Consider the following 113969-nt stretch of genomic DNA (forward strand, 5'->3'; position numbering starts at 1 on the left):
TCTGCGAGTGGTACGCCGAACACGGCCCGGCCATGCTCAACGCCGAATCGACGCTGGTTGAAGGCGGCAAGGCGCGCATCGAATACCGCCCGCTAGGGCCGATTCTCGCGGTGATGCCGTGGAACTTCCCGATCTGGCAAGTGCTGCGCGGCGCCGTTCCAGCGTTGATCGCCGGCAACACCTACGTGCTCAAACACGCTCCCAACGTCATGGGCAGCGCTTACCTGCTACTGGACGCTTTCAAGAACGCCGATTTCCCTGAAGGGGTTTTCGAAGTACTGAACGTCACGCCGGACGGCGTTTCCACGGCGATTGCCGACCCGCGCATCGCCGCTGTGACCCTCACCGGCAGCGTGCGCGCCGGCATGGTCATCGGCGCTCAGGCTGGGGCGGCATTGAAAAAATGCGTGCTGGAACTGGGCGGTTCCGATCCGTTTATCGTGCTCAACGATGCCGACCTCGATGAAGCAGTCAAAGCCGCCGTCATCGGCCGCTACCAGAACACCGGGCAAGTCTGCGCGGCGGCCAAGCGCTTGATCGTCGAGCAAGGCATTGTCGAGGAATTCACACGTAAATTCGTCGAAGCCACGGCCAAACTGGTGGTCGGCGATCCACTGGCCGCTGACACTTACCTCGGCCCGATGGCGCGGTTTGATCTGCGTGATGAACTGGATCAACAAGTGCGTGACACCCTCGAAGAAGGTGCGACTTTGTTGATGGGCGGCAAGAAGGCGCAGGGGCCGGGCAACTTCTACGAGCCGACCGTGTTCGCCAATGTCACCGACCAGATGACCTCGTTCAAACAGGAATTGTTTGGCCCGGTAGCCTCGATCATCACCGCACGCGACGCCGCCCATGCGCTGGAACTGGCGAATGACAGCGAGTTCGGCCTGGCGGCAACCGTCTTCACGGCCAATGTCGCGCTCGCCCAACAGATGGCCGGCGAACTGGAAACCGGCGGCGTGTTCATCAACGGCTACAGCGCTTCCGACCCCCGCGTGACCTTCGGCGGCGTGAAGAAAAGCGGGTTTGGCCGCGAGCTGTCGCACTTCGGCGTGCGCGAGTTCTGCAATGCCCAGACCGTGTGGCTGGACCGCCGCTAAGCGAAAAACGCAGCCTGGGCGTCGTTGGCTCCCAGGCTGCGATTTTATTCATGCACGAAATAGAGCTTGTTGACGATCATCCAGCGCTCATTGATTTTCAGTAACGACAAATAATCGGTAAAGCGCATACCGGCATAGTCATCCATTACCTTGACGGCCGCAGCATCCCCCGTGATATCGACGCTGAGCGTTTCCCAAAACGGCTTGACCTCTCTGGGCGCCGGCCCCTCGGCCTTGATGGCGCTGACAAACTCATCCAGCGACGACCATTCCAGCGTTCCCTCGTAGTGACCGATGATGCGACAGGCGGGATGAAACGCGTGCCGCAGCAGCACTTCGTCGGCGAATACCATTCCTTCGACATAATTACGAATGACAACGCTGATGTGCTCCCTGTCCAGCGATTGAGCAGTCATGACATACCTCCAGCTTTATCGTCCTCACACCGCCGGTGAGGGCTCAACCTAAAAAGTCTAGCACCGCGATTCGACCCCTCGTGCGCGGCGACTATGCTGTTGGAGGTCACTTTTCGGGAGGCGCTGAAGATGTCCCTGACGCTCTATTACCATCCACTCTCGTCGTACTGCCACAAAGTGCTGATCGCGCTCTATGAGCACGCAGTCGACTTCGACAAACGGATCATTGATCTGGGCAACGCCGCTGAAAAAGCCGAGTTGCAGGCGCTCTGGCCGATCGGCAAATTCCCGGTCATTCATGATCACACCGGCCAGTGCGACGTGGCGGAGTCGACGATCATCATTGAATACCTGGATCACTATTTTGCCGGGCAACACCGGCTGATTCCGGGCCATTGGGACACGGCGCTGGAGGTCCGTCTGTGGGACCGGGTCTGCGACAACTACCTTCAGACGCCACTGCAGCAGATTGTCCTGGATCGCATCCTCGGTGCGAACGGCAATCTGACCCAACAGCGCGCCACGCTACAGACCGTGTACGGCATGCTCGACCGCCAGTTGGCGAACAACGCCTGGCTGGCCAGCGCCGCGTTCAGCCTGGCCGATTGTTCAGCGGCCCCGGCGCTTTTCTATGCCAGTACCCTAGAGCAGATACCTGGTGAACACGGCCATTTGAACGCCTATTTCGAGCGGCTGATGAACCGGCCATCCGTGCAGCGGGTGATCGACGAAGCCAGGCCTTACTTCTCGCTCTACCCGTTCGAGCAAGACATCCCGCAACGGTTTCACCCGCGCCCCTAACGCACGATGTCGATCAATTGTTCGCGCTGCGCCCCCGTGAGCATTGGCCCGAAACCGGCGCCGGCATTGTCCGCCATGTAACGCGGATTGCCGGTGCCGGGAATCACGCAGGTCACCGCCGAATGGGACAGCAGGAACTTCAACGCCAGTTGCGCCCAACTGGTGACCCCCACTTGCGCAGCCCAACCGGGCAGTGGCTTGCCCTTCAAGCGTTCGAGCAAACCGCCGCCACCGAAGGGCCGGTTGCAGATCACCGCCACCCCGCGTTCGCGACACAGCGGCAGGATGCGTCGCTCGACACCGCGATCGTCCAGCGCATAGTTGATCTGCAAAAAATCCAGGGGCTCAGCCTTGAGCACCGCCTCCACTTCCTCATAGGCCGTCGGCGTGTAATGGGTGATGCCGATGTAGTGAATCCGACCTTGCTCCTTCCATTCGCGCAACGTCGGCAAATGGGTTTGCCAGTCCAGCAGGTTGTGGATCTGCATCAGATCGATGCGGTCGGTTTGCAGCAGGCTGAAGGACCGTTCCATCTGCGCAATACCTTCCTCGCGGCCACGGGTCCACACCTTGGTGGCGAGAAAGGCCGGCGAGCGCGGCTCATGGATCGACAGCAATTCACCGGTGGTCTGTTCGGCGCGGCCATACATCGGCGAGCAGTCGATGACGGTGCCGCCCTTCTTGAGCAAGACGCTGAGCACCTCTGGCAATTGTTTGTAGGCGAGGCTGGAAGGCTCGACATCAAAACCGCGATACGTACCCAGCCCGACGATGGGCAATAGCTCGTTGCTGGAGGGAATGGCGCGGGTCTGCATGGTCTTGCCTCCTGTTTCCGTCGACGGCGCCGAGGTTGCAAAAGCCCGATCGAAGGTGAAAACCGCCGGAACACCGGCAGCCAGCGTGAGAAATCGTCGACGCGTGTATCCGTCAGTGTGGCTCATCGTATTGCCCGTGTGGCCCAACCCGGCGTGCCCCGCTACCGTTGAACTAAACTCTGGCACCGATCCCGTGTTAGCGGACCTCGATCCCAGAGCCGTCAATGTCGCCCCCTAAAGTTAGTCGAATGTTCAGAACCCTGACGCTTCTCGTTGTCATCCTTGCTGCGTTGTACCTGACGCTGTGTGCGGCGTTGTTCGTGTTTCAGCGCGCGCTGATCTACTACCCGCGAGCCAGCGCGGCCACCACACCCGCATCACTGCTGACGCTGACGGTCGAAGATGCGCAAATACAGGTGTCGGTCAGGCCTCATGACGGCCCGAACGCCTTGATCTACTTCGGTGGTAACGCCGAGGATGTGTCTCGCAGTCTGTCCGGTTTTTCCCAGGCGTTCCCCGAGCAGGCGCTGTACTTGATGCACTACCGCGGGTTCGGCGGCAGCAGCGGCTCGCCCTCGGAGGAAGCGATTGCTCGTGATGCGCTGACCTTGTTTGACAAGGTCTACAGCAGCCATCCGAAGGTTGTCGTGGTCGGGCGCAGTCTCGGCTCGGGCGTCGCCGTGCGCCTGGCCAGTCAACGCCCGGTCTCGCGGTTGATCCTGATCACGCCCTACAACAGCCTCGAAAGCCTGGCCAGACAACAGTTTCGCTGGTTCCCGGTGAGGTGGCTGTTACAGGACCGCTTCGAATCCTGGCGATATGCAGCGCACATCACGGTGCCGACGCTGTTGATCGCCGCCAGCCACGACGAGGTCATCCCGCGTTCCAGCACGCAGCAGCTCTACACCCATTTCGCCCCCGGTGTGGCGACGTTGAAGGTGATACCGGGCACCGGCCATAACTCCATATCCGACAGCCCCGAGTACCTGAAGCTGCTGGGCGACGGATTATGAGATGGACTACCTTCATAGACAGTATCGATCGCGCAGTCATCCAGAGTGATTGGACTCACCGCCCGCAAGCTCTTAGCCTGCGCGCGACGCGAAACACCTGAAGGCAGAACTCCATGATCGTCAGACCCAAACCGAACTTCATCAACATCCTCAGCGCGATCAAGGGCTCCATCGCCAAACGGATCGCCCTGCGCAGTTTGATGGTGACGCTATTGGCATCGGTCATCGTGCTCGTCGAGACTTTGCACCCCAGCTACTTTTCCAAAGTCAGCGCGACGCCGTTCACGCTGCTCGGTTTGTCGCTATCGATCTTCATGAGCTTTCGCAACAACGCCTGTTATGACCGCTGGTATGAAGGCCGCAAAGCCTGGGGTGATGTGATCGTGGCGATTCGTTCGATGATTCGAGAAACCGTGATCATCAAGGACGCCGACACGCGCAACACCCTGCTGAGTCACTTGTGCGGGTTCGCCCACGCGCTCAACGCCAAACTGCGCCAGGAAAACGAACTGGCGGCGAGTGGCCGATGGCTCGACCCGATCCCCAAGGACAACGCGCCGGATTTCAGCGGGCGCATATTGCTGCAGGTCGGCCAGCAGTGTTCGGCACTCAGCGAGTCGGGGGTGATCAACGAATGGCGCTACACGATCATGGCCAATCATCTGGCGCACCTGACCCAGGCACAGGCTGCCTGCGAACGGATCAAACACACGCCGCTGCCGTTTGCCTACACCTTGCTATTGCACCGCACCAGCTACCTGTTCTGCTTCCTGCTGCCCTTCGCCATGGCCGAACCCCTGGGCTGGATGACCCCGATTTTCACGGCGATTGTCAGCTACACCTTTTTTGGCCTGGATGCGATTGGCGACGAATTGGAGGACCCGTTTGGCCGCGACGAAAACGACCTGCCCCTCGATGCGATCGTGCGCACCATCGAGCGGGAAATCCTCACCGCGATGGGGGAAACACAACTTCCACCGGCGCTGGAACCGGTGGACTTTGTGTTGAAGTGATTTCACACCTGATAAAAATCCCGGTACCACTCGACAAACTGCGCCACACCGGTTTCAACCGTCACTTGCGGGCGGAAGTCGACCCAGTCCGCCAGCGCCGACACATCGGCCCAGGTCTTGATCACATCACCCGCTTGCATCGGCAAGTTATTGCGCAGCGCTTTGACCCCCAATGCCGACTCCAGGCATTCGATAAAATCCAGCAACGCGACCGGATGGCCACGGCCGATGTTGAAGAGACGGTTGACGCCCCCACTCTCGTGGTTCGCCACTGGCGGCTTTGTTCGCAAGCGGGCGATACCTTCGACGATGTCGTCGACATAGGTGAAATCGCGCGCCATCTGACCATGGTTGAACACCTCGATCGGCTGGCCCTTGAAGATCGCTTCGGTGAACTTGAACAGCGCCATGTCCGGGCGCCCCCAAGGTCCGTAGACGGTAAAAAAACGCAGGCCGCTGGCCTTCAGGCCGTACAGATGGCAGTAGCTGTCGGCGAGCAGTTCATTGGCGCGCTTGCTCGCGGCGTACAGCGAAACCGGATGATCCACCGGGTCATCCACACTGAACGGCAGCTTGTTATTGGCACCGTACACCGAACTGCTCGACGCGTAGATCAGGTGCGCGGGCGGATAGTGTCGACAGGCTTCCAGCACATTCAGGAAACCCACCAGGTTGGATTGCGCATAGGCGTCCGGGTTATCCAGCGAGTAACGAACCCCCGCTTGCGCCGCCAAGTGCACCACTTCGGTGAAGTGATGTTCGTTGCACAACGCCATCAACGCAGGCTTGTCGATAATGTCCATTTTCTGAAAACGGAAGCCCTGCAACACGCTCAGTTGTTTGAGCCGGGCCTGTTTGAGTTCGACGCTGTAATAGTCATTGAGGTTGTCGACACCTATCACTTCAAGGCCTTGCAGGCATAACCGTTTGACCGTGTGAAACCCGATGAATCCCGCAGCGCCAGTCACAAGAACGGTCATAGTGCCTTGCTCCCCTGTTAACACAAGAAGGGCTTAGTTATAGCGTTGCTATTGCATGGGGTCCAGATTCGAAGCTTACTACTTAACAACCCCCATGATTGGGGATTATTCTCAACGGCCTGACTATCAATCACATCAAAAGTTTAATTTGTCCGACGAAATAAAAATTCCTCCTGAAAACAGCCGCTTGAGTAGAAGCAAATTCACTATTGGATAAAAGGCGTGCTTTTTGACGAGGAACGTTTGACAGCTCGCTTAGAGTGGTCGATAACTACACCGGTCTATTGGAACAGTTGTGCGAGTGCGGACTGTCTGTTTAGCCTCTGATCCTTAGTCTCCTACCGAATTAGTTTTTATGTGGGTCCCTTGTGCGGACCGTGCGGTAGCTTTGCCCAAAGCGAAGTTGACTCAGGCTTATGCCTGATATGTTGCACGGTATAGCGTCACGTCATTGGCTTGTGCCCTTTCGTGATGCGTTTTGTGATTCATTATTGATACACAACTGCGCAACTCTATAAAAAAACATATCTGCTCGATTAACACTTCCTAGGCCTCAATAGAGCCACTGCCTGCCTAAACTTCTCAATTCACAGAGTTTACCAGCATGCCAGCATTAAGCTCCGAGCGGTCTAATTGGTACCTGTTGCAATGTAAACCACGTCAGGATGAACGTGCCCACCTGAACCTTCTGCAACAAAACTATGTGATCTTCCACCCCCAACTGGTGACCGAGCGCGTGATACGCGGAAAACGCCACAGGGTGCTGGAATCGCTGTTCCCCGGGTATCTGTTTATCCACCTCAGCCGTAACGACAATTGGGCGCCCTTACGTTCCACCCGCGGCGTCAGTCGTATTGTCGAATTCAATCATGGTCCCGCGACAGTGGCAGAGCACGTCATCGAGCATCTGCGCGCGCGCTGTTTTGAATCGGCGGATGCGCACGTCGACCATGACCTGAAACCCGGCGAACACTTGCAAATCATTCGAGGGCCACTGTCGACACTGGAAGGCATCTTCGTGTCCTCGCAGGGGGCTGAACGTGTGATGATCCTGCTGCAGTTCCTTAATCGCGATCAAACTATTTGCGTTCCACGCAGTGATCTCGGACTCCAGAGCACGCCCATACAACTTAATAACTAATTGTTTGCCTTATATGCTTTCGTCAGGAGCTACGAAAAATGGCCTTGAAGTCACGCTGCCCTATTGCACTGCTCATGGCCTCTCTTTATCCAGGGATGGCATGGAGTATCAACCCACAAAACATCGATGTTTACGGCTTCAACTTCACTCCAACTTTCCTGCTCTCAGAAAGTTACGACGATAACTTTCGCGAACTGGAAAACAACACGCAATCTTCCATGATCACTCGGTTGGCGCCCTCCTTCGAACTGAAGGCTGAAGACCGCAACAGCGCCACGCGCCTTATCTGGCAGCCGACTCAGAACATATACCACGATGAGTCCGATGCCTCGTACACGGCACAGCGGGTGCGGGCCGACAGCATCATGGAGTTCACCGACCGACACCGTCTGAAACTTGAGGCCGAGTACCGCAAATGGGAGCGTACGGAATCGACGGCGGTCATAGGCGAAAACGACAAACTCAACAACAAACGTGTGGGTGGCCTGTACACCTACGGCGCCAAGAGCGCTGATAACCAGATTGATGTCGGCGCCAACTATGCAGAACTTCGCTATACCAATGCCGATGGCGTCAACGACGACAAAGAACGTAATACCGCCGGTGTGACCACCACCTGGTATCACCGCATTGGCAGTAACACCCGTGGCTTGCTGGAATACGACCACACGAACTTCGATTATCTGCAATCCAACAGCCCGCGCAGCAGTAAATCCGACGCCATCCTGGGCGGAGCCACATGGGACTTCACCGCCCGCACCTCGGGCAAAGTGCGCATTGGTTACGAGAAAAAGAATTTCGACAGCAGCCAATCCAAAGACCTCGACAACCCCACCTGGCAAGTGGATCTGCAATACAAACCACGTACTTACTCGACCTTTACCTTTGTCGCCCGCCAGGCCCTTGCCGAGGGCGACGATGGTGCTGACGCTGTCAAATCAACCTTCACTCAGGTCGGTTGGCGCCACGGCTGGACCGAACGCATCACCACCGTGGCCCAGGCCGGTTATGGCCGATATGTCTACGAAGGCGAAAGCCGCACGGACAATCTTCAGGATTACAACCTGGCCCTGAGATACGCCATGCGCCGATGGCTGGATATCGAACTCGGCTATCGCTACCGGGATAACAATTCGGACGCCGAAGATGAAAGCTACACCCGCAATGTTGTTTCGATCAGCTTCAACGTAAGCCTTTAGGAGGGTTTTGCGATGAACTCACACACTCTTGGCTTGTTGTTCGCATTGGCATTTGCCCCCACTACGTACGCAGCGGACTCCGGCACCCAGTACAAACTGGCGGCGGGCGACGTGTTGCGCATCACCGTGTTCGGCGAGCCGGAACTGAGCATTAAAAGGGTTCGCCTCAACGACGCCGGAACGTTTTCCTACCCGTTCCTCGGTGAAATTTCCGCCAAGGGCCTCACCCCCAACCAGGTCGAAAAGATCATCGTCGACGGGCTAAAACAGGGCTATCTGAACGATCCGAAAGTCAGCCTGAGCCAGATCGAATACCGCTCGTTCTACATCAACGGCGAGGTCACCAAACCCGGCAGTTACCCCTTCGTGCCCGGCCTGACGCTTGAGAAAGCCATTGCCTTGGGCGGTGGCCTCACCGAGCGCGCCTCGATCAAACGCGTGACGATCGTGCGCGGCGACAGCGGCCAGACCCTCACCGATGAAGTGACGCGCAGCACCACAATTGCCCCCGGCGACACCATTTCCATTGCACAAGGCTTTTTCTAATCATGGACAACAGCCCTAGCAACTTCGTCGAACGTCCTCTGCAAACGCACGTGTATCAACAGCACAGCGAAGACAGGGACACCATTGATCTGCTCAAACTGTGGAGGGTGATCTGGCGCGCGAAATGGAAAATCGGCTGGCTGGTTGTGCTCAGCGTTGCCCTGGCGGTGGTGGCCGTCTCGCTGATCACCCCGCAATACATCGGCAGCACCACGTTGCTGTTCAACGACAAGACGCCGCCGCTGATGTCCTTCCAGCAAGTGAAGGATTCAGGCAGCAACGCTACTGACTACTTGCAGACCCAGCAGGCTCTCCTGGAATCCCGGGACCTGGCCGAACGCGCGGTGAAAAAACTCGGTCTCACCACCAACCCGATCACCGATCCGCGCCAGCAGCCGGCGCCGTGGTTCACGCCGCGCAAATGGCTGGCGGACCTCAACCTTAATCAGTGGATACCCGGAATGGGCATGCTGTTGCCGGTGAAGGACGCGCCAACCGAGGAAGACGTGTTCAATCAGGTCACGCAAAACCTGATGCTGCACACCACCGTCAAGTTTGTCGGCAAAAGCCAACTGCTGAACATCGAAGTCGAGCTACCGGACCCTGATCTCGCCGCCGCAGCGGCCAACGCACTGGCCCAGGGCTTTACCGACAGCCAGATCGACACCAGCGAAAAATCTTCGCAGTCCACCACGGCGTGGATGAACACCCGACTGGTCGATTTGCGCAACAACCTGCGCGTGGCCGAGAAAAAACTTCAGGGCTACCGCGAAGAGCAAGGGCTGGTCGATGTCGGCGGTGTCTCCACCATCAGCGCCAACGAACTGGAGGCTACCGGCAGCCGCATGGTCGACGCCCGCCGTACCCGCGCTGAAGCCGAGAGCGAATACCGTCAGGCCAAGGCTTTGAGCACTGGCGACTTGAGTCGGCTCTCCAGCGTACCCGCTGTGTTGTCCAATCCGCTGGTCCAGCAATTCCAGGCTGACCGGGCCAAAGCGCAAGCCAAGGTCGATGAGCTGTCGGGGCGCTATGGGCCGAAACACCCGAGCCTGATTTCCGCACAGTCCGAATTGCGCGCAGCCACCACTGCCCTGCAATTGCAGGTGCAGCAAGTGGTCGCCGGGATCGAGCGGCAATACCAGCTCGCCTCGGCCAGCGAAGCCTCAATCCGCCAATCGTTCAACAGCAACAAGGCGCAGATCCAGGACATCGCGCGCAAAGAGTTTCAGTTGCGCGAGTTCCAGCGTGAAGTCGACAGCACCCGTGCGCTGTACGAAACCTTCGTCACTCGCTTGAAGGAGACCGCCGCCACCGCCGACATGGACTCGACCAAGGTGCGCATCGTCGACCCGGCAATTGTTCCGATGGAAGCCAGCAAGCCACGCAAAACGTTGATCGTGGGCATTGTCGGGTTGCTGGCAGCCCTGATTGGCGTTGCGCTGGCCCTGCTGTTTGACAGCCTGAGCAACACCTTCAAGACCGACGAGACCATCGAGAGCACGCTCAATATTCCATTGCTCAGCGTCGTTCCGTTGGTGATGAAGAAAAGCCGCCGGCAACTGGCGCGGTTGTTTGAGGACAACGACAACCCGCGCTTTTCCGAGACCATTCGCAACCTGCGCACCTGGTTGATGTTGCAAAGCAGCGAGATGCCGTCGCAGGTGGTGCTGGTGACCTCGACTGTGGCCGGTGAGGGTAAAAGCACCATCGCCAACAACCTCGCCAGCTCGCTCACCTCCCTTGAGCGCGTGCTGCTGATCGATGCCGACATGCGCCAGCCGACCCTTTCGCTGAACTTCGACTTCCCGCCGGACGCCCCCGGGCTGGCGAATGTGATTGCGGGCACGGCTCGGCTCGAAGACTGCATCGTCTCGGTGGGCAACCTGGATTTGCTGCCGGCCGGGAAAATGTTGCAGCCCTCGGTGGACCTGTTCACCGCGCCGCGCCTGCCATCTCCCGCCGACGCGCTCAACCCGGCACGCCAGCCTCCGCCCCAGGACTTGCTCAGTTCGCCACGCATGGCGCGGATGCTCGAAGCACTGAAGTCGCGTTACCGCCACATCATCATCGACTCGCCGCCGGCGGAGATGATCAGCGATGCCTTGCTGCTGGCCCAGCATTCGGACGCCGTGATCTACGTGGTCAAGGCCGACAGCACGCCGATCAGCCAGGTGCAAAGGGGCATCGCGATGCTGCAACAAAGCCACGTACCGGTGTTCGGTACCGTGCTCAACCAGGTCGACCTGCGCAAGGCGCGCAAGTATGGCTACAACCACTCCCGCACGTTTTATAACTACGACTTCGCGCCCCGTTAACACCGGGGCGACCTAGCCAACGCGTCACCTCTGCCAATACAAAAACAGCTGCTTCACCTCTGCCGAGCAACGGAAAAGCCTGCGGGAGCCACGCCGTGTCCGCCCGTTTTGTGCTGGTGCATTTACTTCTGCCTTGAGGTCAAGCCCATGACACCGCTCTATACCGCTCACCTGACTCACCGCCGAGGCCTGACGTTCTGGGGACAGTGGGTCTGCGCAATGACGCTGACCATCGGGCTGCTGATGCTGCTGGTACTGTGGCGCGTCGGCAACCTGACCAGCGATTACCGGATTCTGATCATTCTGACCGTGCTCGGCTCGGTGCCGATCTACAGCCTGATGCAGGTCTACCACAAGCGTCATGGCTTGCTGGTCGGGCTCGGTCGATTGCTGGCCGGCTGGCTGATCCTGCTGGCCGTGCTGGCGGCCATCGCCTTCATCACCCAAACCAGTGCGACGTACTCGCGACAAGTCATCATGGTTTGGGCGGTGTTGGGGTTTCTGGTTCAGGCGCTGAGTTTCCTGCCCCTGCATTACTTCGCCCGGTTGCACGCGCGCATGGTCTGCAAGGAACGCCGGTCAGTGATCATCGGCACCTGTCCGACCGCCCATGAGCTGGCGAAAAAACTCTCCCGGCCGAACCGCGCGCTGGTCCTGGGGTTCATCGCCGCCGCCGACGACAGTGGCCCGGCGCCGAGCATTCTGCCGCTGCTGGGCCGGGTCGACGCCATTCGCGAGATCATCACTCGCCTGGCCGTGCGGCGCGTCTATATCGTCCTGACGATGGCGCATGCCGCGACCATTGAAGCGCTGTACATCGACCTGCTGGACATGAACGTCGACGTGGTCTGGATCCCGGATTTCAGCAGCATGGTGCTGCTCAATCATTCGATCTCGGAAATCGAACGGATGCCGGCGATCTACCTCAACGAAAGCCTGATCAGCTCGCACCCCGCCAGCCTGTTTTGCAAGGACCTGTTCGAACGCAGCCTGGCGGCCACGGCCCTGATTGTGATCAGTCCGTTGCTGTTGGTGGTCGCGGCCGCCGTCAAGTTGAGCTCGCCAGGGCCGGTGCTGTTCAAGCAAAACCGCCACGGCTGCAACGGCGAAGTGATCAAGGTCTGGAAGTTTCGCTCAATGCGCGTCCATGACGACCGCGAGGTGCGCCAGGCCACCCGCGAAGACGATCGCGTCACGCCGGTCGGACGCTTCCTGCGCCGCAGTTCCATCGACGAATTGCCGCAGCTGTTCAACGTGCTGTTCGGCCAGATGGCCCTCGTCGGCCCCCGCCCGCACGCCGTCACCCACAACATTTACTACACCGGCAAAGTCCGCGCCTACATGGCCCGTCATCGCCTAAAGCCTGGCATTACCGGGCTGGCCCAGGTCACCGGGCATCGCGGCGAGACCGAGACCGTGGAAAAGATGCAGCTGCGCGTGGCCCAGGACCTCAACTACATCAACCAATGGTCACTGTGGCTGGACATCAAGATTCTGATCAAGACGCCCTTCACGTTGTTCTCGAAAAACATCTACTGACGCCCTGCTTCGACTCCCCGAGGTTTGATCATGAATGTGAGCGTATTCGGTATAGGTTATGTGGGCCTGGTCCAGGGCGCCGCGCTGGCAGAAGTCGGCCATAGCGTGATGTGCGTGGATGTCGACGCCACCAAGGTCGATGCCCTCAAGGACGGCACCTTGCCGATCTACGAGCCCGGTTTGGAAGCCCTGGTGCGCGATAATTACCAGAGCGGCCGCCTGCAGTTCGGCACCGACCTGGCCAGCGCCGTGCAGCATGGCGATGTGTTGTTGATCGCCGTCGGCACGCCGCCTGACGAAGACGGTTCGGCAGACCTTCAATACGTGTTGAGCGTGGCGCAAACCATCGCGCAGCACATGGATCGTCACCAGATCATCGTCGACAAATCCACCGTCCCCGTCGGTACTGGCGACCTGGTACGTGCACGCATCGAGCAGGTGCTGGCCGACAACGGTCGCAGCCACCTGACCTTCGATGTGGTCTCCAATCCGGAGTTTCTCAAGGAAGGTTGTGCGGTAGAGGACTGCATGCGCCCGGACCGGATCGTCATCGGCACCGACAGCCCGCACGCCGAAGAGGTCATGCGTGAACTGTACGAACCGTTCAATCGCAACCGCGAAAAAATCATTGTCATGGACATTCGCAGCGCCGAGCTGACCAAGTACGCGGCCAACTGCATGTTGGCGACCAAGATCAGCTTCATGAACGAAATGGCCAACATCGCCGAAAAGCTCGGCGCAGACATCGAAATGGTCCGCCACGGAATCGGGTCCGATCCGCGCATTGGTTATCAATTTATCTACCCCGGCCTCGGCTACGGCGGCTCGTGTTTCCCCAAGGACGTGAAGGCGCTGATTCACGCCGCCACCCGTGTCGACATCGATGCGCGGGTGCTCAAGGCCGTGGAGTCGCGCAACAACGAGCAGAAAACCACCCTCTACAGCAAGATTTCCGATCACTTCGACGGCGCCCTGCGCGGCAAGACTTTCGCCCTGTGGGGCTTGAGCTTCAAACCCAACACCGACGACATGCGCGAAGCCCCCAGCCGGGTCCTGATGGAAGCCTTGTGGCACGCCGGCGCGAGCGTCCAGGCCTACGACCCGAAAGCCATGGAGGAAACCCAGCGCATTTACGGCTCGCGCGACGACCTGACCCTGGCGGGCACCAAGGAAGCGGCGCTGAAAAATGCCGACGCCTTGATCATCGTCACCGAGTGGCAAGCGTTCCGCGCGCCGGACTTCGACCTGATCAGCCAACAGCTCAAGCAACCGCTGATTTTCGACGGACGCAACCTGTTCGATCCGCAGCGCTTGAGCAAGCGTGGCTTCACCTACGTGTCCGTGGGTCGCCAGACCCACGCCGCAATCTGAGGGGGTCAGGCCATGATCACGCTGAAAATCGTCAGGCAATACTCACCGACGTTGCTGGATGCCAGCCAGGCGTATTCCTTCATTAATTTTGCGTCCATCGGCAGCCTGATCAAACACACCCCGGGCACCGTTGCCTACTTTTGCGACGGCATGCTGATGTCGGCGTTCATGTCGCGGGTCACTGGGCGCAACGTCGGCCGGGTCAGTTTCGACTTCACTTCCATCGCTCATCCGGTGCTGGGTAGCGCCGAGCAACAGGGCAAACGGGTGTATTTCGTCGGTGCCCGGCAGGACGAACTCGAGTTGTTCATCAGCAAGATCAAGGCGCGCTATCCGCAACTGATCATCGCCGGCTATCACAACGGCTATTTCGATGCAGCGCAGGCCGAGGGCATTCAGGCCGAGATCTGCCGCAGCGAAGCGAACATCCTGATCGTCGGCCTCGGTGCCGGACTGCAAGAAAAGTTCGAGCAGGACGCGCAGCGCTCCGGGTTTCGCGGTGTTGCCTTTACCTGTGGCGGGTTCATTCGCCAGGAGGCCATGGCCACGCGTCACTACTACCCGGCGGTGATCAACCGCCTGCACCTGCGCGCGTTCTATCGCATGTACCGCGAGCCGCACACCATCAAGCGCTACCTCGTCGACTACCCGAGCAATTTCCTGCAACTGCTGGGGATGGTCGTTCGGCACGAAGTCACCATCAGTGTCGGGGAATGACCATGCACATTCTGTTCATCCTCAAGGATTTCACTTCGGGCGGCGGTGTCGAGCGCGTTCAGCAGCGCTTGTCCGAGCAGTTTCTCAAGGACGGCCAACATGTGAGCTTCTTCGTCATCAACGGCGACACGCCCGACACTGAAGGCGTGCGAAGTCTTAATGACGGCGATGGCAGCGGTCTTTGGGGGATGCTCAAATCGATCGTCCAGTTACGCCGGCTGATTCACCGCGAAGGCATCACCCACCTCATTTCCGCCAAGGAGCAGGCCAACCTGTGCACGTGGTTCGCCACCCTCGGCAGCTCCTGCAAGGTGATCTATAGCCGTCACGCATCATTCGATTGCTCGGAACAGAAAACCGGCCCCACCAGCCTGCGCCTGCTCTACGCGCTGTACCTGTGTGGCAGCGGCAAGGTGGTGGCGGTGTCCACCGCGCTGCGCCAATCCCTGGCCGAGATGATGCCGTGGGGGCGGCAGCGCATCCGCTATTGCCCCAACGCGGTCATCACCGACCAGCTCCTGCGCGCCGCCAAGGGTCCGTTGCCCACCGAAGTTCCGCGCAATTACTGGCTGGGCCTGGGCCGGTTGGTCGAACCCAAAGGCTTTAACCTCCTGCTCGACGCCTACGCCATGGCCCTGCAAAGCGAGGCAGTGCCGGACCTGGTGATTGCGGGTGACGGTCCGTTGCGCGAAGCGCTGATCATTCAGGCAAACCGCCTGGGCATCGCGCACCGGGTGCATTTCACCGGGTTCCTGAGCAACCCCTATCCCCTGCTCAAACAGGCTCGACTGTTCATTCTCAGCTCGCTGCACGAAGGCATGCCGACCGTGCTGATCGAAGCCCTGGCGCTGGGTACGCCGGTGCTGGCGTGCGACTGCGAGACCGGGCCTCGGGAACTGCTGGACCACGGCCGACTCGGCCAACTGGTCAACGTCAACGACGTACCGGCGTTGGCCGAAGGCATGCTGCAAAGCCTGTTTTTGCAGGGTCAGGTGGCGATCAACGGGGAAATGATCAGTGACGCGATCCGCCAGTACACCAGCCAGGACGCCGCGCAGGCGTATTACCAGGTATGGAACCAATGAAAAAGCTGCTGATTATCCTCCACGACCTCAGCGCAGGCGGGGCGGAAAAAATGATGACGCGCCTGGCCGGTGCGCTGGTGGACGCGGGCAACGACGTGACCCTGCTGATGCTCACTGGCGGCGGCCTCAACGTGGCAAACCTCGACCCCCGAGTAAAAAAGGTTGAACTGGGCAGCCCGCGCAGTTCAAGGGCGGTGCCGGCGCTGGCGCGCTTCCTTCGGCAAAACCGTTTCGACGCACAACTGGCAGCGCTGACTCACGTCAACGTGGTGGCCATCGTTGCCGCCGCGCTGTCGGGGACGCTGGCCCGACTGCACGTCAGCGAGCGCAATGCGTTTTCTCACGACAAGCACGTCAACCCCGACCTCATGGTACGGATCGCCTACCGCGTAGCGCCGCTGCTGTATCGACTGATTCCCAACCCGGTGATTTGCGTGTCGCGAGGCGTCGCCCAGGACCTGATCGACACGACTATTGCGCGCCGACAGGACGTGACCATTGCCGACAACCCGGTGCTCGACAACGACTTTCGCGACAAACCGCCACGCCCGCCCAGCCACCGCTGGCTGCTGGAAGCGTCGAGCCCGGTCATTGTCGCCGTGGGCCGCCTGGCACCGCAAAAAGGTTTCGACACCTTGATCACCGCGTTCGCCGCGCTGCCCAATCGCAGTGCGCGCCTGATCATTTTTGGCGAAGGCGTACTGCGCGATCGTTTGCTGGCGCAGGCACGCAAACTGGGTGTGGAGCATCGGGTCGACCTGCCGGGTTACACCCATGACCCGATGGCGGAAGTGGCCGCGGCCGATTGCTTCGTGTTGTCGTCGCGTTTCGAAGGCAGCCCGAACGCGCTGGTCGAAGCTTTGTCCACCGGCACGCGGGTGGTCTCGACCCGGTGCCCCCATGGCCCGCAAGACATCCTGATCAATGGCGTCGTCGCCCCCCTCGTGGCGGTCGACGACCCGATTGCCCTGTCGCAGGCGATTGCCCTGCAACTCACCACTCCACGCGATGTACACCGCCAGGCCCGCCTCGATGCGGCGGCCCGGTTCATGAACGCCAGCGCGGTGAAAACCTACCTCACCGCCCTGCTCGGGAGCCCCTCGCCATGAACAGACTGGAGATCCGCCATTCCACCCTGCGTGACGGTTTCACCTTGTTCGGCGTGCTGTTTTACATCCAGGTGATTTCCTTTGTCCTTGGTTTGGGCAGCGCCTCGAGTTTCGACGACATCGACAAAGACCTCGAAGGCAACGTGACCAACCAGGTCTGCGGTTTGATCACGCTGCTGGTGCCGTTGTTTTTCTTCATCCGCAACAAGGTGTTCCTCAGTAAAAGCTTTTACCGGGGCAACTTCTTTCTGCTGCTGTTCATGCTCTGCGTGATCGCCTCCATCGGCTGGTCCTTCGACCCGATGCTGAGCCTCAAGCGGTTTGTCGCGATGATCAGCGTGGTGTTTTTTGCAGGCTTCATTGCCTACAACTACAGCCTCGAAAAAATCACCTTCATGCTCGGCTGCGCCATTGGCGCGGCGGCGTTGATCGGCTTGATCCTGGCGCTGGTGATGCCCAGTGCCGCGTTCGTTTCCGGCGGCATTCGCGAAGGCGCGTTCAAGGGGATTTTCATGGAGAAGAATGCCGGCGCACGGATCAACGCCATCGCGATCCTGTTGCTGCTGCCGATGATTCGTCAGCGCAACCGCTGGGCACTGTTCTGTTCGTTCTTCTCGCTGATTGCGATCCTGCTCGCCCAATCTGCGACCGGTGTGGTGCTGGTCGTTGCCGGCACCATCAGCTACTGGTATTTCCTGACGCTGATCCGTCTGCGCATGAACCGATCGCAGCTGTTGTTCCTCGGCTGCACCCTCGTCTACCTGCTGGGCTGCCTGTTTCTCTACAGCAACTTTGCGGTGGTCCTGGAAATGGCCGGTCGCGACCCGTCACTCACCGACCGCACGATGATCTGGGAGCTGCTCGGGCCGTTTGTCGACGATCAGTACCTCAAGGGCTACGGCTTCGGCGCCTTCTGGTCGAGCCCCGATGCTGCCGCGTTCATCAAGCGTTGGGGGTACATCGGCAACGCCCACAGCGGCTACATGGAGACGCTGCTCAATGGCGGCATCATCCAGCTGGCCGCGCTGGCTCTGCTGCTCGCTGAAGCGCTGCTTAAACAGTACCGGGCCGTGACGGCGAACCAGTCTGCGCAGTTTCGCGCCAGCGCCTTGGTGATCATCGGTCTGTTCATCGTCACCAACTACGTGGCGTACGTGATTCCCAACTACCGCTCCGCCGAGTTCCTGGTGTTCTGCACCCTGGCCCTGTCCTTCCGGCATCACCACGCGACCTGTCCCGAGTTGTCACCGTCACCCGTGCGTCAGCGTCGATCTGGCCAAGCATTCCCGCGCGATTCAGCCAACGCGTAAAAAAGGAGAATCACCCGTGTCAGACCAAACCCCGTCTTTACCGCATTCAGTGTGTGTCGTGATCCCGATGTACAACGGCGCCGACAGCATTGAGCAAACGCTGACGTCCCTGGCCGGGCAAACCCGACTGCCCGACCACGTCATCGTCGTCGACGACGGTTCCTCCGATGACGGGCCACAACGGGTCAAAGCCTTCGCGGCGCCGTTTCGCCTGACGCTGCTGCACCAGGCCAACGAAGGCCAGGCCAGCGCCCGCAACCACGGTCTGCGGCATTCTGAAGAGACGTTTGTCGCGTTTCTCGATGCCGATGATCAGTTCCGTCCGCAAAAGCTGGAGCTGCAACTGGCCCTGTATGACGAACTCAGTCGTCAAGGCCGGCCGGTGGGGCTGATCGACTGCTACACGCAGGTCAATTACAGCGACGGCAGGCGGCAACTGGACAATCTGCGCAAGAACGGCCGGCATTTCTACGATTTCATCCACGCCAACGTCCTCAATGGCGTATCCACCGCGCTGGTCAAGCGCGACGTGATCATGCAATACGGCGGCTTCGATGCCAGCCTGCGTTACTCCGAAGACCGCTTCATGTGGACCCGGATCGCCGAACACTGGGAGATCCACACGGTGCCGCAGGTGCTGCTGGAGCGCACGGTCAATGGCAACAACATGACCGCGCAACCGAAGAAGTACTACCCGAACAAAATCAGGTTCATCGAGGTGTACCTCGCCCGCTACGGCGCGCAGTTGACCAAGCAGCAACGGATCGATTTCGTGCTGGGCAACCACACTGACTTTCTCAATGCCTTTTCCCGCAAAGGCGAGTATGCCGACGTGATCGGCGTCTACCGGCGAATGCTGGACTATTCCTGGCAAACGCTGATCTTCGCCAGCGGTAAACCAACCTTGCGCTACCTCAATGCCTGCGCCCGCTCATGGCGCAAGGCAACGGCGTCAACCACCGCTCATTGAACCGGTATCCGCCATGGCCAATCATCGCCTGATGACATTGATCTGGATCTTCACCGAGAAATTCGGCCTGATCTTCCTGTCGATGATTACCTTTGTCGTGTATGCCCGGCTGCTGTCGCCCGCCGAGCTGGGTGTGGGCACGGTGATCATTGCCATCGTCGAGTTGATCGGCCTGGTGTATTCATCGGTACTGGAAGACCCGCTGGTGCGACTCGAACGGCTGGAGGACAACCACATCTCCACGGCCTTCTGGGCGGCGGTACTCGTCAGCCTGGTGTCCATCGTCATCATCTCGGGGGCGGCAGCTCTGTATACGCCCGACCCGGTGCTGCAATGGATGACGGCGGTGGCCTCGGTGAAAATCCTGTTCACCATGATGGCGCGAGTCTATGTGGCGCAAATGCGCCGTAGCGGCGACTTCAAGACGTTGGCGTCGCGCACACTGCTGGGCAAAGTGTGTGGTGGCGTCGGCGGCGTCGCTGTCGCGCTTTTGGGGTTGGGGGCCTGGGCGGTCATTGCCCAGGCACTGATCATGGAGTTCGTGTCCATCATCGTATTGATGCGCGCCGACCCGCGACGCATTGCCTTTCATATTGACGGCCCGTTCTTGCGCGAACTGTTGAAGGCCGGTGCACCGGTAGCCGTCAACGCACTGAGTTCGCAAACGCTGCAGCGCGGGGTCAATGTGGTGCTGGGCATGACGGCCGGCGCCAACGCGGTCGGCATGTTCAACATGGCAATGCGCATCATTGAGCTGCCACGCACGGCGATTTACAACGGCCTGCTGAGCTACGCGCTGCCGGTGTTCGCCCGGCGCAGCGCCGATCCATCACGGTTGCGCGCGATCATCGGTGATTCGACCGCCGTCAGCGGTTTCCTGCTGACGCCCTTGTTCATCGGCATCGCACTCACCGCGCACGACGTGATCCTGTTGATCTTCGGCGCCAAATGGACCGAGGCCATTCCCCTGTTGCAGGTGCTGGCGTGCACGGCAGCCATTGGCAATGTCGCCATGTACGCCACCACTGCGCTGGTCGCGGTCAATCGCAGTCACCTGACCATCAAGGCCGAAGTGGCAACCACCGTACTGGCACTGGCGCTGGTCTATGGCTTCGGCAGTCTCTATGGCGGCATGGCCGCCGCCCTGGCATTACTGGCCCGGATGGTGATCATCACGCCGTTGCAGATCCGTGGCTTGAACAGCGCCATCGGCTATGGCTGGCGGCTGTTTTTCGACACCAACTATCGCAGTGTGATTGCCTCGCTCGTCATGGCCGCGATCGTTCTCCTTGTTTCTTCTCGATCGGGTTTCGAAGGTTACTTGCACCTGATCTGCAGCATCGTGGCCGGCGCGCTGAGCTATGCCGTGGCGTATAGCCTCATGCACCCGCGCTGGCCGCAAGAATTCAAATCGGTATTCACCGCCCGCTGAATTCAGTCCCAAAACAGGAACACCTCACCATGCGCAAAACTACGCTGATCACCGGCGGAGCGGGCTACATCGGCTCGCATACCGCCCTGGCACTCATCAACGCCGGACACCGTGTGCTGATACTCGACAACCTGTGCAACAGCTGCCGAGAGTGCATCGCGCGCCTTGAGCTACTGACCCACACCCGAGTTGATTTCATCAATGGCGACATGGGCGACCCTATCTTGCTCGAGCAGATTTTCAGTCGTTACGACATCGACGCCGTGGTGCATTTTGCGAGTCTCAAATCCGTGGAAGAAAGCGTCCGAAAGCCACTGGACTATTACGCCAACAACGTCGCCGGGACGCTCAATCTGTGCCAGGCGATGCTGCGCCATGAAGTGTTCAACCTGGTGTTCAGCTCGTCGGCCACGGTGTATGGCGACCCCACGCAAATACCGATTGCCGAAGACCTCGGCACAGGCAAACCGGTCAATCCCTACGGCCGGACCAAGCTGATGATCGAAGAGCTGCTGACCGACCTGTGCCACTCCGATTCGCGCTGGAACATCGCCTTGCTACGCTACTTCAACCCGATTGGCGCGCACGAAAGCGGGATGCTCGGCGAAGATCCCAAGGGCCGACCCAACAACCTGTTGCCGTGCCTGACGCAGGTCGCGATTGGACGGATGCCCGAACTCACGGTGTACGGCAGCGACTATCCCACCGTGGACGGCACGTGCGTGCGCGACTACATCCATGTGGTCGACCTGGCCAATGGTCACCTCAAAGCGCTGCAGGTATTGCAAGACATGGGCGGCATTCACTGCTGGAACCTCGGCACCGGCATCGGCTACAGCGTGCTCCAGATCATCCACAGTTTCGAAGACGTGACCGGCATTGCCATTCCGTACCGCATCGCCCCGCGCCGCCCCGGAGATATCGCCCAATGCTGGGCCGACCCGAGCCGGGCTGGACGGGATCTGGGCTGGAGCGCGCAACGCAATCTGGATCAGATGATGGAGGATTCCTGGCGTTGGCAGTCGTGCAATCCGCAGGGCTATCAATCCTCATTCGACGTCCCGGCATTGACGGCGGTGAAGTAAGCCGTCGTTCCAACGGCAAGGAAAACACATGCTCAGAGACTGTCTGTGGGTACTGCTGTTGTCGGTTTCGCTGGCGTGCAGCGCCGCGCCAGCACCTTCCCGTCCGCCCGCCGCCGGGCTGGTGCTGTGGCTGGACGCGGCCGATGCGTCGAGCATGAGTATCGATGCTCAGGACCGCCTCGAGCACTGGAACGACAAGTCCGGCAAATCCAACCACGCCACGGTCGACGATGCCATTGCGTCCTCGCGTCCGCAGCGCGTGGCCAACGCCCTGAACGGAAACGCGGTGGTGCGTTTCACTGGCGCTTCGGCGTTGCTGGGCAAAACCATCCGCGCCGACAAGGGCCCGGCAACCCTGCTGATCGTCTCCCGCCGGCAGCCCGAACAGACTCCGGCAGACCCGTGGCAGCGGCTGTTCAGCTCGCGCCCGAACAGCGTCGATAATGACAATGTGCTGCCGAACTTCGCCATCAGCCTGCGACAGGCAGACGCCTACGCGCCGACCTTTTCCGTCCTCGAACTTCAGGACGTGCCCATCGGCCCCTACGCGGTCGGGCGCAACGTAGTCGGCAACGCCGATAATTTCAAAGGCGATATCGCGGAAGTGCTGGTGTACGACCGCCCGTTCGCCTCCCTTGCGCAGCAACAGGAGGCGTATCAATACCTGGCGAACAAATGGTCGATTGCCGTTCCCAGGCAGGCTGATACCTGGACCCGGGTCGGACCGTTGGGCACGTTGCCAAAACCCCTCGACGCCAGCTTGCCCCTGTCCGATCAGGCCAATGCTGGCAACTGGATATTCGACGGCAACCTGTCCGATGACTTCAATGGCGACGTTCTCGACCCCGTGCGCTGGCACGTCAACAATGCCCAGGGGAATGAATCCCTGGGCCGCAAGCCGGCACTGTTCAAGCCGGCCAATGCGTTCGTGGCCAACGGCAACCTGAACATCGTCTTTCGCAAGGAAGCCTTGCCACAGAAGTACGTGGACCTGGGTTTCAAGGACTATTCCTCCGCCATGGTGCGCACGGTCGACCGCGGTTTTTACGGTTACTATGAGGCACGCGCCAAACCCATGGACTCGGCAGGTTCCAGCGCCTTCTGGCTGGCCTGGACCGGCATGGAAGACAACGCCACCGAAATCGACATCTTCGAAATCGGCGGCAAGACCAAAAACGCGGCCTTCGACCGGCTGTACAACATGAACGCCCACGTATGGGCCACCCCGCAAAGCACCGAACATATCGCCAACGGCAGCAACTGGGTCAGCCCCTGGCGCCTGGCGAGTACGTTTCATGTCTATGGCTTCGACTGGCAGCCCGACAGCCTGCGCTGGTACGTCGATGGCGTGCTGGTCCGGGAATCGAAAAATGCCAATTTCTTCTTTCCGATGCAGATCGTCTTCGACAGTGAGGCCATGTGGCAATGGTTCGGCGTGGTCGACGATGCTGACTTGCCCTCTACCTTCAGGGTCGATTACGTCAAGGTGTGGCAACGCAGCCAGTAGCGTTTCTCAATCATGGATCAGCCCGTCAGGTGCCTCCGATTAGCCCTGAACTTTCGATCGAGCAGTCGAGTCGACAGAATTCCAGCCCGTCCGCACGCCCGATCATTCCCGCGCACGGCCGCACTGGGTCAGCGTTCAATCGACAGGGACGTCAGTCGTCAATCAGCGCCAATCCATCTGGAGTGTGTACGTGATCAAACGCCGGCTGAATGAACTGGATTTGCTGCGCTTCCTGGCAGCGCTCGCCGTGGTGTTTTTTCACTATGCTTTTCGCGGGTATGCAAAAGGCGACATGTCTGAAATGCCCTATCCGCTGTTGGCAGAGCCTGCCAAATACGGTTACTTGGGCGTCGAACTGTTTTTCATGATCAGCGGATTCGTCATTCTGATGACCGCGTCGGGCAATAATCTAAGAGCGTTTTTCATCTCCCGCGCCATTCGCCTCTACCCTGCTTTCTGGGTGTGCTGCACCCTGACTTTTCTAGTCACGCTGGCCATCGGACAGCCGCGCTACAGCGCTGGTATTTATCAATACATTATTAACATGACGTTGCTGGGCGACTTTGTGGGCGTCGAGCCGATAGACGGCGTGTACTGGTCGCTGTTTGTAGAAATAAAGTTCTACCTGATGATCTCCATTCTCCTGGCCTTCAAGAAAATAGAAAAAATAGAAACCTTTCTTGTGTGCTGGCTACTGATCTCTGCCGGTGCCGAAGTCTTCGCCTTTGAAAAGTTGCGCTCGACATTAATTACCGACTACGCCGCCTATTTCATCGCGGGTGCGACGTTCTACATGATCTGGGCCAAGGGGTTCACCAAAAGACGCGTGCTGCTCCTGGCAGGCGCGTTGGCATTGGCCTGCTTCACCGCCGTCGTATGGGCCGAATTGCTCGAAACCAAATACCCAACCGACTTCGATCCGCTGATCGTCTGCAGCATGATTATCCTGTTTTTCATGACGTTCCTCCTGGTGGCAACCAACAAGACAGCAGCCGTAGGAGCCTTCAACTGGACGGCATTAGGTGCGCTGACTTACCCGCTATACCTGCTGCATCAAATGATCGGCTTCATGATCTTCAACATCGCCTATCCGGCGGTAAACCCGCACGTCCTGCTCTGGGGCACTATCGCGTTGATGATCGGTGCGTCTCATGTCATCCACACAAAAATAGAAACCCCCATTGCCAGGCACTTTAAAAAAGCCCTGTCATTCTCCTTCAAGCGTGTCGAGGCGAATAAGCCAAGGTATCTGCGGCCGGTTGAGCGTCAAGCGGACGCAAAACCGACCGAGCCAATCCCTAAATCATCGGCGAAGCACTGACCACCCGCAGCGCCAATCCTTCGAACGCATCCAGCGTGATGGTGAATTCCCCTTCAGGCGTCAGGTCCCCTTCCACCCGCTCATTGATGATGTCGACCACCGGCCCCGGCGCAATGTTGGGCAGGTGCAGGGTTTCAGTGATCGGCGTGGAGCCGAAGTTCAGCGCAGTGATTTGCGTGCCTTTGCCGGCCGGTAATTCGTGGACCATGACCAGCAGCCCCGGATGCTCGACATCCGGAATCAGGATCTGCCGACTGGCGGCAATGTCGTAGGCGCGGCGTGCAGCGAGGATTCGTTTGAGTTGCGAGACGAACGAATCCGGATCCTTCAATTGGCTGGTCAGGCTGCCATACAACGTCTTCGGTCGCGGCATCTGCCCGGCCGAGAGTTCTGCTTCGGGGTTGAGGTCGACCAGATCATAAGCGCCGCGATGAATCCACCGGGTGTCGCCGTCGTGCATCAAATGCGCGACCTGTTCGGCCGGCAATGGCAGCGCACCGACCAGATCCCATCCAGACAACGCGAATACGCCGGGCTGCATCGCGTTGTACATCACCAACAGCAAATGCACCTGACGAATCTGCTGGATGTCCTCGGCGGTGATCGCGTCGAGATCACGAATCCCCAGCGCGGCCGTGATGATGCTGGCGGTGGTGCAGGACACACCGTTGGTGACGAACTTCAGATTGTACGGCGCGTGTTCCCCGGCCAGGCGTTCATACATCTGCTCGCGAATGTGCTCGCGCAGGATGTTGCCGGGGAAGGTCTGGCCCTGATAGAGGAAGTTATCGTGGGCGTGCAGCGTCCAGAAATGCACCAGTTCCAGGGTCAGTTCGTCGTGGTTTTGCAACGCGTGGATCAACGAACCGGGGTCGATACCGAGGGTGTGCATCTGCCGCAGCATCAGGCGCAGGAACTCGGTATCGCCCATCAGCAGCGCATGCTGGTAGGCCGGTCGGGTGATGAAATCGTATGAAAGATCCGCGCCGCCGTGGGACATGGCGGCGATGTCGTCGACGGTCAGGTTGAGCTCCTGAAAACTGAAGCCGCCCGCCTTGCGGATCGCCCCGGCCAGCAACTGATTGCCGGTGATCGACAGCGGATGGCTTTCTGACCAGGCGGTGCCGTCGAGTTTGCGTTCGACGCCGAGAAAACCGTTGGCATCCAGACGCAGGATCTTGGCGCCCATCACGTCGATGGCGTGCAGCGCGTCGCCGATGATCATCTGCTGCGCGGCGAAGGTTGGGTCCAGCCAGTTCAGCGAGGGCTGCCCTTCCTTGAAGTAATGCAAATAGACCCAGCGGCGCGGCTTGCCGTCGACGCCCACCACAACCGGTGTCGCGCTCCAGTCAGTTTCCTTGACCCCGGGCTCGAAGAAAATTACTCGCTGCAACTGGCCGACGATGTAGTGCTTGTCGCGGAGCACATCGACCTGCAACGGGCTGAGGTTTTGCGCATCGCGGCCCTCAGCGATGACGGGCAGCAGCGGCCAGTCTTCTTCGCGGATTTCCACCATGTGGTAGAGGCCGGGATAGTCCTCATACGCCATCTCGGCCAAACGGAAGTCTGCGCCTTTGCCGGTGTGCGACGGGATCACGTCATCGATGATCACCGCGTTGTGCGCGGCGGCCATGCGCACCAGCGCCTGCAACTGCGCCTCGGTGCCCAGTTGCGGGTCGATGTCGAAACTGATGCGGTCGAAATTGCCGTCAATCGTCGGCGTGCGTTCGGTGCCCGTCAGGCCGCCGGACATTTTCAGCGGGCCATTGTGAATGCCCTGAATGCCGATTCTCGACAGCGCATGCCACAAGGTTTCATCGCCCAGGGCTTCCAGCACGGTGCCGTTCTCCCGGGTGACGATGGACGCCGGGTACGCCGTGAACCACACCGACGCCAACGCCGACGCATCGCGCGGCCGGGTATGCGCATAGGGTTGTTGCCACAAGCGGCCCTGCCCGGAATAGAGCCTGGCCCGCTGCCGGGCGGCGTGCAGCATGGATTGTTCAACCAGCCAGATCACATGGTTCTTGTCCGCTGCGGTCATAAAAACAATCACCTGTCATTGAAGTCAGAGGCGCGAGGCCCGTGTTCATAGGGCGTCGCTCGTTTTTATATGAGGCCCTGTGGCGGGATTCGTTGCATTGACCGGCGAACGCTTTCAAGTAGAAGGTATCGCCGCCGATACAATGAAAGCGTCATGGATACGGCGTACGGTGTCCGGCATCGAGCGTCTTATCGCTCTCACTTGCGAGCGTTCCTCGCCAAGGAAGCACAATGATCACTGTTTCAACTTCAACGAATGCGGCGATGTCAGCCTACGCGGCGGCCGTCGATTCGAAGTCTGCCACTGCCCGGCAGCCGGTCGCTCAAGACGACACGGCGCAGGCCAAGGCCTCAAACACCGATTCGGTGAGCCTCTCCAGCACCTCCACCGATTACAGCAGCTCGATCGTCGGCAATGCGCCGTACTTTCCGGTGCGCGCGGGGATGAATGCCGATGCGCTGGTGTTGGGTGCGTCCAAGCCCGGTGCGGTCTCCAGCTCCAAGGACAAGACCTTCCCGGAAGTCGCCGCCGATGCGCGCAAGCGCATGGATGAAAAATACGCGCAGATGACCGCCAGCGGCAAGCCGTACGCCAAGACCGATGAAGACCGTAACGCGCTGTTCGGCGACCTTGATCGACGCTCGCTGAACGCCGTCGCCACCAATGAAGGCGGCAAGTTCACCGCGGATGAACAAGCCTCGGCCCAGGCCTTGATGCGCCAGCAGGGCCGTCTCGCCACCGGTTATTACAGCGGCCCGGCGGATCAGGAAAAAAACTGGAAAGACCCGTTCGCCAACGACCCGGTCGCCCGTGCCCATGCGGCCCTGGATTTTCTCGACAACATGAGCCCCGAGGAAAAGAACACGCCGCAATGGCTGACCCAGCACTTGTCGCTGGAAGCGGCGTTGAACCAGGGTGGTGGTTCGGATCCGACCGAGAAAAAGTCCGGGCATTTTCACAACCTGGCTGAAATTCTCGCGGGTGTGGTGACGGATGGGTCGGACCAGAAAAAAGCCGACGATGGCAAAACTGACGATCCGGCCGCCCTGATCCTGGCCAAGCTTCAAACACAGGTTTCCTGAGCCCCTCGCACCGCCGCAGTCCCTTGTGGGAGTGAGCTTGCTCGCTCCCACAAGGGACTGCGGTGGCTGCAATATTCAGGCAGCGGCGAGTTGGCGTTTGCGGGCAGGCAATGCAATAACCAGCGCCAGGACAATCAACCCCGCCGCCACCGCAAACGTCACCCGCATGCCATTACCGGCAAACACCGCCCCCATCGCCGAGGCTCCCGTGATCAACCCCAGATTGCGCGACAGACTGAGCAGCCCGGCAATCACCCCGCGCTGATCGGCGCTGACACCGGTCATGATCGAGGTGTTATTCGCCGCCTGAAACAGCGCATAACTGGCCGTGATCACCGCGATGGGAACGACGTAGCCAGGCACACCAAAACCCACCGGCATAATCGCCAACACCCCGGCGCCCAACGCCATGGTGACCAGCCCGAACACCATCATGCGCTGCGCCCCGAATCGATCCACCAGACGCCCCGCCGGCACCCCGCCCAGCGCCGCCACCAGCGGACCGACCGACAAGGTCAACCCGACCAGCGCGGCGTTCAGCCCCAGCGTACCCGAGAGATAAAACGGCCCCACCACCAGCGTCGACATCATCACCGTCGACACCAAGGCGCTCATGGCCAGGCTCGCACTCAGCCCACGTTCACGGAACATCGCCAGCTTGATGAGGGGCGACGTGGATCTCGCCTCGACCCACAGGAAAACCCCACCACCGATACCAGCAATCAGCAGCACCCACCCTTCACCCAACGTCATGGCCAGCGCATACGCACCGAGCGTCAGCGCCAACAGCAGCGTCCCGGGGAAGTCGAAAGCGCTACGCCGAGCTACCGGCCGATCTGCCGGCAAACAGCGGTAAGCGAGTACAACATTCAAAACACCCAACGGCACGTTGACCAGAAAAATCGTCTGCCAGCCGAACCCGGAAATCAGCACACCGCCCAACGAAGGACCCAGCGTGGTGCCCATCGCCGACATCGTCCCCAGCAAGCCCATGGCGTTGCCGGTTTGCGCTTTCGGCACCGTATCCGCGACAAACGCCACGGTCAGCGCCAACATGATCGCCGCGCCCAGACCTTGCACGGCACGGGCCGCCACCAGCCAGCCCAGCGAAGGCGCGAGCCCACAGGCCAGCGAAGCCAGGGTGAAAATGACGATCCCACCCAACAACAAGCGTTTGCGCCCGATCAAGTCACCGAGCCGCCCGACGCTGACGATCAACGTCGTGATCGCCAGCAGATACGCCAGGACAATCCATTGCACATCTTGAAACGCTGCATCAAAGGTCTGAGCCAACGTCGGCAATCCGGCATTGGCGATGCTGGTGTCGAGGGAAGGCATCAACATTGACAGCGAAAGGCTGGCAAGCGCCCAGCGGACCGGGGTGGATGGCGTGAGGGTTTTCATGGACAGGCCCCTTCTGAAAGATTGGCTTTCAGCGTAAGCGCGCTGCTGGCATGGCGGAAGACGCAGCGTTTGCACTTGATACCTGCACACAACGCCATGCCACCGCCAAGTCGTGCTAACGTTCAGCCATGACCACGCCCGATCTGAACCTGCTGATTACCCTTGATGCCTTGCTCGCCGAAGGCAGTGTGGCGCGCGCCGCTCAACGCTTGCGCCTGAGCCCGTCGGCGATGAGCCGTGCGCTGGCGCGCTTGCGCGAAACCACCGGCGACCCGCTGCTGGTGCGCGCCGGCCGTGGGCTGGTGCCGACACCGCGAGCGCTGGAACTGCGCGAACAAGTCAGCCAATTGGTGCAGCACGCCGAAGCGGTACTGCGCCCCGCCGAGCAACTCGACCTCAAGCACCTGACCCGAACCTTCACCCTGCGCACCAGCGACGGCTTCGTCGAAAACTTCGGCCCGGCACTCATCGCCCGTCTCAGCGAGCAAGCGCCCGGCGTGCGTTTGCACTTCCTGCAGAAACTCAACAAGGACAGCGCGCTGCTGCGCGATGGAAGCGTCGATCTGGAAACCGGCGTGGTCGGCGACACCACCAGCCCCGAAGTGCGCACCCGTGCGTTGTTTCAGGACCGCTTTATCGGCGTGACGTGCGCCGGACATGGGTTGAGCGAAGGCGAGATTACCCCCGCCCGTTACGCCTCTGGCCGGCACATTCTGGTCTCGCGTCGTGGGCGGGACCGCGGGCCGATGGATGAGGCGTTGCAATCACTGGGGCTGGAGCGAGACATCGTCACCATCGTCGGCGGTTTTTCCGCGGCACTGGCACTGGCCCGCGCCTCGGACCTGATCGCGACCGTCCCCGAACGGCACACGCAAAACCTGCGCGCGGGGTTGCACAGTTTTCCCCTGCCGATCCCGACGCCGCCGATCACGATCTCCATGCTCTGGCACCCGCGCATGGATGCGGACTCGGCGCATCGGTGGTTGCGCGACTGCGTTCGTGAGGTGTGCGCGCAGGGGAACTGATTTTTGCCGCACCCGGGTCTAGACTTCAATCCTTGCCGATACGGTCTGCTGATGTGAGCAAAAGTCATGAGCGACAAAGACGATCTGCGCAAATACTCCTCCCAGGTCATCGACGGCGTCGAAGCCGCGCCCGCCCGCGCCATGCTGCGCGCCGTGGGTTTCACCGATGCCGACTTCAAGAAGCCACAGATCGGCATCGCGTCCACCTGGGCGATGGTCACGCCGTGCAACATGCACATCGACAAGCTCGCCCTTGAGGCCGAAAAAGGCGCCAACGCGGCGGGCGCCAAAGGCGTCATTTTCAACACCATCACCATTTCCGACGGCATCGCCAACGGCACCGAAGGCATGAAGTATTCGCTGGTATCGCGGGAGGTGATCGCCGATTCGATTGAGGTGGTGGTCGGTTGCGAAGGCTTTGACGGACTGGTGACCGTCGGCGGTTGTGACAAGAACATGCCGGGCTGCCTGATCGGCATGGCGCGGCTCAATCGTCCGTCGATTTTCGTGTATGGCGGCACGATTCGTCCCGGCGCGGGCCATACCGACATCATTTCCGTATTCGAGGCCGTGGGCCAGCATGCACGGGGGGATATCAGCGAGATCCAGGTCAAGCAGATTGAAGAAGTGGCGATTCCCGGCCCCGGTTCCTGCGGTGGGATGTACACGGCCAACACCATGGCCTCGGCCATTGAAGCGTTGGGCATGAGTTTGCCCGGTTCCAGTTCTCAGGACGCGGTCGGCACTGACAAGGCCTCAGACAGTTTTCGCGCCGGCCAGCAAGTGATGGAGCTGCTCAAGCTGGACCTCAAACCCCGCGACATCATGACCCGCCAGGCCTTTGAAAATGCGATCCGCGTGGTCATCGCCCTCGCCGGCTCGACCAATGCCGTGTTGCACCTGCTGGCCATGGCGAATGCCGTGGATGTTGACCTGACCCTGGACGACTTCGTCGAGCTGGGCAAAGTGTCGCCAGTGGTGGCCGATCTGCGCCCCAGCGGCAAATACATGATGAGTGAACTGGTGGCCATTGGCGGTATCCAGCCGCTGATGAAACGCATGCTCGCCGCCGGCATGCTGCACGGTGATGTGCTGACGGTGACTGGCAAGACCCTGGCGGACAACCTCAAAGACGTGCCCGACTATCCCGAAGGCCAGGACGTGATCCTGCCCTTCGACACGCCGATCAAGAAGGACTCGCACCTGGTGGTGCTGCACGGCAACCTCTCACCCACCGGCGCCGTGGCCAAGATCACCGGCAAGGAAGGTTTGCGCTTTGAAGGCACGGCGCGGGTTTATCACGGAGAGGAAGGCGCGCTGGCGGGGATTCTCAATGGCGAGGTCAAGGCGGGCGATGTGATCGTGATCCGCTACGAAGGGCCCAAGGGCGGTCCGGGTATGCGCGAGATGCTGTCGCCCACTTCGGCGGTGATGGGTAAAGGCTTGGGCAAGGAAGTCGCGTTGATTACAGATGGGCGTTTTTCGGGTGGCTCGCACGGTTTTGTCGTGGGGCATATCACGCCGGAGGCCTTTGAGGGTGGGCCGATTGCGTTAGTTGAGGATGGCGACAGGATCACCATTGACGCCGAAACCCGGCTGATTACGGTGGATGTTTCCGATGCCGTGTTGGCCGAGCGTAAGACCCGTTGGGTGCGGCCCGAGTCCAAGTACAAGCGTGGGGTGTTGGCGAAGTATGCCAAAACCGTGTCGAGCGCTTCGGAAGGGGCTGTGACGGATAAGTATCTTTAGGGCTTTGGATTTGTTTTGTTTGGGCTATTGCCATCGCGAGCAGGCTCACTCCTACATTGGATCTCGGGCGTTTACAAAACCCATGTAGGAGTGAGCCTGCTCGCGATGGCGTCTATACAGACACCATCAATTCAAAGCCTGAACCGATCCACCGACTGCGACAGTTCCCCCGCCAGACTCGACAACTCATCGGTCGTCGACGCCGTCTGCCCAATCACCTTGCTATTGCCTTCCGACATCCCCGCAATCATGTCCACCTGATGCGCGATTTCGTTGCTGGCCAGGCTTTGCTCGCCGATGGTGCGGGTAATGTCGTTGACCAGTTGCGTGGTGCTCAGTGTCGCGTCGAGGATTTCACGAATCGCCCGTTCAACATCGGCGGTCACGGCCATGCCTTTGTCGACCTGCGCCACGCCCGCTTCCATGCTGGTTACCGCTTCGCGGGTGCTTTGCTGGATGCGCGCGACCATGCTGGCAATTTCCTGAGTGGAGGCGCTGGTGCGGCCGGCGAGGTTGCGCACCTCGTCGGCGACCACGGCAAAGCCACGGCCCTGCTCACCGGCACGGGCGGCTTCGATGGCGGCGTTCAACGCCAACAGATTGGTCTGGTCAGCGATGCCCTTGATCACCTGAATGATGTTGAAAATCCCTTCCGACTCCTTGTCCAGCGTACGAATCACCTGAGCCGACTGCTGCGCGGAACGGGCGATGCCGTCCATGTCTTCGACAACCTGATGGATCACCCGACCGCCATCCTTGGCCAGTGACTCGGCCTGGTTGGCCATGTCCAGCGCGCGTTCGGCGTGGCGGGTGATTTCCTCGATGCTGGCGGTCATTTCGCTGGCGGCGGCGGCCATGGTGCTGGCGGCGGCGCTTTGCTGCTGACTGCTGTCAGCGACCTGATGGCAACCGCTACTCAGTTGATCACTCATGCCGCTGACGCCATGGGCATTGCTGCGTACCACTTCGATCATACCCCGCAGATCGCGCTGCATGGTCGCCAGGCTGCGGATCAACGCGCTGGCTTCGTCCTTTTGTGTCGGCTCGACAATCGGTTCGCTCAAGTTGCCGTGGGCGATGCTTTGGGCAATCCGGCTGGCGGTCTGCAACGGCCCCATGATGCTCAGAATCACCCAGCGCCCCTGAATCAACAGCAACACCAGGCTGGCGATCAGCACCACGCCGAGGGTGAAGTTGGCGCTGTGGATGACTTGCGCCGTGCCTTGGCTGGTCTGCTGCGTGTTGGTTTCGATCAACTCGCTGAGGGCCGCCATCTGGTCTTCCAGTTGGCTGAACGCGGTATTGAAAGTGCCCAGTTCCTTTTGCGCAGCTTCAGGATTTTCCAGCGCCAGGCCAACGATACGCTCGGCGGCGCTGATGTAGGTGTCGAGGCTCGGTTTGACCTTGTTCAGTGCGGTCTTGAGAGTGTCGTTCACCGGCAGCTTGAGGTTCTCACCCAGCACGTCACGAAAATGCTTTGCGTGCTCCTCGATGGAACTGTGGACGTCAGCCTTGCTGCTGGTGCTTTTGCCCAAGCCCACCAGCATCGCCGACAGCACGTCAGCGCGCAGGGCGTCGTGCATCATGTCGGCTTCGAGGTGATTGCGCAGCGCCGTCATGCTGACCTCGCTTTCGTTCACTGCGTCAGCCATCTGTGTGTTGCCCACGTAACTGACCAGGCTGACGATCAGCGCGGTCAGCAAACTGGTGCCAATCAACAAGAGTAAACGGAATTTTATAGACATGGTGCAGCCCTCTGTTGGCACGTCGGCATTATGAAAACGCTATCGACTGCAAACGCCACATATTTAAGGCAGGACCGGCACTTTTCGCATTTTGCGACACGCGGTAGGCAACGCCGCTGTTTTTTGCGCCCCTCCTTCCTGAACCTAGTCTCAAAACCCCAGTCATACAGGCGCCTTGAAATCCCACTTACCGTCGTCTCTGATCAGAGCTGTCCGCCTCATGCACCCGACCGTCCTCGCCTTGCGCTGCGCCTCGCTGTGTCTTTTGCCTGTGTTTGCTCTATTTGCCTCCCCCGCTCATGCCAATGGCGAACGCCAACTGGTGGCGGCGATCAACGATTACCGTGCCCATCCCCAGCGCTGCGACAGGCGCCCGGCACAACGCCTGGCACCGCTGGCGCTGAATTCCAACCTGGCATTGCCCATCGGTTATGGCGGCGGTTTGCGCGATCGGCTGAAGGCTTCCGGCTATTCAGCAGTGACCGTACGCAGCATACGGGTGGTCGGCGCGCAGGATGCCGATGAAGCGTTTGACAGGCTTCAGGACGATTACTGCGGGGCGCTGCTGGATGGCCAGTACGCCGACATTGGTGTCAGCCGCGCCCGAAGTGAATGGCAAGTGGTGCTCGCGCAGCCGGTGCTCGACCGCAAGGTCGGCGATACACGCGCCGTCAGCAAAGCGTTGCTGGCGCAGGTCAACGCCGCGCGGGCCAAGTCGCGGATGTGTGGCGGCCAGCGCTTCTCTGCCGCGCGGCCGCTCAGCTGGAACGCTGCTTTGGGCGCCGCCGCACAAGGCCACAGCAAGGCCATGGCCTACGGCAATTACTTCGCCCACCGCGACCCCGACGGCGATATGCCCGCGGATCGAGCGAGGGCCGCCGGTTACCGTGGCAGGCAGATCGGCGAAAACATCGCCGCCGGGCAGAGCTCACCGAGCAAGGCGATGGCCGGGTGGCTGGCCAGCCCCGGGCATTGTGCGAACCTGATGAACCCGATGTTTACTCAGGTCGGCGCGGCGTATGCAGCGGATGCGCGCAGTGATGAGGGAGTGTATTGGACGATGCTGTTCGGGGCGCAATGACCGGGGTCATGCCTGCCGCTTTTTCAGCAGGCACATCACCCACACACTGAAACAGAAGTTCGTATCGCGCCTCTGACTTGGGCTGCAGGGTACGGGCTCCTGGCTCAACCGCGCATTGAACGTTTGCGCGCCAGACGCTGCTGCCAATTGCCATCATTGGCACGCTGACATTGCTCTTCAGAATCGAACTGCACATGGGCCGATACCGGATTGACGATGACATCCGCGTCGCTCAGAGCCATCGCTGTCAGTTCGACCATGCGCTCCCCTTGCCCGCCGGCCAACGCCTGATCCTTATTAGCCTGAGTGTCAAAAACCCAGATCACCCTGAGGCTTGAAGGGAATACGGTGTAATCGACTACATGGGTCAGCCAATCAAACCCGACGACTTCCGCTTTGGCGGTTTCACAGGCATCGGTCAGGGTGGCGACCAGACGGCGTTCGATGTGAGCCTGGTCGCGTTTGCTCAATCCCATGGAGGAATCCTTGTGATGATCGAGATAAAAGTGGCGGAGCCTACAAATGATGCTTCTACAAATCAAATTGATTCGCCCGTGCAGCAGTGGTTCCAAGGCGCCAGCTACCTTCGGGCCTTACTCAACCCTTGTGGGCGCAGGGCTTACCCGCGATGGGACCATCAGCCCCGGTCAATTCCGACGCCTCCCATAAAAGCTTTTACCTATCAGCCCCGAATACTCCACCTATTAGCTGACTTGCAGATAGGCGTCTAACCTTATCCCAGCGCTGGCGTCAGCCGGCCGGTTTTGAGCTGATAAGGAGACAGGAATGAGTCAGAAACATGACTAAGCCTGCCGTGGGCCACCGTGATTGCACCTCTTTTTTTCTGTACCGATAGCCGTGTGATCAAAACAATCAGTGAATCGAACTGCTGGCCCAGCAGCCTGTGTCATTGCTTTCGCTCGTCGCTATTCCAGAACCCACAAAGGGCCGGATAGCCCGGATGAACACGACCAAAGGTAGCTCGCACATGGCAAATGAATCGAAATGCCCGTTTAACCACGCCGCTGGCGGTGGCACGACGAACCGCGATTGGTGGCCGAACCAGCTGAATCTGAAAATCCTGCACCAGCACTCGTCCCTGTCCGATCCGCTGGACGAGGGCTTCAACTACAGTGAAGCGTTCAAAAAACTGGACTTTGCCGCGGTCAAAAGAGACCTCACGGCACTGATGACCGATTCGCAAGACTGGTGGCCGGCCGACTTCGGTCACTATGGGCCGCTGTTCGTTCGCATGGCCTGGCACGCCGCCGGTACTTATCGCACCGGTGACGGCCGCGGTGGCGCCGGTTCCGGCCAGCAACGCTTTGCCCCCCTCAACAGCTGGCCCGATAACGTCAGCCTCGATAAGGCACGCCGGCTGCTCTGGCCGATCAAGCAAAAATATGGCCGCAACATTTCATGGGCAGACCTGATCGTACTCACCGGCAACGTCGCGCTGGAGTCCATGGGCTTCAAGACCTTCGGCTTCTCCGGTGGTCGTCCCGACGTTTGGGAGCCGGACGAAGACGTGTACTGGGGCTCCGAAAACAAATGGCTGGGTGGTGACACCCGCTATGGCAAAGAAAACAAGCCCATGCAAGAACCCGGCGACGGCCCACTCGTGGCTGAACCGGGAGAAAACGAGGAGAGCCGCACCGAACAGGGCCGCAATCTGGAAAACCCGCTTGCGGCCGTGCAAATGGGCCTCATCTACGTCAACCCCGAAGGCCCTGAGGGCAATCCGGATCCCGTCGCTTCAGCCAAGGACATCCGTGAAACCTTCGGCCGCATGGCGATGAACGATGAAGAAACCGTAGCCCTGATCGCGGGGGGGCACGCCTTTGGTAAAACCCACGGCGCCGGACCTGCCGACAATGTCGGTGCCGAGCCCGAAGCCGCCGGTCTCGAACAGCAAGGCTTTGGCTGGAAGAACAGTTTTGGCACCGGTAAAGGCGCGGACACCATCACCAGCGGCCTGGAGGTGACCTGGACCACCACGCCGACAAAATGGAGCAACAACTACCTGGAAAACCTGTTCGGCTTCGAGTGGGAACTGAGCAAAAGCCCCGCCGGGGCGAACCAGTGGGTGGCGAAAAACGGTGCAGGTGCCGGCACCATTCCGGATGCCCACGACCCGTCCAAACGGCGCAATCCGACCATGCTGACCTCGGACCTGGCCCTGCGTTTCGACCCGATCTATGAGCCGATTTCCCGGCGTTTCCTGGCCAATCCCGATCAACTGGCCGACGCCTTCGCCCGTGCCTGGTTCAAGCTGATCCACCGCGACATGGGTCCCCTCTCCCGCTACCTCGGCCCGGAAATGCCGAACGAAGAACTGCTGTGGCAAGACCCGATCCCGGCGGTCGATCATGCCTTGGTCAACGACAGCGATGTCGCCGCACTCAAGAGCAAAATCCTCGCCTCCGGCCTGTCGGTTTCGCAGCTTGTGTCCACCGCTTGGGCGGCGGCTTCGACCTTCCGCGGCTCCGACAAACGCGGCGGTGCCAACGGCGGACGCCTGCGTCTGGCCCCGCAGAAATTCTGGGCAGCCAACCAGCCGGAACAACTGGCGAACGTGCTGGCGAAACTTGAAAGCATCCAGAACGAGTTCAACAGCGGCGGCAAGAAAGTCTCGCTGGCGGACCTGATCGTGCTGGCCGGTAACGCCGGCGTTGAACAGGCCGCAAAAAATGCCGGGCACACCGTCACCGTGCCATTCACGCCAGGACGGATGGACGCCTCACAAGAGCAAACCGACGTGGAATCCTTCGGCTTCCTCGAACCGATTGCCGATGGCTTCCGCAACTACCTGAAAACCAACTACCGCGTACCGGCCGAGCACTTGTTGATCGACAAGGCGCAATTGCTGACGCTCACCGCGCCAGAAATGACCGCGTTGGTCGGCGGCCTGCGTGTGTTGAACACCAACGTCGGACAAACCCGGCACGGCGTGTTCACCCAGCAACCGGAAGCGCTGACCAACGACTTCTTCACCCACCTGCTCGACATGGGCGTGGAATGGAAACCGACCTCCGAAGCGGCTCAAGAGTTTGAAGGCCGGGATCGCAAAACCGGTCAAGTGAAGTGGACCGGGACGCGGGTGGATCTGGTCTTTGGTTCGAATGCGCAATTAAGAGCATTGGCTGAGGTGTATGCGAGCAGCGACGCGAAGGAGAAGTTCGTCAACGACTTCGTGGCGGCCTGGACCAAGGTGATGAACCTCGACCGGTTTGATGTGAAGTGAAGCACCTGTTCCACCCCGACCCGGTGACAAGGGCCGGGGTGGCCTGATTCGGTGCAGATCGACACAACAACAAAGATCCCCTGTAGGAATGAGGTTAAAAAGCCTCGCCCCCTCGCTGACCAGGGATCAACGCTCTCGATAACGACTATGCCCAAGGGTGTTTTTTCATTACCGGGCTCCAGCACTACAGTGGCCACATCTTCTTCCCCCACTCTGGAGCAACATCATGAAAAGCATCATCGGTCTTGGTTTCGCCCTGTCGGTCCTTGGCGCTACGTCCGCTATCGCCGCCCCGCATACCACTTCGCAGGTTGTCGCCGGCGTCAAGGTCAGCCAACCGGCGACACTGAACGTGAACACGGTCGGTCTTGATCACAAAGACAGCCAGCCAAGCAAACTCTACGTCGCTGAAAACCGTCCTGAATTCGGTTCGAAGTATCAGCGTTATTGATTAACCGCTTTTGCACCGTTTGAACAAAACCCCGGGCAGATCCGATCTCCCCGGGGTTTTTCTTTGCCTTACGCAATCCCTGAAGCAGCTGCCACCAGTCGTGCGGCCAGGGCTTTGGCCTGCAGCGCTACGTCGGTGACAGCGGTACTTTCCCACCACATGCCGCGCAACGGCGGGCCCATGGCGAACAGGCGACGGGCGACCTGGCCATCGCCGTCCAGTACGGCACCGTCGACCACCGCCGCGATTCCCAGCGCCAATGGTCCCGGCTGGATCAGTCCGCGCGCCAGCAATTGCTGCGGCAACGGTCGAGCAACCCGACGCCAGTCGTATTCGATACCGCTGGAGTTGATCAACGCCGCGCCAGTCACCACACAGGTGTCGGCCTCGCCACGGCGGCGAATGCGGATGCTGACGCCACCCTGCGACACGGGCTCAAGCCCTTTGAACGACGCGGCCTGAATCCGCAACCGCCCTTCCCGGTGCAACCGTTCCACCAGGGCCGCACTCAACGGCGGCGAGCGGTGGTGATGACTTTCCCACCATGGCCGGACATGCCGCACAAACTGCCGACGTTGCAGGTCCGTGGCCTGATTCCACAACCGTCCAATGTGCGCCCGCACGGTATCGAGCGGTGCTTGCCAGTCGATACCTTGGGCGATCGCCTCGCAGCATTGCCGGCGCAGTTCGCGCACCAGTTGCCGGGGGGTGCGAAGGCTGTGATCCGCGGCCAGAAAATCCACCCAGGCCGGCGGTTGCCGTCGCACATGCGGCAGCAAGCCGTGGCGGGAAAACACTTCGATCGGTCCGCGATGCCCAGCCTGTTCCAGCGACACCACGGCATCGACCATGGTCAGGCCGGAACCGATGATCAACACCGTTGATTGTGGATCGAGCTGACGCATCGCGGCGACATCCCACGGATCGAGCGCGGCGGCGTTCAAACCGCTGGACTCGGTCTGTGGTGTGCGCGCGGCGGGGAACATGCCTGTCGCCAGCACCGCATAAGCGCCCTGCAAGCGTTGCCCGTCACTCAAGGTCAGCCGTACCGAATCGTCGTCGGTTTGCAGATCGATTACTTCAGCCTGTACATGCTCGACGGTTGAGCCATTCAACGCGCCGACCGCTTGCGCTTCAGCCAGACGTTGTTGCACGTACACACCGAACAGCCCTCGTGGCGGGAACAACTCGCTGATCGGTACTGGTTGCTCAGCCGATTCCGGCCAGCCACCCGCGGCAATGTGCTCGGTCAGCCATTGCGTCAAGTCATCGGCATTGTCCGGGTCGACGCTCATCCGCGCTGCGTTGCCGTTCAACGTATGACCCAATTCGACCGCGCTGTAGGCTTCGCCTCGACCGAGTTCGGCACGTGGTTCGATCACCAGCACCGAACGGCGGCCCGGCAAGCGCAACAACTGCGCCGCCAGCATCGCACCACTAAGGCCGCCGCCGATGATCAGCATGTCGGCGTGGCGGATGGCGTTGGTCGTCTGTGCGCTTTGGATTTCGCTCATGCCATGCTCATTGGTCAAATGGAAAGCTGCTGCGTGCCACCTTAATGGGTTGCTCTCCCGCACACAAACCCACCCTTAGTAGGAGTGGGCCTGCTCGCGAAGGCGTCTACGCAGACACCATTTCTTCTCCCGTTGCCGCAACGTCGCCAGATCCCGATACCCCGCCCCCGGATGACTTTCCGGCAACCGCGCCCCCTCCTCAAACAACTTCTCGGGATTCTGATAAAGGCGCCAGGACCTTTTGCAGGCGTCGCACCCGATTACTATCTCCAGCTATTTCAACGGGTTAGCGAACCTTCCGAGAACAAAGTGCAGCTGTAGAAAGGCAAAGTGTCCATCCCCTGTTGATCGGCGAACAGTCAGATCACCACGTTGCGCACAAACCGCGCTGCCACCGGGCCATCGTTGCGATAGGCATGAGGCTGGTTGCTGGCGAACATGAAAAACTCACCGGCAGCGATGTGCTGTGGCGTATCACCCAACATCAGGGTCAGGCAGCCTTCGAACACGTAGATCTGTTCACTCCAGCCTTCGGCATCTGGTTGCGACGGATAAACTTCACCTGGTTGCAGGCACCATTCCCATTGCTCCACTTCACGAGTCGCGGTGGCCTTGGACAATAAAACAGCTTTGCTGCCGGGGATTAATCCGGCCCAGGCCACTTCGTTGATGCGACTCGCATCGCGGGCGTCCGGTGCCTGAATAAGGTCGCTGAACCTCACGTCCAGCGCTTCGGCCACTCGGTCGAGGGTGGTCAGGCTGACGTTCTTCTCGCCGGCCTCGATGGCCACCAGCATCCGGCGGCTGACCCCGGACTTTTCGGCCAGCGCGGTCTGGCTCATGTCGGCGGCATGGCGCAGGCGCCGAACGTTTTGGCTGACGTGCTGGAGGACCGAAGCCCGTTGCGTGGAATCTTTGTGCACTATATTGCTCACTTGGTGGGGTTGGGCAGTATACTGCGCAACATTCGGCGCATTGTGCGTCCCCCTCAGGTAGCGTGCAAGGTCATGACGTCGGTGAACTCCTCTTCCCCCCGTTTCTCGCGGTTCAGCAAAGCCGAGTGCGTGCTGGTGCTGATCACCATGGTCTGGGGCGGCACCTTTTTGTTGGTGCAGCACGCCATGACCGTCAGCGGCCCGATGTTTTTCGTCGGCCTGCGCTTCGCCGCTGCTGCGAGTCTTGTGGCGCTGTGCTCCTGGCGCCACCTGCGGGAACTGACCTTGTTCGAACTCAAGGCCGGGGCCTTTATCGGTGTGGCGATCATGCTCGGGTACGGCTTGCAGACCGTGGGCTTGCAGAGCATTCCCAGCAGTCAATCGGCGTTTATCACGGCGTTGTACGTGCCCTTTGTGCCGCTGCTGCAATGGCTGGTGTTGGGACGTCGCCCGGGGTTGATGCCGAGCATCGGGATCATGCTGGCGTTTACCGGGCTGATGTTGCTGTCGGGACCGTCCGGCGCTTCGTTCAATTTCAGCCCCGGTGAAATCGCCACGCTGATCAGTGCCATTGCGATTGCCGCCGAAATCATTCTGATCAGTACCTATGCCGGTCAGGTCGATGTGCGGCGGGTGACGGTGGTGCAATTGGCAACCACCTCGGTGCTGGCGTTTCTGATGGTGGTGCCGACCCAGGAACGCATTCCGGACTTTTCCTGGCTGCTGTTGTGCAGCGCGTTGGGGCTGGGCGCGGCGAGTGCGGCGATTCAGGTGGCGATGAACTGGGCGCAGAAGAGCGTTTCACCGACCCGGGCGACCTTGATTTATGCGGGCGAGCCGGTGTGGGCCGGGATTGTCGGACGGATCGCCGGGGAGCGGTTGCCGGCGATTGCGCTGGTGGGCGCGGGATTGATTGTGGCGGCGGTGATTGTCAGTGAGTTGAAGACCAAAGGTAAGGGGACTGCGGCTGAGGGAGAGTTGGAGCGGGAAACCTCGGTTGAACCTTGATAATTCTGTTGCCGGATAGATAGCTATCGCGAGCTTGCTCGCGATGGGGCCAGACCGGCTAAAAACTGGCCCTGGAAACCATGTGAATCAGCCTTTTTCCGTCTACCGTGTAGGATTCTGCGACAGCTTGGCGTTTGGCGATCTTGGGAGTGGCACGTATGATGCTTCACAAACTTCCGCAGATTAGAAGCCTATGTCCCTGATAGTTCTACTGCTTCTGCCTTTTATCGGCAGCTGTCTGGCAGCCGTCCTGCCACACAACGCACGCAATACCGCCCCCCTGCTGGCCGGCCTGATCGCACTGATTGGCACGGTCCAGGTCGCGCTCCTGTATCCGCAAATCGCCCATGGCGGAGTGATCCGCGAAGAATTCTTCTGGCTGCCAAGCCTCGGCCTTGACTTCGTCCTGCGCCTGGACGGCTTCGCCTGGTTGTTCTCGATGCTGGTACTGGGCATCGGCACGCTGGTGTCGTTGTACGCACGTTACTACATGTCGCCGGACGATCCGGTGCCCCGGTTTTTCGCGTTTTTCCTGGCGTTCATGGGCGCCATGCTCGGGCTGGTGATTTCCGGCAACCTGATCCAGATCGTGTTTTTCTGGGAGCTGACCAGCCTCTTCTCGTTCCTGCTGATCGGTTACTGGCACCACCGCAGCGACGCGCGACGCGGCGCCTACATGGCGCTGATGGTCACCGGCGCAGGCGGTTTGTGCCTGCTGGCGGGGGTCATGCTCCTCGGCCATGTGGTCGGCAGCTATGACCTGGACAAGGTCCTGGCCGCCGGCGAGCTGATTCGCGCACATGCCCTCTACCCTATTCTGTTACCCCTGATCCTGATCGGCGCCTTGAGTAAAAGCGCCCAATTCCCCTTCCACTTCTGGCTGCCCCACGCGATGGCGGCGCCGACACCGGTCTCGGCCTATCTGCACTCGGCGACCATGGTCAAGGCCGGGGTGTTTCTGCTGGCACGGCTGTGGCCGTCGTTGTCCGGCAGCGAAGAATGGTTCTACATCGTCAGCGGCGCCGGCGCCTGCACCCTGTTGCTGGGCGCGTACTGCGCGATGTTCCAGAACGACCTCAAAGGGTTGCTGGCCTACTCGACCATCAGCCACCTGGGCCTGATCACCCTGCTGCTGGGCTTGAACAGCCCGCTGGCGGCCGTCGCCGCAGTGTTCCACATTCTCAACCACGCGACCTTCAAGGCCTCGTTGTTCATGGCCGCCGGGATCATCGACCACGAAAGCGGCACCCGCGACATTCGCAAGCTCAGTGGTTTGATCAAACTGATTCCGTTCACCGCCACCCTGGCCATGGTCGCCAGCGCCTCGATGGCCGGTGTGCCGCTGCTCAACGGTTTCCTCTCGAAAGAAATGTTCTTCGCCGAAACCGTGTTCATCAATGCCACGGCCTGGGTCGAGTGGAGCCTGCCAATCGTCGCGACCATCGCCGGCACTTTCAGCGTCGCCTATTCGCTACGCTTCACCGTCGACGTGTTCTTCGGCCCGACCGCCACCGACCTGCCGCACACCCCGCACGAGCCGCCACGCTGGATGCGTGCGCCGGTGGAATTGCTGGTGTTCACCTGCCTGGTGGTGGGGATGTTCCCGGCGCAAGTGGTCGGTTCCATCCTGGCCGCCGCGGCCCTGCCGGTGGTCGGCGGAACCCTGCCGGAATACAGCCTGGCGATCTGGCACGGCTTGAACGCGCCGATGATCATGAGCTTGATCGCCATGTCCGGCGGCATCGTGCTCTACCTGCTGTTGCGCAATCAGCTCAAGCGCGGGCGCTTCAAATACCCGCCGGTGATTGGCCGGTTCAACGGCAAGCGCCTGTTCGAGCGCGGCCTGGTGATCATGATGCGCCTGGCCCGTCGCCTGGTGCGCCGGATCAGCACCAACCGCCTGCAAACCCAATTGTTCCTGGTGGTCCTCGCCGCCGTGCTGGCCGGGCTGATCCCGATGCTTCACAGCAGCCTGAGCTGGGGCGACCGGCCGAAAATCCCCGGTTCCATCGTGTTCGTGACCCTGTGGCTGCTGGCGATTGCCTGCGCCCTCGGCGCAGCGTGGCAGGCCAAGTATCACCGGCTCGCGGCCCTGACCATGGTCAGCGTCTGCGGCCTGATGACCTGCGTAACCTTCGTCTGGTTCTCCGCGCCGGACCTGGCGTTGACGCAACTGGCGGTCGAAGTGGTGACCACGGTGCTGATCCTGCTGGGCCTGCGTTGGCTCCCACGCCGGATCGAAGAAGTCTCGCCACTGCCGAGCACCCTGCGCAAGGCGCGCATCCGGCGTATCCGCGACTTGCTGTTGTCGACCGGGGTCGGTGGCGGCATGGCCTTGCTGGCCTACGCGATGCTGACGCGCCAGACGCCCAACGATATTTCCTCGTTCTACCTCAGTCGCGCCCTGCCCGAAGGCGGCGGCAGCAACGTGGTCAACGTGATGCTGGTGGACTTCCGTGGCTTCGACACCTTGGGTGAAATCACCGTGCTGGTGGCCGTGGCCCTGACCGTGTTCGCCCTGCTGCGACGCTTCCGCCCGCCGAAAGAAAGCCTGCAGTTGCCGGCGCAGCAACGCCTGTTGGCACCGGACGTGGTCACTGACCTGGTCAACCCGCGCCACGCCAGCGACACCGCACTGGGTTTCATGATGGTCCCGGCGGTGCTGGTACGCCTGTTGTTGCCGATTGCGCTGGTGGTGTCGTTCTACCTGTTCATGCGCGGGCACAACCAACCGGGCGGCGGTTTTGTCGCCGGGCTGGTGATGTCGGTGGCGTTCATCCTGCAATACATGGTCGCCGGCACGCAGTGGGTCGAGGCGCAAATGAGCCTGCGACCGCTGCGCTGGATGGGCACCGGGCTGCTGTTCGCCACGGTCACCGGGCTTGGGGCCATGGCGGTCGGTTATCCGTTCCTCACCACCCATACCTGGCATTTTTCATTGCCGGTACTGGGGGACATTCACATCGCCAGCGCGCTGTTTTTCGACATTGGCGTGTATGCCGTGGTGGTCGGTTCGACGCTGTTGATCCTCACCGCCCTCGCCCACCAATCGGTTCGCGGCCACAAAACCGCGGCCCAGCCTAAACCCGTCGCCACGCAAGGAGCCGTCTGATGGAAGAAGTCATCGCAATCGCCATCGGCGTGCTTGCGGCCTCCGGCGTCTGGCTGATCCTGCGGCCACGGACCTTTCAGGTGGTGATGGGCCTGTGCCTGCTGTCCTATGGCGTCAACCTGTTCATCTTCAGCATGGGCAGCCTGTTCATCGGCCGCGAGCCGATCATCAAGGATGGCGTGCCGCAGGACTTGTTGCATTACACCGATCCCCTGCCACAAGCACTGGTGCTGACCGCCATCGTGATCAGCTTCGCCATGACCGCATTGTTTCTGGTGGTACTGCTCGCTTCCCGGGGCTTGACCGGCACCGACCATGTGGATGGCCGGGAGCCTAAAGAATGAATGCGATGACGCACCTGATCGCCGCACCGATTCTGCTGCCGCTGCTGACCGCCGCCATCATGTTGATGCTCGGCGAGAAACACCGTCCGCTGAAGGCCAAGATCAACCTGTTCTCCAGCCTGCTCGGCCTGGGAATTTCCGTGTTGCTGCTGCAATGGACACAAACCACTGGCGTGCCGGGTTCCATCGGCGTGTACCTGCCGGGCAACTGGCAAGTGCCGTTCGGCCTGGTGTTGGTGGTCGATCGGCTGTCGGCCTTGATGCTGGTGCTGACCGGGATCATCGGCGTCAGCGCCTTGCTGTTCGCCATGGCCCGTTGGGACGGCGCCGGTTCAAGCTTCCACGCGTTGTTCCAGATTCAATTGATGGGGTTGTACGGTGCGTTCCTGACCGCCGACCTGTTCAACCTGTTCGTGTTCTTCGAAGTGCTGCTGGCGGCGTCCTACGGCTTGATGCTGCACGGCTCGGGCCGGCCGCGGGTGTCGGCGGGGCTGCATTACATTTCGATCAACCTGTTGGCATCGTCGCTGTTCCTGATTGGCGCGGCGCTGATCTATGGCGTCACCGGCACACTGAACATGGCCGACCTGGCGCTGAAAATCCCGCTGGTGCCGGAAGCTGATCGCGGTTTGCTGCATGCTGGCGCGGGGATTCTCGCGGTGGCGTTTCTGGCCAAGGCCGGGATGTGGCCGCTGAACTTCTGGCTGGTGCCGGCCTACTCCTCGGCCAGCGCTCCGGTGGCGGCGATGTTCGCGATCATGACCAAGGTCGGTGTCTACACCTTGCTGCGCTTGTGGACGCTGCTGTTCTCCGGTCAGGCCGGGGCGTCCGCCTACTTTGGCGGCGACTGGCTGATCTACGGCGGCATGGCGACGATTGTCTGCGCGGCATTGGCGATTCTGGCGGCGCAACGCCTGGAAAAGATGGCCAGCCTGAGCATCCTGGTGTCGGCCGGGATCCTGCTGTCAGCCATTGGTTTCGCCCAGCCAAACCTGATCGCGGCGGCGCTGTTTTATCTGGTCAGCTCGACCCTGGCACTGAGTGCATTGTTCCTGCTGTCCGAGTTGATCGAGCGCTCGCGTTCGGTCAATGAACTGCCGTTGTTCGACGACGCCGACCTGATTGCGCGACCGGCGCCGGCTGCGCAACCGCTCAAAGGCATCAACCTCGATGACGACCAGAAAGCGGTGGTCGGCCAGGTGATTCCCTGGACCATGGCCTTCCTCGGCCTGAGCTTTATTGCCTGCGCGCTGCTGATCATCGGCATGCCGCCGCTCTCCGGGTTCATCGGCAAGCTCACCCTGCTCAACGCCCTTCTCAATCCGTTGGGCCTGCGGAACGGCGTCGGCGAACCGGTATCGAATGCGGCGTGGGGGTTGCTGGCGTTGTTGATTCTGTCGGGGCTCGCCTCGTTGATCGCATTCTCGCGCCTGGGCATCCAGCGCTTCTGGACCCCGCAAGAGCGCCCATCACCACTGCTGCGCCGCTTTGAATGCGTGCCGATCATCGTCCTGCTGGGACTGAGCATTGCGTTGACCTTCAAGGCTGAACCGCTGCTGCGCTACACCCAAGCGGCCGCTGACGCTTTGAACAACCCGCAGCAATACGTGATGGCCGTGCTCGGCACCCGTGCGGTGCCAAGCCCGGAAGCCAAGGCGGCGATGGCGGAGGTGCAACCATGAAGCGCTTGTTCCCTGCTCCCTGGCTGTCCTTGGCACTCTTGCTGTTATGGCTGGTGCTGAACCAGTCGATCAGCCCTGGCAACCTTCTGCTCGGTGTGATGCTGGGTTTCTGCGCGCCGTTGATGATGCGCCGGTTGCGACCGCTGCCCATTCGAATTCGTCGTCCGGGGGTGATCCTGCGCTTGCTGCTGGTGGTCGGTCGCGATGTGGTGGTGTCCAACCTCGCCGTGGCCTGGGGCGTGCTGAACGCCGGTCGCCGTCCGCCCCGCTCGCGCTTCATCAAGGTGCCGCTGGACTTGCGCGATGCCAATGGCCTCGCCGCGCTGTCGGCGATCTGCACCGTGGTGCCTGGCACCGTGTGGTCGGAACTGGCGCTTGATCGCAGCATCCTGTTGCTGCATGTGTTCGATCTGGATGACGAAGCGCTGTTCATCCAGCACTTCAAGGCGACCTATGAGCGCCCCTTGATGGAGATTTTCGAATGAGCGCATTGCTGTCGAACGCCATCCTGGCGAGCCTGTTCCTGTTTTCCGTGGCGATGATCCTGACGCTGCTGCGCCTGTTCAAAGGACCATCGGCCCAGGATCGGGTACTGGCGCTGGATTACCTGTACATCATCGCAATGCTGATGATGCTGACGCTCGGCATTCGCTATGCCAGTGACACCTATTTCGAGGCGGCGCTGTTGATCGCCCTGTTCGGCTTCGTCGGCTCGTTTGCCCTGGCGAAATTCCTGCTGCGTGGCGAGGTGATCGAATGACTGACGAACTGTCGCTGTGGGTTGAGATTCCAGTGGCGATTCTGCTGCTGCTCAGCAGTCTGTTTGCGCTCATTGGCGCCATTGGACTGGTGCGGATGAAGGATTACTTCCAGCGCATGCACCCGCCGGCGTTGGCCTCGACATTGGGTGCATGGTGCGTGGCACTGGCATCGATCATTTACTTTTCGGCACTCAAATCGGGGCCGGTGCTGCATGCGTGGCTGATTCCGATTCTATTGGCGATTACCGTGCCGGTGACGACCTTGTTGCTGGCTCGGGCGGCGTTGTTTCGCAAGCGCATGGCTGGGGATGATGTGCCGGCTGAGGTGAGTAGTCGGCGGAGTGAGAGGGGGAGCTGAATCCGGGGATTTGTATTGACTGGGAGGGCCTCATCGTCGGAACGCCGCCCGGAGCCTGCTCGCGATAGCGGTGGGACAGTCGGTATTGATGTGACTGATCCACCGCTATCGCGAGCAGGCCCACTCCTACAGTTAGATTTGCTTCAGGCGGAGATATTGGTCGGGATCCACGGATGCGCTGACCGACTGATAGTTGGCCAACAGGGCATGTTGTGTCTGGATCGGGTGCTCATGCGTTTCAGTGATAATCACCAAATCCGCCCCCGCCGCTTCTGCCGCGAGAATGCCTACAGGGGCATCTTCAAAGATCAGGCAATCCGTCACCTCGACACCCAGCCGCTTGGCGGCCAACCGATACCCCGCTGGATCCGGTTTCCCGGCGCTGACCTCTTCAGCCGTCACCATGACATCCGGCTCGGGAATGCCCGCCGCCGCCATCCGGCGCAACGCCAGCGTTCTGGGCGCGGACGTCACGATTGCCCATTGACCGGCCGGCAAGGACCGAAGGAATGCCGCCGCACCACGAACCTCGACAACCCCCTCCACGTCTTCTATTTCTGCCTCGGTAATCCACGCCGCTTCAGCTTTGGCATCTACACTTGGCAACCCCTGTCGGTTCACCGTGTCGATGGCGCGGACGCCGTGAATGGTTGGCAGAAAGGACGCGACATCCACCCCGTGGCGCACGGCCCAGATCGTCCAGATCCGCTCGGCGGCTGCAATGGAATTGAGCACGGTGCCGTCCATGTCGAACAGGAACGCGCGGTACGGTGTGTTGAAAACGGATCGATGAGCAGACAAGGATGAGCTTCCTCTCGCAAGGGCCTGGCGGGTGTGCCGAGCAATGTAGCATTTACTTGCGAGACGGACTCATGCAGCGCAATAACGTTTCAGCTGAAGGGTTTGGACTTCAAGGCGTCCTTGACGCAGTCGAGCAGTTGGCCGAGTGCCCAGGGCTTTTTGATGAACGAAACGGGATGCCTGACACCGGAGCTTTCCGGGGTTTCGAAACCGGACATGATCATGATCGGTTTGTCGGGCCAGCGGTCGCCAAACTGATTGGCCAGGTCAGCGCCATTGAGCTTGCCCGGCATGGTGATGTCGGTGAGCAACAGGCGGACGTTGTCCGAGTGTTGCTCCAGGTAAGCGGAAGCGGCGTCCGCGCTGGTCTGTGGCTGAACCACAAAACCCTCTTCCTGAAGAATTTCGCAGAGAAACTCCAGGATCAACGGGTCATCCTCGACCACCAGAATCAACCCGCCAGTTACGTTCGTGCCCACCGTCGATACTGGCCCCATGATTTCAACACTCCCTGAATACACCCATGATTTTGCGCAATAAATCCGCTGCCTATCAGGTATGAGCAGCGGACTTGGCGGAAATTCATTTTTGATACAGGAGACGACGAAATCAGGCGTCCTGCAAAATCAGGTCGGCGCCCTTCTCGGCCACCATCAGCACCGCCGCATGGGTATTGCCCGACGTCACGTTAGGAAAAATCGACGCATCGACGATGCGCAATCCCTCAAGACCATGGACTTTCAAACGCGGGTCGACCACGGACGTCTGCTCGTCCGAACCCATGGCGCAGGAACCACACAGGTGGTAAATCGAACCACTGTTTTCGCGGAAATACTGCAGCATCTGCTCGTCGGTTTCGACGACCGGCCCCGGCAACACTTCTTCAACCGTGATGCCCTTGAGCGCCGGTGCCTGCATGATCTTGCGCATCAAGCGGCTGCCCTGAATGACCTCGTCGATGTCCTTCTGGGTGCTCAAGTAATTCGGATCAATCAGTGCGGCGTCCCGGGGATTTTTCGAGGCGATCTCGATGTGCCCGCGACTGGTCGGTCGGCATGGGTTGAAGCACAACAGGAAGCCTGAGTACGGCTCCGGTTTGAGGCTGGCCTTGTTGTTTTTCGGGATCTGGTACGACAGCGGGTTGAAGTACAGCTGCAGGTTGGGGTTGGTTTGCTGCTCGTTGCCACGGAAGAATCCGCCGGCCTGATTGACGCTCATCGCCAGCGCGCCCTTGCGGGTGAACAGGTATTTCAGACCGAGTTTGAACTGACCGAACAGCGAACTCAGCTCATCGTTGAGCGTCGGGATATTGGCCTTGTAGTAATAGCTGGCGCACAGATGATCCTGCAGGTTCTGACCCACCGCCGGCAGGTGCTTGACCATCGGGATGTTGTGCTTGGCCAGCAGCGCCTGATCCGCGACACCGGACAGTTGCAGGATCTTCGGCGTGTCCACCGCACCAGCGCAAAGAATCACTTCTTTGTTGGCGGTGAAGGTTCGCACCACGCCGTGCTGGGTAATGGAAATTCCAGTTGCGCGGCCGTTATCGAACAGCACTCGGTCCACCAGGGCGTAGTGCTCGACAGTCAGGTTCGGCCGGCTCAGGGCCGGGTGCAAATGGGCAAAGCTGCTGGAGCAACGCTGGCCATTTTTGGTGTTGACGTCGTAAATGCCCGAACCTTCGAATTTCGGCCCGTTGAAGTCGTCGCTGTGCGGGTAACCGAGTTCATCGCAACCTTTGAGGAACACATCGCAGATCGGATGGGTCTGGCCCTTCATCGGCGTGATACTGATCGGGCCGCTGCCGCCGTGGTATTCGCTGTCGCCCAGCGGATGGTTTTCCAGTTTGCGGAAATACGGCAGCACATCTTTAAAGCCCCAGCCTTCATTGCCGTTGGCCGCCCAATCGTCAAAGTCGTGGGCCTGGCCACGGACATAGATCATCGCGTTGATCGACCCCGAACCGCCCTGCACTTTGCCGCGTGGGGCGTAAATTTCGCGGTTGCTCAATTGCTTTTGTGGCTGGCTGTAGTACATCCAGTTGAAGGTTGGGTTGTAATACATTTTGGCGAAGCCGACCGGAATCTTGAACCACAAGGAACTGTCCTTGCCGCCCGCTTCCAGCAGCAACACCGAATGTTTGCCATTGGCCGAGAGCCGGTTGGCCAGAATGCAGCCTGCGGCGCCAGCGCCAGCGATGATGTAGTCGTAAGTCATGCAGGGTTACCGCGTAAGTCGTTGTACAAAAAAACCACCCATCCATCAGTCAAAACGCGATCCCTGTGGGAGCGAGCTTGCTCGCGAAGGCGCCGTGTCAGTCAACCTTAATGCTGAATGTCAGGCCTTCATCGCGAGCAAGCTCGCTCCCACAGGTTTTGCGAGTGGGCGGCAAATCCGCTCAGCCCCTGGCTGGCGATGTGTCTTTAACGTCCACCGGGGTCGGCGCCATTTGCAGGTGCAGGCGCTCGCCGGTGTACGGCGAATGCCTGCGCACCACGTCCATGTTCAGCTCCACGCCCAGGCCCGGCTCGGTGGACGGGATGATGTAGCCGTCCTCCCATTGCAGCGGCTTGGTCAGGACTTCGGCATGGAAACCGCCCCAGGTCATGATGCTTTCCTGGATCAGGAAGTTCGGCGTGCAAGTTGCCAACTGGAAACTCGCGGCCGCGCCAATCGGCCCGTTGTAGAGGTGTGGGGCGATTTGCGCGTAATAGGCTTCGGCCATGCTGGCGATCTTTTTCGCTTCCAGCAGACCACCGCAGCGGGCGACGTTCATCTGCAGAATCGACGCGCCACCGGCTTGCAGCAGCTTGAAGAATTCGTACTTGGTGGTCAGTCGCTCACCGGTGGCAATCGGAATCGAAGTCTTGGCCGCGACCTGCGCCATGGCTTCTTCCTGACCCGGCGGCACCGGCTCTTCGAACCACAGCGGGTCGTACTTCTCCAGGCGCTTGGCCAGGCGAATCGCCGAGGACGGCACCATTTGCCCGTGGGTCCCAAACAGAAGGTCGCACTTGTCGCCCACCGCTTCGCGGATCTTGCGGCAGAAGGTTTCGCAGCGTTCCAGCACTTCCAGGGAAATCTGATGCCCGGAATACGCGGTGTACGGCCCGGCAGGGTCGAATTTCACGGCGGTGAAGCCTTTGTTCATGTTCTCGATGGCGCACTCGGCGGCCAGGTCCGGGTCGTCGTAGTCGTACTCGCCCTTGCTGTTCACCGGGTAGAGGTAGGTGTAGGAACGCAGGCGTTCGTTGACCTTGCCGCCCAACAGTTCATACACCGGCTTGTTCGCCGCTTTGCCGATGATGTCCCAGCAAGCCATTTCCAGGCCGCTGACCACACCCATCATGGTCAGGTCCGGGCGCTGGGTGAAACCGCTCGAATAGGCCTGACGGAAGAAGCGTTCGATGTGGTGCGGGTCCTGGTTCAACAGGTAGCGTTCGAACACGTCTTCGATGATTGGCAACATGGCTTTAGGGCCGAAGGTCGCGGCGTAGATCTCGCCCACGCCTTCGATGCCGCAATCGGTTTTGATCTTGACGAACAGCCAGTACATCCCGCCGATGTGCGGTGGCGGTACGGCGACGATATGGGTTTCAAGGGCGACGATTTTCATCTCAGGCACCTGTCTTAATCAGGGATTTACGATTGATACGAGCACGCAAGGTCAGCGCCGCGAGGGTCCCCAGCAGGCCGACGAAAGCGATGTAGCCGAAATACAGCTTGTAACCAAAGGCCCCCGGAAAATGCTCGGTAAGGTAGCCGTTGATCAACGGAATGAATGCGTCTGGCAGATAACCGACCACCGAGACAATGCCGATGGCCAGCCCCGTGATGCGCAGCGGAATGTTGCAGGTGTCGAGGATCGCCCAGTACAAACCGCGAATCGCATAGGTCATCAGGCCGATGAAAATCACCGTGCCGACCAACAGGCCCATGCTGTTGAGCGCCGGGAACACGATCAGGCCGACCATCGCCAACGTCGCGCAGAACAGCGCCACGATCAGCACCGAGATGTTCGAGAACTTGTCACCCAGCCAGCCACCGCCGATGCCGCCAATCGGGCGCATCCACAGTTTGATGGTGGTGATGGTGCCGGCCATGACCGCAGTCATGCCGCCGCCCTGCAGGTAATCGGAGAAACTGTAGGTGGCCCAGAAGATGTGATAACCGCAGAACACGATGGCGGTGACCAGCCACAGCTCAGGGATTTTCACCAGGGTGGTCAGGTCGCTGAGCAGGTTGTACTTGCCCTTCTCCACCGCCGCCGTGTCTTCCATCGACTTCGGGTCCCTGATCAACACCAGCACACAGCCGATGGCGATACAGGTGAAGGCATACAGGTAGACCACATGCTTGAAGCCTTCAGCCGCCGACTCACCGCGAGTTTCGGTGGCGAAAGCAAACAGCCCCAGCGCGACCGTTGCCAGCAAGGCTTCGACCAGCCCGCGACCGCCGTCAAGGATGCCGAAGAAACGGCCCTGCTCGGTGTGATGGGCAATCATCTTCACGCGCTTGAGCACCGAGGCCCAGAACGTCAGGCCGGTGGTCAGGCCCCAGCATCCGAAGATGATCATCAGCCCGGTCATCGACGGCGCAGTGGAGTACCACAGGCCCAGGGCACCGGTGGCAACCAGCGAGAAGAAAATCAGGAAGCGTGGGGCAATGCGATCCGCCAGCCAGCCACTCGGCAAGTAACTCAGGAGGAAAATCGTGCCGAGCATCGAATACAGATACCCCAGCTCGCTGTGGTTGATCTGGAACACTTCGAGCATGGTGGTCTGGTAGACCTGGCGCAGGTACAGGATCGGGTAGATCGCACCGGCGGCCAGCACCAATAACATCAATTGGAAATAGCGACTGCCCTTGTCACTCTGGCTGATTGAACCCGCATTCGAACCCTGAACAGCGGCAGCAGTGGATGCTTGCTTGGACATCTAGGTGACCTCTGGCCGCCCGGTGGTCCGGGTGGCCCTGTTAATTGTTTTTATTGGAGTGAAGCAGCTGCAAACGCCAAGCTGTAAGCGGCAAACCAGAGCCGGTTACCGTTCGCTTTTATTTGCAGCTTGAAGCGTGAAACTTGTCGCTGCCGCCCTAGTACTTCATGACCACGAGACGGGTCTGGGTGAATTCGAGCATGCCGTGCTTGCCGTCATCGCCGCCCAGGCCCGAGCGTTTCCAGCCGGCGTGGTAGCCCTGGTACGGATCGGCCGGGGTGCGATTGACGTAGAGCTCGCCGGCTTCGATGCCGTTGGCGACTTTCATCGTGGTGCGGTAGTTCTCGGTGTAGAGCACCGAGGCCAGGCCGAACTGATGGTCGTTGGCCATCGCCAGCGCTTCGTCGATGTCGCGGTACTTGAGCACCGGCAGCACCGGGCCGAAGATTTCTTCCTGGATGATTTCCATGTCCTGGCGGCAGCCGCTGAGCAGGGTCGGCGGGTAGAAATGGCCGTTGCCTTGCGGAATAAAACCACCGGTTTCCAGGACGGCGCCGTCCGCGATGGCGCGCTCGACCATGGCGTGGATGTTCTGCTGCGAACTGGCGTTGACCAACGGGCCCATGAAGCTGGCGTCGGTGGCGCGGTCGCCGAACTTCACGGCGCTGAGTTTCGCTTTCAGCAGCGCGAGGAATGGTTCATAGATGCTTTCCTGCACGTAGACCCGCTCCACCGCCGTGCACAACTGGCCGCAGTGGGTGGTTTTCGAGGCGACGATGGCAGTCGCGGCGGCTTCAAGGTCGGCGTCAGCTTCGATGATCGCCGGGGTTTTGCCGCCCAGTTCCAGCGATGGCTTGGCGATATTAGCCTTGCAGTAATCGAGCACGATGCGCCCGGCATTGACGCTGCCGGTCAGGGTGATCAGGCCCACAGCCTTGTGCGTGCAAACAGCGGCCGCAGTGGCGTGGTCCATGGTCAGGATGTTCACCACGCCGGCCGGCAGTCCGGATTGCGCCACAGCCTTGGCGATTTCAAAGGCCGAGGTCGGTGTGTTGTTGCTTGGACGCACCACCACGGTGTTGCCGGCAATCAGCGCCGGGGCGATTTTGCGCAGCAGCGTATAGACCGGGTAGTTGAACGGAATCAGGCACGCGACCACGCCAATGGCTTCGCGGTGCAGGAACAGGTTTTCGTTCGGGCTGTCGCTGGGAATGATCTCGCCTTCAATGCGGCGGGCCCATTCGGCGTGATAGCGGGTGATCTGCGCGGCGTAACGGGCTTCGTTGCTGGCATCGGCCACGCTTTTGCCGGACTCGGCGGCCAGGGCGGCGCCAATGTGTTCAGCGCAGGCGTCCAGGGCATCGGCGAAGGAACGCAGGTGTTCGGCGCGTTCGATACTGGTGAGTTTGCCCCAGACCTTTTGCGCGGCGGCAGCCGCTTCAACCGCGTTGACCGCTTCGACAGCGGTGGCGGCCGCGACGTGGCCGACCAATGCTTCGGTCGCCGGGTTATAGACTGCGATCAGCGCATCGCTGGCAGGTTCGATGAAGTGGCCGTTAACAAAATTTCGCTCGAGTCGCATGTGCATCGCCCATCGTTGTTTTTATCCAGTTCGAGCAGTCTTGGCATCCTGAGCGGGTTGAACAAACGATTTATTGAGCAGGCAAACATTCGAAAAATGCAGGTTACCCGCTGGAACGATGAGATCCCCTGTGGGAGCGAGCTTGCTCGCGATGGCGGTGTATCAGTCGACAACTGCATTGCCTGACACTCCGCCATCGCGAGCAAGCTCGCTCCCACAGGGATTTGTGGTGGTCAGAGAGCGGCGGTTGAGGGTTCGAGCTGCCGTTGCGCCAACCAGATTTCTTCCTGCAACCACTGGCTGAACACCTGCAATTGAGGCATCAGGGTCTGCTCCGGCCGGGTGACCAGCCAATAGGACTGGTGCCCTTCCACATGCACGTTGAGCACTTGGGTCAGCTGCCCGCTGGCCAGTTCCGGGGCGACCATGTGCCAGTCGGCGATGGTGATGCCTAGGCCATCGACGGCCGCACGAATGGCCAGGTCCAGCAGGTCGAATTCATACCCGCCCTGGGTGTCGACCCCGGTGATGCGTGCGGCGTCCAGCCAGTGTTTCCAGGTCAGGTAGCGCTGGTCTTCCCGGGCCAGCACATGCAGCAATGTCAGCCGATTGAGGTCGATGCCCTGCTCGCTCCACTCCCGCGCATACAAGGTCGGCGCGCACACCGCGATGTGCCGCTCCTGAATCAGCATCGAGCTGTTGAGGCCATCCCATTCGCCATCGCCGAAACGGATCGCACAGTCGAGGGTGCTGGTTTCCGCCAGGCTGTCCTGCAAGCGCGTGGTGATACTCAGTTCCAGCTCGGGATGCTTCTCGCGCAACCGCCCCAGACGCGGCATCAGCCAGCGGTTGGTAAAGGTCGGCGGCGCGTTGATGTGCAGGCGATTGGAATGGGTTTTCTGCTGGATGCTGCGCACCGTCAGCTCGATCTTGTCGAAGGATTGATGCAATGCCCGCAGTAATACCTTGCCGGCGCTGGTCAGTTCGAGGTGGTGGTGGTGGCGTTCCAGCAGGCTCTCGCCGAGCTGCTCCTCCAGCTGACGGACCTGGCGGCTGACCGCACTCTGGGTCACGTTCAACAACTCGGCCGCGCGGGTAAAACTACCGGTGCTGCCGGCCACTTCAAACGCCTTGAGGGCATTAAGACCGGGCATTTTGCGTTTCATGGAAAGCACTCGAGGACGTTAGCTGATCGGCCAAGCATCCCATGCTCGCCACACATTGTCCTACAGGATTTTCTCAGTAACATGCATCTGAGGAAGGTTTGCGCGCATTTTTAATCGTTTGTTCAACCCACCGTTCATCGCAAGACTGGCCGGCATCTCATATAAAAATAACCGAGAGCTGCCCCATGCCCTTCCCTGCTTCCCTGCGCCTAAGTCCTCTGTACATCGCTCTGTTCTGCACCTTTGCGGCTCCTGCCATGGCCGTGCAAGTGACCGACAATCTTGACCTCGGCGGCGCGGTTCGTGCGCGCTGGGACTACGACCCGGATCGCGACATCCAGAAGTTCGGCCTGGACACCATGTTCCTCAGCGCCAAGTACAACTCCGACAGCTGGATCGGCGAGGCCCAGTATCGTTTCTATGGCCGGTCTTATCCGTATCAATACACCAAGAACTATGGCGACATCCAGTTCGCCAAGTTCGCGTGGGCCGGCTACAAGTTCAACCCCGACCAGCAGGTGCAAGTAGGCCTGAACACGGTGCCGTTCGGTTTGCAGCCGTACTTCGGCAGCACCTTCTACGAAACCCTGGGCAACGTCATCGGCCTGGAAGATGTGCAACAGGTCGGCGCCAAGTACGTCCAGCAATCGGGCGACTGGAACCTCCAGGCCGGTTACTACTTGCGCCCGGCGTGGCAAGGCAAAGGCACCAGCAACGGGGTCACTTACTCCAGCGTGGTGTCCGAAGCCGACAGCTATGTCGCCGACGGCAGCAACAACCAGGAGCGCAACACCGTGGTGCTGCGGGTGGCCAAGGCGCTGGACCTGGGACCGTGGAAATCGGAGGTCGGGCTCTCCGGCCTGAGTTCGTCGCTGGAGAACAAGGACACCAATGCCGATGGCCGGCGCAATGCCGTGGCCATCCATTACCTGGGCAAGAACGGCCCGTGGGGTGTGCAGTTGCAAGCGGCACGGCAACAGATGTCGCCGCGTAACCCTGGCACCGATGAGTTGGTTACCCTTGGCGGTTATGACGGCACGTACAACGTTGCCAGTCGCGGCAACTTGTATGTGGCGGACGTCAGTTACGACGTCGCCGGGAAATACCTGTTCGACCAGGTCAGCGGGGTCAAGCTGTACGCCAACTACAGCGCCTTCGATAAATCCGCCAGCGAGTTCAAGACGTCGGAGCGGATGATTTTGGGCAGTTCGTTTTCGGTGAGTAAATTGTGGGTCGCAGCGGAGTGGTTGTTTGGCAAGAATGATCCGTATATCGGGGGGAGCAGTTACACCCAGAGTCTGGGGGCTGGCGGGAGTGATCAGTGGGAGAATCAGCTTTATGTGAACATTGGGTATTACTTCTGATCGGGTAGTTCTAGCGTCCTTGATAAAGTCATCGCGAGCAAGCTCGGCTCCTACAGGGTTTAGCGCACTCTTGCAGGAGCCGAGCTTGCTCGCGATGGCGTCAGCCTAAACAACACTTGCATCCGCCCATTGCTAATAGTCAGATAGGCACCACAGAGAACGCCACCAAAACAATAAACCGGCCCGACGCAACACCAGAGGCCGGTACGGAGTCCACCTTCGATGCGTCAACTGCCCTCGCTCAATATGCTGCGCGTCTTCGAAGAGGTCGCGCGTCATCGCAGCTTCAGCCAGGCGGCGCTCGGCCTCAACGTCACCCAAGGCGCCGTCAGCCGCCAGATCAAGCAACTGGAAGACTACCTCGGCGTCGCGCTGTTCGTGCGCACGCCCCAGGGTTTGTCGCTGACCGAATCCGGCATCGCCCTCTCCCCGCACCTCGCGGAAGCGTTCGACCACATTGAACGTGCCCTGCAAGCCGTGCGCGTACCCAACCTGCGCCAGCGTCTGAGAATCCTCGCGCCACCGACCTGGGCGACGCGCTGGTTGTCGGCGCATTTGCGCGTGTTCTGTCAGCGTTATCCCGACATCAGCCTGAGTGTGACCAATCAGGCCAGTCACGACAGCCTCGTGGAAATCGACTGCCACATCCGCTTCGGCCTCGAAGCCAACAGCCATTGCAGCAGCCAATTGCTGGTGATGGAACGACACATCGCCGTGGCCAGTCCGGAGCTGTTCAGCGACGGTCAACCGCCGGATCTGCGGGGCTTTGCGCTGCTGCACATCCTGCACGATGGCAAACGCTTGAAGGTCTGGGAAAACTGGTTGGCGGCCATGGGACGCGACGATGTCGATGCCGCGCAAGGGCTGGAATTCAGCACGCTGGATCAGGTGATCCACACCGCGCTGGCCGGGGGTGGCCTGGCGGTGATTGACCGGCAGATGATCGAGAAGGAACTGGCCAATGGCAGCCTGCTGCCGATTACCCCGGTGGAGGTGATCGGGCCGTATGGCTATTGGCTGGATGTGGCGAATGACAAGCAGGGGTTGTCGAAGGTGCGGTTGTTTACGGATTGGTTGGGATTGGTCAGCAATCCCTGAAGCCACCGACATTCTAATGTGGGAGCGGGCTTGCTCGCGAAGACGGAGTGTCAGTCAATATTGATGGTGACTGACACTCCGTCTTCGCGAGCAAGCCCGCTCCCACATGGGAACTTTGACAGTCTGTTAGATCGGGGCCGGGACTTTCACCGCCACCGCCGCACCGCCCTCCACCGGGCTCTGCGCCTTGCATGCCTGGCTCAGTGTCAGTGATTTGGTTTCCGGTGCCCACGCCCAGGACAGCCAGGCGCCGATGGCCAGGATCGCCGCCAGAATCCCCATCGTCGGGCTCAAGCCGATCCCCGCCACACTCACCGGCAACAAGAACGTACTGATTGCCGAACCCAACCGGCTGACCGCCGTGGCCAGGCCAATCCCGCTGGCCCGCACTTCAGTCGGGAAGCTCTCGGCCGGGAACACGCCCACCAGGTTACTCACCGCCGACAACACCAGGGTAAACAGCCCGAACACCAGCACCATCAGGAACGCTGCACTGCTCGGCAACACCGCCAGCATGAACAACGCGACCGCCAGAATGATGAACGAGTTGATCAAGAACCCGCGGCGCGAGAATTTGATCGTGCACCAGATCCCGATCAACGCGCCGAGGATCAGCAGCATGTTCAACATCAGTTCAGTGCCGAAGCCTTCAGCCAGGCCCATCTTCTGCAGAATCGAAGGCAGGAAGGTGTAGATGGCGAAGTACGGCATGACGATGCAGACGAAAAACAGGCAGTTGAACGCTGTGCGTTTGCGGTACTCACGGCTGAACAGCACTGCGTAGCCGGAACGGGTTTCGGTGGATTGGGTTTCGTCGAGTTCGACGTTGGCGCCCAGATGCTTCTTGACGATTGCCCGCGCTTCGGCAATTCGGCCCTGGTTCACCAGCCAGCGCGGTGACTCTGGCGTGCCGATGCGCGCAATCAGAATCAACGCCGCCGGGATCGCCGAAGACGCCAGCATCCAGCGCCAGGCGTCATCACCCAGACTAAGCATGGCGGTGCCGACAAACGTCGCGGCCACGTAGCCGAAGGTCCAGATCACACTGAACGAACCGAGCAGCACGCCGCGATGCTTCTTCGGCGCGAATTCGGCCAGCATGGCGTGGCCGACACTGAAATCACCGCCCAGCCCGATGCCGATCAGCACCCGGCACAGAAACAGGCCCATCGCGGTTTCGGCGTAGAACTGCATGACCGAGGCGATAGTGATCAGGACAAAGCTGACCAGGAAGATTTTCTGACGGCCGACCTTGTCGGAGATCCAGCCGAAAAACAGGCTGCCGAGGAACAGGCCGATCAGGGCCGAAGCACCGATCAGTCCCTGCCAGAACGCATCCAGGTGCATCTGCGGGCTCAGCAAGGTGAACGCGATGCCGATCAGGCCGAGGATGTAGCCGTCGGTGAAATGCGCGCCGAAGGTCAGGCCGGCGATTTTCAGGTGAAAGCGCCCGATGGGCAGGTCGTCGATTTTTACCGGTTGTACGGACATGTAAATCTCCAATTGTTGTTATTGACGGAGAAATGAAACCGATCGCTGTTCTGTAGGAGTGAGCCTGCTCGCGATAGCAGTGTGTCAGTCGAAGCTGTGTTGCCTGACACACCGCCATCGCGAGCAGGCTCACGCCTACAAGGGGTGTGGTGGGGGTTAGAGGCCGCCCATCAACAGGTATTTGATTTCCAGGTAGTCATCCAGACCGTACTTCGACCCCTCGCGACCGAGGCCCGATTCCTTGATGCCGCCGAACGGCGCCACTTCCGTGGAAATGATCCCTTCGTTGATCCCGACCATCCCCGCTTCCAGTCCTTCGGCCATGCGCCACACGCGGCCGATGTCGCGGCTGTAGAAGTAGGCCGACAAACCGAATGGCGTGTCGTTGGCCTTTTGCAGCACTTCGGCTTCGTCCTTGAAACGGAAGCAGGCCGCCACCGGGCCGAATGTTTCTTCCTGCGCGATAAGCATTTCGCTGCTGGCTTCGGCGAGGATGGTCGGCTCGTAGAACGTGCCGCCGAGCGCATGACGACGGCCGCCACACAACAGCGTGGCGCCCTTCTCCAGTGCATCGCCGACGTGCAGCTCGACCTTGGCCAGCGCCGCCGCGTTGATCAGCGGGCCTTGCTCGGTTTCCCCGTCCAGCGCACTGCCGACGCGCATCGCCGCAACGGCTTCCGCGAGTTTGCCGGTAAAGGCTTCGTAGACGCCGTCCTGAATAAAGAAGCGGTTCACACAGACGCAGGTCTGCCCGGTGTTGCGGAACTTCGAGGCCATCGCGCCTTTGACCGCAGCGTCGAGATCGGCATCGTCGAAGACAATGAACGGCGCGTTGCCGCCCAGTTCCAGCGAGACCTTTTTCAGGGTTTCCGCCGCCTGGCGCATCAGCAATTTGCCGGTGCGCGTGGAGCCGGTGAACGACAGTTTGCGCACGATGCTCGACGCTTGCAGCGCCCCACCGATGGCCACCGCATCGCCAGACACAATGTTGAACACCCCCGCCGGAATACCCGCTTGCTCCGCCAACACCGCCAGGGCGAAGGCCGACAGCGGCGTCTCTTCCGAAGGTTTGAGGATCATCGTGCAACCGGCGGCCAATGCCGGACCGACCTTGCGCGTGACCATGGCCAACGGGAAGTTCCACGGGGTGATCGCGGCGACCACGCCGATGGCTTCCTTGACCACGATGATCCGCGCATCGGCCTTGTGGCTCGGGATCACGTCGCCGTAAGCACGCTTGGCCTCTTCGGCAAACCACTCCAGAAAACTCGCGGCGTAGACCACTTCGCCCATGGCCTCGGCCAATGGCTTGCCTTGTTCGCGGCTGAGCAGAGTCGCCAAGTCCTTCTGGTTACTCAGCATCAGCTCGCTCCAACGCTTGAGCTTCTGGCTGCGCTCCTTGGCAGTGAGCTTGCGCCACGCCGGCAATGCACGGTTGGCGGCTTCAATCGCCCGATTGGTTTCTTCGGCGCCAGCCTTTTGTACTTCGGTGATCAACTCGCCGTTGGCCGGGTTGAACACCGGGTAAGTCGGGCCACCAGACGACCATTGGCCGTCGATGAAATTACCCGTGCGAATCAGCGCGCTCATGCCACAGCCTCAGTCAGAATGAAGCGTTCCAGACCCGGACGGGCCGAACGCAAGATACGTTTGCCGGCGGTGTAATCGTTGATCACGTCGCACGGGGTGTAATTGCGTTCCAGTTCGTGCAGTTCTTCGGCGTCAAGTCTGGTATCGAGCGCGGCCAGTGCACTGTCGAACTGTTCGGTGGTGTCAGCGCCCACCAGCATGCAATCCACACCCGGATGGTTGGCCACCCAGGCCTGGGCAATTTGCGCGTTGGACACGCCACGGGCACGGGCGACACGTTGCACCGAATGGGCGATTTCGAACGAGGCTTCGTCGCTGTACATCTGCTGCGTGAAAAAGTCGGTCTGGTTGCGGGTCGACTGCACGTCGCCGGTCAGCAAGCCACGGGCCAGCGGGCTGAACACCGAGACACCGAGGCCTTGGTCGCGGCAGAACGGAATCATCTCGCGCTCTTCTTCGCGGTAGGCGCAGTTCAATTGCAGCTGCATGTTGATCGGCTTGACCCAACCGTTGCGCTCACAGGCCATGAGGATCTTCGCCAATTGCCCGGTGAGCATGGTCGAGACGCCGATGTAACGGGCCTTGCCGGAGCGCACGATGTCGTTCATGGCGCTCATGGTTTCTTCGACCGGGGTGTTCACATCGAAGTAATGCAGCATGAACACATCGACGTAATCCATGTTCAAGCGCTTCAGCGACGCGTCGATGCTGTCCATGATGTGTTTGCGCGAATGGCCACTGGCATTGATGCCGTTGCGGGTGCCGTAGCCGACTTTGGTGGTGATCACCAGGTCTTCGCGACGAGCCAGGCGCTTGACGATGCGTCCCACCACTTCTTCGCCGACACCGGCGGAATAGAAGTCCGCGAGGTCGATGAAGTTGACGCCGTTGTCGAGGGCGTGCGCGACGATTGGCTCGCTTTTCTTCTCGTCGAAGATCCACGGTTTCCAGTCCGGAGTGCCCATGTTCATGGTGCCCAGGCACAGACGGGAGACTTGCAGGCCGGAGTTGCCCAAACGAATGTATTGCATGGCGCGGACCTCAGGCTTTTGGCGTGTAGAAAGGGTTGCTGATGTGATTGACCACATCCGCCAGTTGCGCGGTTTCCGGCTTGCCGGTCAGCGCGGCACGGATCGCCGTGCGGCAGGCGTTGTAGTTATTCAGGTAGACCGCATCGAGGTCATCGCAAGCCGGGTTGACCCAGTTAGCGGTGACGATGGCCCATTCGTCTTCGGCTTCCGGCGGCAAGGTGCCGTCCAGCAGCGCTTCGAGTACTGCCTTGGCGATACCGGCCTGCGACGCGCCCCAGGTAGCGTTGCCGTGCAGGTCGCTGCTGATCGCGGCTTTGTTGACGTAAAGGGTCATTGGCTTGACCGGAATGTTCGGCTGGGCAATCACCATGAACGGGCAATGACCCTGGCTAGGCGACGCCAGGCTGTTGGCAAACGCCTGGCCGGCCGGGCCATTGCGCGGGCCGATCAGAATGTTGATGTGCGCGGCGTTCACGCCCGGGCCTTCGAAACCTTCACCGATGTACAGGTCGAGTTCTTTCATGAGTCGTTACTCTTCAGGGAGTTGAGGTTGATCAGAAACGCACGCAGGCAGCGGGCCTGGCGTGGCAAATGTCGGGGTTCGAAGAGCGCAGCAGGTCGCTGGCGAAGACGCGGCAGTGATGATGAGTCATGGTTGCAAACGCTCTTTTTTGTTGTTGATGAGCTGGTTTGCGATTTTTTAACACTGGGGGTTTGCGGGGCTGTAACCATTAAAAGTCATGAGGGTATGAGTTCAAGTCATACCCGGTAAAACCTGTGGGAGCGAGTTTGCTCCCCGCAGGTTTCAGGAAGGATTGGACTATTGCGACATGGCGTCTTTTTTCATGGCGTCTTTGCTCATGCTGTCCTTGGACATTGCATCTTTGGACATGCTGTCTTTCTTCATGGTGTCCTTGGCCATGGCATCTTTTTTCATCGTTGTGTCTTTTTTCATGGTGTCTTTGGACATGGCATCCTTGGACATCGAGTCCTTGCTCATGCTGTCGCTGCTGGTGGTATCGGCAGCGAAAACACTGGCGGCACCCAGTGCGATGCACATGGACAGGACGGCGGTGGCTAACTTTTTCATGATCAAACTCCTCGAAGCGCAGGTTACGAATGAACGCAGCGTGGGCTGCGTGATGAATGTGTCTGTCAGCTGCCACCGAACCAGTTGTAACCCTGGTCTTCCCAGTAGCCACCGCTGTAGGTATTGCTGACGAAAATCGCCTGAATGTGTTTGGGGTTTTTGTAGCCCAGCTTGGTGGGCATGCGCAGTTTCATGGGGAAGCCGTACTGGCGCGGCAGCACCGCGCCGTCATAGGTCAGCGTCAGCAAGGTTTGCGCATGCAGCGCCGTGGCCATGTCGATGCTGGTGTAATAATCGTCTGCACATTTGAAACCGACGTACCGGGCATCGGTGTCTGCGCCGACGCGCTTCAGGAAGTCGCTGAACCGGACGCCTCCCCACCGTCCGATGGCGCTCCAGCCTTCGACGCAAATATGCCGGGTGATTTGTTCGGTTTGTGCCATGGCGCGCAGTTCTTCGAGCCGCCAACTGTGTTTGTCCGCGACCATGCCGGTCACTTCCAGCCGATAGGACTCCTCCTCCACCGTCGGTGCTTCGTCAATGCCGTAGAAGGCATTGAAGGGAAACGGCCGGGTGATCATGGATTCCGGGTAGGTCGGCGCCATGGCGTCGGGATTGAACAACCAGCCTTGCACCCGATCGTTGAAGCGCGACATGGACGACAACGCGGTCTCGACGCTTTCGTTGTCAGTCAGGTTGCAGCCAGACAGCATCGCCACACCGCCGAGGGTCAGGCCGCGCAGCAGAAACGCGCGACGCGAGCGGCCGGGGATCTGCGGGGCGAGTATTTTTCGGGCGTCTGTCAGGATCGATGACTCGTCCAGCCCGGAACTTTCGATGCGCTTTTTCATACCCGCTCCTTGCGGCCGACGATCATCGCCCACAACGTTTTTGGCACCAGTGCGACCATCACCAGATGCACCGCGACAAAAGCAACCAACAGCGACATTGCAAAGAAATGCACCCGTCGCGCGCCTTCGTAGCCCGCCAGCAGTTCACGCAACAGCGGGAACTGGACCGACTTCCAAAGCACCAGCCCGGAGACCACCAACAGCGTGATGTCGACCATCACGAACAGGTAGGCCACCCGTTGCACCTGGTTGTAATGACTCAGGTCGGCATGGCTCAACCGCCCTCTCAATGCGGCCCACAGGTCATGCAGGACACCTTTGGGAGAGACGGGTAGAAAACGGCGTTTCAGACGACCGCTGAACAGATTGATGCCGAGATAAATCAGGCCATTGAGGGCCAGAAACCACATCGCCGCGAAGTGCCATTGCAGCGCACCGCCGAGCCAGCCGCCCAGCGTGATCGACTTGGGAAAGCTGAAGTCATAAATCGGCGAGGCGTTATAGATACGCCAACCACTGGTGACCATGACCAGCACGGCCAGGGCGTTCAGCCAATGGGTCAGCCGTAACCAGCGAGGATGGCTACTGACAGAGGGTGAAGCAGATAGCTGCGACATGTCCGGCTCCCTGCGATTGATCATTGGGGCCGAGTATGGGAGCCGATTGATCGCCAAATCCTCACGTAAAGTTAAATTAAACGTGATAACTCCCGACGCGTTGCAACACGCCTTGCCCTGCATTTGTGGTTAAAATGCCGCCCCCTCAAATTGCCGACCCTGCCCGATGAACTCAGACGCACTTGCCACCCTCCACGCCCACCTGCTGACGGCCCTGGCAACGGCCCCAGCGGAAACCCGCCGCTTGTTTCACGGCCGTGGCCGCTGCTGGCCGGGGCTGGAGCAATTGACCGTCGACTGGTTGCAGGGGGTGGTGCTGGTCGCGCTGTTCAAAGAGCCGGAAGCGTCGCAGCTGGAAGCGTTGAAACAACTGCTGGTCCAGATCACCCAGTCACCCGAGTGGGCACAATCCGGCGCGCACACCTTGCTGTTGCAACATCGCTACTTGCTGCAAAGCACCACCGAGTGGCTGCTGGGCGAGGTGATCGATGAGATGACAATCACCGAGGGTGGCTTGCGTTATCGCGTGGACCTGGGCCGCAAGCAGAACACCGGGCTGTTTTTAGACATGCGTTATGGCCGTGACTGGGTGCGGGCCAATGCCCACGGCAAGCGCGTATTGAACCTGTTTGCCTACACCTGCGGCTTCTCGGTCGCCGCCATCGAGGGTGGCGCCGAGCACGTGGTCAATCTGGACATGTCCAGCCCGGCCCTGAGCCGTGGGCGCGAGAATCACCGGCTCAACGGGCACGATTTGAGCCAGGTCAGTTTTCTGGGCCATGACCTGTTCAAGTCCTGGGGCAAAGTGATTGGCAAGGGGCCTTATGACCTGGTGATCATCGACCCGCCGTCCTTTCAGAAAGGCAGTTTTTTGCTGACCAAGGATTACCAGCGTGTGTTGCGCCGGTTGCCGGAATTGCTCAGCCCTGCGGGCACGGTGCTGGCGTGCATGAATGACCCGGCGTTTGGGTCTGATTTCCTGATCGATGGGGTGATGCGTGAAGCGCCGAGTTTGCGTTTTGAGCAGCGGCTGGAGAACCCGCCGGAGTTTCCGGATGCCGATGTTGAGTGTGGGTTGAAAGCGTTGGTGTTCAAGCTGGGCGATTGAGTCTTGCCGGGCTCAACGCGGCTGCAACACCAACGCAAACAACTCCCCATGCCCGGTCACATTAAGCTTGTGATAGACATTGCGCCGATGCACTTTCACCGTCTCCGGTGAGATGCCCATGTGCTGGGCGATGGCCTTGCTGGAGAAGCCCTGAAGGATCAGCCGGGCGGTTTCGATTTCCCGTACCGACAGGCGCGCGTCGAAGCGGTCCAGCAACGTCGCGAGATCGCCGGCCACCGGTTCAGCGGTCGCGCCTTCCGGCGGCATCAATTGCAGATGGCGGCGCATCGCCGACAGCACCCATTCGCGCACGCACAGCAGGCGGCCCTGCTCTTCCAGGCTGAACCGCGTCGAACGTCCCAGCGACAAACCCAACACCGCCCCATCAACGTGGACCATGAACTGCAACTCGTCCGCCCCCACCACCGAGCGGAAGTAACTCAGGTAGTACTCGCTCTGCTGGAACTGGTCGGGCGCCACCGATTCGAGGCTGTGCAGGCCCTCGGCAATACCGGCGCAAGCCGCCTGGTAAAAGGGGTCGAGCAGGTACATGCCGGCGCTGTAGTCCGCCAGTTCTTCGTGCTCGGCGGCACCGCCCTTCGAATCGAAATCAATCAGCAAACGCGGGACCCGCCCCGCGCGCATCACCGCGACCAGCGCATTGTCCAGCGGCACCAGCAGCCGCAATGTGTCGACCAGCGCCCGCCAGAACCCGTCCTGCCCCAACGCGCCAAACACCCGCGCCAGCGACTGGTGCACCGGCAGCTCTTTCAACAATGCGTCCACGCACTACCCCTTTCGAGTAACCCATGATGGGAATGGGTGAGTCCCCCGCCTGCCAGTACGCTGCAAGCACCTGTTCATCACCGGCCTGCAGCAGGCCAGGAGTGCCGCATCATGAGTCGTCACCGCTCGCATATCAATCTTGGACTGGGCGCCTGTTTGTGCGTCTCGTTGTCGGCCATGGCCACCGATGCCCCGACGGTGCATGTCTACAACTGGTACGACTACATCGGACCCGACACCCTGCACGACTTCAAGCGCGACACCGGGATCGAACCGGTCTACGACACCTTCGACAGCGCCGAAGTACTCGAAGGCAAACTGCTGACCAGCCGCAGCGGCTACGACGTGGTGGTGGCGAGCAATTTCAGCCTGCCGACGCTGATCAAGGCCGGCGCCCTCGCCCCGTTGCCCCACGCACAAATGCCTGACTTCAAGAACATGGACAGCGACCTGCTGGCGAAACTCGCCAACAACGATCCGGGCAACCAGTACGCAGTGCCGTACCTGTGGGGCACCAACGGGATTGGCTACAACATCGACAAGGTCCGCGCGGCGTTGGGCGACAAGGCGCCGGTGGATTCCTGGGACCTGGTGTTCAAGGAAGAGAACCTGGCCAAGCTCGGTCAATGTGGCGTGGCGATGCTCGACTCGCCGTCGGAAATGCTCCCGGTCGCCCTGCACTACCTGGGCTTGCCACCGAACAGCACCAACCCTGAAGACTACAAGAAGGCCGAGGCGCTGCTGCTGAAGTTGCGTCCGCACATCGCGTACTTCAACTCGTCCAAATTCATCAGCGACCTGGCCAACGGCAACATCTGCGTGGCGGTGGGCTGGTCTGGCGCGATGCTGGAAGCCAAGACCAACGCCGAGCAGGCCAACAACGGCGTGAAGATCGCCTACAGCCTGCCGAAGGAAGGCGCGCCGGTCTGGTTCGACACGCTGGTGCTGCTCAAGGACGCACCGCATCCGCAACAAGGCCTGGCCTTTATCGACTACCTGATGCGCCCCGAAGTCATCGCCCCGGTCAGCGATCACCTGAACTACCCCAACGGCAACCGCAGCGCGACACCGTTGGTGGCCGAAGCGACCCGCACCAACCCGGCGGTGTATCCGTCGGCTGAAGCGCTGGCCACGTTGTTCACCCTTCAACCGCTGCCGCCGGCGACTGAACGAGTGCGCACGCGGGTCTGGAGCAAGGTCAAAAACGGCCAGTGAGAACCCTGTAGGAGTGAGCCTGCTCGCGATGGGGCCATCACCTTCAACATCGATGGCGACTGATCCACCGCTCTCGCGAGCAAGCTCGCTCCCACAGGTTTTGTGACTATTTGACGGTTATCGAAAAGCCCAATTTTCTGCCACGATTTGAAGATGAGAAACCCCATGAAACCACGTGCCCGTGACCTGAACATTCAGTTCGGCCAACTGCAACCCGGCCCCCTCAATGCCATCACCGATGTACCCGGCGTCCGCGTCGGCCACAGTGAAGTGCGTGGCCGTACCGACAGCGGTCGTGACATCCACACCGGCGTCACCCTGATCGAACCGCGTGCCGGTTCCACCAACCAGCAACCGTGCTTTGCCGGTGTGCATGTGCTCAATGGCAACGGTGACGCTACCGGTCTTGAGTGGATTCGCGAAGCCGGCCTGCTGACCAGCCCGATCGCCTTCACCAACACCCACAGCCTGGGCGTGGTGCGCGATGCGCTGATTGCGCTGGACCGACAGGCCCAGCCCGATGACGGCCGGTTGTACTGGAACATGCCGGTGGTGCTGGAGACGTTCGATGGCTTGCTCAGCGACATCAATGGTTTCCACGTCAAGCCCGAGCACGTGGCCCAGGCACAGCGCAATGCCGTCGACGGACCGGTGATCGAAGGCGCAGTAGGCGGTGGCAGCGGGATGATCTGTCATGAGTTCAAAGGCGGGATTGGCACGTCCTCGCGACGCTTGAGCCCGGCGCAAGGCGGCTGGACCGTTGGCGCCATCGTCCAGGCCAACCATGGCATTCGCAACGAGTTGCGTGTCGACGGTTACCCGGTCGGGCGCTACATGGAACAGGTCGACTCACCCTTCCTCAAAGCCTCGCTACCCTATCCGGGCATGGGTTCCATCGTCGTCTGCCTGGCCACGGATGCGCCGTTGCTGCCGCACCAGTGCACACGCCTCGCGCAGCGTGCCAGCCTGGGATTGGCCCGCACCGGTGGCGGTAACGAGGACCACAGCGGTGACATCTTCATTGCCTTCGCCACCGGCAACCAGCACGTGCCACCCGCCGCCTATGAAGGCAAAGGCGCGCCGACATGCGACAACCTGCGCATGGTCAACAACGATCACATCAGCGAGTTGTTTCTGGCCGCGACCGAGGCCGTGGAAGAAGCCATCATCAATGCGCTACTGGCGTCTGACACGGTGGAAGGCAACGGCCATACGGTGAAAGGACTGGATGCGCAAACGTTGCTCAAGGCATTGCGCCAGGCGGGTTGGCCAGGCCAGCGCTGACAGAATCGCCCGATGCCACGCATCGGGCGGTCACTGATTATTTCTCCAACACCAGCAGCGGCGTGCCTTTCTTCACAATGTACGTCGCCAGCTCCGACGCTTTACCGCCACCCACGTTCCTCGCGACATGCGCCGTGCCCTCCGGGATGTACAGTGAATCGCCAGCCTTGAGCGTGACCGGTGGCTGGCCCTCCAGCTGATACTCAAACGAACCTTCGATAACATAAGCCACTTCCACTCCGGGATGCGAGTGTTTAGGCGAGGTCACGCCGGCATCGAAATCGACACGCACCTGAATCACCTCACGCTCGGCCGCCCCCAGGTCTTTGCGCACCAGATCGGTACGGTGGATGCCGGACTGCCAGCTTTTGCCAGGCTGCGCCTCATGGCCTGATTCGCCAGCCTGCGAAAAACTCGCGAAAGCTGCCAGTGAAAGAACGGCAAGGGCAATGCCTGAGCGGCCAGCAGTGTTGCGGGAAGTGATACGGGACATCGCGATTCTCCAATGATTGCCGTCAATACGGTGAGCCCATTTAGAGGGTGCGGTGTATCCCGCTCGTGTCACGCAGGCCATGGTTTTGTATGCGAAGTTGGCTGCTGGCCCCGCGGATACGTAGCGATACAAACATGCGCCCGCGAAGACCGACTGTCTGCAGAAATGCCCACCGTCACCAGACAGCTGACATTCACCGGGGACTCACTTCAATGCGCTCATTGACCCTGAACCACTGCGACCGGATCCGCCCCACGCCCCCCCTTGAAGGCGTCACGTCGTGCTTTGCGTTCAGCGGCGTAGGCTTCGCTGGGTGTGCTGATCAGTTCGCCACGGCGCAACGGTTCGCCGCAATGTGCGCACAACGGCCCCAGCCCTGCGGGATGTCGACAGGTGGCGTGGGTGTAAACGACCGCCAGCCCCTCCTCCTCTGACTTGCACCAGGTTTCACCCCAGGCGCGCAGTGCCAGCACCACGGAATAGAACGCATCGCCTTTGGGCGTCAGGTGGTACTCGTAGCGCGGGGGCCGCTCGCTGTAGGCGCGGCGCACGACCAGCCCGTCAGCCTCCAGGCGTTTGAGACGGGTGGCGATCATTTGCGGGGTCCCGGCGGTTTGCGCCTGGATCTCGTCGAATCGATGGCTGCCCATGAACAACTCGCGCAGCACCAGAACCGTCCAGCGGTCGCCGACGACGGCCTCGGCCCGTGAAATCGGGCACAGGGTTTCAGGAACAGGTGTATTTACCGACATGCGGTCTTGCCTCTCTTGCGGTTACTATGATTATCATATCAACATGATATCCGGGCAAGCGCCGGACATCGGTCACTCAACATTCCAGGAGAACACCGCCATGTCAAAAGCCCTCTATCCCCTCGACAGAACCGCTTATCTGTTGGTCGATCCTTACAACGACTTCCTCTCCGAGGGCGGCAAAGTCTATCCATTGATCGAACCGATCGCCGCCCAAGTCGGCCTGCTCGACAACTTGCGCGCACTCGACCGCACCGTCCGCGCCCTCGACATTCCGGTGGTCATCGTACCGCACCACCGCTGGGAAAAAGGCGACTACGAAAACTGGGATCACCCGAGCCCCACCCAATGCAAGATCATGCACATGCATCACTTCGCGCGTGGCGAATGGGGTGGTGAATGGCACCCGGATTTCGCGCCGAAGGACGGCGACATCGTCGTTCAGGAGCACTGGGGCTCGAGCGGTTTTGCCAACACCGACCTTGATTTCCGCCTTAAGCAGAAAGGCATTACCCACGTGATTATCGTTGGGTTGCTGGCCAATACCTGCATCGAGGCTACCGCACGTTACGCGCAAGAACTGGGCTATCACGTCACCCTGGTGCGCGACGCCACGGCGGCCTTCAAGCCTGAAATGATGCACTCGGCCCATGAACTGAATGGTCCTACGTTCGCTCATTCCATCGTGACCACACCCGAACTTATCGCCACGCTGACCCAAGGTGACCGCCCATGAACTTGACAGGCAAGCTCATGATCGGCGCTCGTGATGTGAGCGGTTCTGAAGGAACGATGAAGGCGCTCAACCCTGCCACGAACCAGTTGATTGAACCGGATTTCGCCCTGGGTGGCTCGGCCGACGTCGACCGGGCCGCGACCCTCGCTGATGCAGCGTTCGATGTTTACAGCCATACCTCGCTGGCCAAGCGCGCCGCGTTCCTCGACAGCATCGCCGACAATCTCGATAAGGTCCGTCAGGCGCTGGCGGCCCGAGCCGCACTCGAAACCGGCGTGCCCGAGGCGCAACTGGAGGGCGAAGCGATAAAAGCCGCCACCCAGTTTCGCCAGTTTGCCGATGTCGTACGCAGAGGACGCTTCCTGCAACTGGCCATTGATCCGGCACAACCTGATCGTCAGCCGCGTCCGCGCATGGACCATCGTTTGCAGAAGATCGCCCTCGGCCCGGTAGCGATTTTCGGCGCGAGCAACTTCCCTATCGCCTATTCGGTTGCCGGCGGTGATACCGCTTCGGCACTGGCCGCTGGCGCAACCGTGATCCTCAAGGCGCATAACGCGCATCCCGGGGCTTCGGAAATTCAGGCACACGCCATCCGCGACGCCGTGCAAGCGCACGATCTGCCCGAAGGCGTGTTCTCGATGGTGCGCGGTGACGGTAACGCCATCGGTGAAGCGCTGGTCGATCACCCGCTGATCAAAGCGGTGACGTTCACCGGTTCGGAACGTGGCGGCATGGCGCTGTATCGCCGTGCGCAACGGCGTCCCGATCCGATTCCGGTGTTCACCGAGATGACCAGCATCAACCCGACGTTCATCCTGCCCCATGCGCAGGCGGCAAAAGGTGCGCTGATCGGTGACGGCTTTATCGAGCGCATGCTGGTCAACGTCGGGCAAGCCTGCTTGAAACCCGCGCTGTTGATTGCCATCGACGGGCCTGGCTTTGAGGCCATGCGCGCCGCGATGATCAAGCGCGTCAACGAGGCGTCAGCGCGACCGATGCTGACACCCGGCATTCACGCAGCCTATTTGAACGGTCTTGGCCAGATCGAGGACGCAGGGGCACGGCGTATTGGCGAAGGTTCACCGGCCATTGCGGCACTGGAGGGCGCCTCAGCGTTGCTGGAAGTCGACGGCGATCAATTCCTGAGCGAAGCGCTGCTGGCTGAAGAAGTCTTCGGCCCGTCAGCGCTGTTGGTGAACGTCAGGGATGAGGCAGAAATGCTCGCTGTGGCGCGTTCGCTGCGGGGGCAACTGTCGGCGGCCATGCACCTTGAGGATGAGGATCTGCCCTTGGCGCAGCGCTTGTTGCCCGTGCTGGAGCGCCGCACCGGACGCATCGTCGTCAATGCCTTCGCGCACCCGCAGGAAGTGACGTTTGCCACCGTTCACGGTGGACCGTTTCCGGCGACGTCGGACAGCCGCTTCACGTCGGTCGGCATGACCTCGATTGAGCGGTTCTTGCGCCCGGTGGCTTACCAGGGTTTTCCGCAAGCGCTACTGCCGCAGGTGTTGCGAGACGCAAACCCGCTGGCGTTGCCTCGCCTCATTGACGGTGTCTAGAACGGGGGCTCGGGGTTCAATGCCGGGCCATCAGGCCATGCAGGACCCCGAACCTCAACCCGCCCTCGGAAGGCGTCATCTGCGAGATACCGAAGACTTTGAACGCCGCCAGCATCACCACCAGCCCACCCGGCAAGGTGCTCAAACGGTGGTTTTGCAAGCCGGCCAACTTGAGCTGTTTCACATGCCCCACTTCCAGCAGGCGCAACGACAGGCGCAGCAGGCCGCTGTAGGTGATGCCGCTTTCGCCGTCGTCGTTCATGCCGTTGGCCTTGAGCACTTTGGCGAGCATCCGTGCGGTCCCCGACGAGCCGATGGCCTGCTGCCAACCCAACGCTCGATAACGCCGCGCGACTTTTTCAAACTGCAGCGTGGCCACCCGTTCCGCCTCCAGCAGTGCCGGAGCCGTGATGCAACCACCGGAAAAATAACGCGCGCCAAAGGTGCCGCTGCCAATCGCAATGCTCTCGGTCAACAGCGGTTGAGTGCCCTGCCCCAGAATCAACTCGGTGGAACCGCCGCCGATGTCCACCACCAGTCGCATGCTAAGCGGACTGGGGATCGAATGGGCCACACCGGCGTACACCAGATGCGCCTCTTCGTGCCCGGAAATCACATCGATGCGAAAGCCGAGATGACGCTCGGCGCTCGCCAAAAACAGTTGTGCATTGTCGGCCTCGCGCACTGCGCTGGTCGCCACCGCCCGCACCCGCCCAGGTTCGAATCCGCGTAGCTTTTTGCCGAATCGCGAGAGCGCCTGCCAGCCACGGTCCAGCGCCATTTCATCCAGCGCTCCGCCCTGAAAACCCTCCGACAAACGGACAGGTTCACGCAGGGTTTTCACCTCGTGAATCATCCACTTCTGGTTCCGTTTGACCGGTTGGCCAATCATCATGCGAAACGCATTGGAGCCCAGGTCGATGGCTGCAAACAGGGAGGCGTCTCCTTTCATGGGGCGGATTCCTGGCAATTTCATCAGCCCGCGGACGGAGTTCCGCTGAGCGCTCAAGACGGTTTGCGAGGATCCTGCCATGGGTTAGGTGACACCAAGATGACACCACGGTTTTTTTCACTATGTCTTCATCGTCACTTGTCCGTCACATCCCCCGGCCTAGCATGGCCACCTCCACCTCTGTCGGGACTCGGACCATGCATTTAGACAACGACACCCTGATTCAACGTATCCATCGTGAGCTGCTCGACCACAGCGACGAAGAGCTGGAACTGGAGTTGATGGAGGACGGACACGACCTTAACGCACTGTTCGATGAGCACGTCGGTGACAGCCGCGAAAAAGAACAGCGTCGCCGCTATTTCAGCGAGCTGTTCCGCCTGCAGGGTGAACTGGTCAAGCTGCAAAGCTGGGTGGTGAAAACCGGGCATAAAGTGGTGATCCTGTTTGAAGGACGCGACGCAGCGGGCAAAGGCGGCGTGATCAAGCGCATCACCCAGCGGCTCAATCCGCGAGTCTGCCGGGTCGCCGCCCTGCCCGCCCCCAACGACCGCGAGCGCACCCAATGGTATTTCCAGCGCTATGTCTCGCACCTGCCGGCCGCCGGCGAAATCGTGCTGTTCGACCGCAGCTGGTACAACCGTGCGGGCGTCGAGAAGGTCATGGGTTTCTGCAACGACGACCAATACGAAGAGTTTTTCCGCACCGTGCCGGAGTTCGAACGGATGCTCGCCCGTTCCGGTATCCAGCTGATCAAATACTGGTTCTCGATCTCCGACCAGGAACAGCACCTGCGCTTCCTCAGCCGCATTCATGACCCGCTCAAGCAATGGAAGCTCAGCCCGATGGACCTGGAATCCCGCCGTCGCTGGGAGGCGTACACCAAGGCCAAGGAAATCATGCTGGACCGCACCCACATCGCCGAAGCGCCGTGGTGGGTAGTGCAGGCCAACGACAAGAAACAGGCCCGACTCAATTGCATCCACCACCTGCTGGGGCAGATGCCGTATGAAGAAGTGCAATCCCCGGTGATCGAGCTGCCAGAACGCGTGCGCCAGGAACACTACACGCGCAGCCCGACGCCACCGGAACTGATCGTGCCGCAAGTATATTGAGACCGACGGGGGCGCATGCGCGCCCAACCGTCATCATTGTGTAACCTTGCGCCAACAATACTGACGCCATACACCGCGTGCTTTTTTTTGGGCTGCCTTTTGGGGCGGCTTTTTTTTGTCGGCTGGTTTGTACACCTCAGGCCGCTGGGTGAGCTCGTACTAGCCATTTTCGACTTCGGCTACGGCTCGCATCGCAGGCGCTTTCGCGTATCGCGACAGTCCAATCTTGAGAATAACCAACAGAGGGGCAGCAACGACAAAGAGCATCGCGACTGCGAAGAACGCGGTATCAAAAGCAATCACAGTAGCCTGCCCTGTCACGACCTTGCCCAACAGGCTCGTCGCGGCACGACCGGCGGAGACTGGGTCCATGCCCTTTCCCGCCAGCATCGCACCTGTGGTGGTCAGCCGTTCGATGAGTGCGTTCCCTCCTGGCGTAACGTTGGCACCAAGGACCGCGCTATTGATGACAACGTGATGCTCGATCAGCGTCTGGAGCCCCGCGACGCCCATCAAGCCCCCCAATTGCCGCCCTGTGTTGAACAGGCCAATGCCACAGGCGAGGTTGCGGCTGTTGAGGTCGCTGAAGGCGATCAGCGTGATCGACAGAAACAGGAAACCAAGGCCCAGGCCTCGTAGCAGGATGGCGGTCATCATGCTGGCCGTGCCGCTTTCGCTGGTCGAACCGGACAGCATCCACATGGCCCCCATGATCATCAGGATGCCAAAGGGCACGGTCGCCACAGGGGGAACGTGGCGGACTTTGAAGAGAAAGGCCGCGATAAACAGTGAACCGATAAAAAAACCGCTACTGGGCAACAAGAGCAGGCCGGCCTCCGTCGGGGTGAACGCGAGCACCGACAGGGCAAACGCCGGAATCAGGAACGCGCTGCCGAACAACGCAGCACCGGCGACGAAACTGACGATAAAGGCAAAGGTAAATTCGCTCGATTTGAACACGGTGAAATCGAACAGCCCCTGGCCTTTGACCAACAGTTGCTGACCGATAAATGCCAGCAACGCGCCGCCGCCAAGCATCGTCAGCAACAGAATGTGCGGTTCCTCAAACCAGTCCCAGCGGCTGCCCTGACTGAGCACGTAGGTGAAACAGAACAGCGTCGTAGCGATCAGTGCGAAGCCGAGCCAGTCGAAGGAGCGTTGTCGCGCACTGGCAGGCACCGGGTGGTCGGCGATGAGCAAAAGACCGGACGCCGCCAAGGCCAGCGGCACCACGCTGAAGAAAATCCAGGTCCAGGACTGGCTGTCGATCAGCCACCCTTGCAGGGCCGGCGCGACCGTCCCGGGTGCGACCACCGAACCCATGGCGAACAGGGCTTGCAGGATTGGCTGCCAGGACCGCGTATACGCGCGAAATATCAGCGCCTGCCCCCCGACCAGCAGGATCCCCGCAGCGAAACCCTGGATAACGCGAAGCGCAACCAGCAGGTCCAACTGAGCGGTAATGGCGGCCATGCAGCACGCCAGCCCCATTAACAGTGTTGAGCCGGTGATCACATGACGCGGATAGAAACGGCTCAACAGCCACGGGGCGGTCATGAACCCGATCAGCTTTAGCGCGATGTAGCCAACGTCCAGCCAGGCGAACTCATCAGGCGTGGCATAGGTGTCGCCGATAATGTCGCCGCGTCCGAGCGATAGAACGGTGCTGGCGATCGCTTCCGTCAACGTGGCCAGCACGATCCCCGTCATGAGCAGCACGCCGGAGGTGGCACTGACAGGGCTGCGCGTGGCGACAGTCGTGTTCATGAGTCATCCCCGCTCGCCACTTCAACCCGCGCGGACAGACCCGGCACGATGCGCCCCGGCATTGGGTTGTGGGCAAAGCGGATCTTTACCGGAACCCGCTGCACGACACGCACAAAGTTACCGGTCGCGTTGTCGGGCGGTAGCAAGCTAAACGCCGAACCACTGCCCGGTGCAAAACTGTCGACCACGCCGGCAATGGCCTGGTCGGGATAGCCATCGACCGTGATACGCACACGCTGGCCGGGATGGAGGGTTTCGAGCTGGGTTTCCTTGAAATTGGCCACGACCCATACATCGTTGACCGGCACGATGTCGAGCAAGGCAACGCCCGGTGTCACGAACCGGCCGAGTCGAATCTGCCGGTTGCCGACAACACCCGCCACCGGCGCACGCACCACGGTGTGGTCAAGATCGATCTGCGCGAGATCACGCGCGGCCTGCGCTTGCGACACAGCCGCCTCGGCCGCCGCTCGTTCGGCCACGAACACGGCGATGTTTTGTTGTTGCGCCTCGACCGTTGCCGAAGCAGCCGAAACCGACGCCTCGGCTCTGGATTGCGCGGTGCCGGTTTCATCGACCAGTGCCTGGCTGACCGCGTTGCTGACGATCAACTGGCGGCTGCGGTCATGGGTCTTGGTCGCCAGGCTCATCTCGGCGGTGGCCGAACGGCGTTGCGCTTCGGCCTGTCGAATCAACGCATGTTGCAACTGGATCTGTGCATCGACATGGGTCAGGCGTGCCCGGGCTGCGCTGACATTGGCCTCCGCTTGCGCCAGTCTGGCGCGATAGTCGCGCTCATCGATACGAAACAGCACGTCACCGGCCCGTACAGTCTGATTATCCTCAACCTCCAGCGCTGTGACATAGCCACCGACTTTGGCGGCGAGCGACGTAACATCACCGCGGACATAGGCATTATCGGTCGAGGTCACACCACTCGAAAATGCAATAACCACCCAGGCCGCCATAACCCCTACAGCAGCGACGCACAGCAGTTTGCCGATGGTCTGGCGCTTGCTTCGCGGCGCAATGACAACAGGAGTGCCGGCGTCAGCGCCAATGGCGGCATTGTCCTGGAGCGAGTTCATATTTTTATTTCCTGTTCAGTGCCTGGAACAACCGCTGCCGCCGGGCGGCAGAGTCTGCCGCCCGGCTGTCGAACATTCACGAGCGCGTTGACCGGCTCATTTTTTGATCGGTGTGACGAGTTCCTTTTCGTTGGTGTCGAGGACGAACACTGCCAGCAGGCGTGCAGGCTCGGTATCGCTGGCGTTGGCGCTGACCTCATGCACGGAGCCCGGCTCCTCTACGAAGTTTTGGCCGACGGTGTAGATCTTTTCCGGTTCGCCTTTGACCTTGATGCGAAACGAGCCTTCCAGGACCGTTGCATAGATGAAGGCCGTTTTTGGATGGGTGTGGGCCGGCGACGCAGCGCCCGGCCCGTACTCGACGACGACGCCTTTCATGCTCTTGCCAGGAAGATTGGGAATGGGACGGTCGAACACGACCGTCACCTTACCGTGGGGCGGCTCAGCGGCGGACGCTGCGCTGATCGATAGCACTGCGAAGGCCGCGGCCAACAGGATTCGAGTAACCATGGGATGGCTCCTTCGTGGGTGGGAATGTGAGGGTGCGGGCCGTTATCGGGCCTTCGATTGAGCGATCCAGTCTTCGAAGCAGATCGCCCCCAGCCGTGGATTCTTGCCAGGCACCAGCGATTGATCGTCGAGCACGGCGCCGAAGTAACGGGCGTGCACGTCCGGCAGGACCTTGCGGCTGTCCCCAGTCGCCCGCAGAAAACGCCTGGCGAGTTCGTCAATCGGCATCGCTTCCGGGCCACCCACTTCAACCGTGCCATTGACCGGTGCTGCCAGCACCACATCGGCCAGCGCCGCCACCACATCGTCGGACGCTATCGGCTGGATCAGCGCCGGCGAGACACAAAACTCCTCGCCGACGGCGAACGACTGGACGATACCTTCGACAAACTCGAAGAACTGCGTGGCACGCAGGAGGGTGTAAGGAATGCCGGATGCCTTGATCAGGTTTTCCTGCGCGACCTTGGCCCGAAAATAACCGCTGTCGGGAAGGCGTTCGCTACCGACGATCGACAGGGCTACGTGATGACGAACCCCGGCGGCCGCTTCGGCGGCCAGCAGGTTACGCGTCGATGTTTCGAAAAAATCAAGCACGGCCTGGTCTTCCCACGACGGCGCGTTCGCCACGTCCACAACGATGTCAGTACCATCCATCGCTGCGGCCAGGCCTTCGCGGGTGATGCTGTTCACGCCCGTGCTGGGGCTGGCGGCGACCGCGTCGTGGCCGCGCTCGCGAAGGGTGTTCACAAGTTTCGATCCGATGAGGCCGGAGCCTCCGATAACTACGATCTTCATGGCTGTTCTCCACGTGTCGACGGCAACCATTGCGTCGGTGTAGAGAGATTGCATGCGCGCACGCGGCAAGTCCTTGCAGCGGGCTTGGATTTACCTTCATGAACGCTTGGATTTGCGTCCAAAGCAGTGGTTATTCGTCCATCGTCACCGTGGACCATGCAACGGGTTTCGAGCTGTCGTATTATCAATCTCAACTAAATATCACCAGCAGCCTGGGACACGGAGTTGAAGGCGCTTTGCCAGGGGACGCCCACGTTGCAATTCGCGTTTGAAGACTTCGTGCTCGATCAAGAGCGCCGGGAATTGACCTTGCGTGGGCAAGTCGTGGCCGTCGGGCCACAGACTTTCGATCTATTGCTGTACCTGGTGTGCAACCGCGATTGCGTTGTCAGCAAGGACGACCTCCTCAAAGCCGTGTGGAGCGGCCGGATCGTCTCGGAGTCGACGATCACCAGCCACATCAATGCGGTGCGTAAAGCCATCGGCGATACGGGCGAAGAGCAGCGCCTTGTCCGCACAATTGCCCGTAAGGGTTACCGCTTCGTCGGGCACATCAACGTCGACAACAGCGAGCAAGCACGACACCCTGGCGTCGACGAACACGCGGCCTCCAGGCAAACGCCCTCCTCTGCGCTGCTTCTCCCGGACAAACCGTCGATTACGGTCTTGCCCTTCCAGAATCTGAGCGGCGATCCAGAGCAGGAATACTTCGCCGACGGCGTGGTAGAGGACATCATCGTCGCCCTTTCAAGGATCCGCTGGCTGTTCGTCATCGCGCGCAATTCGAGCTTCACCTACAAAGGTCAGGCGGTGGACATCCAGGGCATCGGTCAGACGTTGGGCGTTCGCTACGTGCTCGAAGGCAGCGTGCGCAAGTGCGGGAACAAGGTGCGCATCACCGGGCAGCTCATCGACGCGACCAGTGGCACGCACCTCTGGGCGGAACGCTTCGAAGGCCTGATCGACGACATCTTCGAGTTGCAGGATCAAATCGCCGAAAGTGTCGTGGGTGCCATCGCGCCGCAACTGGAACGGGCAGAAATCGAACGCGCCAAACGCAAACCCACCGAAAGCCTGGACGCCTACGATTATTACTTGAGGGCCATGGCAAAACTGCACAGCGGCACCCGCGAAGCCATCGCAGATGCCCTGCCGATGTTCAACACAGCCATAGAACTCGACCCCGAATTCGCCTCAGCCTATGGCATGGCCGCCTGGTGCCACTTCTGGCGCAAGCTCAATGGCTGGATGAGCGACCGGCCTGCCGAAATCGCCGAAGGCACACGGCTTGCGCGCCTGGCGGTGACACTCGGACGCGACGATGCCGTCGCGTTGACGCGCGGCGGACATGCGCTTGCTCATCTGGCCGGTGATGTCGATGGCGGCATTGCTCTCCTCGACAGGGCACGCCTGCTCAACCCTAACCTCGCCCCCGCCTGGTTCCTGGGCGGCGTCTTGCGCGCGCTGCGCGGTGAAACTGAAGGCGCCATCAAGGACTTGACCCATGCCGTTCGCTTGAGTCCGGTGGACCCCGAAATGTTCAGGATGCAGATTGGGATGTCGCTCGCGCACTTCTTCGCCGGCCGCTTCGACCTCGCTACGCAATGGGCGGAAAAAGCCTTGGGCAACCTACCCAATCTGCTGGCCCCGGTGGCCTTGGTGGCGGCCAGTTACGCGCTCAGCGGACGCATGGACAAAGCGAAGCAGGCCATGCAGCACCTGCGAGCGCTGGATCCGTTGTTGCGGGTTTCTAATCTGAGGGATTGGCTGCCTATTCAGCGTGCGGAGGACCTTGCACGGTTTACGGAGGGACTGCGGCGGGCGGGGTTGGAGGAGTGAGCTGGGGATGGCTGACCGTAGGAATGTCAGACAGTTGACCTCTTCAGGCAGAAAAGCGGTTCGCGTGTTAATCAGAACTGCCAAACCCACGAGACTCATGATCGGTAGACCGCTGAACGATTTAGCCAAACTGTTGAATCAACCGGTTGAATCCACCCCCTAAAGCGTCCCTTCATAACCGGTAGCCGCCAGTGCTAAATGAGTTTTTGCGATGGCCCGCGCAGCCAAAAAAATGGCCCGCATGCGGGCGGGCCAAATGGGGATTTTTCAAAGGAGCAAGGGTAATCTGCGCTCCAGTCTGTGAGCACTGCGTGAAAAACATGTCGCCGAAACGAAAGCATTCGGTCGAAGCAAACACACTACTGTTGCTGATGCAGGTATTTCTGAATGGCATCAATTTCAAGTTTGCTTGGCTTTACACCGTTGTCAGACTTGAAGCTAGCGCTAGCCCAATGCGGCATTGGCGCCTTCAGAGGCTTCCCATGGTCGTCGATACCGCTCAGCACGGCGCGCTCGAATACTTTTGATTTCCACTCACTGGCATCTCCGGCCAGCTTGGGCGCCGATCCTCCCGCGCCTCGAGGCCCGTGACAACCAACACAGTTATCTTGAAAAAGTACTTCTCCATCTGGCGGTGATGCCATGGCCGATGAGCAGGTGAGTAGGGCTATGAGCGTCAGAAATGCGCATTTCATTTTAGGCTCCCGGCGACCCAACGATGACGTGAGCGGCTTAGGGGCGCTAAGTGAGAGCCTAGCAGCTGGCGAAGCCTGCTACAGGACGGTGTCGTTCTTACTCGGTCAGGCGTTCGTATTGCCCGACCGGGTAAACGAGTACCGATCGATATCCGTCCGTAGCGTCCAGCCCTGACGTTGCCAATAGCGGGCCGCCGCCTCATTGGTCTTGAACACATCGAGATGGCACTTGAGGATACCGAGTGGCTCAAGACTCGACAGGCAACGCTCCACCAACGCATTCGCAATGCCCTGACGCCGAAACGCCGGCTCGACAATCAGGTGCTGCAAGTACCCTCGACGCCCGTCGTGGCCCGACATGATGCAACCGCACACCACGCCGTCGACTTGCGCCACAAAGCTCAACCCGGGGTTGCGTTCCAGATAGCGGGCAGTGGATTCACGCGAGTCTGCGTCACGCAGCGAGACGCCGGGCGTGCGCCGCAACAGTTCGATGACGGTTTCGTAATCGTCCAGGGTCATGACACGAATGTTGAACATTGAGTGCGCCTGAAAGTGGGAATTGTCTGGCGCAGAAGCCTATCAGATGCGATTCCGACGGGCAGAATTGTATCGATCTGTATGTTCGCCGGCGATCTTACACAGCGATACACAACGGCCGGTTCCAGACACACACGCACGACATGAGGGTGCAAAAGTGCGCCACGTCGCAAGGACTTCCCTGAACCCGCGACCTGAACACACAAGCCCTATACCCTCAGCAGGAACTTGCCATGATCAATCAAATCGACACTGTGCTGTACACCGGCAAAACCCACACCACCGGCGGCCGTGACGGTCAGTCCAAAAGTTCGGACGCACGCCTGGACATCAAGCTGTCCCCGCCCGGTTCGTCAGGCAGCGGCACCAATCCGGAACAGTTGCTGGCGGCGGGTTGGTCGGCGTGTTTTATCGGTGCGATGGGTAAAGCGGCGGTCGCATTGAACGTGACACTTCCGAGCGACGTGGCCGTGGATACCGAAATCGACCTGGGCAAAACCGATAACGCTTTTTTCCTCCAGGCACGCCTCAATGTCAGCTTTCCAGGCCTGGATCCAGCCGTCGCCCGCGCCGTGGTGGACGCGGCTCATCAAACCTGCCCGTACTCCAAAGCGACCCGTGGCAACATCGATGTCGAGATCAATCTGGTGTGATCCGGCCCGCTGGAACAGCCTGCCTTTCGGGGTGGGCCGTGCCGATAGCAGTTTTCCGTCCTGCCGTGTTTTTCACAGGACGAAATCGGTCTAAAGAGCGCGCTTTACACTGCGCATGCTTTGCTATTCTGAAGGTGTAGGTGAAGACGCAGACTGATGCGCAAGCGGATAGCAAGGAGACGTGGGGCACGTCCCGAAGGGTACACGGTTAGAAAGATCTCCGCGCTGAGATCCAGCCCTTACGCCGTGTGAAGCAGAAGTACATAACACTGTTCTGTCAGAGTCCTGATAAACCTTGTAAGCCAGAAACCAGCACTGGCCACCTACTCGAAATCCGAAGCCCGCCTTGTGCGGGCTTCTTCGTCAACGCCCCCCCACCTATCAGCAGGACTCTGCGCTTACTGAACGTTTTTCAGCTTGACCACATCACCGGAGATTTTGGTGGTGTAACCGGTCAGGACCCAGGCCCAGAACCAGTTTTCCTGCACTTGGGTGTTGATCATCGCGTCGCCGCCCTTGGCTTTGATCGCCGCGTCTTGCGCGCGAACAAAACGGCTGTTCTGCCGGATCGGGATCACACCAAACAGCAACAGGCCGGTAGCGGATGCTTCGCTGTGGCCGAGGACGGTGTATTGGCTGGCGTCATAATGCTGGGTGTTCATCGGGGCACCGGTGCAACCCGCCAAAACCAGACCGAACAGAGCAACCGCGACAACTTTACTGAGGTACTTCACTGAAAAACTCCATGAGAATGTGCCCGGGATCCGTCTCTCGGGCGGCGCACACTCTAACGGAGGTGATGGCCAATTGGTACTACCCACAAAAAATTGCGCTGGTGTTCTCCCGATTTGTGCTCACTTGACCGGTTTACGCCGAGCGGCCGCCCGCGACAGGTTGAGCGCCACGGCGGACTTGATCAGTGCCTTCAACGCCTTTTCATCGAGCTTTTCGCCCTCATGCACATCAATGGCACGTCGGGTATTGCCTTCCAGGCTGGCATTGAACAGCCCTGCCGGATCCTCCAGCGCGGCGCCTTGGGCGAAGGTCATTTTGACCACGCTTTTGTAGGTCTCCCCGGTGCACAGGATCCCGGCGTGAGACCAGACCGGCACGCCCCGCCACTTCCATTCCTCGACCACCTCGGGATCGGCCTGACGGATCAACGTTCGAATGTGACCGAGCATCTCGCCCCGCCAATCGCCCAGTTCCTTGATTCTGTCGTCTATCAACGCCGAGGCGTCCTGCGTCACGGCAGCCTGTGCAACGGGCTCGTCCTTCTTCATACAGTGATCACCTGCTTCATGATGGTTTTGACCCGCCTCATGATAGTTGTCGCTCGTCCACCGCTCGAGCGTCACTGACTGACGGCGCCCCCGTCCGGCACGATCTGCGCACAGCGTTTCCTCTGCCACCGGCTTAATGCCAAAATGCAACGCTCAGGTCACCCGTCCAGCCCCTGCCCCGCGTCATGCAGTGCAACGAGAATCGATATGAACCCCCATTTTCAGATAAGTGATGCCCCTGAATCCCACGTCTCCCATCAGCCGCCGGCGGTCACAGCATGATTGAAGTCACTGAGGTTTCCATTGCGCAACTGCGTGCTGCGCTTGAATCCGGCCAGACCACGGCGGTCGAGTTGGTAGAGGCTTATCTCGCCAGGATCGATGCCTACGACGGCGCCGACACCCCTACCGCCCTCAACGCGGTGGTGGTTCGCAACCCCGACGCGCTCAAGGAAGCGCAAGCGTCGGATGCCCGTCGGGCCAAAGGCGAAACGCTGGGCCCGCTCGACGGCATCCCCTACACGGCCAAGGACAGCTATCTGGTAAAGGGGCTGACCGCCGCCTCCGGAAGCCCGGCCTTCGCCAATCTGATTGCCTATCGCGATGCGTTCACCATCGAACGCCTGCGCGGTGCCGGTGCCATCTGCCTGGGCAAGACCAACATGCCGCCCATGGCCAACGGCGGTATGCAGCGAGGGGTCTATGGTCGTGCCGAGAGCCCGTACAACGCGGACTACCTTACCGCGCCTTTCGCTTCGGGTTCGTCGAACGGTGCCGGCACCGCAACTGCTGCCAGTTTCGCCGCGTTCGGTCTTGCGGAAGAAACCTGGTCGAGTGGGCGCGGCCCAGCATCGAACAATGGCTTGTGCGCCTACACGCCCTCGCGCGGGGTGATTTCGGTGCGCGGTAACTGGCCGCTGACACCGACCATGGACGTGGTCGTGCCGTTCGCCCGGACCATGGCGGACCTGCTTGAGGTGCTCGAGATTGTCGTGGCCGAAGACCCGGACACCCGCGGCGATCTGTGGCGGATGCAACCCTGGGTGCCGATTCCGAGTGTCTCCTCGGTGCGCCCCGCTTCCTATCATGACCTGGCCGCACAACCTGAGGCTCTCGCCGGCAAGCGTTTCGGCGTGCCGCGCATGTACATCAACAAAGATCTTGAAGCCGGCACCAGCGAGGCGCCGGGTATCGGCGGGCCGACCGGGCAGCGCATCAACACCCGCGCCTCGGTAATCGGTCTATGGGAAGCGGCTCGCAAGGCCCTCGAAGCCGCCGGCGCTGAAGTCGTCGAAGTCGATTTCCCGCTGGTCTCCAACTGCGAAGGCGACCGTCCGGGGGCACCGACCGTGTTCAATCGCGGCATCGTCTCCAAGGAGTTCCTGCACCACGAATTGTGGGACCTGACGGCCTGGGCGTTCGATGATTTCCTTCAGGCCAATGGCGATCCCAAACTGAATCGCCTGGTTGACGTCGACGGGCCGCTGATTTTCCCCCACGACCCCGGCACGCTGCCCAACCGCGAGGGCGATCTGGCGGCCGGCATGGACGAATATGTGCGGATGGCTGAACGCGGCATTACGCCGTGGAACGAGATCACCACCGTGCCTGATGGCTTGCGCGGGCTTGAACACACGCGGCGTATCGATCTTGAGCAATGGATAGATCGCTTGGGACTGGACGCGGTGCTGTTCCCGACCGTCGCCGACGTGGGCCCGGCGAACGCCGATGTCGATCCTGCGTCTGCGGACATTGCGTGGAGCAATGGCATTTGGGTCGCCAATGGCAACCTCGCCATCCGCCACCTCGGCGTTCCGACGGTCACGGTGCCGATGGGCGTGATGCCGGACATCGGCATGCCTGTCGGGCTGACGTTCGCCGGTCGCGCCTATGACGATTCGTCGCTGCTGCGCCTGGCGTCGGCGTTTGAAGCCACCGGGAGCAAACGCTTGATCCCGCCGCGCACCCCGCCGCTGCCAACCCGGCCGTAAACATTGAGCGGGATTGGTGCGCTACAGGCTCCAATCCCGCTCAATAATTCAGCCCTTGGCCGCCATTGCGGTGACTTCCACACGCATGCCTTCGACCGCCAAAGCGGCCACGCCCACAGCGGCGCGAACCGGCCACGGCTTGGCGAAGAAACGCTTGTAGACCTCGTTGAACGCGGCGCGATCAGCCATGTCGGTGAGGTAGATGGTCAGGTGCAACACCCGATCCATCGAACTGCCAGCCCCTTCCAGTGCTGACTTGAGCGCTTGCAGCGTGCATTCGCTCTGCTCGACGATGCCACCCAGTTCCAGACTGCCGTCGGCGCGGGTAGGGATCTGAGTGGAGACCAGCAGCCCACCAAAACCGGCAACGTCGGAGGAGATGGAGTCCTGGTCTGGATCAGGGATGAACGTGATGTCTTGGTTAGCCATGAGGATCTCGCGCTTGAGGTGAAAAGGGGCTGTTGCGTATCAGCCGCGCAGTTTACATCCATCTCATTTAATCGGGGCGCAGCAACCCGGAAGGAACCACCGTTTCGATCAGCCCGGTCGTCACGTCGTACACCAGCCCCGTCACCGTGAAACCACCCGGCAGGTTCGGATTGGCCTTCAGTGCCGCCACGTCAACTGCCACCGCTTTATAAGGGTCATCGATTTCAAGCGCCGCCAACTTGTCTGTCTCGACGCCCATGTGTCTGGCCATCGTCTCAAACAGCGCCGCGGTCACACAGTGCCTTGACCACGATACCAAGGGCGGCGAAGAAGTGAAGATCCTGCGCGACAATATGCCCTTTGGCAGTCCGGGTGCGGGCGAGTTTGGCACGTACTTCATCGGCTACGCCCATTCGCCCGATCCCCTTGAACAGATGCTGGAGAACATGATTGTCGGCCGACCACCGGGCAATTATGTCCGCTTGCTGGATTTGCGCACTGCCTTCACTGGCGGCTTGTTTTTCATCCCTTCGGCAGACTTGCTGGAACAACTGGCGGACCGCAAGCCCTGAGCCGCGGGCGCAGCCTTCATGAATGACGGCTGCGCTCTGCTAGTTCGGATCGAGCAACCCGCCGCTCCAGTTGCGCGATACCCGGCTGCCGGTGAATTTCGCCACCACCATGCCCTGCGGCACCAGCCGATCGCGATAGCGAGTGACCATGCGCCCCGCTTGCTCGGCGACCAAAACCATCTCGGACGATGGATCGCCCGGCCGCCGCAGAATCCGCGCAAAGCGCTGCCCTTCTTCGACGAAATCGCCCAGTTCTTTTTCAAAGATCAACACGCCGGGCTGCGGCGCCAGAATGGTTTCCATGTGGCCCATTTCCATCGCCTCGACGGGCCAGTCAGCGGGTGCCTGCGCCTCATCGATGACCCCGCAGCCGCATAGCCAGACGTACAACCCTTCGGCGTCCTGCTCGGCAAACCGGTCGCTGACGTCGCCTTGCCCGCGCAACTCCAGTATCGCCGCCATGCGTTGGTCGGTGACGCCGTCGCGCAGCCATGGCGCAATGAGGGTCTCTTCGAAAGAGCCATCGCCGCCGTCATCCCAGATGATCGCCACGTCCATTTTCATCGCGGCGGCCAATTCACGACCACGGGGCCAGAAACGGCGGTGGACGTAGAGGTAGGGCATTGCTTCGTCATCGGTGTGCAGGTCGAGCATCACGTCCGCCGGGGCCGCGAGCTGCACCAGTTTTTTTTGCCATTCCTGGACGTTGGTCGAGGGTTGGGCCATGGCGGCCGACTGGTCGAACCCGCGGTTGAAGTTATGCCCGGTGGCGTCGTGAAAGCGACCGAGAAGGCGTCCTTGGCGAAACTGCCCGATGCCCAGCGGATTGGCTTGCGGCACCACCGTCACGCGGCCGTTGAGCCGCCCCTGGGCCTGGGCGACCTCAAGCTTCTGCATCAGCAGATGCAACACCAGCATCCCGGCGATTTCATCCGCATGCACCCCGGCCTGGAGGTGCACGGTCGGGCCGCTGCCATGGCCGTCGTAGCGCCACGCGCCGACCTGCACCGAGTCACCGTTGTTGTTGCGAACACTGAACGAAACATCCTGCGCCATCTGCTTGTCCTCCCGCGTCACGAACGTTAAAAACCGACACGTTGCCAAGGCCGAACTGGAGATTGAACGCACGTTCAACTAAGCTCGCCAACCAGGCAACACACCCAAGGAATCCTTGTGACAGTCCCTTCCACAAAAAACCGCCGCGCTGAACCGGACGAGCGTCGCGAAATGCTGGTGGCCGCCACCCTGCGCTGCCTGGTGCGCGACGGTCACGCCGGCATTTCCGTGCGCCGCATCGCCACCGAGGCCGGGGTGTCCGTGGGGTTGCTCAATCACCATTTCGGCAGCATCGATGCGTTGATTGCCGACACCTATCAAAAGATCGCCAGCGAGCTGACCACCGCCCTGCTCCAGGAGATCCAGCAGGCCGGCACGCCCGCGCAGAAGATGGACGCGTTCCTCACCGGTTCCTTCTCGCCTCGGGTCATGGACCCGCAATTGCTTGGGGTCTGGGTGGTGTTCTGGAGCCTGATCCGGCACTCAGAACACGTCAGCCAATCCCACGAAAAAAGCTACCGTGCCTACCTCGACCTGCTCCGCCAACTGCTGGATGACATGGCGGCCAGCGAAGGTTTCGTGATCCACGACACGCGCCTGGCTGCCATCGGCTTATCGGCGATGCTCGACGGTCTCTGGATCGAGTGGTGCCTGAACCCCGAAACCTTCAGCCCCGCCAACGGCCTCCACATCTGTCGCTGCTGGATAAAGGGGCTGCGACACGGAGCATTCAGCACCGACGACGTCCTGTGAGGGGTGACGGCCGAAGATCATCGCCAGGGTGCCGCTGACGGCGATCAGCCCGGCACCGACCATCAGCGACACGTCCATCAGCGTGCCCCAGATCAGGCTCGACAAGAGGAACGCCCAGATCAGCCCGGTGTATTCGAACGGTGCGAGCAACGTGGCCGTGGCCCGCTGAAAACTGGCAAACAGCAGAAACTGGCCGATGCCGCCGACCAGCCCGGCGCCGAGCATCCCGAGCCACGCGGGGGTGGGTGCGGGTGTGTAGGTCCAGGGCAACGCCACTGCCATGCAAATCACAAACACCACGTTGGTGATCAACATCTGTTCGAGCACGGACGTCTGCTCATCTACCTGGCGCAACTGGATGTAGGTGAACGCCCAGCACATCGCCGCCAACAACGTCAGCACCACCGGCACCGGATCGACCAGGTTGCTCGGGCGGCAGGCGATGATCACACCAACAAAACCGATGATCAGGCTGAGCCACTGCCAGCCGCTGGCGCGTTCCTTGAGAATCACCGCCGCCAGCACCGTAACCATGATCGGTGCGGAAAAATACAGCGTGGTCATTTCCGCCAGGGTCAGGTCCCGGGCCGCCGTGTAATACAGCACCCAGGCAACAATTGACAACAACCCGCGCACCACCAGCAAGCGTCGGCTCGGCGAGCGCCAGGCGCGCTGGACCAAACGCAAATGCCCGGCCAGCAGACAGGCCAGGACCACCACAAGGGCGCGCCAGAACAGAATGCTGACCACCGAATAATCCGCCACCAGCCACTTGATGGCGGCGTCCTGCAGGGCCAGGAACGTATAACCCAAGGTGCACAGGCCAATGCCTTGCAACGACCGGTCAACCATCCTTGGCGTACTCATTACACTGACCTGCGCACGGGTGTCCCGCGCCGTTCGGCAAAGGCAAACAGCGCTTCGATCATGAACGTCAGGCAGACATACACGCCGGCCACCAACAGCAACGGTTGATAGACTTGCAGCGTTTGCGCCCGCACCACGTTGGCGGCGCCCAACAGATCGACAATCGCAATGGTCGAGGCCAGTGCGGTGGACTTCAGCAGCATCACGGTCTCCCCGGCCAGGGTCGGCAACAGCAGACGCAACGCCCTGGGCAAACGCACCCGCAGCAACGACTGGCGCGGGGTCATGCCAAACGCCGACGCCGCTTCCATTTCCCCTTTGGGCACCGCCAGCAACCCGCCGCGAATCACTTCGCCGACATAGGCCCCTACCGACACCACCAAGGCAAACACGATGTACCAGTAACCGTCGCGCAGGTATGGCCAGAGGAAGCTGCCGCGGATCAACGGGAACTGCGCAAACAGGCTGCCGAGGCCGTAGTAGAAGATGTAGATCTGGATCAGCAACGGCGTACCGCGCGTCACGCTGGTATAGAAGAGGCTGACCTTGGCGATCACTTTGTTTTTCGAGATCCGGGCCAGCGCCACCAGCACTGCGAGCGCATAACCGAACACGCTGGAAATCAACAAAATGGTGATGGTCGTTTGCAGCCCCCGGCCCAACAGCGCCGCGTATTCAACTATCCACGCTGGAATCATTTCATTCACTCAGCCAAAGGCATCCAGCGACGGATGCGTCGCTCAAGCCGTCCCGACAGGTAGTTGGACACCAGCGTCACGGCGTAATACATCGCCGCGGCGGTGAGGTAGAACAACAGGTAGTGACGCGTCGAGCCCGCGCCTTGCTTGGCGGTGTACAGCAACTCGTTGGTGCCGACCACGCTGATCAATGCGCTGTCCTTGATCAGGTTGATCCACAGGTTGGCCATCCCGGCCATGGCGTAAGGCGCCATGATCGGCAGCGTGACCCGTCGGAACAGGCCGAAGCCGCTCAAGCCGAACGCTTTGCCTGCCTCGATCTGACCGAACGGAATGGCCTGGATCGCCGCCCGGAAAATCTCCGAGGCGTACGCGCCCTGCACCAGCCCCAGCACCACAATCGCCGCCAGCGGACCGCTGACATTCACCGTGTCGTAGCCCATCTGCGCCATCAGCGAATTGAGCAGCATCGAACCGACGTAGTACAGCAGCAGGATCAGCAACAACTCCGGAACCGCACGGAATAACGTGGTGTAACTGCGCATCAGTGCCGCGATCGGTTTCGGCGCGCCCAGCTTGAGGCAAGCCACCACCAGCCCGATCAGGAGCCCGAGCACAAACGCCCCGGCGGAAATCTGCAGGGTCATCCAGAGCCCTTTCAACAGCGCACTGCCCCATCCTTGTTCGCTGAAATTGATCAAATCGAACATTGCCGGCATTTCACTCTCCCGTTAAAGCACCACCGGACCTTGTGGGCGCGAGCTTGCTCGCGCCCACAGGGTTTTGCATCGGCCACAGGATCTCTATCAGAACGCCGGTTTCACGCTGGTGCCGAAGTAGTGTTGGGACAGGTCGTCATAGTCCTTGCTCGCCAGCAAGGTCTTGATCGCCGTGTCGAGTTTGGCCTTGAGCTCGGTGTCGTCCTTGCGCAAACCGGCGCCCACGCCTTTGCCAAAAATCGGGTCGTAAGGCACTGCGCCGAGGTAGGCCAGGTCCTTGGCATCCGGGGTCTGGACGAAGGCCGCCATGGCCGTGCCGTCCGCCATCATCAGGTCGATACGACCGGCAATCAGGTCGGCGTTGGCCGAGTCCTGGGTGTCGTAATACTTCACGTCGGCAATTTTTTCGTAGTACGTCTTCAGGTAACTGGCGCTCACCGTGGAGTTCTGCACCCCAATGGTTTTGCCCTTCAGGTCATCCGGGTACTTCTTAACAGACGCGTCCTTCGGCCCGACAATCGCGATCACCGAATCGTAGTAAGCCTTGCTGAAGGCGATCTGTTTTTCCCGTTCTTCAGTGACCGACATCGAGGAAAAAATCACGTCGATCTTCTTCGCCAGCAACGAAGGAATGATGCCGTCCCACGCCACTTCCTTGATTTCACACTCGGCTTTCATCTCGCTGCACAGCTTGTGGATCAGGTCGACTTCGAAGCCCTTCCACTCACCGTTGGCCTGTTTCTCGGTGTACGGCGGATAGGGTTCGGCCGCGACCGCGAACCTGATCGGTTGCGCCTGCGCCGCGCTCATGCCAGCCAGCAACAAGCAGGCCGCGCCGGTAAACCAGTTTGCCAAACGTCGATTTCCCATGATTTCTCCCCGTCTTTTTATGATGTTTTAGCGAGTCTGATGTGCGTTGACGAACTGTCGGCAACGTTCACTGCGTGGGTGTACGAACACTTCATCCGGCGAACCGGTTTCCTCGATCAGCCCTTGGTGCAAGTAGGCGACTTGGGAAGACACATCGCGGGCAAAGGCCATTTCATGGGTCACCAGGATCATGGTCCGGCCTTCTTCCGCGAGGGAGCGGATCACCCGCAGCACTTCGCCGACCAGTTCCGGGTCGAGTGCCGAGGTGGGTTCATCGAACAGCATGACCTTGGGCCGCATGGCCAGGGCCCGGGCGATGGCCACCCGTTGTTGCTGCCCCCCGGAGAGAAACGCCGGGTACTCGTTGCGCTTGGCCGCAAGCCCCACGCGTTCCAGCAAGGCTTCAGCCCGTTCAGTGGCTTCGGCACAGCTTTCACGCAGGACCTGGGTCGGCGCTTCGATGAGGTTTTCCAGCACCGTGCGATGGGGCCAGAGGTTAAAGTTCTGGAACACCATGCCCAGGCTCGAACGGATCCGCACCAGCTGTTTGGCGTCGGACACCAGTGGCGCGCCGGGACGGTCGTGGTTGAGCTTGATGCTTTCGCCGTCCACCAGAATGCGTCCCTGGTCCGGCACTTCGAGCATGTTGATGCAGCGCAGCAAAGTACTTTTGCCCGAACCGCTGGCGCCGATCAGGGAGATCACATCGCCTTCGCGGGCCGTCAGCGAGACGCCCTTGAGCACTTCGATATTGCCGAAGCGTTTGTGCAGGCCATCGACTTCGATCATGGTCTTGGACGTGACGGGGACAACGGTGGCTTCGCAGGTGACGCGACTGAGCACCGGTCGTGGCGCCTCACCTTTCAGCACCAGGACAAAATCGCGAATACGCTGACAGGCCTGGGCCAACCGCTCTTCTCCGAGGGTGAACGAGAGCCGCACAAAGCCTTGCGCCGGCTCGCCAAACGCCGCCGCATCGAGGACCGACACGCGCGCCTCGCGCAACAGGCGCCAGGCGAACTCCAGCGAAGTCAGCCCGGTGTCACGCACATCCATCAACACGAACATGCCGGCATCGGGGTTGAGCACTGAAATACCCGGGCAGTTGGACAGACTCGTGACCACCAGATCACGCCGACGGCGATAGATGTCGCGCATGCCGTGGGTCACGTCTTCGTGGGCCTGCACCGCTTTCAGCGCCGCTTCCATGACAAACCCCGGCAAGCCATAGAGCATGCTCAGCACCAGGGTTTCCGCGTGGGCGATCAAGGCTTCGTTGGCGACGATCCAGCCGATCCGCCAGCCGGTCATGGCATGGGATTTCGACAGACTGCCGACCACCACGCAGCGCTCGGCCATGCCCGGCAACGCCGCGAGGCTGAGGTGTTCGCGTTCGAAGGCGAGGCTTTCGTAGACTTCGTCGACCACCACCCACAGGTCATGTTCGATGGCGAGGTCGGCGATGGCTTGCAGCTCTTCGCGGTTGAGCACCACGCCGGTGGGGTTGTTCGGGTTGGAGAAGAAAATCGCCCGGGTGCGCGGGGTGATGGCCTTGGCCAACACGGCGGCATCGAGCCTGAAACCGCAATCCGCCGAGCACGGCACCCGCACCAGCGTGGCGCCGGAGGCCTTGAGGGTGGCCTCGTACGTCACGTACATCGGGTCCAGGGCAATCACTTCATCGCCCGTGTTGAGCAGGCACATCGAGGTGATGAACAACGCGTTCTGCGCCCCGGCCGCGACGATCACGTTCGGCGCTTGCACCTCACGGCCGAACAATGGGCTGTAGCGGTTGGCGATGGCTTCGCGCAAGGCCTGGCGACCGGCGATCTCGGTGTAGTGAGTGTCACCCTCGCGCAGCGCTTCGATGGCGGCATCGGTGATGAAATCGGGTGTGGGGAAATCCGGGTCACCGACGCTGAGAATGATCACATCCTCGCCACGGCGCTGGGCTTCAAAGGCTGCATTGTGAATATCCCAGGCGGCGACACCGTCGCCTGAAATCCGCTCAACAAAAGGTGAAAACCGCATGCCAGTGCCTCGTTCGAATTGAAGAAACGCCAGCCCGCGCTACCCGCCGGGGAGGTGGCCATCAACATAGTCGAAGCTGAACAGTCGTTCAACAGAAAAGTCGCGAAGGTTCGCGATCAGCGTAAACAGGTCGTTTTCACGACAGTCGCGGCGTTTTCAGCACGGGGGCATGGTGAAGCTGAATGGGAATCCCGAGAGGGTTTCCAGCCACGGAAGTTTAATAAGACGGGTACAACTTCTGAGTCAGCCTTATTAGATAAGTGCTGCACATTAGATAATTCCTTCACACGTGTAACACCAACAAGACACTTATAAAACCTGACACCTTCAACCTAGGCTAAACCTCAATAACATCAGCACTTCGTACCGACGCGCCTTTCTGAACACCCCGAACCCCAAGGCCTTCACCCGCACCTTAAAAGTTCACCCCAATAGCAATGCTCTCAATTAAAAACAACTGACTCATTCCAATTAATCATAAAAAAGCCCAGTCGGATTTTGCTAATCGAATATGCTCAACTCAACGCACCAACAGGCAGTTAGTTCTCTTATCAAGCCGATGACAACAACCGCTTGTTCATGCAAATAACGCCAGCAGACATCACTTCAAGGAAATGGACATGAAGATCAAGATTCTGTGCGTGCATGGCATTGGCCATGAAGAAGCGGATGAGAGTTTCGAGCAATCCTGGAAACGGTCGATTACCACGGCGGTGCTGAGCGTGGCGCCGAATGCGGTGATCGAACTGGACTATTTCGAGTATGACGCGCGCTTTGCGTCCAGCGGTCTGGGCGCGCCGGAAATTGCCGAAGCGACGCTGCGTCTACTGACCAGCGCCGTCATCCATTCAGTCGGGGATCTGTTCCGGCGTGATCGCGGCATCGGGCAATTTCCTGATCGCCTGCGCTGGACGGCCGGCATGGTGGCGCAATGGACCGCGGACGAGGCGCTGCGAACCACGCTGCGTAAAGACCTCGCCACGCGCATCAACGACTCAGAACCGGATATCGTCTGTGCGCACAGCCTCGGAACACTGGTCGCCTATGACACGTTCCGTCGGGATCCGTCGCTGATGAACAAGCGCGTGCTGATCACGTTCGGCTCGCAGATTGCCAACCCCGCAGTACGCGAGACGTTCGGCGGACGTATCGAAGGCATTGACACGGCATACAAGTGGTACCACCTCTACAACGAACACGATCATGTGTTTACCGCACCGCTGTACCTGCGCGATGCCAACTTCACTCAAGTCATGACGCCTTTCGACAAACCGGGCGACGCGCTCAATCACGATGCAACGTACTACCTCGGTCACCCCGAAACCCGGTCCAATGTCTGGGGCCCGCTGTTACAGGTCGGCCTCGCCAGGGGGTTCGACAAACGTTTGCTCGCCGTCGACAAATCACTCGGTCTGGCCGTGCCAAAGGCACAAACCGCACGTCGTTCGAGAGACAAGGCGTTGCTGATCGGGATCAACAACTATCCCAACCCTTCGGACCGGCTCGAGGGTTGCGTCAATGACGTGTTCCTGATGAGTTCATTGCTGCAAGAATCGAACTTCTCTCCGGATGACATCCGCGTCGTGCTCGATGACCGCGCCACCACCGCCGGCATTCGCGATCGCCTGCACTGGTTGCTCGACGACGCCCAGGCGGGTGATCGCCGAGTGCTGTTCTACTCAGGGCACGGTGCGCAGATTCCCAATACCAATGCCGCCGGCGAGGCCGATCGCATCGATGAATGTCTGTGCCCCTGGGATTTCGACTGGACGCCGGAACACGCCATCGTCGACAACGACTTTCGCGACCTGTACATCCAGCTGCCGTACAACACACAGTTCATAACCATCTTCGATTGCTGCCACTCGGGCGGCATGACGCGTGAAGGCGCGCGGCGTGCCCGAGGGTTGACGCCACCGGATGACATCCGCCATCGCGCCCTGCGCTGGGAGGCCAGTCTGCAGATGTGGGTCGAGCGCGATTGGGTGAAAGAGGCGCGCAAGAACGCGCAGAAGGCAGAAGCCGCCAACACCGTGAGCAATCGCGACGGCATTCGCCGGGTCGGCCAGGCCATCGCGGTACGCGGGTACGACGACAAGCTCTACAACAGACGTCGCATCGCTTACAAACACGATGGCCCTTTTCTGCCGATCCTCATGTACGCCTGTGGCGAATCCCAACTGTCGTATGAGTACCGCCACGGCGTGATTTCGTACGGCGCGTTCACCTACGCGCTCGCCCAGACGCTGCGCTCATCCAAAAAGCGTCCGACATTCAATGCCTTGGTCCGCGCCACGGGCAAGCTCCTGGCCGAGCTGGGTTATGACCAGAAGCCGGCCATTGTCGGGCCGAAGGTTTTACTCGGCAAAGTCGTTCCCTAAACCATCAACCACCACGCTGAAAATCAAACCGGGCGTCTTGAAGACGCCCGGTTTCTTATTGAGTGGGTCAAAATCAAATCGGCTCCTGCTCGCAACTGAGCTAACGTTGGCGAGGGACCTATCATCGAAACCTGACCTCTAATAAAAACAACCGAGGGTCGCGATCAGGCTATGAACATTCTTTACGACGAACGCGTCGACGGCGTTTTGCCCGAGGTCGACAAAGCCGCCCTGCTCCAGGCGTTACGAGCGCGCTTGCCGGATCTGGACATCCTGCATCAGCAAGAAGAGCTCAGACCGTATGAATGCGACGGGCTCTCCGCGTATCGCACCACGCCGCTGCTGGTGGTGTTGCCGCGCCACCTGGACGAAGTCCAGGGCATCCTTCAAGTCTGTCATGAGCGGCACGTCGCGGTGGTTGCCCGTGGCGCCGGCACCGGGTTGTCCGGCGGTGCACTGCCGCTGGAAAAAGGCGTGCTGCTGGTAATGGCGCGCTTCAACAACATCCTGCACATAGACCCCGCCGCCCGCACCGCGCGGGTTCAGCCGGGGGTGCGCAACCTGGCGATTTCCCAGGCCGCGGCGCCGTTTGGTTTGTATTACGCGCCGGATCCCTCCTCGCAGATTGCTTGCTCAATCGGCGGCAACGTCGCCGAAAACGCCGGTGGCGTGCATTGCCTCAAATACGGCCTGACCGTGCACAACCTGCTCAAAGTCGACATTCTGACCGTCGAGGGCGAACACCTGACGCTGGGCTCCGACGCGCTCGACTCGCCCGGTTTTGACCTGCTGGCCTTGTTCACCGGTTCCGAAGGCATGCTGGGGGTCATCACCGAAGTCACGGTGAAACTGCTGCCCAAACCGCAAACCGCCAAAGTGCTGCTGGCCGCCTTCGATTCCGTGGAAAAGGCCGGGCGCGCGGTGGGTGACATCATTGCCGCCGGCATCATCCCCGGCGGCCTGGAGATGATGGACAACCTGGCGATTCGCGCCGCCGAGGACTTCATCCACGCCGGCTACCCCGTCGACGCCGAAGCCATTTTGCTCTGTGAACTCGATGGCGTTGAAGCCGATGTCCATGATGATTGCGACCGCGTGCGCCAGGTGCTGGAACAGGCTGGCGCCACCGAAGTCCGCCAGGCCCGCGATGAAGCCGAGCGCGTGCGGTTCTGGGCCGGGCGCAAGAATGCCTTCCCGGCCGTCGGACGGCTGTCGCCGGATTACTACTGCATGGACGGCACGATCCCGCGCCGCGAACTGCCCGGTGTGTTGCGGGCTATCGCGACACTCTCGGATGAATATGGCCTGCGGGTGGCCAACGTGTTCCACGCCGGCGACGGCAACATGCACCCGCTGATTCTGTTCGACGCCAATCAACCGGGCGAGCTCGACCGCGCCGAAACCCTGGGCGGCAAGATCCTCGAGCTGTGCGTGAAGGTCGGCGGTAGCATCACCGGCGAACACGGCGTGGGGCGGGAGAAAATCAATCAGATGTGCGCGCAGTTCAACAGCGATGAGCTGACCGTGTTCCATGCGGTCAAAGCGGCCTTCGATCCTGGCGGCTTGCTCAACCCCGGCAAGAACATTCCGACCCTGCACCGCTGCGCCGAGTTTGGCGCGATGCACGTGCATATGGGGCAGTTGCCCTTCCCTGATCTGGAGCGCTTCTGATGCGTAGCGAACACGACATGGATGACAGTGCCGCGCTGCTGGAGCAGGTCAACCAGGCGCTGCAAAACGCCACGCCGTTGCGCATTCAGGGCTCCAACAGCAAGGCATTCCTGGGACGGATCGTTGCCGGTGAGGTGCTCGACACGCGCACCCACCGGGGCATCGTCAGCTATGACCCGACCGAACTGGTGATCACCGTCCGCTGCGGCACACCGTTGTCAGAACTGGCTGAGGTATTGGACCACGCACAGCAGATGCTGCCGTGTGAACCGCCCTCCTTCGGCGAAGGCGCCACCGTCGGCGGCATGCTTGCCTGCGGCTTGTCGGGGCCTCGACGCCCGTGGTCAGGCTCGGTCAGGGACTTTGTCCTCGGCACACGGGTGATCACCGGGCATGGCAAGCATCTGCGCTTCGGAGGCGAAGTCATGAAGAACGTCGCCGGTTACGACCTGTCGCGCCTGATGGTCGGCAGTTACGGATCGCTGGGGGTGGTGACTGAAGTGTCACTCAAAGTCCTGCCCAAACCGCGTCAATGCCTGAGCATCAGCCTGGACATGGACAGTGACCGCGCCCTGCTGCGCCTCGCGGAATGGGGCCAGCAGCCCTTGCCGATCAGCGCCGCGTGCCACGACGGGCAACGCCTGCACCTGCGGCTTGAGGGTGGCGAAGGCTCGGTGGCGGCGGCCCATGATCGATTGGGCGGCGAGCGGCTGGACGCGAACTATTGGGCGGACCTCAACGAACATCGACTGAGTTTCTTTGATGAGGACCAACCCCTTTGGCGGTTGTCCCTGCCCCACAACACACCCCGACTGTCTTTGCCCGGCGTTCAACTGATCGATTGGGGCGGCGCACAGCGCTGGCTCAAATCCGAGGCGCAAGCCTCGTTCATTCGCAAGATCGTCGGCGAGGTCGGCGGGCATGTGACCTGCTACAGCCATGGCCTGATCGACAGCCCGTTCCAACCGCTGCCGGCTGCACTGATGCGCTATCACCAGAACCTGAAGCAGCAACTTGACCCACGGGGCATTTTCAACCCCGGTCGCCTGTACGCGGAGTGTTGACCCATGCAAACCACGCTCAGCGACCAGGCCCGCCAGCTGCCCCGCGCCGAAGAAGCCGAACGCATTCTGCGCACCTGTGTGCATTGCGGTTTTTGCAATGCGACCTGCCCGACTTATCAATTGCTCGGCGATGAACTGGATGGCCCGCGAGGTCGCATCTACCTGATCAAGCAGGTGCTGGAAGGCAACGAAGTCACGCAAAAAACCCAGCAGCATCTGGACCGTTGCCTGTCGTGCCGCAACTGCGAAACCACCTGCCCCTCCGGCGTCGATTACCACAACTTGCTCGACATCGGACGCGCAGTGGTGGACGCCGCCGTACCGCGCCCACTCGAGCAGCGTTTATTGCGCGAAGGGTTGCGCCGCGTGGTACCCAACCCGGGATTGTTCAAAGCGCTGGTGAGCGGTGGCCAGGTGTTCCGTGCCTTGTTGCCGAACACCCTGCAAGCCAAGTTGCCTCGCCGTGTGTACCCGGCCAAACCACGCCCGACGGTGCGCCACGCCAGGCAAGTGCTGATACTCGAAGGTTGCGTGCAGCCGGGGCTGTCGCCCAACACCAACGCCGCCACTGCGCGGGTGCTGGATCGACTCGGTATCAGCGTCATACCCACCCGCGAAGCCGGGTGCTGCGGCGCCGTCGATTATCACCTCGACGCCCAGGTGGCCGGCCTTGATCGCGCACGGCACAACATCGATGCGTGGTGGCCGGCGATTGAAAACGGTGCCGAAGCGATTGTGCAAACCGCCAGCGGTTGCGGTGCGTTCATCAAGGACTATGGTCATTTGCTGCGCAGCGATCCGGCCTATGCCGAGAAGGCGCAAAAGGTCAGCGCACTGGCCAGGGACCTGGTCGAAGTGCTGCGCGATGAACCGCTGGAAACCCTCGGTATCCACAGCGGCCAGCGCCTGGCGTTCCATTGCCCCTGCACCTTGCAGCACGCGCAAAAACTGGGCGGCGCGGTTGAGGCGCTGCTGACACGTCTGGGTTTTAACCTCACGCCCGTACCTGACGGCCATTTGTGCTGCGGCTCGGCGGGCACCTATTCGCTGACTCAACCGGAACTGTCCCGGCAACTGCGCGACAACAAGCTCAATGCGCTGGAGAGCGGGCATCCCGAAATCATTGTCACCGCCAATATCGGCTGTCAGTCCCACCTCGACGGCGCGGGTCGAACCCCGGTCCGGCACTGGATTGAACTGGTGGAAGCCGCCCTGCCCTGATCACCCTCTGGAGCAATCGCCATGAAGCGTAAAGCCATACTGAGTCAGGCCGAAGTCAGCCAGATCCTCACCGCCGCCCGCACCGAAGCACAGAACAATCAATGGGCCGTGACCATTGTGATTGTCGATGACGGTGGCCATCCCCTGGCGCTCGAACGCCTCGACGGGTGTGCGGCCAGCAGCGCCTACATCGCCACTGAAAAAGCCCGCACCTCGGCCTTGGGCCGGCGTGAGTCGAAAGGTTATGAAGACATGGTCAACGGCGGACGCTTCGCCTTTTTATCGGCGCCGTTGCTGACGTCCCTTGAAGGTGGCGTGCCGATTGTTTACGACGGCCAGGTGATCGGCGCAGTGGGCGTGTCCGGGGTGAAGTCCGAACAGGATGCGCAAGTGGCCAGGGCCGGGGCGCAGTGTTTGAAGTAACGCCATAAAAGGTTCGGCACTATCAACCTGTGGCGAGGGAGCTTGCTCCCGCTGGACAGCGCAGCTGTCCCGTTTTTTGGGGCCGCTTCGCAGCCCAGCGGGAGCAAGCTCCCTCGCCACAAAAGCGCCCTCGCCACAGGATCGCATTACTTGCGCGCCAGCTTGTACCGAATGCACTCTTCATAAAAACTCTGCCGCACCGCAGCCGGTTTGAACCGCGACGGACTGTCGTAGGTCTGCTCGGTAATGCCCATGGCCATCATGTGCATCCACGGTTTGTTGAATTTGTAGGTCTGAATCTTCTTGCGAGCGGCATACAGCGACACCCCGGACAACTTCAGCTCCTGGGCCCTGGCCGCCGTCCCCGCGCCCCAGTCGCACATATATCGGTCATTGGCCACCAACTCCCTGGCCTGGGCCGCGCCGGCCATGCTCGCCAGGGTAAACGAGATCATCGTGATCGCTACATTGCGCAATTGCATTCCGCCTAACCACCTGAAAATAAAGTGATTTTGGCGACTGTTTTGCGCCAGCGGGGCCAGCAGTTTGCCTTATCTGCACCTAATAACCGCATTCGGACTCAATGGGCCGGGATCAGCCCCGAGCCCATGTGGTTTTTTTTAGCGCAGCGCCGCCTTCAAGTCATTGACCCGCTCGTTCCAGGTGAAGTGATAGACGTTGACGGGCGGCAACGGATGACATTTACCGTTATCCGCGTCGGCCCCCACAATCGACCACTGGGCACGCGAGGTTTCGCCCAACTCACGGGCGGTCTGGGGATTGAAACACTTCTCCAGCTCCTCGTCGGGGACCAGCGCGTACGCCTTGGGATGGTCGCGCAGCCATTGTGCGGCTTGCTCGATGGAGGAGCCGGCCATGCCGAAATGCACAATCGGCTGCCGGGCGTACAACCAGTGACCCTCACGCCAGTCGACCAGCACCAGTTCTGCGCCACCGGTCATGGTCGCGGCCTGCGCCATGATCGCGTTATGCGGGTTGGCACCGTCCCTGACCGGTTCGATGAAACCACGGGCGAACCACAGCGCAAACCAGATCACCGCCACCACCTGGAACACCTGACGACCGCGTGGGCGCTGGCTGAACCAGCGTTTGAGCAGCCAGGGAATCAGCGGTGCCGCCACCAACACCAACCCTGGAAGCGCCGGGTAGATGTACAACTTGCGCTTGCCGCTGCTGATGCAGAAAAACAGCACCACCAGCAGGACCCACCCCAGCAGCACCAACACCCGGCCGTCATGCTTTTGCAACTGCCGACGCCACGCCGGCACCAGCCACGGCAACGCCAGCACCAGCGGCAGCCAGTATTGCGGGATCACGTAAACGAAGAAGTACCAGAACGGTTCACGATGGTCCCAGGCCGCGGCATATCGCCCTGCGGTTTGACGCAGCAATATTTCCTTGGCATAGGCGATTTCCTCGGCGCCGCCATTGAGCACGATGGACAACGCCAGGGGCAGCAACCAGATCGCCGTGGCGCCCAACATCACCGCCAGTCCCAGCCACCACTTGCGCGCCTCCCCCGGCATCGCCACCACGCCAGGCCAGTCTTTGCGCACCGCATAGGCATACGGAATCAACATCAGCGCCGGGACAAACCCGACCCCCTTGGTGATTACGCCCACGCCCATGGCCGCGCAGCCGATGTAAAACCAGCGCCAGGCCGGGCCAAGCAACAAATGACGCGTGAGACCGTAGAGGCCGACCGAGGTAAACAGCACCAAAAAGCTGTCGATCTGGCCGGTCTGCAAGATGCTATAGGTTTGATAGGTGGCCAGGTACAACAGGGCCGCGATCCGGCCGATGCGCTGGTTCCACAGGCGTCGGCCAAGGTCGTAAACCACTGCGGTGACTGTCACACCGGACAACAGGCCCGGAATATAAAGGGCAATCGCAGGCTTCCCGGTCAGCCAAGTGAAGAACGCCACGGTCCACATGAAAATCGGCGGCTTGTCGCCGTAGATCTCTGCCGCCCGGTGCGGAATCAACCACGCGTTGTTGTGCAACATCTCCAAAGCGACGCCAAGGAATCGTTCCTCGTCGACATTCTGCGGCTGACGCAGCCCCAACCCGGCGCCGATCAGCAGCAGGGCCAGCAACATCAAGCCCAGGCACTCGACTCCGGGCGATAGCGTTCTACGCATGACTCATTCCTTAGCGGGGGTGCTTTTGGCAATCAGTTGCAAATTGCGCAGGTAGACGATCGAGCCAAATGCCTGACCGGCGATAAACACAGGGTCCTGGCGGTAAATGGCGTACGCGAGCAGCAACGTGCTGCCGACGATGCTCAAGTACCAGAAACTCGTCGGGATCACGCTGCGCTTCTGGTATTCGCTGTACAACCATTGCAGGACAAAGCGGCCGGTGAAGGCGATCTGGCCAATGAAACCGACCGCCAGCCACAGGGCTTCGCGGGAGAGGTTCATCCTTCGATCTCCTGCGCCTTGGTGTTCAGGCGCGTGCGTTTGATCAGCCACCAGACCCCGAACAGATCAAGAATGCCCACCAGAGCCCGGTCGAGGTTGCCGTACTTGGACACCCCGGCGGTACGCGGACGATGGTTGACCGGGTGGACGATCATGCGGCCGTTGTGACGCTGGATCAGCGCGGGCAGAAACCGGTGCATATGGTCGAAGTACGGCAAGCGCAGAAACGCCGCCCGCTCGATCAGCTTCAACCCGCAACCGGTGTCCGGCGTGGCATCGTTGAGCATGCGCCGGCGCAGTCCGTTGGCGAAGCGCGAGGCCCAGCGTTTACTGGCGGTGTCGCGGCGATTAACCCGGTGACCGGCCACCAGTTGAACATCGACCGGACCGTGACCGCCCCGCACCAGTTGCAACATGCCGGGGATGTCCGCCGGGTCGTTCTGGCCGTCACCATCGAGCGTCGCCAGCCACTGCCCGCGCGCGGCGAGCGCGGCATGGTAAAGCGAGGTGCTTTGGCCCAGCGAACGCTCATGGCACAGAATGCGCAGCGTGCTCAAACCGCTGTTTTTGATCTGTTGCAGTTCGTGCAGGGTGGCATCGGTGCTGCCATCGTCGACGACGATGATTTCGTACGCTTCATCCGCCAACGCCACACGGATTTCCTCAATCAAGGGCTTGAGGTTATTGGTTTCGTTTTTCGCCGGAATCAGTACCGATACGAAAATGTCTTGGTTCATAGGGTTCTCCCCCCGCTAATGGTTGTTCTCAAGGGTGAACGCTTCATCGCTGATAAAAGTGCCGATACCACTTCACAAACTCCGCCACACCGGTCTCGACCGCCACTTGCGGGCGGAAGTCGACCCAATCCGCCAACGCCGACACATCGGCCCAGGTCTTGATCACATCGCCCGCTTGCAGCGGCAAATAGTTGCGCCGCGCCTTGATGCCCAGCACGTTTTCCAGACACTCGACGAACGCCAGCAACGGCATGGGTTCGCCCCGTCCGATGTTGAAAATTCGATTGATGCCTTCGCCGGCACTGTCCGCCAACGGCGGTTTGGGCCGCAGGCGCACGATGCTTTCGACGATGTCATCGATGTAGGTGAAGTCCCGCGCCATCTCGCCATGGTTATAGATGTCGATCGGTTCGTCGTTAAGCATCGCTCGGGTGAACTTGAACAGCGCCATGTCCGGCCGCCCCCAGGGCCCGTAAACGGTGAAAAACCGTAGGCCACTGGCGCGGATTCCGTAGAGATGGCAATAGCTGTGCGCGAGCAGTTCATTGGCGCGCTTGCTGGCGGCATACAGCGAAACCGGATGCTCGACGGCGTCTTCGACACTGAACGGCATTTTGCTGTTGGTGCCATACACCGAGCTGCTCGACGCGTAGATCAAATGCTCCGGGCGATGGTGCCGGCAAGCTTCCAGCACATTCACAAACCCCACCAGGTTCGATTGCGCGTAGACGTCGGGATTGTCCAGCGAATAGCGAACGCCGGCCTGGGCGGCCAGATGCACGACCTCGGTGAATCGATGCTCCTGAAACAGCCCCATCAGGGCCGCTTTATCAACAATATCCAGTCGCTGGAAGCGAAAACCCGGCAACGACTCCAACTCTTTGAGCCGTGCCTGTTTGAGTTCTACGCTGTAGTAGTCGTTGAGGTTATCGATACCGACGACATCAAGACCTTGCTGGCACAGCCGTTTAACCGTGTGATAGCCAATAAAACCGGCAGCGCCGGTAACCAGAACAGTCATAGCACCTCATTATTATTCGAAGCCCGATTCAACTTCATGCCCGGCACCATTGATAAGTCCTTGAGGCCCGTGACATCGTTGACACGCTGCCCCGTTACCTTGCCTGCCCAATGGTGAAATTTTGTTACATATTTATTTAATTTGTATGAAGGCAACAAGAGTGCGAAATCGCGTTTTAGCGCTACTGATAAGCCTTGTCATTTGCGGCATGGCCAATGCTGAATCAAGGCCTGAAAACATGGTGTATTTGCGCACCATCGACCCGAGCATCGAACAGGACATGCGCTACGCCAGTGCCCACAATTTCACCGGGCACCGGCTCGACGGTTATGACGCGGCCGAATGCCTGTTGTCCGTCGACACCGCCAAGGCCCTCGCCCGGGTCCAGGCGGAATTACGCACTCAGGGCTACGGTTTGAAGGTGTTCGACTGCTATCGACCCAGCCGCGCCGTCGCCGATATGGGGCGCTTCGCGACAGAACCGGGTGACCCGCGCAAGGCCGAGTTCTATCCGCGCGTGGACAAGCAGGACTTCTGGCGTTTGGGCTATGTGGCGCGGGTGTCGGGACACTCCAAGGGCTCAACCGTAGACCTGACGCTGATCGGCCCGGATGCGCTGCCCGCCGGCACTTGGACCCCGACGGCGACGCAAGTCGATTGCACCGCGCCCTATGACCAGCGCTGGCACGACGGCGCCCTGGATATGGGCACCGGTTTCGATTGCTTCGACGAGCGCGCGCATACCGCCAACCCGACGATCAACGCCACCGCCAAGGGCAACCGTCAACGTCTGAGCAGTGCCATGGAGAAAGAAGGGTTTGCCGGGTATTCGAAGGAATGGTGGCATTTCACATTCAGTGGCGAGGGCGCGCCGAAGGACGTGATGGATTTCCCGATCACACCGATGAGCGCCAGCGACACGGTCGGCAGCAGTGGTCAGTTGATTGTGGTCACCAGCAAAAACTGGGATGACATTCAGGGCACCGCTCAGCGCTATGAACGTGACGGGAAAACCTTTCGAAAATACGGCGATGCCTTTCCCGTCGTGGTCGGCAAAAACGGCATGGGCTGGGGCAAAGGCGTGAGCAGTGTGGGTGATGTTGAAGGCCCGATCAAACGCGAAGGCGATGGAAAAGCACCGGCGGGAGTGTTCAAACTCGGCACGGCGTTTGGTTTCAACAACACGGTCGACACCCACTTGCCTTACCTCGCGCTGACACCGACCACCGAATGCGTGGATGACAGCCAATCCAGTCACTACAACAAACTGGTCGACGGCGCAGCGACGGCTACAGACTGGAGCAGCTCGGAACACATGCGTAACGAAGAGGGTTATCGCCAAGGCATTTTCATCGAGCACAACACCCCGGCCACAGCGGGTTCGGGTTCGTGCATTTTCTTCCACATCTGGCGCGGCCCCGCGTCACCCACAGCGGGCTGTACGGCCATGGATCAGGGAGATATTGCTGCGTTGCTCAAGTGGCTCGACCCTCGCGAGTCGCCATTGCTGGTGCAGATGCCGGAGGCGCAGTACGAGCAGTTTCGTGAGGAGTGGGCGTTGCCGTGATGTGGGTGGGGGTGCATGACCACCACCCTTCTCAACCCTGCTTCAAATCAAGGCAATACGTGTAATACCCCCCATCACGCACATACCCCAACGACTCATACAACCGCTGCGCACCCACATTGTCGGTGGCGGTTTCCAGCACCATGCCCTTGGCACCGCTCAACACCGCAAAGGCACGGGCGGTGTTCATCAGCAACGTTCCCACCCCTAGCCCGCGGGCCTCGGGGGTGGTGAACAGGTCGCTGAGCAACCAGGTGCGGTGGGCGTCGATGGAGGAAAACGTCGGGTACAACTGCACGAAACCCAACGCGTGGCCCGCGGCGTCTTCGGCGAGGAAAATCACCGATTCGTCCCGGGCAATGCGTTCGGCGATGAAGTCCCGGGACTGGGTCGGGTTCGAGGGCTGGCCGTAAAAGCCTCGGTAGGCGTCGAAGAGGCGCGCCACCTTGTCGAGGTGGCTGGCGTCGGCGCGCAGGGCTTTTACGTCCATTTCGGGATCCCTCGAAGGTTGGATTACTTGGGCTGCGCCACAGTGCGCAAGTACGGTTTGATGGTTTTGAAACCGTCCGGGTATTTTTTCCGCGCATCTTCATCGGACACCGATGTCGGGATGATCACGTCTTCGCCCGGACGCCAGTTCACCGGCGTGGCGACGGTGTGCTTGGCGTTCAATTGCAGGGAATCGAGCAGACGCAGTACTTCATCGAAGTTGCGCCCGGCACTCATCGGGTAGATGAGCATGGCCTTGACCTTTTTGTCCGGACCAATGATGAACACCGAACGCACGGTGGCGTTGTCGGTGGCGGTGCGGGTGCCGCCACTGGCATTCGGGTGGATCATGTCGTAGAGCTTCGCCACCACCAGGTTTTCGTCACCGATCATCGGGTAGTTGACCGCGTGCCCCTGGGTTTCTTCGATGTCCTTGGCCCAGCTTGCATGGTTGCTGACCGGGTCGACGCTGAGGCCGACGATCTTGGTGTTGCGCTTGTCGAACTCAGGCTTGAGCCCGGCCATATAGCCCAGTTCGGTGGTGCACACCGGGGTGAAGTCCTTGGGGTGCGAAAACAGGATGGCCCACTTGTCGCCAATCCATTCGTGGAAATGCAGCGTGCCTTCGGTGCTCTCGACGGTAAAGTCCGGTGCCTCGTCGCCAATGCGGATTGCCATGTTCGTTCTCCTTACTGTGGGGTCGTAGGGAAAACCGTCGGAATGCTGGGTGCGTCTCCAACGGCATTCAGGATCGGTGTTGAACCTGCCAACGCGGATCAGTATAGGAGACGCTGCAAGACAAGGCCGTTACCGCTAAAACCCGCCTGAAAAACACAAAAAGCCAGATCGACTCGGCGTCGACCTGGCTGTTGTTGAGCAAAAAACCAGGGCATTAAACCCGGACGTTACGCCCCGGCAACGTCGAGCGCTGGCTGTTTTCCCAATTCTCCACCAAGCCAACCGGTGCATCCGAGGCTGGCAGCATGTTGCGTCCGCGCACCAGATCGCTGGCGCGCTCGGCGAGCATGATGGTCGGCGCGTTGAGGTTGCCGTTCGGCTCGGTCGGGAACACCGACGAGTCGATCACTCGCAATCCGGCGATGCCATGCACACGCAACTCGGAATCCACCACCGCCATGTCGTCCTCGCCCATGCGGCACGAGCCGCACGGATGGTAGGTGCTTTCGAGGTTTTCCCGCACGAAGGCGTCCAGCTCTTCATCGCTGTTCACCCGCGGGCCGGGGGCGATTTCGCCGTCGCGGAAACGGTCCATGGCTTTCTGGCCGATGATCTCCCGGGTCAGGCGGATGCAGCGGCGGAAGCCTTCGCGGTCTTCTTCCCGTTGCAGGTAGTTGAACTGGATCTGCGGGTGCTCGTACGGGTCCGCCGAACGGGCGCGCACGTAGCCGCGGCTCTTGGGTTTGTTCGGCCCGGTGAGCACCATGAAGCCGTGGCCCTTGATCGGTTTGTTGCCGTCATAACGCATGGCGGCGGGCAGAAAATGGAACTGGATGTCCGGCCAGCGCAGGCCCTTGTCCGAGCGAATGAAACCTCCGGCCTCAAAATGGTTGGTGGCGCCGAGCCCGTCCTTGAACAGCAGCCAGCGCAGACCGATCATCAGTTTGCTCAGCGGGTCCATTTTGCTGTTGAGGGTCACCGGTTCCTTGCAGCCGAACTGGATGTACACCTCGGCGTGATCCTGCAGGTTCTCCCCTACCCCCGGCAGGTCATGGCGCACGCCGATCCCGGCCTTGCGCAGGACCTCGGCCGGACCGATACCGGAGCGTTGCAGCAGGTGCGGCGAACCGATGGGGCCGGAAGAAATCAGCACTTCGCGGTGGCAGTAAACCTGGTGCGTCTGGCCATCGTGGTCGTACATGACGCCCACCGCCCGTTTGCCTTCAAGGAGGATCTGGCGGGTCATCGCGTGGGTGATCACCGTCAAGTTCGGACGGCCCATGGCCGGGCGCAAATAGGCGTTGGCCGTGGAGCAGCGTACGCCGTTTTTCACCGTCATGTGCATGGCGCCGAACCCTTCCTGCATGTAGCCGTTGCAGTCTTCGGTCTTGATGTAACCGGCTTCGGCACCGGCTTCGACCCACGCCCCATACAGCGGGTTTTTCATGTGGTTGCCGTTGGTGGTGTGCAGCGGCCCGGTGCCGCCGCGATAGCCGTCGCCACCCTCCTCGTAATGTTCTGCCCGTTTGAAGTACGGCAGGCAATTGCGGTAGCCCCAGCCCTGGGCACCGAGGGATTCCCACTCATCGAAGTCGTAGGCGTGGCCACGGATGTAGACCAGGCCGTTGATCGACGAAGAACCGCCCAGCACCTTGCCGCGTGGACAGTGGATGCGCCGCCCGTTGAGGAACGGCTCTGGCTCGGTTTCGTAGCGCCAGTTGTATTTCTTGGTGTTCATCGGGATCGAGAAGGCGCTCGGCATCTGGATCACCACACTGCGGTCGCTGCCACCGAATTCCAGCACCAACACCGAAGTCGCAGGATCTTCGCTCAAGCGGTTGGCCAACACACAACCCGCGGAGCCGGCGCCAATGATGATGTAGTCGTATTTTTGCGTAGCCATGGTTATCTCCCGGCCGTCGATTCGTTGAACACTGGGGACGGGCGATGGGTAAGCGAGTCGCCAGTGGTGTATTGCGGAGAGGTTTTCTCGATGTGCTGGATCACGGTTTCTTCACGCTTGAGATCAATCGAGCGGCTGAACCAGTAGTACACCAGCCCCGAAACGATCAGCCCGACCAGCCAGGCGATGTCGATGCTGCCCAGGGCTTTGGCGAGGGGGCCGACATAGACCTCGCGCTGCTCGACGCCGTCGTAGATGTAGAAGAACGGAATCATCGACACGAAACCGATGGCGTACGCGGCGATGCCACGCAGGCCCCAGTTGCCGTAGATGTTGCCGTGGGGCATGAAGAAGTGCGGGATGGCGTAGCGGCCCTTGCGCACGAAGAAGTAGTCCGTCAGGTTGACCGAGGTCCAGGGCACGAGGAAGTACAGCATCACCACCAGGTAGATCCCCAGCACCGACAAGCCTTTGCCCGAACTCTGGATGCTCAGCGCCACGCCGAGTTGCAGCAGGATCACAAAACCAATCGCCAGGATGCGGGCCTTGCGGGTTGGTTCGATGTGCTTGATGGAGTCGACGCAGGTCAACGTGGTCAGTTTCGCGCTGTAGATGTTCATCGCGATCACCGGCAGGAACGCCAGGATCGTGATCACCACCACCGCGGTGCCGATCAGTGGCGAGACGACGTTGCCGACCTGACCGAGGGCGACCAGCACGTCCGTGGAATGCAGGTGATCCGCCAACCAGCCACCCACCGAAATCATCCATGCGCCGGACAACGAGGCGCCAAGAAACACCACGGCAATCAGCTTGCCGCTGGAGGTGTTCTTCGGCAGGTAACGGGAATAGTCGGACACGTACGGGGCGTAAGCGATGTTGTAACTGGCCGCCGCCGCGAACTGGGCGATGAACCCGGTCCAGTTGAAGCCCAACGGCGCTGGCGCGACTTCTCCCGCAGCCAGTACCGGCATCGCGGCATCCGGTACCCAGCCCATCAGCACCGCCAGCGTCACCAGGCCGTACAGCGGAATCGACAGGTACAACGCCCATTTGAAACTGCGGTGCATCCAGTCATGACCGAGGATCGCCAGGACTGCCGCCGGTATCGTCACCGCCACCGCAATCGCCCAGGGATGAAAGCCGAATAGCGTGTGCAAACCCTGCATCATCAACACCAGGTTGACGATGTTGAACCCGGCAAACACAAACAGCGTCGCCAGCAACACGAGGATCACACCGCGATAGCCGAACTGCGCCCGCGACTGGATCATTTGCGGCAAGCCCAGGTGCGGGCCCTGTGAACCATGGAACGCCATGAACAGGGTGCCGAACATGATGCCCAGCGTGCCGGCGAGTGTGGTCCAGAGCGCGGTCAGGCCGACGCTTGGGCCGACGAAGCCGATGGTCATGGTGAAGAAAGTGAAATTGCCGAGGAACCAGAACGGGCCTTGGCTCGCCAGTTTGTCGGTGCGTTCGTGTTCCGGGATGAAGTCGATCGAATGGCTTTCGACGATCGGTTTGTCGTCGAGAAGCGACACGCTAGGAGCGGCTTTGGCGTCAGTGTTCATGATGGACTCTTATTGTTGGAAGATCATGACGGAACTGCATTCCTTGCGATGAGCACCTTGAGGCGAGGGAGCTTGCTCCCTCTCCACGGGTGCCGCGTGCTTAAGGCAACGTGATCCAGACGGCCTTTGTCTCGAGCAGGTAATCGAGCTGCTCGGCGCCCAGGTCCTTGCCGAAACCGGACTGTTTGTAGCCACCGAACGGCATCGACGGATCGAGGGTGCCGTGGGCGTTGACGTAGACCGAACCGGCCTTCAACCGTGGGATCAGGCTGTGCACCTTGCCCAGGTCGTTGGAGTACAGCGCGGCGGCCAGGCCGTACACCGAGTCATTGGCCAGGGCCAGCGCCTCTTCCTCATCGTCGAACGGTGCGGTGACCAGCACCGGACCAAAAATCTCTTCCTGGACAATGCGCATGTCGTTGCGGCAATGGGCGAAGATGGTCGGCTCGACGAAGAAGCCTGGGCCATCGACGGGCTGGCCGCCGTAGACCAGTTCGGCGCCTTCCTGCTTGCCGGTTTCGATGTACTCGGTGACCCGCTGCTTTTGCAGGGCCGAGACCAGCGGGCCAATGAAACAGTCTGGATCCAGACCCGGTGCAATCTTCAGGGTGCGGGTGTAGGCGATCAGCTCACGCAAAAATTCGTCGTAGACACTGCGATGAATATAGGCGCGTGTACCGGCGTCGCACACCTGGCCCGAGTTGAAAAACACACCGTTGGCGACCGCTTGCGCGGCCGCGGGGATGTCCGCATCGGACAACACGATTACCGGTGATTTTCCTCCCAGTTCCAGGGTTAGTCGCTTCATTTCGTCCAGTGCCGCACGCCCGACGGTACGGCCGACCGGGGTCGAGCCGGTAAAGGTCAATTTATCGATGCCGGGGTGCGTGGCCATGGCCGCGCCGACCACGCTGCCGCGTCCCGAGACAATATTGATCACGCCGTCGGGAATCCCGGCTTCCTGCACCAGTTCGGCAAAACGCAGGGCTGACAGCGAGGTCAGTTCAGCGGGTTTGACCACCACGGTGCAACCGGTGGCCAGGGCGGCGCCGAGCTTCCAGGCCATGGTTTGCAGCGGGAAGTTCCACGGCACGATAGCGCCGACCACCCCCACCGCTTCCTTGCGCGTATACGCCAGATAGTTGCCCGGCAGCGAAGGCTCGACGGTGCGTCCGTGCAGCTTGGTCGCCCACCCGGCGAAATAACGCAAGGTATCGACGGTGCCCTGGATATCGACGTCCTTGGCAAACGCGACCGACTTGCCCATGTCGATCGATTCGATTTCCGCCAGTTCTGCCGCATTCTGCTCGATCAGGTCCGCCAGACGTTGCATCAAACGCTCGCGTTCCACCGGTTTGGCCTGGCTCCAGGCGCCACCGTCGAACTGTGCGCGAGCGGCTTGCACGGCGCGGTCCAGATCCTCGGTGGTGCCCATCGGAATGCGTGTGATCAGGCCTTCGGTCGACGGCTCGATGACGTCGGAGGTCTGTCCGTCGCTGGCCTCGACAAAGGCGCCACCGATGAACATCTTCTGCACCTTGCCGAGGAAGGTCTGGGTCGCTTCGCAGACACCGAATTTCTGCAGGTACTGCTTAACACTCGCGTCCATTTTTCATGCCCTCTGTGCGGCGGTCAGTTCACGCCGATTCGGTGGTGGTTGCGCTCACGGCGTGCTTCGCCTGAGCCCGTTCATGG

103 protein-coding genes and 3 pseudogenes (2 of these 106 running past the window's edge) are annotated in these 113969 nt (G+C 60.6%); 51 read left to right on the plus strand and 55 right to left on the minus strand.

Going from position 1 to position 113969, the window contains the following annotated elements; genetic code table 11:
* Positions 1-1103 carry the 3' portion of an aldehyde dehydrogenase family protein gene (locus D882_RS0118815; protein ID WP_027924656.1) on the plus strand. Its footprint begins 289 nt before the window's first position, so the window shows 1103 of its 1392 coding nt (coding positions 290-1392); its start codon lies beyond the left edge, outside the window; it ends in the stop codon at positions 1101-1103.
* Between the two features lie 44 nt (positions 1104-1147).
* Here D882_RS0118815 and D882_RS0118820 read toward each other — a convergent pair whose 3' ends face one another.
* Positions 1148-1519: a nuclear transport factor 2 family protein gene (locus tag D882_RS0118820; protein WP_027924657.1), complete on the minus strand. Its 372-nt coding sequence runs from the start codon at positions 1517-1519 to the stop codon at positions 1148-1150.
* A 129-nt stretch (positions 1520-1648) separates the two neighbouring features.
* On the opposite strand from D882_RS0118820, the gene D882_RS0118825 reads away from it, so the two are divergent.
* On the plus strand, positions 1649-2320 hold the full coding sequence (locus tag D882_RS0118825) for a glutathione S-transferase family protein (protein WP_027924658.1): 672 nt from the start codon (positions 1649-1651) through the stop codon (positions 2318-2320).
* Here the strand turns inward: D882_RS0118825 and D882_RS0118830 are convergent.
* A complete protein-coding gene (locus D882_RS0118830) occupies positions 2317-3261 on the minus strand; it encodes an aldo/keto reductase (RefSeq protein WP_081743977.1) in 945 nt (314 codons plus the stop codon). The two genes, D882_RS0118825 and D882_RS0118830, sit on opposite strands and share 4 nt — an antisense overlap.
* Positions 3262-3359: 98 nt before the next feature.
* On the opposite strand from D882_RS0118830, the gene D882_RS0118835 reads away from it, so the two are divergent.
* Both D882_RS0118835 and D882_RS0118840 read left to right on the plus strand, forming a co-directional pair.
* Positions 3360-4148 carry an alpha/beta hydrolase gene (locus D882_RS0118835; protein WP_027924660.1) on the plus strand — a complete coding sequence of 263 codons (789 nt, stop codon included), beginning with the start codon at positions 3360-3362 and terminating at the stop codon, positions 4146-4148.
* Positions 4149-4261: 113 nt separating this feature from the next.
* Positions 4262-5161: a bestrophin family protein gene (locus D882_RS0118840; protein WP_027924661.1), complete on the plus strand. Its 900-nt coding sequence runs from the start codon at positions 4262-4264 to the stop codon at positions 5159-5161.
* Between the two features lie 2 nt (positions 5162-5163).
* On the opposite strand, the gene D882_RS0118845 is transcribed toward D882_RS0118840, so the two are convergent.
* Positions 5164-6141 (minus strand): NAD-dependent epimerase, encoded by a 978-nt coding sequence (locus D882_RS0118845; protein ID WP_027924662.1) that lies wholly within the window; start codon positions 6139-6141, stop codon positions 5164-5166.
* Between the two features lie 604 nt (positions 6142-6745).
* Here D882_RS0118845 and rfaH point away from each other — a divergent pair.
* The 15 genes from rfaH to D882_RS01000000131235 all read left to right on the plus strand — a co-directional run bounded on the left by rfaH (position 6746) and on the right by D882_RS01000000131235 (position 24788).
* On the plus strand, positions 6746-7282 hold the full coding sequence (rfaH, locus tag D882_RS1000000132140) for a transcription/translation regulatory transformer protein RfaH (protein WP_027924663.1): 537 nt from the start codon (positions 6746-6748) through the stop codon (positions 7280-7282).
* Between the two features lie 38 nt (positions 7283-7320).
* Entirely contained in the window at positions 7321-8481 is a 1161-nt protein-coding gene (locus tag D882_RS0118855) for an outer membrane beta-barrel protein (protein WP_027924664.1), read from the plus strand.
* 12 nt (positions 8482-8493) lie between these two features.
* Positions 8494-9027, plus strand: a complete 534-nt coding sequence (locus D882_RS0118860) for a polysaccharide biosynthesis/export family protein (RefSeq protein ID WP_027924665.1) — start codon at positions 8494-8496, stop codon at positions 9025-9027.
* 2 nt (positions 9028-9029) lie between these two features.
* Positions 9030-11342, plus strand: coding sequence for a GNVR domain-containing protein (locus tag D882_RS0118865; RefSeq protein WP_027924666.1), 2313 nt, complete (start codon positions 9030-9032; stop codon positions 11340-11342).
* Positions 11343-11489: 147 nt separating this feature from the next.
* Positions 11490-12881 (plus strand): undecaprenyl-phosphate glucose phosphotransferase, encoded by a 1392-nt coding sequence (locus D882_RS0118870; RefSeq protein ID WP_032833585.1) that lies wholly within the window; start codon positions 11490-11492, stop codon positions 12879-12881.
* A 30-nt stretch (positions 12882-12911) separates the two neighbouring features.
* On the plus strand, positions 12912-14252 hold the full coding sequence (locus D882_RS0118875) for a UDP-glucose/GDP-mannose dehydrogenase family protein (RefSeq protein ID WP_027924668.1): 1341 nt from the start codon (positions 12912-12914) through the stop codon (positions 14250-14252).
* Positions 14253-14264: 12 nt separating this feature from the next.
* Complete coding sequence (locus D882_RS0118880; RefSeq protein ID WP_027924669.1) at positions 14265-14969, plus strand: WecB/TagA/CpsF family glycosyltransferase; 705 nt, start codon at positions 14265-14267, stop codon at positions 14967-14969.
* 2 nt (positions 14970-14971) lie between these two features.
* Positions 14972-16054: a glycosyltransferase gene (locus D882_RS0118885; RefSeq protein ID WP_027924670.1), complete on the plus strand. Its 1083-nt coding sequence runs from the start codon at positions 14972-14974 to the stop codon at positions 16052-16054.
* A complete protein-coding gene (locus D882_RS0118890) occupies positions 16051-17163 on the plus strand; it encodes a glycosyltransferase (RefSeq protein ID WP_027924671.1) in 1113 nt (370 codons plus the stop codon). The genes D882_RS0118885 and D882_RS0118890 overlap by 4 nt, the downstream gene beginning before the upstream one ends.
* Entirely contained in the window at positions 17160-18473 is a 1314-nt protein-coding gene (locus D882_RS0118895; protein WP_027924672.1) for an O-antigen ligase, read from the plus strand. The genes D882_RS0118890 and D882_RS0118895 overlap by 4 nt, the downstream gene beginning before the upstream one ends.
* Positions 18474-18489: 16 nt before the next feature.
* Positions 18490-19443 carry a glycosyltransferase family 2 protein gene (locus tag D882_RS0118900; protein ID WP_027924673.1) on the plus strand — a complete coding sequence of 318 codons (954 nt, stop codon included), beginning with the start codon at positions 18490-18492 and terminating at the stop codon, positions 19441-19443.
* 13 nt (positions 19444-19456) lie between these two features.
* Positions 19457-20875 carry an oligosaccharide flippase family protein gene (locus D882_RS0118905; protein WP_027924674.1) on the plus strand — a complete coding sequence of 473 codons (1419 nt, stop codon included), beginning with the start codon at positions 19457-19459 and terminating at the stop codon, positions 20873-20875.
* A gap of 29 nt (positions 20876-20904) precedes the next feature.
* Positions 20905-21960 carry a UDP-glucose 4-epimerase GalE gene (gene galE, locus D882_RS0118910; protein WP_027924675.1) on the plus strand — a complete coding sequence of 352 codons (1056 nt, stop codon included), beginning with the start codon at positions 20905-20907 and terminating at the stop codon, positions 21958-21960.
* A gap of 28 nt (positions 21961-21988) precedes the next feature.
* Entirely contained in the window at positions 21989-23467 is a 1479-nt protein-coding gene (locus D882_RS0118915) for a family 16 glycosylhydrolase (protein ID WP_027924676.1), read from the plus strand.
* 190 nt (positions 23468-23657) lie between these two features.
* Positions 23658-24788, plus strand: a complete 1131-nt coding sequence (locus D882_RS01000000131235) for an acyltransferase (protein ID WP_081743978.1) — start codon at positions 23658-23660, stop codon at positions 24786-24788.
* Here the strand turns inward: D882_RS01000000131235 and treS are convergent.
* Positions 24766-26832: a maltose alpha-D-glucosyltransferase gene (gene treS / locus D882_RS0118925; protein WP_027924677.1), complete on the minus strand. Its 2067-nt coding sequence runs from the start codon at positions 26830-26832 to the stop codon at positions 24766-24768. The two genes, D882_RS01000000131235 and treS, sit on opposite strands and share 23 nt — an antisense overlap.
* Before the next feature lie 230 nt (positions 26833-27062).
* On the opposite strand from treS, the gene D882_RS0118930 reads away from it, so the two are divergent.
* Entirely contained in the window at positions 27063-27914 is an 852-nt protein-coding gene (locus D882_RS0118930) for a hypothetical protein (RefSeq protein WP_027924678.1), read from the plus strand.
* A 75-nt stretch (positions 27915-27989) separates the two neighbouring features.
* Here the strand turns inward: D882_RS0118930 and D882_RS0118935 are convergent, their stop codons facing one another.
* Positions 27990-29318, minus strand: a complete 1329-nt coding sequence (locus D882_RS0118935) for an MFS transporter (protein ID WP_027924679.1) — start codon at positions 29316-29318, stop codon at positions 27990-27992.
* Between the two features lie 128 nt (positions 29319-29446).
* Between D882_RS0118935 and D882_RS0118940 the strand changes: the two genes are divergently transcribed.
* Positions 29447-30343, plus strand: coding sequence for a LysR family transcriptional regulator (locus tag D882_RS0118940; protein ID WP_027924680.1), 897 nt, complete (start codon positions 29447-29449; stop codon positions 30341-30343).
* Between the two features lie 66 nt (positions 30344-30409).
* A complete protein-coding gene (gene ilvD / locus D882_RS0118945; protein ID WP_027924681.1) occupies positions 30410-32092 on the plus strand; it encodes a dihydroxy-acid dehydratase in 1683 nt (560 codons plus the stop codon).
* Positions 32093-32223: 131 nt separating this feature from the next.
* Here the strand turns inward: ilvD and D882_RS1000000133600 are convergent, their stop codons facing one another.
* Together D882_RS1000000133600 and D882_RS1000000133605 are read right to left on the minus strand one after the other, a co-directional pair.
* Complete coding sequence (locus D882_RS1000000133600; RefSeq protein ID WP_371258953.1) at positions 32224-33087, minus strand: methyl-accepting chemotaxis protein; 864 nt, start codon at positions 33085-33087, stop codon at positions 32224-32226.
* Positions 33082-33837: pseudogene (locus D882_RS1000000133605) on the minus strand (MCP four helix bundle domain-containing protein); the annotation flags it as partial. The gene D882_RS1000000133600 and the pseudogene D882_RS1000000133605, both read right to left, overlap by 6 nt.
* A gap of 220 nt (positions 33838-34057) precedes the next feature.
* On the opposite strand from D882_RS1000000133605, the gene D882_RS0118955 reads away from it, so the two are divergent.
* Entirely contained in the window at positions 34058-34918 is an 861-nt protein-coding gene (locus tag D882_RS0118955) for a CAP domain-containing protein (RefSeq protein ID WP_027924683.1), read from the plus strand.
* Between the two features lie 104 nt (positions 34919-35022).
* On the opposite strand, the gene D882_RS0118960 is transcribed toward D882_RS0118955, so the two are convergent.
* Positions 35023-35394, minus strand: coding sequence for a hypothetical protein (locus tag D882_RS0118960; RefSeq protein WP_027924684.1), 372 nt, complete (start codon positions 35392-35394; stop codon positions 35023-35025).
* A 512-nt stretch (positions 35395-35906) separates the two neighbouring features.
* Here D882_RS0118960 and katG point away from each other — a divergent pair.
* Together katG and D882_RS0118970 are read left to right on the plus strand one after the other, a co-directional pair.
* Positions 35907-38162 (plus strand): catalase/peroxidase HPI, encoded by a 2256-nt coding sequence (katG, locus tag D882_RS0118965; RefSeq protein ID WP_027924685.1) that lies wholly within the window; start codon positions 35907-35909, stop codon positions 38160-38162.
* A 226-nt stretch (positions 38163-38388) separates the two neighbouring features.
* A complete protein-coding gene (locus D882_RS0118970; RefSeq protein WP_027924686.1) occupies positions 38389-38613 on the plus strand; it encodes a hypothetical protein in 225 nt (74 codons plus the stop codon).
* Between the two features lie 68 nt (positions 38614-38681).
* Here D882_RS0118970 and D882_RS0118975 read toward each other — a convergent pair whose 3' ends face one another.
* The gene (locus D882_RS0118975) at positions 38682-40127 is read right to left on the minus strand and encodes an FAD/NAD(P)-binding protein (RefSeq protein ID WP_027924687.1); all 1446 of its coding nucleotides are present in this window, start codon (positions 40125-40127) and stop codon (positions 38682-38684) included.
* 359 nt (positions 40128-40486) lie between these two features.
* Entirely contained in the window at positions 40487-41050 is a 564-nt protein-coding gene (locus tag D882_RS0118980; protein ID WP_027924688.1) for a helix-turn-helix domain-containing protein, read from the minus strand.
* Between D882_RS0118980 and D882_RS0118985 the strand changes: the two genes are divergently transcribed.
* The 7 genes from D882_RS0118985 (at position 41045) to D882_RS0119015 (ending at position 48327) form a co-directional block, all read left to right on the plus strand.
* Complete coding sequence (locus tag D882_RS0118985; RefSeq protein ID WP_032833586.1) at positions 41045-42070, plus strand: DMT family transporter; 1026 nt, start codon at positions 41045-41047, stop codon at positions 42068-42070. The two genes, D882_RS0118980 and D882_RS0118985, sit on opposite strands and share 6 nt — an antisense overlap.
* Before the next feature lie 193 nt (positions 42071-42263).
* Positions 42264-45182 (plus strand): monovalent cation/H+ antiporter subunit A, encoded by a 2919-nt coding sequence (locus D882_RS0118990; RefSeq protein WP_027924690.1) that lies wholly within the window; start codon positions 42264-42266, stop codon positions 45180-45182.
* Positions 45182-45526: a Na+/H+ antiporter subunit C gene (locus D882_RS0118995; protein ID WP_007944721.1), complete on the plus strand. Its 345-nt coding sequence runs from the start codon at positions 45182-45184 to the stop codon at positions 45524-45526. Before D882_RS0118990 ends, D882_RS0118995 begins: the two co-directional genes overlap by 1 nt.
* A complete protein-coding gene (locus D882_RS0119000; RefSeq protein WP_027924691.1) occupies positions 45523-47208 on the plus strand; it encodes a monovalent cation/H+ antiporter subunit D in 1686 nt (561 codons plus the stop codon). Before D882_RS0118995 ends, D882_RS0119000 begins: the two co-directional genes overlap by 4 nt.
* Complete coding sequence (locus tag D882_RS0119005; RefSeq protein WP_027924692.1) at positions 47205-47693, plus strand: Na+/H+ antiporter subunit E; 489 nt, start codon at positions 47205-47207, stop codon at positions 47691-47693. The genes D882_RS0119000 and D882_RS0119005 overlap by 4 nt, the downstream gene beginning before the upstream one ends.
* Positions 47690-47968, plus strand: coding sequence for a K+/H+ antiporter subunit F (locus D882_RS0119010; protein ID WP_027924693.1), 279 nt, complete (start codon positions 47690-47692; stop codon positions 47966-47968). Before D882_RS0119005 ends, D882_RS0119010 begins: the two co-directional genes overlap by 4 nt.
* Positions 47965-48327, plus strand: a complete 363-nt coding sequence (locus D882_RS0119015) for a Na+/H+ antiporter subunit G (RefSeq protein ID WP_027924694.1) — start codon at positions 47965-47967, stop codon at positions 48325-48327. Before D882_RS0119010 ends, D882_RS0119015 begins: the two co-directional genes overlap by 4 nt.
* Positions 48328-48459: 132 nt before the next feature.
* Here D882_RS0119015 and D882_RS0119020 read toward each other — a convergent pair whose 3' ends face one another.
* The 7 genes from D882_RS0119020 to D882_RS0119050 all read right to left on the minus strand — a co-directional run bounded on the left by D882_RS0119020 (position 48460) and on the right by D882_RS0119050 (position 56813).
* Positions 48460-49128, minus strand: coding sequence for an HAD-IA family hydrolase (locus tag D882_RS0119020; RefSeq protein WP_027924695.1), 669 nt, complete (start codon positions 49126-49128; stop codon positions 48460-48462).
* An 89-nt stretch (positions 49129-49217) separates the two neighbouring features.
* Entirely contained in the window at positions 49218-49625 is a 408-nt protein-coding gene (locus tag D882_RS0119025) for a response regulator (protein ID WP_027924696.1), read from the minus strand.
* A gap of 112 nt (positions 49626-49737) precedes the next feature.
* Positions 49738-51345, minus strand: coding sequence for a GMC family oxidoreductase (locus tag D882_RS0119030; RefSeq protein ID WP_027924697.1), 1608 nt, complete (start codon positions 51343-51345; stop codon positions 49738-49740).
* Positions 51346-51526: 181 nt separating this feature from the next.
* On the minus strand, positions 51527-52744 hold the full coding sequence (locus D882_RS0119035; protein WP_027924698.1) for a mandelate racemase/muconate lactonizing enzyme family protein: 1218 nt from the start codon (positions 52742-52744) through the stop codon (positions 51527-51529).
* Between the two features lies 1 nt (position 52745).
* Complete coding sequence (locus tag D882_RS0119040; RefSeq protein ID WP_027924699.1) at positions 52746-54065, minus strand: nitrate/nitrite transporter; 1320 nt, start codon at positions 54063-54065, stop codon at positions 52746-52748.
* 157 nt (positions 54066-54222) lie between these two features.
* Complete coding sequence (gene aldA / locus D882_RS0119045) at positions 54223-55647, minus strand: aldehyde dehydrogenase (protein WP_027924700.1); 1425 nt, start codon at positions 55645-55647, stop codon at positions 54223-54225.
* Positions 55648-55880: 233 nt separating this feature from the next.
* Positions 55881-56813: a LysR substrate-binding domain-containing protein gene (locus D882_RS0119050; protein WP_027924701.1), complete on the minus strand. Its 933-nt coding sequence runs from the start codon at positions 56811-56813 to the stop codon at positions 55881-55883.
* Between the two features lie 185 nt (positions 56814-56998).
* Here D882_RS0119050 and D882_RS0119055 point away from each other — a divergent pair, with 185 nt between their 5' ends.
* Together D882_RS0119055 and D882_RS0119060 are read left to right on the plus strand one after the other, a co-directional pair.
* A complete protein-coding gene (locus D882_RS0119055; protein WP_027924702.1) occupies positions 56999-58177 on the plus strand; it encodes a hypothetical protein in 1179 nt (392 codons plus the stop codon).
* Positions 58178-58399: 222 nt separating this feature from the next.
* The gene (locus D882_RS0119060; RefSeq protein ID WP_027924703.1) at positions 58400-59275 is read left to right on the plus strand and encodes a LysR substrate-binding domain-containing protein; all 876 of its coding nucleotides are present in this window, start codon (positions 58400-58402) and stop codon (positions 59273-59275) included.
* Between the two features lie 126 nt (positions 59276-59401).
* On the opposite strand, the gene D882_RS0119065 is transcribed toward D882_RS0119060, so the two are convergent.
* From D882_RS0119065 to D882_RS0119095, 7 genes are all read right to left on the minus strand, one after another.
* Positions 59402-60766 carry an MFS transporter gene (locus tag D882_RS0119065; protein WP_027924704.1) on the minus strand — a complete coding sequence of 455 codons (1365 nt, stop codon included), beginning with the start codon at positions 60764-60766 and terminating at the stop codon, positions 59402-59404.
* 156 nt (positions 60767-60922) lie between these two features.
* On the minus strand, positions 60923-62356 hold the full coding sequence (locus D882_RS0119070; protein ID WP_027924705.1) for an NAD-dependent succinate-semialdehyde dehydrogenase: 1434 nt from the start codon (positions 62354-62356) through the stop codon (positions 60923-60925).
* Positions 62353-63387 carry an aldo/keto reductase gene (locus tag D882_RS0119075; RefSeq protein WP_027924706.1) on the minus strand — a complete coding sequence of 345 codons (1035 nt, stop codon included), beginning with the start codon at positions 63385-63387 and terminating at the stop codon, positions 62353-62355. The genes D882_RS0119070 and D882_RS0119075 overlap by 4 nt, the downstream gene beginning before the upstream one ends.
* A 10-nt stretch (positions 63388-63397) precedes the next feature.
* Positions 63398-63910 carry a formaldehyde-activating enzyme gene (fae, locus tag D882_RS0119080; RefSeq protein WP_008043405.1) on the minus strand — a complete coding sequence of 171 codons (513 nt, stop codon included), beginning with the start codon at positions 63908-63910 and terminating at the stop codon, positions 63398-63400.
* 297 nt (positions 63911-64207) lie between these two features.
* Positions 64208-64477 (minus strand): pentapeptide MXKDX repeat protein, encoded by a 270-nt coding sequence (locus D882_RS0119085; RefSeq protein ID WP_027924707.1) that lies wholly within the window; start codon positions 64475-64477, stop codon positions 64208-64210.
* Positions 64478-64542: 65 nt separating this feature from the next.
* Complete coding sequence (locus tag D882_RS0119090) at positions 64543-65328, minus strand: molybdopterin-dependent oxidoreductase (protein WP_027924708.1); 786 nt, start codon at positions 65326-65328, stop codon at positions 64543-64545.
* Positions 65325-65945 (minus strand): cytochrome b/b6 domain-containing protein, encoded by a 621-nt coding sequence (locus D882_RS0119095; protein WP_027924709.1) that lies wholly within the window; start codon positions 65943-65945, stop codon positions 65325-65327. The genes D882_RS0119090 and D882_RS0119095 overlap by 4 nt, the downstream gene beginning before the upstream one ends.
* 166 nt (positions 65946-66111) lie before the next feature.
* Here D882_RS0119095 and D882_RS0119100 point away from each other — a divergent pair, with 166 nt between their 5' ends.
* Complete coding sequence (locus D882_RS0119100) at positions 66112-67053, plus strand: class I SAM-dependent methyltransferase (RefSeq protein ID WP_027924710.1); 942 nt, start codon at positions 66112-66114, stop codon at positions 67051-67053.
* 12 nt (positions 67054-67065) lie between these two features.
* Here the strand turns inward: D882_RS0119100 and D882_RS0119105 are convergent, their stop codons facing one another.
* Positions 67066-67839, minus strand: coding sequence for a helix-turn-helix transcriptional regulator (locus tag D882_RS0119105; protein ID WP_027924711.1), 774 nt, complete (start codon positions 67837-67839; stop codon positions 67066-67068).
* 111 nt (positions 67840-67950) lie between these two features.
* On the opposite strand from D882_RS0119105, the gene D882_RS0119110 reads away from it, so the two are divergent.
* A complete protein-coding gene (locus tag D882_RS0119110; protein WP_027924712.1) occupies positions 67951-69054 on the plus strand; it encodes a polyamine ABC transporter substrate-binding protein in 1104 nt (367 codons plus the stop codon).
* 165 nt (positions 69055-69219) lie between these two features.
* On the plus strand, positions 69220-70338 hold the full coding sequence (locus tag D882_RS0119115) for a P1 family peptidase (RefSeq protein ID WP_027924713.1): 1119 nt from the start codon (positions 69220-69222) through the stop codon (positions 70336-70338).
* Positions 70339-70375: 37 nt separating this feature from the next.
* On the opposite strand, the gene D882_RS0119120 is transcribed toward D882_RS0119115, so the two are convergent.
* Together D882_RS0119120 and D882_RS0119125 are read right to left on the minus strand one after the other, a co-directional pair.
* Positions 70376-70831 (minus strand): cupin domain-containing protein, encoded by a 456-nt coding sequence (locus tag D882_RS0119120; RefSeq protein ID WP_027924714.1) that lies wholly within the window; start codon positions 70829-70831, stop codon positions 70376-70378.
* A 218-nt stretch (positions 70832-71049) separates the two neighbouring features.
* Positions 71050-71583, minus strand: a complete 534-nt coding sequence (locus D882_RS0119125; RefSeq protein ID WP_027924715.1) for a helix-turn-helix domain-containing protein — start codon at positions 71581-71583, stop codon at positions 71050-71052.
* A gap of 100 nt (positions 71584-71683) precedes the next feature.
* Here D882_RS0119125 and D882_RS0119130 point away from each other — a divergent pair, with 100 nt between their 5' ends.
* Positions 71684-72319 carry an isochorismatase family cysteine hydrolase gene (locus tag D882_RS0119130; protein WP_027924716.1) on the plus strand — a complete coding sequence of 212 codons (636 nt, stop codon included), beginning with the start codon at positions 71684-71686 and terminating at the stop codon, positions 72317-72319.
* Positions 72316-73881 (plus strand): aldehyde dehydrogenase (NADP(+)), encoded by a 1566-nt coding sequence (locus D882_RS0119135; RefSeq protein ID WP_027924717.1) that lies wholly within the window; start codon positions 72316-72318, stop codon positions 73879-73881. The genes D882_RS0119130 and D882_RS0119135 overlap by 4 nt, the downstream gene beginning before the upstream one ends.
* 16 nt (positions 73882-73897) lie before the next feature.
* Here D882_RS0119135 and D882_RS0119140 read toward each other — a convergent pair whose 3' ends face one another.
* Positions 73898-74833, minus strand: coding sequence for a Ppx/GppA family phosphatase (locus D882_RS0119140; RefSeq protein WP_027924718.1), 936 nt, complete (start codon positions 74831-74833; stop codon positions 73898-73900).
* A gap of 197 nt (positions 74834-75030) precedes the next feature.
* Here D882_RS0119140 and ppk2 point away from each other — a divergent pair, with 197 nt between their 5' ends.
* Positions 75031-75948: a polyphosphate kinase 2 gene (ppk2, locus tag D882_RS0119145; protein ID WP_027924719.1), complete on the plus strand. Its 918-nt coding sequence runs from the start codon at positions 75031-75033 to the stop codon at positions 75946-75948.
* Between the two features lie 159 nt (positions 75949-76107).
* On the opposite strand, the gene D882_RS0119150 is transcribed toward ppk2, so the two are convergent.
* The 4 genes from D882_RS0119150 to D882_RS0119165 all read right to left on the minus strand — a co-directional run bounded on the left by D882_RS0119150 (position 76108) and on the right by D882_RS0119165 (position 80108).
* Entirely contained in the window at positions 76108-77715 is a 1608-nt protein-coding gene (locus D882_RS0119150; protein WP_027924720.1) for an MFS transporter, read from the minus strand.
* A complete protein-coding gene (locus D882_RS0119155; RefSeq protein WP_027924721.1) occupies positions 77712-78803 on the minus strand; it encodes an HlyD family secretion protein in 1092 nt (363 codons plus the stop codon). Before D882_RS0119155 ends, D882_RS0119150 begins: the two co-directional genes overlap by 4 nt.
* 96 nt (positions 78804-78899) lie before the next feature.
* Positions 78900-79313, minus strand: coding sequence for a cupin domain-containing protein (locus D882_RS0119160; protein WP_027924722.1), 414 nt, complete (start codon positions 79311-79313; stop codon positions 78900-78902).
* 42 nt (positions 79314-79355) lie between these two features.
* Complete coding sequence (locus D882_RS0119165; RefSeq protein ID WP_027924723.1) at positions 79356-80108, minus strand: SDR family oxidoreductase; 753 nt, start codon at positions 80106-80108, stop codon at positions 79356-79358.
* A 255-nt stretch (positions 80109-80363) separates the two neighbouring features.
* Between D882_RS0119165 and D882_RS0119170 the strand changes: the two genes are divergently transcribed.
* A complete protein-coding gene (locus tag D882_RS0119170) occupies positions 80364-81947 on the plus strand; it encodes a winged helix-turn-helix domain-containing protein (RefSeq protein WP_027924724.1) in 1584 nt (527 codons plus the stop codon).
* A 359-nt stretch (positions 81948-82306) separates the two neighbouring features.
* Here the strand turns inward: D882_RS0119170 and D882_RS0119180 are convergent, their stop codons facing one another.
* Both D882_RS0119180 and D882_RS0119185 read right to left on the minus strand, forming a co-directional pair.
* Entirely contained in the window at positions 82307-82642 is a 336-nt protein-coding gene (locus tag D882_RS0119180) for a cytochrome c (protein WP_027924725.1), read from the minus strand.
* 105 nt (positions 82643-82747) lie between these two features.
* The gene (locus D882_RS0119185; protein WP_027924726.1) at positions 82748-83182 is read right to left on the minus strand and encodes a GNAT family N-acetyltransferase; all 435 of its coding nucleotides are present in this window, start codon (positions 83180-83182) and stop codon (positions 82748-82750) included.
* 233 nt (positions 83183-83415) lie between these two features.
* On the opposite strand from D882_RS0119185, the gene D882_RS0119190 reads away from it, so the two are divergent.
* On the plus strand, positions 83416-83835 hold the full coding sequence (locus D882_RS0119190; protein ID WP_027924727.1) for an organic hydroperoxide resistance protein: 420 nt from the start codon (positions 83416-83418) through the stop codon (positions 83833-83835).
* A gap of 398 nt (positions 83836-84233) precedes the next feature.
* Here D882_RS0119190 and D882_RS0119195 read toward each other — a convergent pair whose 3' ends face one another.
* Both D882_RS0119195 and D882_RS0119200 read right to left on the minus strand, forming a co-directional pair.
* Positions 84234-84569, minus strand: a complete 336-nt coding sequence (locus tag D882_RS0119195) for a hypothetical protein (protein WP_027924728.1) — start codon at positions 84567-84569, stop codon at positions 84234-84236.
* Positions 84570-84689: 120 nt separating this feature from the next.
* Positions 84690-85118, minus strand: coding sequence for a DUF1801 domain-containing protein (locus D882_RS0119200; protein ID WP_027924729.1), 429 nt, complete (start codon positions 85116-85118; stop codon positions 84690-84692).
* Between the two features lie 278 nt (positions 85119-85396).
* Here D882_RS0119200 and D882_RS0119205 point away from each other — a divergent pair, with 278 nt between their 5' ends.
* Positions 85397-87109 carry an amidase gene (locus D882_RS0119205; RefSeq protein ID WP_027924730.1) on the plus strand — a complete coding sequence of 571 codons (1713 nt, stop codon included), beginning with the start codon at positions 85397-85399 and terminating at the stop codon, positions 87107-87109.
* Positions 87110-87157: 48 nt separating this feature from the next.
* Here D882_RS0119205 and D882_RS0119210 read toward each other — a convergent pair whose 3' ends face one another.
* On the minus strand, positions 87158-87538 hold the full coding sequence (locus D882_RS0119210; protein WP_027924731.1) for a RidA family protein: 381 nt from the start codon (positions 87536-87538) through the stop codon (positions 87158-87160).
* 67 nt (positions 87539-87605) lie between these two features.
* Positions 87606-87797, minus strand: a complete 192-nt coding sequence (locus D882_RS0119215) for a hypothetical protein (RefSeq protein ID WP_027924732.1) — start codon at positions 87795-87797, stop codon at positions 87606-87608.
* Positions 87798-87829: 32 nt separating this feature from the next.
* Between D882_RS0119215 and D882_RS01000000131240 the strand changes: the two are divergent.
* Positions 87830-88110, plus strand: a pseudogene (locus tag D882_RS01000000131240) (Dyp-type peroxidase); the annotation flags it as partial.
* Between the two features lie 39 nt (positions 88111-88149).
* On the opposite strand, the gene D882_RS0119225 reads toward D882_RS01000000131240, so the two are convergent.
* Positions 88150-89166, minus strand: coding sequence for a succinylglutamate desuccinylase/aspartoacylase family protein (locus D882_RS0119225; protein WP_027924734.1), 1017 nt, complete (start codon positions 89164-89166; stop codon positions 88150-88152).
* A 171-nt stretch (positions 89167-89337) separates the two neighbouring features.
* Here D882_RS0119225 and D882_RS1000000132150 point away from each other — a divergent pair.
* Positions 89338-89823 (plus strand): annotated as a pseudogene (locus D882_RS1000000132150) (TetR family transcriptional regulator C-terminal domain-containing protein); the annotation flags it as partial.
* Here D882_RS1000000132150 and D882_RS1000000133205 read toward each other — a convergent pair.
* From D882_RS1000000133205 to D882_RS1000000133350, 5 genes are all read right to left on the minus strand, one after another.
* Positions 89779-90786 carry a DMT family transporter gene (locus D882_RS1000000133205; RefSeq protein ID WP_027924735.1) on the minus strand — a complete coding sequence of 336 codons (1008 nt, stop codon included), beginning with the start codon at positions 90784-90786 and terminating at the stop codon, positions 89779-89781. The pseudogene D882_RS1000000132150 and the gene D882_RS1000000133205 overlap by 45 nt on opposite strands.
* Entirely contained in the window at positions 90786-91484 is a 699-nt protein-coding gene (locus tag D882_RS0119240) for an ABC transporter permease subunit (protein WP_027924736.1), read from the minus strand. Before D882_RS0119240 ends, D882_RS1000000133205 begins: the two co-directional genes overlap by 1 nt.
* Positions 91485-91489: 5 nt before the next feature.
* A complete protein-coding gene (locus D882_RS0119245; protein ID WP_027924737.1) occupies positions 91490-92203 on the minus strand; it encodes an ABC transporter permease in 714 nt (237 codons plus the stop codon).
* 87 nt (positions 92204-92290) lie between these two features.
* Positions 92291-93073 (minus strand): transporter substrate-binding domain-containing protein, encoded by a 783-nt coding sequence (locus tag D882_RS0119250; protein WP_027924738.1) that lies wholly within the window; start codon positions 93071-93073, stop codon positions 92291-92293.
* A 27-nt stretch (positions 93074-93100) separates the two neighbouring features.
* Positions 93101-95104 (minus strand): aminotransferase class I/II-fold pyridoxal phosphate-dependent enzyme, encoded by a 2004-nt coding sequence (locus D882_RS1000000133350; RefSeq protein ID WP_027924739.1) that lies wholly within the window; start codon positions 95102-95104, stop codon positions 93101-93103.
* A gap of 620 nt (positions 95105-95724) precedes the next feature.
* Here D882_RS1000000133350 and D882_RS01000000131250 point away from each other — a divergent pair.
* The 5 genes from D882_RS01000000131250 (at position 95725) to D882_RS0119280 (ending at position 101864) form a co-directional block, all read left to right on the plus strand.
* Positions 95725-97485, plus strand: coding sequence for a caspase family protein (locus D882_RS01000000131250; RefSeq protein ID WP_172825940.1), 1761 nt, complete (start codon positions 95725-95727; stop codon positions 97483-97485).
* 171 nt (positions 97486-97656) lie between these two features.
* Positions 97657-99156: a glycolate oxidase subunit GlcD gene (gene glcD / locus D882_RS0119265; RefSeq protein WP_027924740.1), complete on the plus strand. Its 1500-nt coding sequence runs from the start codon at positions 97657-97659 to the stop codon at positions 99154-99156.
* Positions 99156-100220: a glycolate oxidase subunit GlcE gene (glcE, locus tag D882_RS0119270; protein WP_027924741.1), complete on the plus strand. Its 1065-nt coding sequence runs from the start codon at positions 99156-99158 to the stop codon at positions 100218-100220. The genes glcD and glcE overlap by 1 nt, the downstream gene beginning before the upstream one ends.
* 3 nt (positions 100221-100223) lie before the next feature.
* A complete protein-coding gene (gene glcF, locus D882_RS0119275) occupies positions 100224-101441 on the plus strand; it encodes a glycolate oxidase subunit GlcF (protein ID WP_027924742.1) in 1218 nt (405 codons plus the stop codon).
* Between the two features lie 21 nt (positions 101442-101462).
* On the plus strand, positions 101463-101864 hold the full coding sequence (locus tag D882_RS0119280) for a heme-binding protein (RefSeq protein ID WP_027924743.1): 402 nt from the start codon (positions 101463-101465) through the stop codon (positions 101862-101864).
* Positions 101865-102010: 146 nt separating this feature from the next.
* On the opposite strand, the gene D882_RS0119285 is transcribed toward D882_RS0119280, so the two are convergent.
* From D882_RS0119285 to D882_RS0119305, 5 genes are all read right to left on the minus strand, one after another.
* Positions 102011-102340: a hypothetical protein gene (locus D882_RS0119285; protein WP_027924744.1), complete on the minus strand. Its 330-nt coding sequence runs from the start codon at positions 102338-102340 to the stop codon at positions 102011-102013.
* A 144-nt stretch (positions 102341-102484) separates the two neighbouring features.
* Positions 102485-104026: a glycosyltransferase family 39 protein gene (locus D882_RS0119290; protein WP_027924745.1), complete on the minus strand. Its 1542-nt coding sequence runs from the start codon at positions 104024-104026 to the stop codon at positions 102485-102487.
* A gap of 3 nt (positions 104027-104029) precedes the next feature.
* The gene (locus D882_RS0119295; RefSeq protein WP_027924746.1) at positions 104030-104308 is read right to left on the minus strand and encodes a lipid-A-disaccharide synthase N-terminal domain-containing protein; all 279 of its coding nucleotides are present in this window, start codon (positions 104306-104308) and stop codon (positions 104030-104032) included.
* Entirely contained in the window at positions 104305-105045 is a 741-nt protein-coding gene (locus D882_RS0119300; RefSeq protein ID WP_027924747.1) for a glycosyltransferase, read from the minus strand. The genes D882_RS0119295 and D882_RS0119300 overlap by 4 nt, the downstream gene beginning before the upstream one ends.
* A gap of 43 nt (positions 105046-105088) precedes the next feature.
* Positions 105089-106066, minus strand: coding sequence for an NAD-dependent epimerase (locus D882_RS0119305; RefSeq protein WP_027924748.1), 978 nt, complete (start codon positions 106064-106066; stop codon positions 105089-105091).
* A gap of 145 nt (positions 106067-106211) precedes the next feature.
* On the opposite strand from D882_RS0119305, the gene D882_RS0119310 reads away from it, so the two are divergent.
* The gene (locus tag D882_RS0119310; RefSeq protein ID WP_032833590.1) at positions 106212-107633 is read left to right on the plus strand and encodes a M15 family metallopeptidase; all 1422 of its coding nucleotides are present in this window, start codon (positions 106212-106214) and stop codon (positions 107631-107633) included.
* Between the two features lie 31 nt (positions 107634-107664).
* On the opposite strand, the gene D882_RS0119315 is transcribed toward D882_RS0119310, so the two are convergent.
* The 6 genes from D882_RS0119315 to speB all read right to left on the minus strand — a co-directional run.
* Complete coding sequence (locus D882_RS0119315; RefSeq protein WP_027924750.1) at positions 107665-108123, minus strand: N-acetyltransferase; 459 nt, start codon at positions 108121-108123, stop codon at positions 107665-107667.
* 23 nt (positions 108124-108146) lie between these two features.
* On the minus strand, positions 108147-108800 hold the full coding sequence (locus D882_RS0119320) for a peroxiredoxin (protein ID WP_027924751.1): 654 nt from the start codon (positions 108798-108800) through the stop codon (positions 108147-108149).
* Positions 108801-109014: 214 nt separating this feature from the next.
* The gene (gene betA / locus D882_RS0119325) at positions 109015-110703 is read right to left on the minus strand and encodes a choline dehydrogenase (protein ID WP_027924752.1); all 1689 of its coding nucleotides are present in this window, start codon (positions 110701-110703) and stop codon (positions 109015-109017) included.
* Positions 110704-110705: 2 nt separating this feature from the next.
* The gene (locus tag D882_RS0119330) at positions 110706-112274 is read right to left on the minus strand and encodes a cytosine permease (RefSeq protein ID WP_027924753.1); all 1569 of its coding nucleotides are present in this window, start codon (positions 112272-112274) and stop codon (positions 110706-110708) included.
* A 100-nt stretch (positions 112275-112374) separates the two neighbouring features.
* Positions 112375-113883, minus strand: a complete 1509-nt coding sequence (locus tag D882_RS0119335) for an aldehyde dehydrogenase (RefSeq protein ID WP_027924754.1) — start codon at positions 113881-113883, stop codon at positions 112375-112377.
* 28 nt (positions 113884-113911) lie between these two features.
* On the minus strand, positions 113912-113969 hold the 3' portion of the coding sequence (gene speB, locus D882_RS0119340; protein ID WP_027924755.1) for an agmatinase. The gene runs 947 nt beyond the window's last position; the window shows 58 of its 1005 coding nt (coding positions 948-1005); its start codon lies off the right edge, out of view; it ends in the stop codon at positions 113912-113914.

This window comes from Pseudomonas sp. URMO17WK12:I12, from assembly GCF_000514395.1.
GTDB classification, from domain to species: Bacteria; Pseudomonadota; Gammaproteobacteria; order Pseudomonadales; family Pseudomonadaceae; genus Aquipseudomonas; species Aquipseudomonas mucoides.

What these genes read in the sequence shown, in the direction of transcription:
- D882_RS0119060 (WP_027924703.1), top strand. Translation starts at nt 58,400, where the DNA reads ATGCGTCAACTGCCCTCGCTCAATATGCTGCGCGTCTTCGAAGAGGTC.
- D882_RS0119295 (WP_027924746.1), bottom strand. Translation starts at nt 104,308, where the DNA reads ATGAACCTCTCCCGCGAAGCCCTGTGGCTGGCGGTCGGTTTCATTGGC.
- glcE (WP_027924741.1), top strand. Translation starts at nt 99,156, where the DNA reads ATGCGTAGCGAACACGACATGGATGACAGTGCCGCGCTGCTGGAGCAG.
- D882_RS0118940 (WP_027924680.1), top strand. Translation starts at nt 29,447, where the DNA reads ATGACCACGCCCGATCTGAACCTGCTGATTACCCTTGATGCCTTGCTC.
- D882_RS0119055 (WP_027924702.1), top strand. Translation starts at nt 56,999, where the DNA reads ATGCCCTTCCCTGCTTCCCTGCGCCTAAGTCCTCTGTACATCGCTCTG.
- D882_RS0119015 (WP_027924694.1), top strand. Translation starts at nt 47,965, where the DNA reads ATGACTGACGAACTGTCGCTGTGGGTTGAGATTCCAGTGGCGATTCTG.
- galE (WP_027924675.1), top strand. Translation starts at nt 20,905, where the DNA reads ATGCGCAAAACTACGCTGATCACCGGCGGAGCGGGCTACATCGGCTCG.
- D882_RS0119110 (WP_027924712.1), top strand. Translation starts at nt 67,951, where the DNA reads ATGAGTCGTCACCGCTCGCATATCAATCTTGGACTGGGCGCCTGTTTG.
- D882_RS0119330 (WP_027924753.1), bottom strand. Translation starts at nt 112,274, where the DNA reads ATGAACACTGACGCCAAAGCCGCTCCTAGCGTGTCGCTTCTCGACGAC.
- D882_RS0118905 (WP_027924674.1), top strand. Translation starts at nt 19,457, where the DNA reads ATGGCCAATCATCGCCTGATGACATTGATCTGGATCTTCACCGAGAAA.
- ilvD (WP_027924681.1), top strand. Translation starts at nt 30,410, where the DNA reads ATGAGCGACAAAGACGATCTGCGCAAATACTCCTCCCAGGTCATCGAC.
- D882_RS0118955 (WP_027924683.1), top strand. Translation starts at nt 34,058, where the DNA reads ATGCACCCGACCGTCCTCGCCTTGCGCTGCGCCTCGCTGTGTCTTTTG.
- D882_RS0119280 (WP_027924743.1), top strand. Translation starts at nt 101,463, where the DNA reads ATGAAGCGTAAAGCCATACTGAGTCAGGCCGAAGTCAGCCAGATCCTC.
- D882_RS0119075 (WP_027924706.1), bottom strand. Translation starts at nt 63,387, where the DNA reads ATGCAATACATTCGTTTGGGCAACTCCGGCCTGCAAGTCTCCCGTCTG.
- D882_RS0119160 (WP_027924722.1), bottom strand. Translation starts at nt 79,313, where the DNA reads ATGGTTACTCGAATCCTGTTGGCCGCGGCCTTCGCAGTGCTATCGATC.
- D882_RS0119120 (WP_027924714.1), bottom strand. Translation starts at nt 70,831, where the DNA reads ATGTCCCGTATCACTTCCCGCAACACTGCTGGCCGCTCAGGCATTGCC.
- D882_RS0118960 (WP_027924684.1), bottom strand. Translation starts at nt 35,394, where the DNA reads ATGGGATTGAGCAAACGCGACCAGGCTCACATCGAACGCCGTCTGGTC.
- D882_RS0119155 (WP_027924721.1), bottom strand. Translation starts at nt 78,803, where the DNA reads ATGAACTCGCTCCAGGACAATGCCGCCATTGGCGCTGACGCCGGCACT.
- D882_RS0119010 (WP_027924693.1), top strand. Translation starts at nt 47,690, where the DNA reads ATGAGCGCATTGCTGTCGAACGCCATCCTGGCGAGCCTGTTCCTGTTT.
- D882_RS0119215 (WP_027924732.1), bottom strand. Translation starts at nt 87,797, where the DNA reads ATGGGCGTCGAGACAGACAAGTTGGCGGCGCTTGAAATCGATGACCCT.
- D882_RS0119250 (WP_027924738.1), bottom strand. Translation starts at nt 93,073, where the DNA reads ATGGGAAATCGACGTTTGGCAAACTGGTTTACCGGCGCGGCCTGCTTG.
- D882_RS0119050 (WP_027924701.1), bottom strand. Translation starts at nt 56,813, where the DNA reads ATGAAACGCAAAATGCCCGGTCTTAATGCCCTCAAGGCGTTTGAAGTG.
- fae (WP_008043405.1), bottom strand. Translation starts at nt 63,910, where the DNA reads ATGAAAGAACTCGACCTGTACATCGGTGAAGGTTTCGAAGGCCCGGGC.
- D882_RS0119185 (WP_027924726.1), bottom strand. Translation starts at nt 83,182, where the DNA reads ATGTTCAACATTCGTGTCATGACCCTGGACGATTACGAAACCGTCATC.
- D882_RS0119000 (WP_027924691.1), top strand. Translation starts at nt 45,523, where the DNA reads ATGAATGCGATGACGCACCTGATCGCCGCACCGATTCTGCTGCCGCTG.
- D882_RS01000000131250 (WP_172825940.1), top strand. Translation starts at nt 95,725, where the DNA reads ATGAAGATCAAGATTCTGTGCGTGCATGGCATTGGCCATGAAGAAGCG.
- D882_RS0119040 (WP_027924699.1), bottom strand. Translation starts at nt 54,065, where the DNA reads ATGTCCAAGCAAGCATCCACTGCTGCCGCTGTTCAGGGTTCGAATGCG.
- D882_RS0118930 (WP_027924678.1), top strand. Translation starts at nt 27,063, where the DNA reads ATGATCACTGTTTCAACTTCAACGAATGCGGCGATGTCAGCCTACGCG.
- treS (WP_027924677.1), bottom strand. Translation starts at nt 26,832, where the DNA reads ATGACCGCAGCGGACAAGAACCATGTGATCTGGCTGGTTGAACAATCC.
- D882_RS0119090 (WP_027924708.1), bottom strand. Translation starts at nt 65,328, where the DNA reads ATGAAAAAGCGCATCGAAAGTTCCGGGCTGGACGAGTCATCGATCCTG.
- rfaH (WP_027924663.1), top strand. Translation starts at nt 6,746, where the DNA reads ATGCCAGCATTAAGCTCCGAGCGGTCTAATTGGTACCTGTTGCAATGT.
- D882_RS0118860 (WP_027924665.1), top strand. Translation starts at nt 8,494, where the DNA reads ATGAACTCACACACTCTTGGCTTGTTGTTCGCATTGGCATTTGCCCCC.
- D882_RS0119065 (WP_027924704.1), bottom strand. Translation starts at nt 60,766, where the DNA reads ATGTCCGTACAACCGGTAAAAATCGACGACCTGCCCATCGGGCGCTTT.
- glcF (WP_027924742.1), top strand. Translation starts at nt 100,224, where the DNA reads ATGCAAACCACGCTCAGCGACCAGGCCCGCCAGCTGCCCCGCGCCGAA.
- D882_RS0119315 (WP_027924750.1), bottom strand. Translation starts at nt 108,123, where the DNA reads ATGGACGTAAAAGCCCTGCGCGCCGACGCCAGCCACCTCGACAAGGTG.
- D882_RS0119310 (WP_032833590.1), top strand. Translation starts at nt 106,212, where the DNA reads ATGAAGGCAACAAGAGTGCGAAATCGCGTTTTAGCGCTACTGATAAGC.
- D882_RS0118885 (WP_027924670.1), top strand. Translation starts at nt 14,972, where the DNA reads ATGCACATTCTGTTCATCCTCAAGGATTTCACTTCGGGCGGCGGTGTC.
- D882_RS0118995 (WP_007944721.1), top strand. Translation starts at nt 45,182, where the DNA reads ATGGAAGAAGTCATCGCAATCGCCATCGGCGTGCTTGCGGCCTCCGGC.
- D882_RS0118820 (WP_027924657.1), bottom strand. Translation starts at nt 1,519, where the DNA reads ATGACTGCTCAATCGCTGGACAGGGAGCACATCAGCGTTGTCATTCGT.
- D882_RS0119070 (WP_027924705.1), bottom strand. Translation starts at nt 62,356, where the DNA reads ATGAGCGCGCTGATTCGCACGGGTAATTTCATCGACGGCCAATGGTCG.
- D882_RS0118875 (WP_027924668.1), top strand. Translation starts at nt 12,912, where the DNA reads ATGAATGTGAGCGTATTCGGTATAGGTTATGTGGGCCTGGTCCAGGGC.
- D882_RS0119125 (WP_027924715.1), bottom strand. Translation starts at nt 71,583, where the DNA reads ATGTCGGTAAATACACCTGTTCCTGAAACCCTGTGCCCGATTTCACGG.
- D882_RS0119335 (WP_027924754.1), bottom strand. Translation starts at nt 113,883, where the DNA reads ATGGACGCGAGTGTTAAGCAGTACCTGCAGAAATTCGGTGTCTGCGAA.
- D882_RS0119320 (WP_027924751.1), bottom strand. Translation starts at nt 108,800, where the DNA reads ATGGCAATCCGCATTGGCGACGAGGCACCGGACTTTACCGTCGAGAGC.
- D882_RS0119130 (WP_027924716.1), top strand. Translation starts at nt 71,684, where the DNA reads ATGTCAAAAGCCCTCTATCCCCTCGACAGAACCGCTTATCTGTTGGTC.
- D882_RS0119225 (WP_027924734.1), bottom strand. Translation starts at nt 89,166, where the DNA reads ATGGCGCAGGATGTTTCGTTCAGTGTTCGCAACAACAACGGTGACTCG.
- D882_RS0119035 (WP_027924698.1), bottom strand. Translation starts at nt 52,744, where the DNA reads ATGAAAATCGTCGCCCTTGAAACCCATATCGTCGCCGTACCGCCACCG.
- D882_RS0118835 (WP_027924660.1), top strand. Translation starts at nt 3,360, where the DNA reads ATGTCGCCCCCTAAAGTTAGTCGAATGTTCAGAACCCTGACGCTTCTC.
- D882_RS0119205 (WP_027924730.1), top strand. Translation starts at nt 85,397, where the DNA reads ATGATTGAAGTCACTGAGGTTTCCATTGCGCAACTGCGTGCTGCGCTT.
- D882_RS0119135 (WP_027924717.1), top strand. Translation starts at nt 72,316, where the DNA reads ATGAACTTGACAGGCAAGCTCATGATCGGCGCTCGTGATGTGAGCGGT.
- D882_RS0119305 (WP_027924748.1), bottom strand. Translation starts at nt 106,066, where the DNA reads ATGACTGTTCTGGTTACCGGCGCTGCCGGTTTTATTGGCTATCACACG.
- D882_RS0118830 (WP_081743977.1), bottom strand. Translation starts at nt 3,261, where the DNA reads ATGAGCCACACTGACGGATACACGCGTCGACGATTTCTCACGCTGGCT.
- aldA (WP_027924700.1), bottom strand. Translation starts at nt 55,647, where the DNA reads ATGCGACTCGAGCGAAATTTTGTTAACGGCCACTTCATCGAACCTGCC.
- ppk2 (WP_027924719.1), top strand. Translation starts at nt 75,031, where the DNA reads ATGCATTTAGACAACGACACCCTGATTCAACGTATCCATCGTGAGCTG.
- D882_RS0119030 (WP_027924697.1), bottom strand. Translation starts at nt 51,345, where the DNA reads ATGACTTACGACTACATCATCGCTGGCGCTGGCGCCGCAGGCTGCATT.
- D882_RS0119290 (WP_027924745.1), bottom strand. Translation starts at nt 104,026, where the DNA reads ATGCGTAGAACGCTATCGCCCGGAGTCGAGTGCCTGGGCTTGATGTTG.
- D882_RS0118880 (WP_027924669.1), top strand. Translation starts at nt 14,265, where the DNA reads ATGATCACGCTGAAAATCGTCAGGCAATACTCACCGACGTTGCTGGAT.
- D882_RS0118915 (WP_027924676.1), top strand. Translation starts at nt 21,989, where the DNA reads ATGCTCAGAGACTGTCTGTGGGTACTGCTGTTGTCGGTTTCGCTGGCG.
- D882_RS0118970 (WP_027924686.1), top strand. Translation starts at nt 38,389, where the DNA reads ATGAAAAGCATCATCGGTCTTGGTTTCGCCCTGTCGGTCCTTGGCGCT.
- D882_RS0118990 (WP_027924690.1), top strand. Translation starts at nt 42,264, where the DNA reads ATGTCCCTGATAGTTCTACTGCTTCTGCCTTTTATCGGCAGCTGTCTG.
- D882_RS0118935 (WP_027924679.1), bottom strand. Translation starts at nt 29,318, where the DNA reads ATGAAAACCCTCACGCCATCCACCCCGGTCCGCTGGGCGCTTGCCAGC.
- D882_RS0119240 (WP_027924736.1), bottom strand. Translation starts at nt 91,484, where the DNA reads ATGATTCCAGCGTGGATAGTTGAATACGCGGCGCTGTTGGGCCGGGGG.
- D882_RS0119190 (WP_027924727.1), top strand. Translation starts at nt 83,416, where the DNA reads ATGATCAATCAAATCGACACTGTGCTGTACACCGGCAAAACCCACACC.
- D882_RS0118825 (WP_027924658.1), top strand. Translation starts at nt 1,649, where the DNA reads ATGTCCCTGACGCTCTATTACCATCCACTCTCGTCGTACTGCCACAAA.
- D882_RS0119115 (WP_027924713.1), top strand. Translation starts at nt 69,220, where the DNA reads ATGAAACCACGTGCCCGTGACCTGAACATTCAGTTCGGCCAACTGCAA.
- betA (WP_027924752.1), bottom strand. Translation starts at nt 110,703, where the DNA reads ATGGCTACGCAAAAATACGACTACATCATCATTGGCGCCGGCTCCGCG.
- D882_RS0118865 (WP_027924666.1), top strand. Translation starts at nt 9,030, where the DNA reads ATGGACAACAGCCCTAGCAACTTCGTCGAACGTCCTCTGCAAACGCAC.
- D882_RS1000000133205 (WP_027924735.1), bottom strand. Translation starts at nt 90,786, where the DNA reads ATGAGTACGCCAAGGATGGTTGACCGGTCGTTGCAAGGCATTGGCCTG.
- D882_RS0119100 (WP_027924710.1), top strand. Translation starts at nt 66,112, where the DNA reads ATGAACTCAGACGCACTTGCCACCCTCCACGCCCACCTGCTGACGGCC.
- katG (WP_027924685.1), top strand. Translation starts at nt 35,907, where the DNA reads ATGGCAAATGAATCGAAATGCCCGTTTAACCACGCCGCTGGCGGTGGC.
- D882_RS0119085 (WP_027924707.1), bottom strand. Translation starts at nt 64,477, where the DNA reads ATGAAAAAGTTAGCCACCGCCGTCCTGTCCATGTGCATCGCACTGGGT.
- D882_RS0118855 (WP_027924664.1), top strand. Translation starts at nt 7,321, where the DNA reads ATGGCCTTGAAGTCACGCTGCCCTATTGCACTGCTCATGGCCTCTCTT.
- D882_RS0118870 (WP_032833585.1), top strand. Translation starts at nt 11,490, where the DNA reads ATGACACCGCTCTATACCGCTCACCTGACTCACCGCCGAGGCCTGACG.
- glcD (WP_027924740.1), top strand. Translation starts at nt 97,657, where the DNA reads ATGAACATTCTTTACGACGAACGCGTCGACGGCGTTTTGCCCGAGGTC.
- D882_RS0119300 (WP_027924747.1), bottom strand. Translation starts at nt 105,045, where the DNA reads ATGAACCAAGACATTTTCGTATCGGTACTGATTCCGGCGAAAAACGAA.
- D882_RS0119005 (WP_027924692.1), top strand. Translation starts at nt 47,205, where the DNA reads ATGAAGCGCTTGTTCCCTGCTCCCTGGCTGTCCTTGGCACTCTTGCTG.
- D882_RS0118895 (WP_027924672.1), top strand. Translation starts at nt 17,160, where the DNA reads ATGAACAGACTGGAGATCCGCCATTCCACCCTGCGTGACGGTTTCACC.
- D882_RS1000000133600 (WP_371258953.1), bottom strand. Translation starts at nt 33,087, where the DNA reads ATGCAGCGCGATCTGCGGGGTATGATCGAAGTGGTACGCAGCAATGCC.
- D882_RS0119150 (WP_027924720.1), bottom strand. Translation starts at nt 77,715, where the DNA reads ATGAACACGACTGTCGCCACGCGCAGCCCTGTCAGTGCCACCTCCGGC.
- D882_RS0118975 (WP_027924687.1), bottom strand. Translation starts at nt 40,127, where the DNA reads ATGAGCGAAATCCAAAGCGCACAGACGACCAACGCCATCCGCCACGCC.
- D882_RS0118845 (WP_027924662.1), bottom strand. Translation starts at nt 6,141, where the DNA reads ATGACCGTTCTTGTGACTGGCGCTGCGGGATTCATCGGGTTTCACACG.
- D882_RS0119165 (WP_027924723.1), bottom strand. Translation starts at nt 80,108, where the DNA reads ATGAAGATCGTAGTTATCGGAGGCTCCGGCCTCATCGGATCGAAACTT.
- D882_RS0119180 (WP_027924725.1), bottom strand. Translation starts at nt 82,642, where the DNA reads ATGAAATGCGCATTTCTGACGCTCATAGCCCTACTCACCTGCTCATCG.
- D882_RS0119140 (WP_027924718.1), bottom strand. Translation starts at nt 74,833, where the DNA reads ATGAAAGGAGACGCCTCCCTGTTTGCAGCCATCGACCTGGGCTCCAAT.
- D882_RS0119025 (WP_027924696.1), bottom strand. Translation starts at nt 49,625, where the DNA reads ATGGGGCCAGTATCGACGGTGGGCACGAACGTAACTGGCGGGTTGATT.
- D882_RS0119200 (WP_027924729.1), bottom strand. Translation starts at nt 85,118, where the DNA reads ATGAAGAAGGACGAGCCCGTTGCACAGGCTGCCGTGACGCAGGACGCC.
- D882_RS0119095 (WP_027924709.1), bottom strand. Translation starts at nt 65,945, where the DNA reads ATGTCGCAGCTATCTGCTTCACCCTCTGTCAGTAGCCATCCTCGCTGG.
- D882_RS0119245 (WP_027924737.1), bottom strand. Translation starts at nt 92,203, where the DNA reads ATGCCGGCAATGTTCGATTTGATCAATTTCAGCGAACAAGGATGGGGC.
- D882_RS0118840 (WP_027924661.1), top strand. Translation starts at nt 4,262, where the DNA reads ATGATCGTCAGACCCAAACCGAACTTCATCAACATCCTCAGCGCGATC.
- D882_RS1000000133350 (WP_027924739.1), bottom strand. Translation starts at nt 95,104, where the DNA reads ATGCGGTTTTCACCTTTTGTTGAGCGGATTTCAGGCGACGGTGTCGCC.
- D882_RS0118890 (WP_027924671.1), top strand. Translation starts at nt 16,051, where the DNA reads ATGAAAAAGCTGCTGATTATCCTCCACGACCTCAGCGCAGGCGGGGCG.
- D882_RS0119210 (WP_027924731.1), bottom strand. Translation starts at nt 87,538, where the DNA reads ATGGCTAACCAAGACATCACGTTCATCCCTGATCCAGACCAGGACTCC.